71 protein-coding genes and 8 pseudogenes are annotated in these 82,308 nt (G+C 63.1%); 32 read left to right on the forward strand and 47 right to left on the reverse strand.

Features of this window, described 5'->3' with window-relative positions; translation table 11 throughout:
* From AC1DKQ_RS17145 to AC1DKQ_RS17155, 3 genes and pseudogenes are all read right to left on the reverse strand, one after another.
* Window positions 1-385, reverse strand: a pseudogene (locus AC1DKQ_RS17145) (sarcosine oxidase subunit gamma); the annotation flags it as partial.
* A gap of 243 nt (window positions 386-628) precedes the next feature.
* On the reverse strand, window positions 629-1,993 hold the full coding sequence (locus AC1DKQ_RS17150) for an MFS transporter (RefSeq protein WP_476919640.1): 1,365 nt from the start codon (window positions 1,991-1,993) through the stop codon (window positions 629-631).
* A gap of 128 nt (window positions 1,994-2,121) precedes the next feature.
* On the reverse strand, window positions 2,122-5,988 hold the full coding sequence (locus tag AC1DKQ_RS17155; RefSeq protein WP_476919641.1) for a hydantoinase B/oxoprolinase family protein: 3,867 nt from the start codon (window positions 5,986-5,988) through the stop codon (window positions 2,122-2,124).
* 464 nt (window positions 5,989-6,452) lie between these two features.
* On the opposite strand from AC1DKQ_RS17155, the gene AC1DKQ_RS17160 reads away from it, so the two are divergent.
* Window positions 6,453-7,226 carry an N-carbamoylsarcosine amidohydrolase gene (locus AC1DKQ_RS17160; RefSeq protein ID WP_476919642.1) on the forward strand — a complete coding sequence of 258 codons (774 nt, stop codon included), beginning with the start codon at window positions 6,453-6,455 and terminating at the stop codon, window positions 7,224-7,226.
* 468 nt (window positions 7,227-7,694) lie between these two features.
* On the forward strand, window positions 7,695-8,510 hold the full coding sequence (locus tag AC1DKQ_RS17165; RefSeq protein WP_476919643.1) for an IclR family transcriptional regulator: 816 nt from the start codon (window positions 7,695-7,697) through the stop codon (window positions 8,508-8,510).
* A gap of 55 nt (window positions 8,511-8,565) precedes the next feature.
* On the opposite strand, the gene AC1DKQ_RS17170 is transcribed toward AC1DKQ_RS17165, so the two are convergent.
* Window positions 8,566-9,306 carry an IclR family transcriptional regulator gene (locus AC1DKQ_RS17170; protein ID WP_476919644.1) on the reverse strand — a complete coding sequence of 247 codons (741 nt, stop codon included), beginning with the start codon at window positions 9,304-9,306 and terminating at the stop codon, window positions 8,566-8,568.
* A 628-nt stretch (window positions 9,307-9,934) separates the two neighbouring features.
* Here AC1DKQ_RS17170 and AC1DKQ_RS17175 point away from each other — a divergent pair.
* Window positions 9,935-10,180, forward strand: a complete 246-nt coding sequence (locus tag AC1DKQ_RS17175; RefSeq protein ID WP_476919645.1) for a hypothetical protein — start codon at window positions 9,935-9,937, stop codon at window positions 10,178-10,180.
* 93 nt (window positions 10,181-10,273) lie between these two features.
* Here the strand turns inward: AC1DKQ_RS17175 and AC1DKQ_RS17180 are convergent, their stop codons facing one another.
* From AC1DKQ_RS17180 to AC1DKQ_RS17210, 7 genes are all read right to left on the reverse strand, one after another.
* Window positions 10,274-11,158: an ABC transporter permease gene (locus tag AC1DKQ_RS17180; protein WP_476919646.1), complete on the reverse strand. Its 885-nt coding sequence runs from the start codon at window positions 11,156-11,158 to the stop codon at window positions 10,274-10,276.
* Window positions 11,155-12,084: an ABC transporter ATP-binding protein gene (locus tag AC1DKQ_RS17185; RefSeq protein WP_476919647.1), complete on the reverse strand. Its 930-nt coding sequence runs from the start codon at window positions 12,082-12,084 to the stop codon at window positions 11,155-11,157. The genes AC1DKQ_RS17180 and AC1DKQ_RS17185 overlap by 4 nt, the downstream gene beginning before the upstream one ends.
* A 911-nt stretch (window positions 12,085-12,995) precedes the next feature.
* The gene (locus AC1DKQ_RS17190; protein WP_476919648.1) at window positions 12,996-13,535 is read right to left on the reverse strand and encodes a hypothetical protein; all 540 of its coding nucleotides are present in this window, start codon (window positions 13,533-13,535) and stop codon (window positions 12,996-12,998) included.
* Window positions 13,536-14,193: 658 nt separating this feature from the next.
* The gene (locus AC1DKQ_RS17195; protein WP_476919649.1) at window positions 14,194-14,814 is read right to left on the reverse strand and encodes a hypothetical protein; all 621 of its coding nucleotides are present in this window, start codon (window positions 14,812-14,814) and stop codon (window positions 14,194-14,196) included.
* A gap of 628 nt (window positions 14,815-15,442) precedes the next feature.
* Window positions 15,443-15,820, reverse strand: a complete 378-nt coding sequence (locus AC1DKQ_RS17200) for a hypothetical protein (protein WP_476919650.1) — start codon at window positions 15,818-15,820, stop codon at window positions 15,443-15,445.
* A gap of 664 nt (window positions 15,821-16,484) precedes the next feature.
* A complete protein-coding gene (locus AC1DKQ_RS17205; RefSeq protein ID WP_476919651.1) occupies window positions 16,485-17,180 on the reverse strand; it encodes a hypothetical protein in 696 nt (231 codons plus the stop codon).
* A 1-nt stretch (window position 17,181) separates the two neighbouring features.
* Window positions 17,182-17,442 (reverse strand): recombinase family protein, encoded by a 261-nt coding sequence (locus tag AC1DKQ_RS17210; protein WP_476919652.1) that lies wholly within the window; start codon window positions 17,440-17,442, stop codon window positions 17,182-17,184.
* 290 nt (window positions 17,443-17,732) lie between these two features.
* Between AC1DKQ_RS17210 and AC1DKQ_RS17215 the strand changes: the two genes are divergently transcribed.
* Window positions 17,733-18,302, forward strand: a complete 570-nt coding sequence (locus tag AC1DKQ_RS17215) for a GNAT family N-acetyltransferase (protein WP_476919653.1) — start codon at window positions 17,733-17,735, stop codon at window positions 18,300-18,302.
* A gap of 7 nt (window positions 18,303-18,309) precedes the next feature.
* On the opposite strand, the gene AC1DKQ_RS17220 is transcribed toward AC1DKQ_RS17215, so the two are convergent.
* Window positions 18,310-19,707 (reverse strand): ApeA N-terminal domain 1-containing protein, encoded by a 1,398-nt coding sequence (locus AC1DKQ_RS17220; RefSeq protein ID WP_476919654.1) that lies wholly within the window; start codon window positions 19,705-19,707, stop codon window positions 18,310-18,312.
* A gap of 502 nt (window positions 19,708-20,209) precedes the next feature.
* Here AC1DKQ_RS17220 and AC1DKQ_RS17225 point away from each other — a divergent pair.
* From AC1DKQ_RS17225 to AC1DKQ_RS17235, 3 genes are read left to right on the forward strand one after another with little or no spacing between them, the layout of a single operon-like run.
* Window positions 20,210-20,806, forward strand: a complete 597-nt coding sequence (locus tag AC1DKQ_RS17225) for a recombinase family protein (protein WP_476919655.1) — start codon at window positions 20,210-20,212, stop codon at window positions 20,804-20,806.
* 7 nt (window positions 20,807-20,813) lie between these two features.
* Window positions 20,814-22,199, forward strand: a complete 1,386-nt coding sequence (locus tag AC1DKQ_RS17230) for a transposase (protein ID WP_476919656.1) — start codon at window positions 20,814-20,816, stop codon at window positions 22,197-22,199.
* Entirely contained in the window at window positions 22,199-23,011 is an 813-nt protein-coding gene (locus AC1DKQ_RS17235; RefSeq protein ID WP_476919693.1) for an AAA family ATPase, read from the forward strand. Before AC1DKQ_RS17230 ends, AC1DKQ_RS17235 begins: the two co-directional genes overlap by 1 nt.
* Window positions 23,012-23,142: 131 nt before the next feature.
* On the opposite strand, the gene AC1DKQ_RS17240 is transcribed toward AC1DKQ_RS17235, so the two are convergent.
* Window positions 23,143-23,997 carry an aminoglycoside phosphotransferase family protein gene (locus AC1DKQ_RS17240; RefSeq protein WP_476919657.1) on the reverse strand — a complete coding sequence of 285 codons (855 nt, stop codon included), beginning with the start codon at window positions 23,995-23,997 and terminating at the stop codon, window positions 23,143-23,145.
* 460 nt (window positions 23,998-24,457) lie between these two features.
* On the opposite strand from AC1DKQ_RS17240, the gene AC1DKQ_RS17245 reads away from it, so the two are divergent.
* Together AC1DKQ_RS17245 and AC1DKQ_RS17250 are read left to right on the forward strand one after the other, a co-directional pair.
* Window positions 24,458-24,994, forward strand: a complete 537-nt coding sequence (locus AC1DKQ_RS17245; protein WP_476919694.1) for a TetR/AcrR family transcriptional regulator — start codon at window positions 24,458-24,460, stop codon at window positions 24,992-24,994.
* Entirely contained in the window at window positions 24,991-25,938 is a 948-nt protein-coding gene (locus tag AC1DKQ_RS17250; RefSeq protein WP_476919658.1) for a DMT family transporter, read from the forward strand. Before AC1DKQ_RS17245 ends, AC1DKQ_RS17250 begins: the two co-directional genes overlap by 4 nt.
* A 563-nt stretch (window positions 25,939-26,501) precedes the next feature.
* Here AC1DKQ_RS17250 and AC1DKQ_RS17255 read toward each other — a convergent pair.
* The gene (locus AC1DKQ_RS17255) at window positions 26,502-26,636 is read right to left on the reverse strand and encodes a hypothetical protein (protein ID WP_476919659.1); all 135 of its coding nucleotides are present in this window, start codon (window positions 26,634-26,636) and stop codon (window positions 26,502-26,504) included.
* A 104-nt stretch (window positions 26,637-26,740) separates the two neighbouring features.
* Between AC1DKQ_RS17255 and AC1DKQ_RS17260 the strand changes: the two genes are divergently transcribed.
* The 3 genes from AC1DKQ_RS17260 (at window position 26,741) to AC1DKQ_RS17270 (ending at window position 35,271) form a co-directional block, all read left to right on the forward strand.
* Entirely contained in the window at window positions 26,741-26,899 is a 159-nt protein-coding gene (locus tag AC1DKQ_RS17260) for a hypothetical protein (RefSeq protein WP_476919660.1), read from the forward strand.
* A 111-nt stretch (window positions 26,900-27,010) separates the two neighbouring features.
* Window positions 27,011-32,245, forward strand: coding sequence for a hypothetical protein (locus tag AC1DKQ_RS17265; protein WP_476919661.1), 5,235 nt, complete (start codon window positions 27,011-27,013; stop codon window positions 32,243-32,245).
* Entirely contained in the window at window positions 32,242-35,271 is a 3,030-nt protein-coding gene (locus AC1DKQ_RS17270) for a hypothetical protein (protein ID WP_476919662.1), read from the forward strand. Before AC1DKQ_RS17265 ends, AC1DKQ_RS17270 begins: the two co-directional genes overlap by 4 nt.
* A 39-nt stretch (window positions 35,272-35,310) precedes the next feature.
* Here the strand turns inward: AC1DKQ_RS17270 and AC1DKQ_RS17275 are convergent, their stop codons facing one another.
* Window positions 35,311-35,442, reverse strand: coding sequence for a hypothetical protein (locus tag AC1DKQ_RS17275; protein WP_476919697.1), 132 nt, complete (start codon window positions 35,440-35,442; stop codon window positions 35,311-35,313).
* Window positions 35,443-35,504: 62 nt separating this feature from the next.
* Window positions 35,505-35,696 (reverse strand): annotated as a pseudogene (locus AC1DKQ_RS17280) (VTT domain-containing protein); the annotation flags it as partial.
* 137 nt (window positions 35,697-35,833) lie between these two features.
* On the opposite strand from AC1DKQ_RS17280, the gene AC1DKQ_RS17285 reads away from it, so the two are divergent.
* On the forward strand, window positions 35,834-35,956 hold the full coding sequence (locus AC1DKQ_RS17285; RefSeq protein ID WP_476919695.1) for a three-helix bundle dimerization domain-containing protein: 123 nt from the start codon (window positions 35,834-35,836) through the stop codon (window positions 35,954-35,956).
* Window positions 35,957-36,244: 288 nt separating this feature from the next.
* A complete protein-coding gene (locus AC1DKQ_RS17290) occupies window positions 36,245-36,373 on the forward strand; it encodes a hypothetical protein (RefSeq protein WP_476919663.1) in 129 nt (42 codons plus the stop codon).
* Window positions 36,374-36,712: 339 nt separating this feature from the next.
* Here the strand turns inward: AC1DKQ_RS17290 and AC1DKQ_RS17295 are convergent, their stop codons facing one another.
* Window positions 36,713-37,291, reverse strand: coding sequence for a hypothetical protein (locus AC1DKQ_RS17295; protein ID WP_476919664.1), 579 nt, complete (start codon window positions 37,289-37,291; stop codon window positions 36,713-36,715).
* Between the two features lie 281 nt (window positions 37,292-37,572).
* Complete coding sequence (locus AC1DKQ_RS17300) at window positions 37,573-39,312, reverse strand: Ig-like domain-containing protein (RefSeq protein WP_476919665.1); 1,740 nt, start codon at window positions 39,310-39,312, stop codon at window positions 37,573-37,575.
* A 901-nt stretch (window positions 39,313-40,213) separates the two neighbouring features.
* Between AC1DKQ_RS17300 and AC1DKQ_RS17305 the strand changes: the two are divergent.
* A pseudogene (locus AC1DKQ_RS17305) lies at window positions 40,214-40,354 on the forward strand (DUF4193 family protein); the annotation flags it as partial.
* 47 nt (window positions 40,355-40,401) lie between these two features.
* Here AC1DKQ_RS17305 and AC1DKQ_RS17310 read toward each other — a convergent pair.
* The 4 genes and pseudogenes from AC1DKQ_RS17310 to AC1DKQ_RS17325 all read right to left on the reverse strand — a co-directional run.
* Window positions 40,402-40,629, reverse strand: a complete 228-nt coding sequence (locus tag AC1DKQ_RS17310) for a hypothetical protein (protein WP_476919698.1) — start codon at window positions 40,627-40,629, stop codon at window positions 40,402-40,404.
* A gap of 62 nt (window positions 40,630-40,691) precedes the next feature.
* Window positions 40,692-41,210, reverse strand: a complete 519-nt coding sequence (locus AC1DKQ_RS17315) for a hypothetical protein (RefSeq protein WP_476919699.1) — start codon at window positions 41,208-41,210, stop codon at window positions 40,692-40,694.
* A gap of 297 nt (window positions 41,211-41,507) precedes the next feature.
* Window positions 41,508-41,657 (reverse strand): hypothetical protein, encoded by a 150-nt coding sequence (locus AC1DKQ_RS17320; RefSeq protein WP_476919666.1) that lies wholly within the window; start codon window positions 41,655-41,657, stop codon window positions 41,508-41,510.
* Between the two features lie 6 nt (window positions 41,658-41,663).
* Window positions 41,664-42,050: pseudogene (locus AC1DKQ_RS17325) on the reverse strand (TIGR02391 family protein); the annotation flags it as partial.
* Window positions 42,051-42,155: 105 nt separating this feature from the next.
* Between AC1DKQ_RS17325 and AC1DKQ_RS17330 the strand changes: the two are divergent.
* Entirely contained in the window at window positions 42,156-42,329 is a 174-nt protein-coding gene (locus AC1DKQ_RS17330) for a hypothetical protein (RefSeq protein ID WP_476919667.1), read from the forward strand.
* A 267-nt stretch (window positions 42,330-42,596) separates the two neighbouring features.
* On the opposite strand, the gene AC1DKQ_RS17335 is transcribed toward AC1DKQ_RS17330, so the two are convergent.
* From AC1DKQ_RS17335 to AC1DKQ_RS17345, 3 genes are all read right to left on the reverse strand, one after another.
* Complete coding sequence (locus AC1DKQ_RS17335) at window positions 42,597-44,417, reverse strand: glycoside hydrolase family 15 protein (RefSeq protein WP_476919668.1); 1,821 nt, start codon at window positions 44,415-44,417, stop codon at window positions 42,597-42,599.
* A gap of 2,757 nt (window positions 44,418-47,174) precedes the next feature.
* Window positions 47,175-47,771, reverse strand: a complete 597-nt coding sequence (locus tag AC1DKQ_RS17340) for a PASTA domain-containing protein (protein WP_476919669.1) — start codon at window positions 47,769-47,771, stop codon at window positions 47,175-47,177.
* Between the two features lie 303 nt (window positions 47,772-48,074).
* Entirely contained in the window at window positions 48,075-48,866 is a 792-nt protein-coding gene (locus AC1DKQ_RS17345; protein ID WP_476919670.1) for a hypothetical protein, read from the reverse strand.
* A gap of 570 nt (window positions 48,867-49,436) precedes the next feature.
* Here AC1DKQ_RS17345 and AC1DKQ_RS17350 point away from each other — a divergent pair.
* From AC1DKQ_RS17350 to AC1DKQ_RS17370, 5 genes and pseudogenes are all read left to right on the forward strand, one after another.
* A complete protein-coding gene (locus AC1DKQ_RS17350) occupies window positions 49,437-50,102 on the forward strand; it encodes a hypothetical protein (RefSeq protein WP_476919671.1) in 666 nt (221 codons plus the stop codon).
* 218 nt (window positions 50,103-50,320) lie between these two features.
* Complete coding sequence (locus AC1DKQ_RS17355; RefSeq protein WP_476919672.1) at window positions 50,321-50,857, forward strand: peptidoglycan DD-metalloendopeptidase family protein; 537 nt, start codon at window positions 50,321-50,323, stop codon at window positions 50,855-50,857.
* Between the two features lie 53 nt (window positions 50,858-50,910).
* Window positions 50,911-51,054 carry a hypothetical protein gene (locus tag AC1DKQ_RS17360; protein ID WP_476919673.1) on the forward strand — a complete coding sequence of 48 codons (144 nt, stop codon included), beginning with the start codon at window positions 50,911-50,913 and terminating at the stop codon, window positions 51,052-51,054.
* 540 nt (window positions 51,055-51,594) lie between these two features.
* Window positions 51,595-52,053, forward strand: a pseudogene (locus AC1DKQ_RS17365) (ATP-binding protein); the annotation flags it as partial.
* A gap of 45 nt (window positions 52,054-52,098) precedes the next feature.
* Window positions 52,099-54,453 carry a helix-turn-helix transcriptional regulator gene (locus AC1DKQ_RS17370; RefSeq protein ID WP_476919696.1) on the forward strand — a complete coding sequence of 785 codons (2,355 nt, stop codon included), beginning with the start codon at window positions 52,099-52,101 and terminating at the stop codon, window positions 54,451-54,453.
* Window positions 54,454-54,472: 19 nt separating this feature from the next.
* On the opposite strand, the gene AC1DKQ_RS17375 is transcribed toward AC1DKQ_RS17370, so the two are convergent.
* From AC1DKQ_RS17375 to AC1DKQ_RS17385, 3 genes are all read right to left on the reverse strand, one after another.
* Complete coding sequence (locus AC1DKQ_RS17375; protein ID WP_476919674.1) at window positions 54,473-54,877, reverse strand: hypothetical protein; 405 nt, start codon at window positions 54,875-54,877, stop codon at window positions 54,473-54,475.
* Window positions 54,878-55,603: 726 nt separating this feature from the next.
* A complete protein-coding gene (locus AC1DKQ_RS17380) occupies window positions 55,604-56,209 on the reverse strand; it encodes a hypothetical protein (protein WP_476919675.1) in 606 nt (201 codons plus the stop codon).
* 1,069 nt (window positions 56,210-57,278) lie between these two features.
* On the reverse strand, window positions 57,279-57,401 hold the full coding sequence (locus AC1DKQ_RS17385; protein ID WP_476919676.1) for a hypothetical protein: 123 nt from the start codon (window positions 57,399-57,401) through the stop codon (window positions 57,279-57,281).
* A 311-nt stretch (window positions 57,402-57,712) separates the two neighbouring features.
* Between AC1DKQ_RS17385 and AC1DKQ_RS17390 the strand changes: the two genes are divergently transcribed.
* A complete protein-coding gene (locus AC1DKQ_RS17390; RefSeq protein ID WP_476919677.1) occupies window positions 57,713-58,579 on the forward strand; it encodes a helix-turn-helix transcriptional regulator in 867 nt (288 codons plus the stop codon).
* Between the two features lie 48 nt (window positions 58,580-58,627).
* Complete coding sequence (locus tag AC1DKQ_RS17395; RefSeq protein WP_476919678.1) at window positions 58,628-58,954, forward strand: hypothetical protein; 327 nt, start codon at window positions 58,628-58,630, stop codon at window positions 58,952-58,954.
* A 28-nt stretch (window positions 58,955-58,982) separates the two neighbouring features.
* On the opposite strand, the gene AC1DKQ_RS17400 is transcribed toward AC1DKQ_RS17395, so the two are convergent.
* A complete protein-coding gene (locus tag AC1DKQ_RS17400) occupies window positions 58,983-59,165 on the reverse strand; it encodes a hypothetical protein (protein WP_476919679.1) in 183 nt (60 codons plus the stop codon).
* A 572-nt stretch (window positions 59,166-59,737) separates the two neighbouring features.
* On the reverse strand, window positions 59,738-60,397 hold the full coding sequence (locus tag AC1DKQ_RS17405) for a peroxiredoxin (protein ID WP_476919680.1): 660 nt from the start codon (window positions 60,395-60,397) through the stop codon (window positions 59,738-59,740).
* Window positions 60,398-61,115: 718 nt separating this feature from the next.
* Between AC1DKQ_RS17405 and AC1DKQ_RS17410 the strand changes: the two genes are divergently transcribed.
* The 7 genes from AC1DKQ_RS17410 to AC1DKQ_RS17440 all read left to right on the forward strand — a co-directional run bounded on the left by AC1DKQ_RS17410 (window position 61,116) and on the right by AC1DKQ_RS17440 (window position 66,544).
* Entirely contained in the window at window positions 61,116-62,228 is a 1,113-nt protein-coding gene (locus AC1DKQ_RS17410; RefSeq protein ID WP_476919681.1) for a hypothetical protein, read from the forward strand.
* A 710-nt stretch (window positions 62,229-62,938) separates the two neighbouring features.
* A complete protein-coding gene (locus tag AC1DKQ_RS17415) occupies window positions 62,939-63,157 on the forward strand; it encodes a hypothetical protein (protein ID WP_476919682.1) in 219 nt (72 codons plus the stop codon).
* A gap of 241 nt (window positions 63,158-63,398) precedes the next feature.
* A complete protein-coding gene (locus AC1DKQ_RS17420; RefSeq protein ID WP_476919683.1) occupies window positions 63,399-63,563 on the forward strand; it encodes a hypothetical protein in 165 nt (54 codons plus the stop codon).
* Between the two features lie 813 nt (window positions 63,564-64,376).
* On the forward strand, window positions 64,377-64,715 hold the full coding sequence (locus AC1DKQ_RS17425) for an ArsR/SmtB family transcription factor (protein ID WP_476919684.1): 339 nt from the start codon (window positions 64,377-64,379) through the stop codon (window positions 64,713-64,715).
* Between the two features lies 1 nt (window position 64,716).
* On the forward strand, window positions 64,717-65,361 hold the full coding sequence (locus AC1DKQ_RS17430; RefSeq protein ID WP_476919685.1) for a dihydrofolate reductase family protein: 645 nt from the start codon (window positions 64,717-64,719) through the stop codon (window positions 65,359-65,361).
* Window positions 65,362-65,371: 10 nt separating this feature from the next.
* Complete coding sequence (locus tag AC1DKQ_RS17435) at window positions 65,372-65,842, forward strand: SRPBCC domain-containing protein (RefSeq protein WP_476919686.1); 471 nt, start codon at window positions 65,372-65,374, stop codon at window positions 65,840-65,842.
* 138 nt (window positions 65,843-65,980) lie between these two features.
* Window positions 65,981-66,544 carry a GNAT family N-acetyltransferase gene (locus AC1DKQ_RS17440; protein ID WP_476919687.1) on the forward strand — a complete coding sequence of 188 codons (564 nt, stop codon included), beginning with the start codon at window positions 65,981-65,983 and terminating at the stop codon, window positions 66,542-66,544.
* Between the two features lie 368 nt (window positions 66,545-66,912).
* Here AC1DKQ_RS17440 and AC1DKQ_RS17445 read toward each other — a convergent pair whose 3' ends face one another.
* From AC1DKQ_RS17445 to istA, 3 genes and pseudogenes are all read right to left on the reverse strand, one after another.
* Window positions 66,913-67,743, reverse strand: a complete 831-nt coding sequence (locus AC1DKQ_RS17445; RefSeq protein ID WP_476919688.1) for a phosphotransferase — start codon at window positions 67,741-67,743, stop codon at window positions 66,913-66,915.
* Between the two features lie 368 nt (window positions 67,744-68,111).
* Window positions 68,112-68,900 carry an IS21-like element helper ATPase IstB gene (istB, locus tag AC1DKQ_RS17450; RefSeq protein ID WP_476919689.1) on the reverse strand — a complete coding sequence of 263 codons (789 nt, stop codon included), beginning with the start codon at window positions 68,898-68,900 and terminating at the stop codon, window positions 68,112-68,114.
* Window positions 68,900-70,116 (reverse strand): annotated as a pseudogene (gene istA / locus AC1DKQ_RS17455) (IS21 family transposase). Before istA ends, istB begins: the two are co-directional and overlap by 1 nt.
* A 21-nt stretch (window positions 70,117-70,137) precedes the next feature.
* On the opposite strand from istA, the gene AC1DKQ_RS17460 reads away from it, so the two are divergent.
* Entirely contained in the window at window positions 70,138-70,599 is a 462-nt protein-coding gene (locus AC1DKQ_RS17460) for a VOC family protein (protein ID WP_476919690.1), read from the forward strand.
* A 194-nt stretch (window positions 70,600-70,793) separates the two neighbouring features.
* On the opposite strand, the gene AC1DKQ_RS17465 is transcribed toward AC1DKQ_RS17460, so the two are convergent.
* The 14 genes and pseudogenes from AC1DKQ_RS17465 to AC1DKQ_RS17530 form a co-directional block, all read right to left on the reverse strand.
* Entirely contained in the window at window positions 70,794-71,507 is a 714-nt protein-coding gene (locus AC1DKQ_RS17465) for a DUF998 domain-containing protein (RefSeq protein WP_476885565.1), read from the reverse strand.
* A gap of 51 nt (window positions 71,508-71,558) precedes the next feature.
* Window positions 71,559-72,374, reverse strand: a complete 816-nt coding sequence (locus AC1DKQ_RS17470; RefSeq protein ID WP_476919691.1) for an alpha/beta fold hydrolase — start codon at window positions 72,372-72,374, stop codon at window positions 71,559-71,561.
* Complete coding sequence (locus tag AC1DKQ_RS17475) at window positions 72,371-72,841, reverse strand: SRPBCC family protein (protein WP_476885567.1); 471 nt, start codon at window positions 72,839-72,841, stop codon at window positions 72,371-72,373. The genes AC1DKQ_RS17470 and AC1DKQ_RS17475 overlap by 4 nt, the downstream gene beginning before the upstream one ends.
* The gene (locus tag AC1DKQ_RS17480; protein WP_476885583.1) at window positions 72,834-73,184 is read right to left on the reverse strand and encodes an ArsR/SmtB family transcription factor; all 351 of its coding nucleotides are present in this window, start codon (window positions 73,182-73,184) and stop codon (window positions 72,834-72,836) included. Before AC1DKQ_RS17480 ends, AC1DKQ_RS17475 begins: the two co-directional genes overlap by 8 nt.
* A gap of 346 nt (window positions 73,185-73,530) precedes the next feature.
* Window positions 73,531-74,403, reverse strand: coding sequence for a pentapeptide repeat-containing protein (locus AC1DKQ_RS17485; protein ID WP_476885568.1), 873 nt, complete (start codon window positions 74,401-74,403; stop codon window positions 73,531-73,533).
* Window positions 74,404-75,094: 691 nt separating this feature from the next.
* Window positions 75,095-75,532: pseudogene (locus tag AC1DKQ_RS17490) on the reverse strand (IS30 family transposase); the annotation flags it as partial.
* Between the two features lie 212 nt (window positions 75,533-75,744).
* Window positions 75,745-76,104 (reverse strand): hypothetical protein, encoded by a 360-nt coding sequence (locus tag AC1DKQ_RS17495; protein WP_476885569.1) that lies wholly within the window; start codon window positions 76,102-76,104, stop codon window positions 75,745-75,747.
* A 124-nt stretch (window positions 76,105-76,228) separates the two neighbouring features.
* Window positions 76,229-76,711, reverse strand: a complete 483-nt coding sequence (locus AC1DKQ_RS17500; protein WP_476885570.1) for an ArsR/SmtB family transcription factor — start codon at window positions 76,709-76,711, stop codon at window positions 76,229-76,231.
* Window positions 76,708-77,172, reverse strand: coding sequence for an SRPBCC domain-containing protein (locus tag AC1DKQ_RS17505; protein ID WP_476919692.1), 465 nt, complete (start codon window positions 77,170-77,172; stop codon window positions 76,708-76,710). The genes AC1DKQ_RS17500 and AC1DKQ_RS17505 overlap by 4 nt, the downstream gene beginning before the upstream one ends.
* A gap of 469 nt (window positions 77,173-77,641) precedes the next feature.
* Window positions 77,642-78,022: a VOC family protein gene (locus tag AC1DKQ_RS17510; protein ID WP_476885572.1), complete on the reverse strand. Its 381-nt coding sequence runs from the start codon at window positions 78,020-78,022 to the stop codon at window positions 77,642-77,644.
* Window positions 78,023-78,149: 127 nt separating this feature from the next.
* Window positions 78,150-78,488, reverse strand: a complete 339-nt coding sequence (locus AC1DKQ_RS17515; protein ID WP_476885573.1) for a YciI family protein — start codon at window positions 78,486-78,488, stop codon at window positions 78,150-78,152.
* The gene (locus tag AC1DKQ_RS17520) at window positions 78,485-79,807 is read right to left on the reverse strand and encodes an RNA polymerase sigma factor (RefSeq protein ID WP_476885574.1); all 1,323 of its coding nucleotides are present in this window, start codon (window positions 79,805-79,807) and stop codon (window positions 78,485-78,487) included. The genes AC1DKQ_RS17515 and AC1DKQ_RS17520 overlap by 4 nt, the downstream gene beginning before the upstream one ends.
* Window positions 79,808-79,851: 44 nt before the next feature.
* A complete protein-coding gene (locus AC1DKQ_RS17525; RefSeq protein WP_476885584.1) occupies window positions 79,852-80,178 on the reverse strand; it encodes a YciI family protein in 327 nt (108 codons plus the stop codon).
* A 340-nt stretch (window positions 80,179-80,518) separates the two neighbouring features.
* Window positions 80,519-81,358, reverse strand: coding sequence for an alpha/beta fold hydrolase (locus tag AC1DKQ_RS17530; protein ID WP_476885575.1), 840 nt, complete (start codon window positions 81,356-81,358; stop codon window positions 80,519-80,521).
* Window positions 81,359-81,897: 539 nt separating this feature from the next.
* Here AC1DKQ_RS17530 and AC1DKQ_RS17535 point away from each other — a divergent pair.
* A pseudogene (locus AC1DKQ_RS17535) lies at window positions 81,898-82,308 on the forward strand (hypothetical protein); the annotation flags it as partial.

The raw sequence follows: 82,308 nt of genomic DNA on the forward strand, positions 1-82,308 counted from the left end.
TGGCGGACAGGTCCACCACCTGGCCCTGGCCGTCCGCCAGTGCCGTGATGAGCCCCCGGGGGAGCTCGCCGCCCAGGCTTTCGTGGGATTCCGCGGGGGCCACGAGCAGGAATTCTGCCGGGCCCAGCCACAGCACCGCGGTGTCGCCGGTACCCCGGATGTCTCCTGACTTGGGTGGCAGGCCTCCGGTCACGGAGGAGATTCGCATTCCTGCTTCGGTCTGCGGGTCAACCCTGACACCGACCATCGTCAGGAACGGCACCTCCCGAAGCTCAACGGCGCCGGCCGCCGAGCCGGAGACGAACGCTTCCGACAGGTGCGATGCGGGGCTTTGCCTGGCATTACGGATCTGGTTTGAGTTTTCGAATGCTGGTGTATCAGCCATCTTTGCGTGTCCCTTCTGCGTCGAAAAGTACGGTTCGGCAACAACCACGTCCACACCTCGGCATGGACGCAGGCTAACTGAATAGGGTGAAGTCCAAAAGGACCGGAGACCTCGTGCGGGCAGGGTATCCGCGAATCAGAGTCCGGTGACTGTAGGGATTTAATGTCATCCGCCCGGCGAGAACTCTCTGGGGGCCAGGAGTTGTCGCCGGGCGGATGGTATTTGTGGTGCTGTTCGGACCTGTCAGTCCATCCGGACCTTGCTGGGGTCGACGTTCCGGGCGGCGAAGATCAGCAGTCCGGAGGCCAGGATGGGGATCACTCCCCACCAGAGGGTGGCGTTGATCCAGCCGGCGCCGGCGGCGAGGGTGGCGGTGATCAACAGTCCGCCGATGATCGCCCCGACCTGGCCTGAGGCATTGATAAGGGAGCTGCCCGTTGCCCGGGTATGGACGGGGAAGCTCTCGCCGGTGAAGAACAGTAGGGCGGAGAAGGGGCCGATGAGGAAGAACAGCCCGGCGCTGTAGAGACCGATGATGAGCGGGAAGCTCCCGTTCGGTGCCTGGAGCATGGTGAAGAAGGAGACGGCACACAGGATCCAGCCGATCCCGATCGCGTTGCGGCGCCCGATCCGGTCGCCGAGCCAGCCGTGGCAAAGGTAGCCGGCGAAGGCCGTGGCATTGGAGATGATAAGGACCAGCAACGCGTTGTCGAACTCGATGTTCTTACCGTCCGGTGCGGTAAGCAGCGACGTGCCAAGAATCGCGAATGCAAGGACTCCGAGCCAGTTCAGGAGGAAGGCTCCGCCGATCGTCAGGGTGGACCGCAGCGACTCCCCACGGAAGACCGAGACGAGCGGACTGGCCTTCTCCGTGACGTCGATTCCGTATTTGCTTCCGAGCTGCTGGGCCTCATCGACCCTGCCGTCCTTGATCATCTTGTCGATCTGGTGACGGTGGGCGAATTGGGGGCTCTCCTTGAGCCAGCGTCCGGCGATGACGATGAAGACGGCGGGAAGGGCGGCAACGGCGAAGCAGAGCGCCCACCCGCCGATGGGGAACAGCAGGTAGACGGACCCGGCAGCCAGGACGGAGCCGACCGGCCAGCCTGACTGGACGAGTGAGTAGATGAGACCGCGGCGGCGGGCCTTGGCGGGATCGCTGTTGTGGGCAAACATCTCGTTGAGGTAAGCCGCGTTGATGGCTTGCTCGGCGTAGCCGAGGCCGGCCAGTGAACGCACGAGGACCAGGAAGACGAGTCCCAAGCCGGCAGCGAGGCCCGCAACCCAGCCGACAGTGGCGGTCAGCAGGGAGGCGACGGCGGCACCGACGACGGCGATCAGGATGCCCTTGCGGCGGCCGATCCGGTCGACGATCGGGCCGATCCCGAAGGCCACGAGTGCAGTGCCGGCGGTCACCCAGGTATTGATCCCCGTGGACTGGGCAGCGCTCAAGCCTAGGTCTGAGGCCAGCTTCGGCAGGAGGTTGCCGAACAGGACGAAGTCATAGACGGCGAAGGTCCAGGCGAAGAAGCAAATCCAGGTGGCCAGCCGGACGTCCTTGGGCCTGACATCAGACTCGACAAATTGAAAGGTTGGGGCAGTGGTCATAACGGTTCCTAATTCACGGGGATGGGGGGATGTGATGAGGATGTGATGGGTGCGGAACGAAGGGGGCGGCCTGGAGGCCAGCGTCAATAACTGGCTCCAGGCCGCCCCCTTTTACTGCTGCGCTTGGCTCAGGTTGCCGAACTGAGCTCGGAGACCAGGACCTCGCGGCGTTCGGCGGTGGCCTCCAGGTCGACCGTGAGCTGGGCGTTGACCTCCTTGAGGACCACGCCGTAGTCGCGGGCGGCCGCCTCGGCGGTCGTGAAGCCGTCCAGCACGTCCTCGAGGACCTTCAGCGGGTCCCGCTTGTGCGGATCGCCGAAGCCGCCACCGCTGGGCACGGTGATCTGCAGGGAGTCACCGGCCAGCAGTTGACGTCCGGTGACCTTGGACGGCCAGGACTCCTCGCCCGCCCGGCCGACGTTTTTCACGAGCGAGCCGTTGAGGCCCTCATGGCCGCCGAAGGCGCCCCATGGCACGTCCGACTCGTGGCGTTCACCCTCGCAGGTGATCGCGGTGTCGGTCAGGAAGGTGTTCTCCCGGACGATGCCAATGCCGCCGCGGAACTCTCCGGCCGCTGCGGGCTCCTCGCGCAGTTCGTAGCGGTCGGTGCGCATCGGGAACCGCCACTCGAGCTCCTCGATTGGGTTGTTGCGGGTGTTGGCAATGAGGTTGTCCACGGAGTCCGGACCGTCGCTGGTGGCGCGGCCGCCGTAGGAGCCCTCGTTGACCTCGAGGTAGACCCAGTACTCGCCCTGCTTCTCGTCCCATCCTGAGTAGGAGATGAAGTGGATGTGGGCGGAGTTGCCGGCGGTGACGCGTTCGGGGATAACGGGGGCGAGGGCCCGCAGGGCCAGGTCGACGGCGCGCTGGACCTGGGAGAACCGCGAGAAGGTCGCCGCCGGGTACGTCGGGTTGAAGATGGTGCCTTCCGGGGCGATCACCTTCAGCGGCTTGAGCATGCCCTCGTTCTGGGGCACGAACACGGGGAAGGCGACCTCGTCCAGGAACATCATCCGGGTGATGAACGTGAACGCCGAGACCGTCGTGCCCTCGAAGGCGCAGTTGTAGGCAGTCGGTACCTGTTCGGAGGACCCGGTGAGGTCATAGGTGATCTCGTCACCCTCGACGATCACCTTCACGACGATCGGCAGCTTCTTGCCGTAGTTGCGGCCGTCGTCGTCCAGGTAGCCGACCTCGGTCTCGTAGACGCCGTCGGGGATCTTGGCGATCTCCTGGCGCAGCATCCGCTCCGAGTAGTCGATCCAGCTCTGGCCGGCTTCGCGGACCGCGCCGAAGCCGTACCGCTCGATGAGGGCGATGTAGCGGGTCTTGGCCAGCTCGCAGGCGGCGATCATGGCCTGGAAGTCGCCCTCGTTTGAGGTGGGTGTCCGGGTGTTGTTGAGGATGTGCCGGATCAGCGATTCCTGGCGGACGCCCTTCTCGGAGATCTTCACCGCACGGAAGATGGTGCCCTCGGACTGGATGTCCTGGATGTCCACCATCAGCCCGGAGTACGCGCCGCCGTTGTCGATCAGCTGGCCCGAGGCGCCGGCGAAGCCGACGAGTTCCCCGTCGTGGAAGATCGGTTCGATGATCGCGACGTCGGGAGAGTGCGTGGCGCCCAGATACGGATCGTTGTGCAGGATGACGTCACCGTCGTGGATGTCGTCACCGAGGACCGAGATCACGCCCTTGACGATCTTGGGCATGGAGCCCATGAACATCGGCGTGGAGTCGGACTCGGCCAGCACGTTGCCGTCCTTGTCGAACAGGCCTGCGCCGAGGTCTTCGGACTCGCGGATGATCGAGGAGTAAGCCATGCGGAACAGCACCGAGGCCATTTCCTTCGCCGCGGAGTTCAGGGCGCCGCCGATCACGCGCATCAGGATCGGGGTGGCCAGTTTCTCGGCGCTCTGGGTGGCGGCCGGGCAGTCGATGACGAGGTTGCCAGCTGCGTCCACCGTTCCGGAGAATCCCGGAGGAATAACTGTCGTGGAGTCGTACTGCTCGATGATGGCGGGGCCGGCGAAGGTGATTCCCACGCCCATCCTGTCGCGGTCATAGAAGCCGGTGTCCAGGGTGACCGGCTTGCCATCCTGTTCGAAGGTCACCGGGCGGGTTTCGACCAGGGCGTCCTTGAGGGAACCGGATTTCGTCGCTTCCGGCGTGGGCAGATCATCCATCACCGCGCTGGCCTCAACACGGATGTTGATGACCTCCACGGTGCCGTTCTTGAAGCGGTGGCCGTACTCCTCAAAGTGGGCGTCGTGGAAGGCTGCCTCGGCCTTTTCCAACCAGACCTGAGTGACCGGTCCGGCGGGGGCATTGAAGCGGATCTCGTATCCCTGGCCCTCGTAGCGCGCGTCGGCGAGCCATTCAAGCTTGCGCCGTTCGGCCGGGACGTCCTCGGCATCGAGCTGTGCGTTGGCGTCACGCTCCAACTGCTCGTAGGAGGCCTGGATGGCGGCAGAATCGGCGCTGGCGAAGGTGAACCGCCTGGTGGCGACGAACTCGTATTTCTCGTCAGTGGCCAGCAGACCGGTGGCGGCGATGATGCCGGGGTGGGCCGGGATCAGCACCTTCGGGACCTCCAGTTCAGCGGCGATCTCGCAGGCGAACAGTGCGCCGGCACCGCCGGCGGCGACGAGGGTGAAGTCGCGAGGATCGTAGCCGCGGCGTACGGAGTTCTGTTCAATCGCCTGGGTCATGCCGAACTTCTGGATCTGCAGCGCGCCGAGGGCTGCCTGGTCCACGGACATGTTGAGTTTTTCCGCGAGACCTTCCATGGCCTTTCGGGCGCCATCGAGATCCAGATCCATGCCTGAGCCTGCTAGGACGCGGTCAGGACGCATGCGGCCCAGCAGCATCTGGGCATCGGTCGATGTCGGCTCCGTCCCGCCGCGGCCATAGCAGACCGGGCCCGGGACGGCGCCGGCAGACTGCGGACCGACGCGGAAGACCCCGCCGGCGTCGACGTAAGCGATGGAGCCGCCGCCTGCGCCGATGGTGTCGATGTCCACCATCGGAACCATGGCCTGGTGATCGCCGATCTTGGTGTCCAGCAGGTGGCGCATGCGCAGTTCACCCTGGTAGGCCACACCGATGTCCGCTGAGGTCCCCCCAATGTCCAGAGTGACCACGTTCTCGAAGCCGGACTGACGACCGGCCCACATGCCGCCAATCAGGCCGCCGACCGGCCCGGACATCATCAGTGTGACGGGCCGCTTGGCGGCCTCCTTGATCGGGACCATACCGCCGGAGGACTGCATCAGCAGGATCTCCCGCTTGTAACCCAATCCTTCTGCCTGCTCCTGCAGGCGGTAGAGGTAACGGGAGACCCGGGGCCCGACATAGGCATTCAGCGCCGTGGTGGAAAACCGCTCATACTCCCGGTACAGGGGCACGATCTCGCTGGACAGGGACAGGTAAGCCTCGGGGAACTCCTCCGAGACGATCTGCCCGATCCGCTGCTCGTGGGCGGGGTTCAGGTAGGAGTGCAGCAGGCAGACGGCAATTGCCTCGACACCGGCCGCCTTCAGCTCGCGTACGCGCTCACGGACCTCATCTTCGTCCAGGGGAACCAGGACCTCGCCGTTGGGTGCCGTGATGCGCTCCTTGACCGTGAGCCGATGGCGGCGTTTGATCAGGGGCTTGGTCTGCCACGGCAGCTCCTGCTGCAGTGAGAAGTTGTACGGCTTCTTGTGACGGGCGATGTGCAGGATGTCCCGGAAACCCTCGGTAGTGATCATCCCGACCTCCGCACCGGTGTGCGTCAGTGCGGTGTTCGTAGCCACCGTGGTCCCGTGCACCAGCTGGTCGATCTCCGCAAGCGAGACACCGGCCTTCTCACAGAGCTTCTTGATGCCGGAGATAACGGCTTCGGACGGATCGTGCGGGGTGGACGGGACTTTCTCCACAACGGCGATGTGCTGGGCGTCGTCTGAAAAATACAAGTCGGTGAAGGTGCCGCCGACGTCTACTCCGATGCGCTTCATACTGGGGTCCTTTCGGAAGTGAGGCTCAGGACTGCGTTGAAGGGGAAAGCCTGCGTGGGCCTCTCGGCCATTAGCCAGCCCCGGGTTGGAGTCCACTGGGGTTAGACCGCAAATCTATGTGTTATGGGTCACAAAGTTGCTTACTAAGCAATGTAGTTCCCGTGGGAGCAACATGCAATGGCTGGCGGCTATTAATTTTTTCGGGCGCCCCCTTCGCCTGCAGGCCGGATGCTGCGAGTGGTCAACGGTTGACCCCCACTCGCTTTTGGATAAATCGCCTTGCTCCGAGTTCATGCTTTTCGGAAGACGTCAGCCCTGGATCCCTTGGCCGGCGCGCGTCTGGAAGCGAATTCCGGCGAATCTCAGAAGGGGGGTTGTGCGTTGCGCAAACAGCAACTACTGTGATGGCACAGCAACAAACTGCGGACAGGCAAAGCCCGGTCCCCGAGAGAGTGGAGACACCCATGACAACAGAGACGTTCAACGACATCGAAGCCCGTCTTGCAGCAGTGCTGGCGGAGGCGTTCGAAGCAGGCACGGACATCTACAACGAGCGAGGCTTCAAGCGTCGGATCGGCTACGGCAACCGCCCCGCCGTCATCCACATCGACCTCGCGAACGCTTGGACCCGTCCGGGCCACCCATTCAGCTGCCCGGGCATGGAGACGATCATCCCGAACGTCCAGCGGATCAACGAGGCCGCTCGCGCCAAGGGTGTCCCGGTCTTCTACACCACGAACGTGTATCGCAACCGCGACGCCACCTCCGGGACGAACGACATGGGTCTGTGGTACTCGAAGATCCCCACGGAGACCCTTCCGGCGGATTCCTACTGGGCGCAGATCGACGACCGCATTGCGCCCGCGGAGGGCGAGGTCGTGATCGAGAAGAAACGCGCCTCGGCGTTCCCTGGGACGAACCTCGAGCTCTTCCTGACCTCCAACCGCATCGACACCCTGATCGTGACCGGTGCGACCGCGGCCGGGTGCGTGCGCCACACCGTCGAGGACGCGATCGCGAAAGGCTTCCGCCCAATCATCCCCCGGGAGACCATCGGCGACCGCGTCCCGGGCGTCGTGCAGTGGAACCTCTATGACATCGACAACAAGTTCGGCGACGTGGAGTCCACGGATTCGGTGGTGGCGTACCTGAACGCCCTCCCGAATTTCGCGGACACGGTCCCGAAGACCCTCTCGGATCCCCAGCCCGAGGTGGCGACCCCCGCAGATCCGGCCTGAGCCGCACCGAACTCTCGGAGCCCCGCGGCCCGGCATCCCCAGGCCGACCCGACGACAGCCGGCACCCGTCAGCGGGTGCCGGCTGTCGTCGGGTCGGGCTGCGCTGCGGTGATGAGTGCGTTTCTGGAACACCGCAGTCGCCAAGGATCCCGCTATGCCGATCCACCACCCAAAGCCGTGAGGAGCAGATACGAGACCAGATCGTCCATCAGAGGGGCTCCTCCGCCGTGGACGTCGAGCAGCTGGAGAACCTGCCCGACTTCGCCGACACCGTTCCGACCTCGGCGATCCCGGTCAAGACCCCCGTGGGCTAAGCGGATCCTTTCACCACGGCGCGGTCCCGGATCTCCTGGGCCGCGCCGCGGCGTGCCCGCAGCCGGTGGTGGCCCGGCCTCCGGCCAGAGGTGGAATGGGCATCGTACGATAACTGCTACGGGTGACTGCACTAGCGCCCGAAGAGGGAGAATCATGCTGGACCCACAAACCACCACCACCGACAAACCGCAAGGGGCGGCAGCATCGCTGCTCAACGGTCTTACGGTCCTCGAAGCCTTCTCCGTCGCCAAGCGATCCCTCCTGGGCGTCACGGAGATCTCCGAACTCGTCGGCCTGCACAAAAGCACAGTCTCCCGGATGCTCGCCGGCCTGGACGAAGCCGGATACGTGCAGCGCGACGAAGACACCGGGCGATACCGCCTCGGACTCGGGATGATCAGCCTGGCCGGACCGCTGCTCGCCGAACTCGGCGTCCGCCGTGTAGCCCTGCCCCACCTCGAAGAACTCACCGAAGCCACCGGCGAGACGGCCGCGATCGCCGTCTGGAATGGCACCAACGCGATCGTCGTGGAACAGACGGCCAGCCCCCACCAGGTCAAGCACACCGCGGCGATCGGCACGCGCTATAACAAGTTCGCCAGCTCCTCAGTCCGCGTGTTCCTCGCCGAACTCCCGCCCGAGGAGACGGATCGCCTCCTGGCCGGCCGGATAGTGCTGCAAGATGGCTACCGGGGACTCTCGGACCCTGCCCACGAACAACTGGCCGAGGTCCGGCACCTCGGCTTTGCCGTCAACGACGGCGAAACCACTTACGAGGAATACGGTGTCTCCGCACCCGTGCGGGACTACCGGGGCGCAGTCGTCGGCTGCATCACAGCCAGCGCGCCCCGGGCCCGGGTTCAGCACCAGCAGAGTCAGTCCATCCTGCGCGAAGCCGTGCAACAGGCCGCCGAACGCGTATCGACACGGCTGGGCAGCCGAGCGGGGGAAACAGCTCCAGTGCGCTGACCGCCACCATCGCGCCCCCCGCGGGAAAGCAAACCCCGCCATTGACTCCAGCAGCTCAGGTCGCAGCCGCCCAGCCCAAGCGGGTGGATACTTCCGCGGCAGCCTGTTGTACGGCTTGAACCAGAGCATCCTTGGTGGCGTGCTTGTGCACACGGGAACGGGGCGCGGATGCAGTGATGCACCCGACCACCTTGCCCCGGTAATCCCGGACCGGAGCGGAGACCCCAAACTCCTCCTCCGTAGTCGAACCGTCGTTAACGGCGTATGCCTGACGGGCGACTTCCTGCAGGTGGGCGGTGTGGTCCAACGGCAACCCATCTCCTGCCGTGCGTAGTATCTGCCCGGATCCGATCAGTTCGGTCGCGAGAGCCGGCGCCAGCTCCGCCAGGAAAACCCGCACCGAAGAGCTCTCGAATTTGTTGTACCGGGTTCCGATGGTGGCGGTGTGTTTGACCTGATACGGGCTGGCAACCTGCTCCACGACGATGGCCTCATGACCATTCCAGACCGAGATTGCGCTGGTCTCTTGGGTGCTTTCGGTCAACTGCTCCAAATACGGAAGCGCAGCACGGCGGACATCCAGGTCCGCCAGCAAGGGGCCGGACAACGCAAGGAGACCCAGTCCAAGCCGATACCGTCCCGTCTCCTCATCCCGCTGGACATATCCAGCTTCCGCCAGACCGCCAAGAATGCGTGAAACCGTACTCTTGTGGAGGCCAACGCGCTGAGCAACCTCAGTCACACCAAGAACCGGATTTTGAACGGTAAAGGCTTCCAGTACAGCAAGACCGTTCAACAGCGAGGCCGCAGCTCCTTGGACCTGCCCGTTGTCCTGCCTCGGTCTGCCTGCCATCTGCATCCTTCCCCGTAGCGTGACCACCCCCCGCTCTTTGGGCCATCATATGCCGCGGTCCGGGATGTTGCGGCCAGTACTGCGCCGCCGGCGTCGTGGCCCAGGAGCCCGACCCGCTGGACACCGGCCGGGAAACACATGTGCCGAAAAATTCGCCGCTGGCCCTACCTCACCCTGCTAATCCTAAGGTTTGATCACCACGGGCAGCCAGAGCGAACTGCCGAGCGGTACAGGGCAGTTGTTCTCCGCGACCATAGTCCGGCCAGAACTCCAGTCGCATCATGATTGGAGTATCCCCCGATGACGAGTCGAGACGGCCAGTTGAACAGGCGGAAGGCGAAGGGCTTTTCCCGGGCCGGGCCGGGCTGGGCACCGCGGCGCCGGTGACTTTCCGTGGAGTATCCGGTGTGCTGCTGTTTCATACCGGCGGTGCTGGTTCGTCGGGCTGGCCGGGCCAGACGCGTTCCGCAAGCGAGAGGACCGGTAATAGGGCCGGATTGTCCGAGGCCCCACGCCAAGCCATCCGCAGATAGATCGGCAGGGTCTCGTCGAGCACGCGCAGGAAGTGCACATGCGGGTCAGCGAGTTGGAAATCGGCGAAAGGTCGATTGCCCGCGAAACCAACGCTACCCGCCATGTGCCCGGGGCCGGCGGCATCCTCGGCCAGATAGAGACTATCGGATGGACCCTTGAGCACGTCGGGTACGTGTTTGTTCGGACAGGCTCAAACGGTAAGGACATGGGTGGCGCGTCCATGTTTACGGTCCCGAAGGGCGAGGTGGCCTGGATCTACTTGTTTCGCAGGGCCGTGGCATAACAGCGGCGTGCCTTGGTCATGCTCCCTACAATCAAACCCCTTTTAATAAGCCTGCTCGGCGCGTTAATAAGCCTGCTCGGCGCGCCCGGGAGATCAGGTGTCCCGGCGCTTCACGGTCACGAGCGCGCCGGCCAGGAACACAGCCGCCCAGGCGAGGACGACGAGGCCGCCCTGGGCCTGGGTCAGATGGTCCTGCGCGGTGCGGCTTGCGACCATGTCGGTACCGGCGGACGTCGGCAGGTAGAGCCCGAGATCCCTGAAGGATTCGTTCACGCCGGAAAGAATCGCCACGATGATCGGAAGGACGATGAGCACTCCCAGCGTGGTTACGATGCCGCCGGCGCTATTGCGCAGCAGTGTCCCGATAGCCAGACCGAGGACGGCGACCAAGGCAAGGTAGGCGCCGGTGCAGACAATGCCCCGGATCACCCCGTCAGCAATGAGCGGGTAGCTCAGCCCATGGGGCTCCAGGAGCGGCTGGGCGATGGCGTACGAGACGAGTGCCGCGGCGACGCCAACGACAAAGGAGGTTCCGGCGACTACGAGCGTCTTGGCCAGAACCGCGGTGATCCGGCGAGGCACCGCGGTGAAGGTCGTGGTGATCATGCGGGTGCCGTATTCGGATCCGATCTGCATGACGGCAAGGGAGGCAATCAGGAACTGGCCGATGACAATGCCGTTGAACGCCACGCCGCGGGCCATCACGCCGAACTCCTCCACAGTGCCCAGTTGGGCTTCGCTGCCCGCAGGGTCGGTGCCGTAGGCGATGTAACCAGCGGCCATGTCGACCACGGACAGGGTGCTGAGCAGGCTGATTCCGACCATGCCCAGGAACGCGATGGTGAGGATGATGTAGCTGGAGCGCAGGGAGGTCAGTTTGAGCCATTCGGCGTGCACGGACCGAAGGAAGGTCAGCCCTATCCCGTTGTCCTGGCGGACGGCGGCCGCAGCGCGGCGACTGGTGAATGCGGTGGTCATCGGGTTACCTCTCCTGCCCCGGCCAGTGCACCGGAGCGGTATTCAACATCATCTCGGGTCAATTCCATGTACGCCTCTTCGAGCGAGGCCCGGACCGGCGTCAGCTCGTGAATCAAGGCGGCGTGCTCCCGGGCAATCCAGGCGATCTGGCGTGGCTCGGCGCCGGCGACTTCCAGCAGCCCCGGCTCCAGTTCGCGGAAGGTGATCCCGGCGGCGGCCAGACCGGTTTGGAGCTGGCCCGCCTGGTCGCTGCGGACCAGTGTCCGGTCCTGCCCGTTGGCGAGGATCTGTGCGACAGGAGCATCGGCGATGATCCGGCCGCGGCCGATGACGATCAGGTGGTCGGCGGTCTGAGACATCTCGCTCATCAGGTGCGAGGACAGGAACACGGCCCGGCCTTCGGAGGCGAGGTGACGGGACAGTGTGCGTACCCACTGGACACCCTCGGGGTCGAGTCCGTTCACCGGCTCGTCGAAGATCACGGTTCTTGGGTCGCCCAGCAGAGCAGCGGCGATACCGAGCCGTTGGCCCATGCCGAGGGAGAAGCCCTTGACGCGCTTCCGGGCGGTATCGGTGATTCCGGTCATCGCCATGACCTCATCGACCCGGCTGCGGCGGATGCCGTGCGTGGCGGCCAGGACCGACAGGTGCTTGACAGCGCTGCGGGCCGGGTGGAGCGCCTTGGCGTCCAGGAGTGCGCCGACCTCTTTCAACGGTGCCGCGTGCTCTGCGTACGGGCGGCCGTTGACGAGGACCCGGCCCGAGGTTGGTCGGTCCAATCCCAGGATCAGGCGCATGGTCGTGGACTTGCCTGCGCCGTTAGGGCCCAGGAAGCCGGTGACCTGCCCGGGCTGGACGGTGAACGTCACGCCATCAACAGCGGTGCGCTTTCCGTAGGTCTTGGTCAGGCCGTATGCCTCGATCATGGTCCAGCTTTCTTCTCGGAGAGTGTGGTGCCGTCAATGCATGAGGACCAGCCCACAACTCACCGCCCCCACCCCAGTATTCATGCGTAGGTGCAGGTCAGGAAGGAATCCGCCCCTCGCAGCGTGTCGGCGTGGACTGCCGTCGGAGACAGAACGATCCACGGCTGGCCGGAGAGAGATTTCCTGCTCTGCACATATGAAGCTCAGAGCGTTCGTTTAAGTCACCGTCCTGCCTTCACACTGGGCCGGAAGTCACGGATCGAAGATTGCACCGGGCTTCAAACTCCGGCCTGTTATGGGGCATTCTGCGCACGCTGTGGAGCAGAGACCTCGCCCAGAAAGAGAACACCGGGTTGCCACACGGCGGCCCGGTATTCGGCAGCCCACAGAACCTGCTGGTGAACCGGCTATGGGATCAGCCGTCACCTCGCCGCGGCTGATCCCCTCGCTACCCCTTTGGTWCGGCCAGYGTYGCTGCCCAGCGCTGTCCCACAGCCGAGTCGATSGCYACCGAATAGGAYTTCAGRTGRCTGACCTCGAATTGRTTTTCSGAAGGAACAATRTCGCTTTGATTGCAGGGCAGCGGGAACTTGCCTACGCCATCGACGTTTATGAGTACTTCCCCCGGGCCGAAGCACGTCAAATAAACCTTGATGAACTTCGATTCCACGCTGAATTGACCAAGGCTCATCGTTGCAATCTGGTTGTCCAGCGAAGCGATCACTTTTTCGCCACTGGGAACGTGATGGCTCACGATCGCAGGAGACGTTACGGACTCCGCCGGGGTGCTCACCGGATCTGCCGTAGCAGTGGCAGTACCGGGAGGCAGCGGCGGCACCGCGTCGCAGCCCACAAGGGCAACGCACACTGCAGCAAGCGCGGTACCGGCCAGCCTCATCCCGGACGACATGTCAGCCATTCCACGTCTTCCATCCGATGCTCGTGGGAGCATCCAGCGTCCCCGTCCCAATGGTCGAACTAACGCAGTTGGTGTTGTACTTCCAGGTGCGGATGTTCACCTTCCACTTGCTCGTTCCGATTTGCGCGTAGCCGGTCACCCTGGCCGGCACAGTGTATTGGACCGACATTTGGGTCGTATAGGAAACGCTGGCCGTGATGCTGCCAGACACTTGCGCCTTAGCGGTAGCGATTCCACCGCTCACGCCGCCTTCAACGTAGCCGCCCACTGTCGCTCCTATTGAGCCAGACACGGTGTTCATAAACGTGACCGTGTTCGCATAGCTCGTTCCGTTAATGGAGTGGTAAACCGGGCCGATGGGCTGATAGTAGTTTTGCTTGGACGTGACCGACTTGTAGACCGTCGAGCTGTCACACAGCCCCTGGGGACTAACCACGCCGCCGGTGTCCGGCGCAGCCTGAGCTGGCGAGGCAAGTGTCAACAGCCCGGTTACGAGAATGCCTGCTAGTGATGCACCAAGAATCTTCTTCATTTGAATCCCCCAATTCAGTACTTCGCTAGCTGACATCAGGGCGCACAGCGAAGTGAAGTGAATTAGTCCCCCAATGACCGCTGGGCTGAAGCGTTGCTGCCCCGACCAGCCAGTGGCCCGACTCTATGGGATCGCGGGTTCCAGGGGCAATATGTATAACAAATTGAATTACAACATTCTGGTAAAGACATTCAGGCTTGCACCCACGTCAGAAAAGGATTCTGTCCTGCACGGTTCCCCTTCGGCATCCTCGGCGCGTGGCAGGACAGACCGGCCGTGGCATGCGTGGTGTACCGCCGAACCATCGACCCCACGATGCCCCTTGGGTACCGCATTCACGGGCGACAACGCGCCAGTCCGGCTGCGCCTCAGAACGGGCGCGCGTGTCACTCCAGGAGAACGGGCGCGCGTGTCACTCCAGATCGGAACCACCCGGGAACCGCAGTCCGAACACGGCGGCTCAACGTGAGCGGGAATCTGCGCTTTATTCATATTTCCCCCAACGAATCTCAATGCTTAGAGGCTAAGTCAAAACCGTGGTGGATTCCGGATTCCTGCCCTTTGCTTTGTTGTGGCACTTCACCGGCGCAGTACAGTCCCGGCTGATCGGCGCGTGGCAATGATGGAAGTCGCCGTCGACGCGTCTGGATAGGGCAGGCTACATGGGCGGAACGAGCCTGAAAGCGTAGCGGGTCTCCGCCCCATCGCCGGGCTTCATCGTGAAATCTACTCTGTCAGTGCCCGCTTCCAGGTGTACTGTCCTTCTGAAGATGTCCCCATTGCAACGGACCTGCACCGGGGCGACGACTTCGGCACCGGACCAGCTGGCCACCGACAGTTCGGTCCCGGACGGTCCTTCACACAAGAACTGCAATTCGTAAGTGCCGGATTTGGCGGACATCCCGTAGCTGGTAGGCGAATTCGCAGCAGCGAAGCCGGCATTCTCACCCGGCACTGCGGGTTTCAGCTGCTTTGATGACCACTCGCCCATGTCCTCTTGCGCTGAAGCCAAGGGGTCAGTGTTGAGCCCTACGGCAACCCCGGCGGCTGAGGACCTGCCGGTCGACGGGATCGCGCTGATCGTGATGGGACCGCCCGCGTGCCTCAGGAACCGCTGGAATGTGGCGTCGCAGGCAACGTCTGTTGACTCCGGAAGGCCATCGCCCTCAATGATCGTCAGCTTGGCGAAGTAGCCGCCGGCACACGCGGCCCTGACGACATAGTCCCCGGGAGCAAGTACAGTGGCCAGTTTCCCGGCAGGCTCTGCTTCCGTTGGCATACCAGCGTCCGTTACGGATGCACCAAGCAAACGGGCCACGTCACCAACGTTTTCCTCAACTGACCTAGGCGGCACCGTTGCCCCTTCGGACGATGAACTAACTGGCTGCTCAGGCGGATCACTGTACGCACAACCCGCCAGCGCAAGCACGAGTCCGGCCAAAACAAGCAGTACTCGTCCGCGCTGAGTCTTCATCCCCCAATGAGCTGACATGCTTTGAGCCTACAACCCCGCAACTGGGTGACTGCAGGACGGGCCCATCGGAAGCTGCCGCGAGCATACTCGTCGTCGGCAACTAGCGACAGAGACGGATCCCAGAACGCCGCCACAAAGCGCGGAAGTCCACAACGTGACCGACAAACGGCATTCCGAGCCCCAACTACAAGCGCCAACGGCCTGTTTGCGAAGCCGCCCCGGAATGGCCCCGGAGCACGTCAGTATGCGTCGTTTTTGACACAAGTTTTGGACAGACATAGCGGCGTTTTTGGTCGCTCCGTGTCGCAACAGTGCCCGTAAGGCGAGCACCTATTCCCAATACATCGCAGCCGCACGTGAGCAGAGGCGCATCTCATGACCGCCGACACGAAACGCCGAGGCTAGTCGACGCACCGGATCGCGTCGCAGACGTTCACGGCTGGGCGTGACGCTCCAACGCCTCCAGAGTCGTCTCGGGTGATGTGTTGAAGCAGAAGGTGATTCCGGGCGATTCCGCATTGCACACGTTGATGATCCGTTCGAAGAGCTCGGTGTACTCCGGGATCATCCTGATGCCGCCCCCAATCATCACGAGGCCGAAACGATCACGACCGAACGCCGAGCGAATCTCTGCTTCGGCCTCGTCCGGGGAGGTGCCGATCAGGCAGTTGACGGCGTCGAAGCCGGCGGCCGTAGTGGCCCCGAACCCCGCTTCGATCCGTTCGGTCATCGTGGCCTCGTCGAGGCCAGGAGGCAGCTTGCTATAGTCGAGGGCTCGCGCGTGGATGCCGATCATGAGGATTCGAGTCATGGGCCTCATTGTGGCATGCACGCCTCACCAACGAATTAGCCAAACCGCACCACCAATCAGGCGGGCCCGCTGGATCCTTGCTCGACCCGCCCCGCCCCGCCCCAGATGAGCTGTTCCTGTAGTGCAGAGGACTCCTGACGTTCCGTGCAGACGACTTCGGAAAATGACATCGGTGGGCCGGCCCCAGGTTGCGACCGCCCGTTAGACGGTCCCCCACCGCGACGCCATCCGCACTCACTGGCGCTGCGAGAAATCCGAAACAGATACAGGAAACCTGGATTCGCGTGCACCCCGCCCGCAAAACTGTCCCGCTCAGGGTGGACAATCGCAACAGTTGAACCCCTGTCCGCGAAGATCATTGGGCTACAACCGGGTCTCCAGGAACGAAAGGACCCTACAGCGCAGCGCAATGCGCTTATCGGCTGGGTGTCCCCCGAGGGCCCGATCTATTTCGACAATGGCCGACCGACAGGAAAAGAAACGGCCAGGACCAAGCGAAAGCCGTGGCGGCTGTCCGAGCCGGAGACGCGCCTTGTCGACACCAAACCCGATCGGTTCGCCAAGTCCCTGCCCGATGCTCGCGAACATCGCCGAGGTCACGACGAAAATTTCCCAGGAGTTCCGGCTCCCGACCGGGATGACCATCAGGAATTGATCCCCAGTCTCAGCAGGTCATGCAGTTCCAAGCGCACCCGGCCATGAAGGAATACACAGCAACACCGCTGTCCAAGCCAAGAGAAGGAGCCGCCAGACCAGCCGCCACCAACAAAAATGGGCCCCCGCAGGGGCCCATAAAAGGAGACTTGTACACACTCAGCGGCCCACAAGCCCCTGAACAGGGAAAACACGTGCCCGAGGTGGGACTCGAACTGCATTCCAAACCCTGCAAACACTGGGAACTCCCGGAAACATGCGGAATCCGGCCCAGTCCGGCCCCAGCACGACCCGATCCGAAGCCCCAAGTGTGCACTTTGTACACACCCCCAAAGTGGCCATTCTGAGCTCGCCAAAAGACCGCGTTCCCCGCTGAGGGAACGCGGTTCTTCTTCGTCCTGGGACTACGGACGGGTCCGCCCCTTCCTATGTTTTGGGTTGCGCCGTCTGCAAGAGACGAAGCGCACATTCGCCGGGAATCCCAAACAACAAAAAACACCTTCATGATGGCGAAACCTCCTTCGCCCATCTCATGAACTGTTCGGCAAACACACGCATGAACGGATAACAGAGCCGTTTCAAGCTTCCCCGCCGTCATTGTGAGCGGCCGGCCACCCCGCCGGCCGCGGGCCCACGCCGCGGCCAGTCCGGCCTTTGTCCTTTCGGACAACCTGGAACGTTCGTACTCTGCCAAGGAAGCGAACATGTCAAAGATGATGAGCTTGCCGTGCGCTGGAGGTATCCACGGCTCGGCCAGGGACCGGAACCCTGTCCCCCGGCTGCCCCAGCACCGTCACAATATTCGCCAGATCCGCCGTACTCCGGCCCAGCCTGGTGAGGTCGGCGACCAGGAGGACATTGCCTGGCTGCAGATAGTCCAGGCACTCCATCCACCTTGCCCGGGCCTGCGTCGCCCTCGGAAGCGTATTCCCGGAACACGCGGACCGCGCCGGCCGACGCCAGCGCATCAAAATTGGGAATCCAAAGACTGCCTCCAAGTGCTGACCCTCGCATAGCCGATCACGTTGCCCGACACGTCAAAAACCCTCCAGGTAACGTTTTGACCTGTTTTCTTTTCGGAAACCTGTGACTTTCGGCGGTAAGTGGCGGCGGTCTCACAGCGTTATTTGGCGCATGGTGCGGTCCGCAAGGGGATCCCTTACGGCCGCCGCCACGATGCTCGCTGGGGTTCGGCTTGCGGGAATGATGAAGAACGGGACAGGCAACTTACTCTGCGCTCAAATGCAAAACTAGGGATATGAGCATCAGCAGTGATATTCCGCCCTGGCCGTCGGCGGACCCGGAACATGGCCGTATCCGGCTGCGCACGTTCGCGGACCTGGACGCGGGGATGGCGATGGACCTTTCCCAAGATCCGTATGTACCCACGGTGGGAAGCCTTCAGGCGCATGCCACTCACGACCAGGCCGTGGCGTGGATTGAGCGACAGCGACGGCGCCACATCGAAGGGACCGGATTTTCCTTCTCGATAGCCGACCTCGAAACTGACCGCTCCATGGGAAACATCGGACTCTGGATCAGGGAATTGGACACGGGCCGCGCTCAGGTTGGGTATGCCGTTGCCCCGAACGAGAGGGGCCACGGCATTGCATCCGATGCCCTTTGTGCCCTCACCACCTTTGCCTGGACGATCGCGCATCTGCACCGTCTGGAGTTGTATATCGAGCCGTGGAACACAGCTTCTATCCGCACCGCCGAACGTGCCGGCTACGAACGTGAGGGACTGCTTCGCAGTCACCAAGAGATCGCCGGAAAGCGCTGTGACATGTTCCTCTACGCCGCAATCCGCGAGAGCCCTCTCCGGTAGGGATCCGCTAGGGAACACTGGCCGGACGGACCACGATCCGGCCTTCCGCATCGATGAACCGGTCATTGAGCTTGAACAACTCAGTCGGCTCTCTGAAAACCGTGGAGACATCGGCCTTCGAATATTCCTCTTCACTCGCCACCAGTTTGAGGGCGTTCAGGCGAACAACACCCATCGATATCTGCGCCAAGGTGCGGGTGTGGAAGGCATCCGGGAAGTCCTGATTTCCGGGATGTTTGATGGAGTTATAGTTCTTCGCGATAGCTCTGGCTAGGCCAATCTCAGACGCCGCAATGCTGTCCCAGTTGAGGCCAAGGGCTTTGATGCCACGATAGATGTAAGTCGCAGTGACTGGCCGGTTCCTCTGGTACGTAGCTGCTTCGCCTTCAGCTGACGTGACAATGCCTTTCGCGAAGGCTTCAAGACTCATGGCGGCATTGATTGCTACGTTCTCCACAACCAGGTTGCGTACTCGGAGTACCCCTACCACCGGCAAGAGAAACCTTGCCCAACTGTCGTAGCTTTCCCCCCATTTGGTGAGCGTTGCCGGGCTCAAGGTCGGCATTGAAATCAAGGGGAATCGAAGGTCTTCCTTCGAAGGCCTTTCCACGGCGTACTCACGAACTGTCTGGCGGCTGATCAACTCAACGTATTGATTGCCGAGCACCGTTCCCTCAATCGTTTGGAGGCTGAAGCGGGAGTCCTGGATCTGATGGTTGCGGAAGGAGATGGGTGCCCCGAATATCACTGACAGGAACGCGACGAATTTCCGCTGTTCAGATAGATGATCTCTGAAAGGACGAGGTTTGCTGAACTTGCTCGTGAGCACTCCTCGATCATCCACACGGATGCCCCGCTCGCTGTCACCATCCCATGATGTGGAAATGGTCAAAGTGGCGTCGCCCTGGGTCCAACTGAGCCCGTCGACGCTCTTCACGGTGTACGTGAGCGTGTTCCGAAGATCCATCCCTTGCCCGGTGGAGCTATAGGTGTAAGCGACGGAGCTTAACCGAGACCATTCGATCAGCCCATCGATCTCCGACTTAACCCGGTCAATAAGGAGTGGGTCCTGTAGTTTGCCGCCCCGCGGCTTCATTACCGCCTCTTCAACGTCGATGAGGCCCAGAGCTGTTCCGCTCCCAAGACTTTGTGTATGACCGCTGTAGCGGAGTCCAAACAGGGACATCCGTAGGTCTTTCGATTCGACCAACAGGTTCGTTGGCGGGGTTTCCCCATCGATCCACTCACTGACGGTCTCAAACTGATCGAGTTGAGTTACATAGGGCAGAGCTACACGGACACCGGTGTCCGTGAGAGTTAGCGTTCCGACCACCCAAGGTGTTGCTTCAACGCCATCTACAAAAAGAGCAGGGACGACTGCCCCAAGTTCAAGGTGCTCACTCACTTCTGCCAGCTCTCTCCTCAACGTCGGCCCAGCTCCGATAACATGAAATTGAATGAGCCTCGTGCATCCTGATGGATGCAACGTGTTTATTGGTGGAATAGTATGCGACCGAGGACCCAGGCCAGATCCATTCCAACCTCGGCAAGGTAACAGGTAAAACTCTCTCCCTGCGGACGAAACGCGCCTTTGTTCCTGCCCACAAGCCGTTCCTCCACCGGCCGGTCCTGCGCGGCCCTCAGGTTCAGCGGATCGTCGTCAACTTCCTGCACTGGCAGATTCCCGTATGACCCGCCCGAGAAACTGCCCTAAACGGACGCCACGCAGGCTGCACCGGTTCCAGGGATGTCTTGGAAAACAACAGTTTTTCGAGACACGGCCGTCGTGTCGATGAAGATCGAAGGAAGCGGCGTCCTGCCGGGCCGGCCCGTGTCTTGGAAAGATGTCTCACCGTGGATCGTCTTAGGTGGGTGCTTGATGGGGGTTTCTGAGGCACAATGACCGGGTGAGACAACTTGGGTATACGCGTGTGAGTACGTCGGGCCAGGACGCGAAGCTGCAGCTCGACGCGCTTGTCGATGCCGGGGTGCAGAAGCGTGATGTCTTCGCTGACGTCACGTCCGGGAGCAAGGCAGCCGTTGAGCGTCCGGGGATGAAGAAACTCCTCGCGTATGTGGAGCCGGGTGACACGGTCGTCGTGTGGCGGGTGGACCGGCTTGGCCGGTCCTTGATCGATGTGTTGAACACGGTAAACCTGCTGCGGGAACGTGGTGTGTACCTGAGATCCATTTCGGACGGTATTGACCCCGCAACAACGTCGGGCCGCCTGATGCTGAACATGCTTGCGACTTTGGCCGAGTACGAGCGGGAGCTGATCGTCGAACGCGTGAACGCGGGCATTGCCGCGGCGCGGCAGGGCGGAACCCGGTTCGGCCGGCCGCTCTCCGATCCGGTCGTGATCGCGGACAAGCTTCGGATCGTGAGCGATGCCCGGGCCAAGGGCCGCACCGCCGAAGAAGCCGCCCGGCTCGTCGGGTGGAGCCGGGCAACGCTTTACCGTCACCAGCAGGCCCTCGCCACCCGCGAGAGCACCAAGATGTAGCTGCGGCATGGACGGCGCGGAGCGGTGGCGGATTCTTCGACTGCACGTCGAAGATGAGATCCCACTCGCGGAGCTGGCCCGGGAAACGAAGGTCAGCCTGCGCACTCTTGAGCGCTGGCACCGGTTGTTCCAGGAAGGTGGCATCGCAGCGCTGGACCCGCGGCCCCGCGTCGATTCCGGCACGCGCCGCACGGCAGCAGAGACCGTGGCGTTCATCGAACGGCTCGCTCTGTCCAGGCCGCGCCCGAGCCTTGCGACACTGCACCGGCTCGCCGTGGCCGACGCCCGACTAAGGAACGCCCCGGCGCCCGGCTATTCAACCGTCCGGGACATCGTTACGGCCCTGGACCCCGGACTCGTCACCCTCGCCCTGGAAGGGCCGGCCTCATACCGTGATCGGCACGAACTCGTGTACCGTCGGCGGGCGGAACGGCCGAACCAGATATGGCAGGCAGACCACACTGAGCTCGACATCCTCATCATCGGCGCCAACGGCAAACCGGACCGCCCCTGGCTGACCGCCGTGATGGACGACTACTCCCGGGCGATCTGCGGATACACCGTCTTTACCGGCGCACCCTCAGCCCTAAACACAGCACTCGCACTGCGGCAGGCGATCTGGCGCAAACAGAATCCGTCCTGGGTGATGTGCGGACTGCCCGACATCCTGCACGTCGACCACGGATCCGACTTCACCAGCCACCACCTTGAACGCACCGCCGTCGCCCTGCACATCCGAACCATCCACTCCACCGTCGGCCGGCCTCAAGGCCGTGGCAAGATCGAGCGTTTCTTCGGAACGATCAACACTGAAGTTCTCACCGCGCTGCCAGGACGCCTGGGACCCGGAACCCGCACGCCGCAGCCCGCGCTCGACCTGCCCGCACTCGACCGCGAGATCGGGACGTTCATCACCACGTACAACGACCGCACGCACAGCGAACTCGGCGCATCACCCCGGGACGCCTGGGTCGCTGACGGCTGGCTTCCACGCATGCCCGACACCCTCGAAGAACTCGACGGGCTCCTCCTCACCGTCCCGAAAAACCGCGTCGTGCAACGCGACGGCATCCACTTCCAAGGTCAGCGCTACCTCTCGCCCACCCTGGCACCATTCGTCGGGCGCACCATCACCATCCGCTACGACCCCCGCGACATCTCCGAGATCCGCGTCTACGACCACGACACCTTCATCTGCACCGCCATCGACGAGGACCACCCGAATCTCCGGCTGAGCTTGCGGGACGTCGAAGCCGCACGCCGCGCACGCCGGCGCGAACTGCGCCGCACCATCAACGACCACATCCCGACCATCGCTGCCCGCGAACAACCCCGAACCGCTGAACCACCGCGCCGCCGGCCGCGGCTTCGCACCTACGAAGAGGACGAATGATGGACCAGCCATTCATCGTGACCAAAGAACACCGGCGTTTCACCGAGTTCGCCAACGCCGTGCGAAAAGAGCGCACCATCGGCATCTGCCATGGCGACGCCGGCGTCGGTAAAACCTACTCAGCCCGCCGCTACGCAAACTGGGATGCCCTGGAACCTTACATAACGGAGTGGCGGTCCCGCGACGCCGACGAGGACGCCAAGCACTACTCACTCGCCAATAGATCCCGCGCTGTCTTCTACACACCCGAAGTACTCTGCCGCCCCAGAGAACTCATGGCAGAAATCCAGCGCTCACAGGTCCGGATCGCCTCCTGCATCGATGGCCACATCCACCGGAACGACCCAACAACCCCTCGCATCATGAACGGCATCACCAAACTAGTCGAGCTGCTCATCATCGACGAAGCCGAACGCCTCACCCCAACCGCACTGGAACTGCTCCGCGACGACCACGTCCGCACCCATCTCGGGATGATCCTCATCGGCATGCCCGGCATTGACCAACGGTTCCGCCACTACCCTCAGCTCTACAGCCGTCTTGGCTTTTCTCACCGCTACCGGCCACTCGGTCGCGACGAGCTCTTGTTCGTCCTGGATCGGCACTGGAAGCGGCTCGGCCGGTCCCTCGACCCGGACGACTTCACCGACGCCCAGGCAATCGCCGCGATCGAACGGATCACCCGCGGCAACTTCCGGCTCCTCGAGCGGCTCTTCCCCCAGATCACCCGTGTACTGAAGATCAACCAACTCGAAACCATCACCGACGACGTCATCGAAGCAGCCGCCAGCACCCTCGTCATCGGCAACTAGCGGCACAGAGCGCCACCAGAAGACCGCCAAGAGCTCCGAAGCTCACAGGCAGTCCGCAAAGACATTCTTGGCTCGGATTCTGCAGCTAACCCGGCCGGATCGCCCGCTGCTCGCTCCCTGACCGTGCGGTTCTAGTTCGCTGCCGGATCGTGGAGTGATCCGGCCTCAAGCCGGCTCGAGAAGTTAGAAAGTGCGTGGCGTTGTAGCTGGCGGTCGGACCCCAACGCTGCGGCCGCCGCTACCTGGAGCGGCAGAGACGCTCGGTAGACCTTCGCCCGTGCAAGCACGTCCGCATCCACAATTTCGCCGACTTTGGCAGCGCCGTAAAACCCGATGAGGGGGGCGACATCGATAGCAGGATCTGCCACGCTTGCGTTGTCGAAGTCGATAAGGCCAGGTGTGCCGGCCTCATCCCACAAAATGTTGTGTGGACCGAAGTCACCATGGACGAGGTACGGGTTAGCCGCCCCGTCGAGAGCCAGAACCTCCCGCACGACAATACGGGCAGCGTTCCGCACAGGAGCACTGGCACCTGCCGTGATGCGTTCAACGACGTCAAGCCAGAACTCCCCGCCACACCACGAGCGTGCTGCAGCCAACTCCGTCGGGAGCTGCGCACCGTGGAGATCATCCAATATGCCCGCGAAGTCGTCCCGGACCTCATACCACGGCCGGTCCGTCTGATGGGCTCCCTTGACCGCGGTGCAGGCCATCGCTGACCAATCGTCCCCGGTATAGGTTCGTAAGAGCTTTGGGATGCGGGTCCTCAACCCGGCACCCCCGACGGCAAGAAGCGCAGCGCTCTGACGGGCGATCTGCGCCTCGTGGTCAGGGGCATAGGACACGCGAACGACGCCGGTTGAGCCCAGAACCGCGACATGGTGGAAAGCCCCACGACTGTAGACAGGGCTCTTCCACCCCATATCTGACCAAACACTCCGGAGAGCAGACCAAGCCGGGGAGGCGTCCCGCTCAAGAGTGCTCATACCCAGCAGTCTGCCATTACACCGGCCGTCCCGGTGGAGGATCCCCGCCGGTGGGCTGACCCCATACGCCAAAGAGCGCCGTGAAAACGCCGCCATTTATCGCCGAAAGTCACATCGGAAACCAGTTCTGACCGACACTATTGGGGGCATTCGGGTCGCTTTCAGAGGCTTGCCACGGGCGCTTCAAAAACGGTCGTTTTTGACCATGCTGTGAACTTGATTAGTTGCTGCTGGCTGGGGCCGCTCTTGAATACTCGCTGCTGTTGACGTATGGGACCGTGAAGGCTGCGATGTCCGCCCGCGCGGCACAGCTGTTTCGATCTGTCGAGAACGGGCATTCCCCCGGTGGCGGATCAGGATGGTGCACTTCGTCTAATGTAGGTAGACTGGGCTACCTACTTAAGGGTGTGATGGTGTGGGCGATGGTGTGGGCCGGGAGCGGCCGGCGCGTGATCGGTTGATGACGGCCGCCGCTGAGTTGTTCTATGCGCATGGGATGGCCGCTACCGGGATTGATGCGATCACCGAGAGGGCGGGTGTGGCGCGGAAGAGCCTGTACAACAACTTCGCGTCCAAGGACGATCTGGTGCTCGCTTATATCCGGGAACGCCACCAGGAGTGGCTGGGGCTGTACGAGCTGCGCGTCATTAATGCACAGACTTCGCGCGATCGGGTGTTGGCGGTGTTCGATGCCTACATCGATCATGCCGGCGCCGCCTACGTCCACGGGTTTCGCGGGTGCGGGCTGCTCAACGCAGCCGCCGAGCTGCCCGCGGGCGCGCCCGGGCGGGTGGCGGTCCGCGAGCACAAGGAACAGGTCGAGGCGATTCTGGCCGCTGGTCTGGCCGGGATCGTCGACGCCGACCGGGCAGCAGAGCTCGCCGAGCAGTTGGCGTTCGTGCTCGAAGGTGCGGTAGCCCGCGCCGGCCTGGAGGGCTCTGTGGAGCGATTGGTCCATGCCCGCGCGATCGCCGCCGCGCTGGTGGATGCGCCGTGAGGCGCGAGAGGTTGATCGCCATCGCGGCGATCACCATCACCTCAATTCTGTGGGGCACCACGGGCACCGCCGCAACATTTGCACCCGACGCTGGCCCGCTGGCGATCGGAGCCGCCGCCCTGGGGATCGGCGGCCTCTTGCAGGCTCTTATCGCGATCCCTGCGCTACGCGCCGGCCGCGGGCAACTACGCGCCAACCTCCCATTGACGGGACTGGGCGCGGTGGCGGTAGCGATCTACCCATTGGCGTTCTACAGCTCGATGCACCTAGCCGGGGTGGCGCTCGGCACCGTCGTGTCCCTGGCCTCGGCACCGCTGGCTTCCGGTGTGCTGGAATGGTTCGTCCAACGCACCCCGCTCAGCCGGTGGTGGATGTTGGCCGCCGGGCTAGGCGTAACTGGCAGCACCTTGCTGTGTCTTTCCAAGATGGCCCACGACCCCGGGGATGTCGGTTCGACGCTTGCCGGCATCGGGCTCGGTCTGGTCGCTGGCGCCACGTACGCCACATATTCGTGGTGCGCCCAACGCCTCATGAGCCGCGGCATTAGTCGCGCCGCCTCGATGGGGGCAGTGTTCGGGGCCGGCGGCCTTCTGCTTGTGCCGGTCCTGCTTCTGACAGGCGCGCCGCTGATCGCGAGCTCTCAGGCGTTCGCCGTCGCAGCCTACATGGCTCTGATCCCGATGTTTCTGGGCTACTTGCTCTTCGGATATGGTCTGGAGCGCGTCACTGCCAGCACCGCAACCACGATCACCCTGAGTGAGCCGGCCATTGCCGCGGTCCTGGCCGTGGCCATCGTCGGTGAACGCCTCAGCCCTGTCGGCTGGGTAGGGCTTGGTATCATTGCCGTTGCTCTCGCGGTCCTGGCGATCGCGCCAACCAACACTGTTAGTGCACTTCCGAAATCCGACCCCAGGCGCGCGAGCCCTCAGATGGCCGCCCGGTAATGGTCGGGCCCGAGGAGCCCCGCACCATGCAATGTTCGATTGGGGAAACATGCTCCCGGCCACAAGGGCCGGCCCTAAGACACGCCGACCTGGGGCTGGACGATCCGCTGATCAGCTATTAGTGTTTTGCAATATCGAATTCTGACAGGGGGCACAACGCCCCGGGAGGTGGCGCGCATCACCGCTGACCAAGACCGTCAACCTACTGTCAAATTCCTGCAAAGCCCCTCACCTGAGGGGCTTTCGCATTTCCGGTACCGGGGACCCTTCACCGCCGCGGAAGCGGGATGTCGACGGACCGGTAACCGACACCGATGGCGACCCGCACGGGACGTTCGGTCGCCCGTGGCCGGCGACCATCATCCAAATCATCGGCGAAATCTTCCGTCTCGGCGACAGCTTGGCACCCTCGTCCGCCGCATCCAATCGCTCTACCACCTCGATACCTCCCGCCCCGGATCATCGACGCCGCAGGGAAAACCCTCCTCATCGGCCACAAAGCGCTGCGAATCCACTGCCAAATAGGTCTGCGACTCACACACATGGTCATGCTTCGATGCGGCCTAAAACTCGTCAAGACTCATCTGCGAGCCGATTTGCAACACCCGATATTCGAATACGGTTGTTTTTGATTGCGGCACTGTGATCGCCCTCTCTCGAACGGGATAGAACCCGGCCACATCGACCTGCTGCTGCATCAGCCCGACACCTTATTCGAAGTTGAGCGCACCAGCCACCCCGGACGCCGGGCAGTGGAACGTGGAATGAGTCCACGAATGCCTGTTCCACTGGTGCCACAGTTGTGGCAACTTCGGACGTCACGGCCACGCGCTTCAACACAGTGCTGCCCGCCACCGGTTCCAAGGTACGCCTCCGCGCGAAGGCGATTGCCGTCGGCCAGGACGTAACGATCAGCGTCTCCGTGACCAGGGCCCAGATCAGGCCGGCCACAGTTTCCTGAGGCCCGGTTATCGGCATAAAAACACGTTGACGCCGGCCTTTTCCCGGGTTCATCATATGGCTACGAATTTCGGAAACTCTTGGCCGTTGCCGGCAAATCCAGGGAACGCAGATGAACCTTCTCGAAAAACTTGACCAGGAGGGCATCAGCACAGGTATGCTCCTCGATTCCGCCGCCGCCGCGTTCTTGAGGGCACTCCCGGCGCCTGCAGACCTGGCTGTGCCAAGCACGGTAACGGTGGCGAATCCGCAGGCCATGCCCGCCGTCCTCGGCACGACCTTCGCGGGCCCGGTGACCATTTCAGCGGCCGCATCACCTGACACGTCACAGGCCGCGGTCACACTGAAACTGGAGGGGCTGGCATTGAGCCTGCCGTCCACTGTGCACGCCGCCACCCGAACGGAGACGTCCACAGGCCAGCGCCGGCGGGTCCGCTATTCGGACGCCGGCGGACCTGCCAGCATGACGGCAACCGGAACCATAAGCATCGTTCTGACCCGGGCCCATACCCCTGCCATAGATGTTTCGCAGCTTTCACTGTCCCCAAACCCCCGGACCGTGCTGCTGCCCGGCGGCATCGGCCTGGGCATGCCGGCAACATTCACGGCCGACGGCGGGAAGTTCAGATTGCTGGGAACGGAGTTCGTCCTCCCGGAGTCAGTACCTGTGGCGGGCGGCGTCGCCTGTGAGGCGGACCTGGAATGCGGCAGCGGCCCCCTGAAGCTGGATGTGACCATCAAGCCGGCCGCCGTGGCCGACGGAGCGAATGCCCCTGCCGTCGGTGGCACGCTGTCCTGGGACCTGCCCAACGCGGAATCTTTCGACCAGATTGTCCCCACCGGCGCCTCGGTAACGCTTGATCTTCCCACCGGGGGCGGCCTCCTGGGCGCGGCAGGACCGGCGGTGGACACTCCGTTGCGGGTCCGCGCGGGCATGAGCAGGCCTCCTGAGGATCCCGGCGCGCTGCACGTGACCGTCAGCATGGAATCGGATGCCCCTGCCGGCCTCATGAGCGTCTTCGGTGACAGTCCGGGCGACATCGCGGCCGGCATCACCACGGTCCTCGCCCCCGCCATTGCCGCCGACTCGCCCAACTCTGAAACCGCGGCGCTCTTTGCCACCGCCGCCCTGCTGGACAGCGAACTGGCGGTCAAGGGAGGCTTCACCCTCCATGGAGTGACCCTCGATGCCTCCGTTAAGCAGTCCGGCAAGGTCACGGCACTGCTCGACGTCGAAGGCCAGGTGACGGCCGACCTTTGGCGCTGCGGTCCGCTGGCGATAGGCATGCGCCCGGATGCCCGCCCCCTGCGGGTGCGGTGGCGGGACGTTATGGCCGCAGTCGATCCCGCCCAGGAACCGGGTGAGATGCTGACGCTGGACTTCTCACGGTCCCGGGCGGAGGTGGTTGACCCGGGTGAATGGACTGTCGATACGCCGGGATCGCTCCTGGACATCGTGGGCACGCGTTCCGGGCACGGCTCCACGTGGTTTGAGGTGGACCTGCGCTTCGTCGTGGACCTTGGGCCCGTCAGGGTCAGCGGTGCCACGGTCCGCGCCACCTTCGAGAACGGCGACGTCTCCCTGGGATTGCGGGGCCTGATCGCCGGCGTCGATGTTCCCGGCCTCCTCAGCGGCGAGGGCCAGGTCTCCTTCACGCAGGGTGGATTCTCGGTGGTCCTGGGCGTCGAGGTCCCGCCCATAGGCCTTGCCGCCCTCGGCTTCCTGCGCTACACGGACCTCCCCCAGGGCCGCGAGATGGAGATCGGATTCGCCATCGACCTGCCCGGACCCATCCCCCTCGGCCCCACCGGACTCGGCCTTTACGGGGTCCTCGGAACCTTCGGACACAACGCACGCATGCCCGCCCTGGATCCGGCCAACCCGTTCTGCTCGCTCCGGCAATGGCAGCCCTGGACGCCGCTGGACTTCGGACCGGGCAACATGACCGTCGGCATCGGCGTCAGCATCGGCACCGCGCCGGACAATGGCTTCTTCTTCAGTTCCCTGGGCGTCCTCGGCATCACCGCCCCTGCCTTCGACCTTCGCGTTGGGGTGGACGGGAACCTGCTGGCCGAGCGCAAAATGCTGACCCGCACGATTCTGGACACGTTGAAAGACCGGGCGGCGGCAGCGGACTGCACGCCACCTGGAGGCCCCGAGATCACCGTCTTCGGCGGGGTCGCCGCCACCACTGACGCACTGGACATCGGGGTCGCCGGAAAGTTCACGATTCCCTACCTGGTCACGGTGGACGTGCCGCTGGCGGCGCATTTCCCCTTCCGCGGCGCCAACTGGTGGATCCGGACCGGCAGCGACGACGGAATCCTGGCGCCCACAAACCGTCCGCCCGGCCCCATCAGCGCCCGGGTCCTGCCGGGTACACCGTTCGAGTGCAGCGGCTGGGCGTTCCTCATGGTGCACGGCGCCGGCATCAACACGCCGAGCCTGATGGGGGATCCCGCGTTTCCGGCGACGACAGGGTTCACTGTGGGCGCCGGCGCCGGGATAGAGGTGGTCATCGGAACCAAGGGCATCCTCTGGGCAGAGATCACGTCCCGATTCACCGCCCTCATCAGCACCAGGCCGCAACTGGTCCGCGTCACCGGCCAGGTAACCGGAACGCTGGGCATCGGCCCCTTCCACATCGGCCTCTCCGCGGAAGTGACCCTGCAGATTTGGACCAGCCCGGAGGGCAACGTCCTGTACGCGTACAAGCTGCAGGTGTGCGGCGAAGTGGACCTGTTCTTTGACACCATCCGCAAATGCATCACGGTCAACACCCTGGATGCCGCACCTGCACCGCTGGCACCTGCCCCCGGCCCCGATGACTGGCCTTGGCCAGATGTGTTCCTCGCCGACGGACTGGGCCGTTCCCTCCCCGCCACCGACGTTGCCGCCAGCGGCCCCGCAGCCAACGGCGCAACAGCCGGTTCCCCGCAGCGGCCGGCCACCGGCAACGGACCCATCCCCGACGGCGGCTGGATCAAGGCACCCACCGTTTGGCCCGACGTCGTACCCATCCTGGCGTTCCCGATCGCACCGGTCGTCGGGACCACCGGCATCACTTCGCCGGCACCATCGGTCAACCTTGGCCTGGTCAGTTCCGGGGGAGCCACCATCACGTGGACCCTGCAGGACGTCGTGCTCGCGGACATCACGAACCCCCTGGTAATGCCCACCATTCCGCTCTACGACACCTCGCGCTGGCAGCCGCCGGCGGACACCGGGACGTGGCCGGCCGGAACGTCGAACGCCCGCGAACTGGTTCTGCTGCGGCGCACGCTCATGGCGTGGGCGGCCCATATCGCCGGTGGCGGGAGCCATCTGAAACCGATGATGGACCCGGGCCAGCTCATCGGCGGCGCTTGCCTCTGGACCGCGGAGGAAGGGCCGGGATGGGCCGTCGGCGGCGATGCCACTCCCCTGTATTCGGCGGACTGGCACGTCCCGGCCGAACGCTCCGAGTGGGATGCCCGCTCCCTGTCGACGTTCGCCAACGGCACCGGCTTCACCGTCAATACCGTGCCTGTGACCGCCATGGGTGCCCCGCCCGCACTTCCCGCCGCCACCATTCCAGCCGGCCCGGCCGCCCTGACTTCTGAGGCGGCAGCGGACGGCCGGCGGTTCGGACGCGCCCTGCACCTCACCGGCTCCGTCTTCGTCCAGACCGAGCAGCCGCCGTGGATGCGGACCACCATCACGCTTGATGAGCCGGTGGTGGACGGCAGGCTGCACCTCCTGCTTGCCATGAACGACGGCGAAAGTCCCGACGGCGTCTACGCCGGCACCGCGTCGGCCCGGACGCAGGGTGGCGCCACGGTGGCAGCGTCGGTTGTTCCTGGCGACCAGACGGACGACGGTTCGGGCGTCGTCGTCACCATCATCCTGCCGCCGTCGTCCGACGATCCAATCGCCGTGATCAGCTTTGAACTCCACTGGGGGCGGCCGGCCTACATCCTGGGGCTGCTGGCCACCACCGGCAAGGATCGCGACGCCGCCAAACACGGCCGCGACGCGCAGAAGGCCTCCAATGATGCAGATGCGGCTGCCACGGCCGGCACCGGAAAGCTGAGCAGGCTGCTGACCCCGGGCCACCGGTACCGCATCAGCGTGACCCTGGGCTGGGAGAGCACCCTCAACGTCGCCGGGGTCACCGCTGCCCCGGCCAGTTCAGGACCGGGCCCGTTCACCCGGTCCTGGTACTTCGCCACGGCAGGCAAGGACCCGAACCCGCCACCCAAACCCGCCACAGCGCAGCAGGCCTCGGATCTGGTGAAGTCCGGCAGCGCCTCGGGATACTCCTCGAAATGGAAACTCGTGGAGTCCGCGGCCCCGGCCTTCACCGCCACCGGCGCCCAGATCGAGGCCCACCTTGCCGCCGCCGTCCTGCTCGATACCTTCAAGCCCGCCTACCTGGGCCGCTACGTCAAAGGCTTCACCCCGGCGGACCACACCGAATTCATGTTCCCCGCCGACCGCCCCGGAATCGAGTTCCTAGCCACGCACATCGTGGAACTCGCCGGGCTCTATGACCACGACGTCGGCCTGCTCCTGCGCCGCGTCGACAAACCTGCACCCGACATCTACTCTGTCCCGTTCCCCCAGCCGGCAAAGACGAAGCCGAAGCTGCCCCTGGCGGCGGCCGTCGCACTGGCAGGCAGCAACGCCGGGTGCCCGGTCCCGCCAACAGAGTCAACCCTGACGGTCCAGCAGGACCTGGAAAAGGGCGCCAGCTACGAGCTCTCCTGCGTCCTGCCGGAAGCGGGGAACACGCACCCGGACAAGTGGACTCCCTCGCTGGGCGGGATCACCTTTACGACGTCGAACTACACCGGCCCGGCGAACCTGCTGCACTCCTTCGGCTTCGCCTCGGGTTCGTATGGGACGGCGGTGGCGCACGGCGATCTGCAGGTGGTTCCCGTGACGACGGCGGCCGGTCAGTTCCAGGACAACGCCGAACTCGAGCGGATGGTTGATGCGCTCGGGCTGCCCCCGCTCCGGCCCGTCCGGTCCAACCGCTCCAGCCTGCTCTGGGCGCCGGCCGTCGGCGGGTCATGGGCCCTGGCCGGACTGCTGCTCGAATCGACAGAGCCGCTGATCCGGGATGAGTCGCGGCGGATGGGGCTGAAGAGCGCCACCCTCGCCGGAACGGAGCTGCCGGTGCGCGTCCTGAACCGGGCCGGCACCACGGCACTCTGGCTTGCCACCACACCGTTGACTGTCAGCACGCCGGTGAGCCTTGAAGTCCGGGCCACCGACCGCCTCGCCGACTTCGCCTGCGGGGTGACCGTGACGGCTCCGCCGCGCTTCACCAGTGCGATCCTGACAGCAGGAGACCAACCATGAGCATCATTTTCTGCGAGCGCGCCACCGCCTTCGGTGACATCGCCTGGCTTGCCGGGCCCGGATCTGATCCCCGGATTCCGGACGGCATCCACTGGCACGTCACCATGGGCCGGGACGGAGGCCTGCCCGCAGGGCCCACGGTGATCGTGGACCTGGAGACCAACTCGGACAGTTTCCGCAACGGCAGTCCGAACTTTGCCGTCGGAACCGGAGGACCCGGCGGCTGGCAAATCGACGCCGGCCAGGGCCACGCGCTCACGCTGATCTATGACAAACCCGGGCCGGGACCGGAGGTGCTGGGCTGGGCCCAGATACAGGGCGACGGCGAGCTCACCGTGGCGGCGGCCGACCCCCGGCTCACCCGGCAAGGCCTGTGGTCGGCGAATGCGGTCCGGCGGAAGCCGGTTCCCTCCGGCATCTGGCAGTTGGCCTCCGCCGAGTGCCAGGTGGTGCGCGTCACCGGACTTGGGACGGTCTCGGAACCAACCGCGTGGGTTTGCACCAACCGTTTCGCCCTGGACCATGGCCGCGTTCTGGGCCGGGCATCATTGGCAAAGGAGGCGGCACAAGACCTTCCGTATTACCTCCCCGCCCGCGACGGCAGCGATGACTGGGAAACCCGCGCCGTCATCTCCGCGCCCGTCTACCGGCTCCCCGCCGACGCGGAGCGCCCGGGGGAATATGAACCCGACCCCGGCCGCGAACTCGCCAGGATCCGTTCGATCGTCGACCCTCCAACGGGTACGGGGATCCAGGGTGTCGCAACATGGTGCCGGACGGCCTACGGAGCCCTCGACGGCGGCACACGGGGAAGTATCGACGGCGGATCCGGCGGCACCACCGTGTCCCAGGCCGCTGACGAGGCGTACCTGCAGGCGTCCGTGGACCCCGGCGTCGCACGCTGGCAGGGCCTGTCAGGCACGCTCGAAAGGGAACCGGTACCGACCGACGCCGGCCTGCTGGGGCTCGCCGCCGCCTTCATCCCGGTGTTCCGGCTGCTTCGCCCCAGGCAGTCCATTCTCCCGCAGGACGCCGAGGCGGAAAGGTTCTATGAGGACGAGATCGGCGGATTTTTCGACCTGAAACAGACCGCCGGCGACTTCCCGCCGCTCTGGGACGGCAGCCGCTGGGTGCTCGCCCTGCTGGTGGTTCCCCTCCCTTACCTGCGCGAATGCCCGCAGGACGGGCCCGGGACGCCTGAACTTCTGGACCTCGGTTCCTCCTGGAACGCCGTCACCACCGATCAGTGGTCTGCCACGGTTGGCATCGACACGGTGGTGCCCCGCGGCGAGGTTTCGCTAGTTCAAACGGCTCCAACAGCCAGAACCCTGCATCCAGGGGAGGCCGGCGCACCCGAGCCAATGATCGCAGGGTACTCCAAGCCGCACGGCCGGCACATTCTCACCGCAGCTGGGATGCCCGGCGAGTACCCGTCCGTCACGGTGGGTGTGAGCCTCCAAGACTGGCTCGGTCGGTGGGGCGAGAGGGGCGAACTAACCGTCGACCGGCCTGCGCGGCCGCCCGTTCCTCCGCCGCAGGGCACCACGATCGTCATTCCCGGCGCCGTCCCCGGCGGCGACGCCCCCGCCTCGTCCGCCACGGTCCGTGCCGACATCAGGGTGTCGTGGCCGGCCGGCCCCGGAGCTGTTCCGCTGACCCTGTTAAGCGTCACCGTTCCCCGGGAACCTTCCCCGCGGTTCTTCAACCTCAGCTTCGGCGATGTCCACGGCGGCATGATCACGCAAACCGTCGAGTTCGCGGCGCCGGAAACGGTGCCGGGCGAGGTAGCCACCGATTCCCTCACGCTGCAGAGCATCAACGACGACGGCGGGACCTCCTCCGCTGTCATCCTCACCGCCCGGATCGTTGACCCGCGCCCTGTCCGGGCACCGATCGCCAACCCCCGGCTCACCGCAACCACCCGGCGCGGCAACAGCCCCTTCGTGACGTTGACACTGGCAATCACCGCAGCCACCAACGCCCGCGCCTACCGCGTTCTCATCGCCGGTGAATCAACACTCCGAAGGGCCTTCGGGCTGCCTGCCCCGGACCCTGCCGAACCGCGCGCGGAACGGGCGGCAACCGTCCGGCGTGCGATGGCCGGCCAGGACCGGCGAAACCTGTACTCCTGGGCCTCAACGCAAAGCTGCCCTGTGGTGGACGGCACTGCCCAGGCCACCATCGAGCTGCCCGCCGGAACCGACGGCGTGGTGTTTGCCCGCGCCGTCGCCGTCACCACCATCCCCGGGAACCCGCCGACGGAGTCGGTGTCCACACCGTTCGAGCGCACGGAACCGGTCGCCGTCGTCGTTCCCCTGAGCGAATTCCCGCCCGTTCCGGACATCCGGACATCCGTGGGCGAGGACGGCCGTGCTTCAGTCACCGTCCGCGTTACGCGGCCACCTGCAGCCATGCTTTCCAGCCTCCGTATCGACGGCGAACCCGAGGCGCGCATCCAGGCGCGCCTTGTGGAGTACCTGGCCGACGCCGACCCCGTCTTCTGGCCGCAGATCACCACCCTCACACTGGACCCACAGCCAGGCAGCCCGGGCGTGTTTGAGGGCACAGCTGAGATCCGGGGACGGCCCTGGCAACGCACCGCGGTGGCCGCCTGCGTCCGGTACCCGCCGGAGCCCACCCTCGCGGCAGGAGACACCGCCATTGCCGGCGAGATCCGTCCCACCGGGCTGCAGTACGAAAGGATCCCGTCACCATGGGGGCCTTATTCCACTCCTACTTGGATCGACGTCCGCGGAGCGGTGCCCACCCTCGACTTTTCACACGCCATGGACTCTGTATCCATCAAGGCCAGCGGCCTGCCTGTCCTGCCACCCGGGGCTCCGGTATGGAGAATGCAGCTCTTGCGCGGAACCTCGAGCCTAGCGCCGGACCCCGGCCCTGCGGGAGAGCCTGTTCCGGCGTCCACGGGCCTCAGCGTGCTGCCCTGGCTCCCCTTCAGGTACGCGGTGCTGCTCATCGATCCGTTTGGAGGGCGGCACGGACCGCTTGGTGTTCCCATCCTGTGAAACGGAAGGCCGGACGGTAAGGGGCGTCCGACCGGCAGGTCAGCGAACCCCGGCCTTGTTGCTGCGGGGCCGCTTGAGGTACTCGACGCCCCACGGCAGCACGGAGACCAGCACCATGATGACGGCGATGACGTCAATGTTCTTGGCCACGATCTCAAAATGCCCAGCCACGTGCCAAGCAGGGTCACGGAAGCGGCCCACGCCACGGCGCCCACGATGTTCCAGAGCGTGAAGGACTTGTACTCGTATCGGGCGATGCCGGCGGTCAGCGGCGCGTAGGTCCTGATGATGGGGACGAAGCGGGCCAGCACGATCGCCGCACCGCCGTGGCGCCGGTAAAAGTCATCGGTCTTGGTCAGGTGGGAGGTTTTCAGGATCTTGGCGTCGTCCTTGAACCACCGGCGGCCGAATTTCCGTCCCAGCATGTAGCCCACCTGGTCCCCGGCCACGGCGGCCGCGGCGATGACGCCGATGAGCACCGGGAGCGCCAGGTTCAGCTGCTGGTGCAGGAGCTCGGCGGTGAAGAGCAGGGAGTCGCCGGGCCCGGCCCCCTATCGCCGGAATCGTCGCGGAGGAGTACAAAACACTGGATGCCGGCCGCATCCGGACCTTCATCCCGACCCTGGTAGAAAACAAAGCCCGGACCCGGCTCCGCGGCTTCGTCACACAAAACGAAAACGCCTAGAATCCTCGGTCGCCACGGTCAGCCGGAACCTGTGGGCCGGGGCCCCCCTTTGTTGATAGCTCGGGAGGGCCCCACTGACGGCTCGACACTCGGATCACCGGCCCGGCCAGATGCCCGGAGTCTCCACCCCGGCAGGAGCGCGTGGAGCCCCTGCCGGGGAGAACACCACATAAGTGCGAACGCAGATAGCCGTCGAGACAACAATTTTCGGCCGCAGGGCTGCGGGAGCGTGCACATAGCGACCTATTCGCAGGGCCCAGCCGGGCGATACCTGCAGCCTCGGCAGGCATGGCTGCAAACAACGCGCCCGAACGCGTGGGCTCGCTGGCGACGGCCACGGCGGATGCCCAAGAAAGCTCCGCCCAACACGGACGCACTCGCGCCCGTCCGGCCGGCGACATGATGACCAAGAAGTAGATTTGATCCCCCGAGCCGCAGCAAGTCATGCCGTTCCAAGCGCTCCCGGCCATGAAGGAGTACGCAGCAACACCGCTGTCCACGCCAAGAGAAGGAGCCGCCAAACCGTAACGGCCACCAACAAATATGGGCCCCGTTGGGGGCCCATAAGGGAGATTTGTACACATTCAGAGGCCAACAAGCCCCTGAACAGGGAAAACACATGCCCGAGGTGGGACTCGAACCGGCCTCCAGCCCCTGCGAACACTGGGAACCCCCGACAACATGCGGGATTCCAGCGAGTCTGAGGGCTGTACGACGGAGTCCGAGACGGAAAGTGTGGACAATGTCCACACTCCCCTAATTCATTTCAGGACACTTCGAACGGTAGTTGCCAGGCGTTCGGCAGTGTCCGCACCTACGGACCTTGGCGTCCTTTGCTGCTGGCACTTCCGTACTTTGATCGGCGGCCGGGTACGACTGTGTTGTACTTGGCTGCAGGTCGTCGAAGTAGCCCGGCACAGCCAAAGAATCTGCTGCACGTTTCAGCTCCGCCAGCTCTCCGGCGGTCAAGACCTGGTCTGCGAACGCCGCTTCGCGCATCATCTCCAGAAACCGCTCGTTGAGCCCGCGAACTTGTTCTGCGCCCATGCCACCCCTACCGGCGGCCCTTGCCGGAGCCTTGGCTTCGTCGCCGATAATCTTGCCGTCTTCCAGTACGACAGCCAGCAGCTCCAGGTACTCGGCAGCCGCCGCGTCGCTTACATCTCCTGTGCTGATGGGTAGTCGGGACGTAAGTGACGACATCGATCCCTCTGTGCCTTTCCTCAGGGCAACTACACGGGTTACCGGGCTGACGGCTCCCGATCGGTCCGGGTCGAATAGGCCATGGGCCGGGTCGTGTCCGAATTCAATGGCCGACTGATAGCGATCAAGCATCAAGGGAAGCAAGACAGCCGACGTCCCGAGAGCAGCGTAGGCGCCCACAAGCGGTATCCAGGCGTGCTGGGCGACCTCTTCGGCTAGGAAAAACCACCACGCCTACTGCACCGACTGTGAGGGCTTAGCAGTCCCCACATCCAGGGTCCGGAACTCTGGCACGCCCGTCCAAGACAGTGTGACCCGCCCGCCAGCGGGCGGCGACCGCCCTGGGTCGGGACTACGCGGCGCCACGTTCCCTGCCGACCGACGTTCTCCCTACCTTTGGCCTCTCGGCTTCATCACGGTCCGGTGGTGAAGGTCCAACGAGTGGTCTGGAGGGGGTTGCCGGCGGCGTCGCGGATGCCGCCGTACGTGCTGCTGGTCAGCGTGACGGTGTACTTGGTGTTTGCCGTCAGTGTTCCCCTCGGGTTCAGTGTGGCTACCCGGGTGGCGACGTCGTAAGAGTACAGCTCCACAGGAACCATTGCGCCGGTCGTGGCGTTCGTCAACATGAAGTAGTTTCCGCTGGTGCCCGTGACGGGTTCGCTGAAGGTTGCCGTGATATCCGCTGTCCGGCTTACCGCGGTGGCATTCACGGCGGGGCTGCGGGAAATCACGGTGGGAACAGGACCGGTGGTGAAGTACCAGCTTATCGTGGCACTGGGTACCTTCTCCGAGGGGTTGTCCGCCAGCGGGTTGCCCGCGACGTCCCGTATGGCGGTGGCACTGCCGGTTAGGGTCGCGGTGTAACGGGTGTCCGCGGCAAGGGTTGTCGTTGGGTTCAGCGTGGCCACCCTGCTGGTGGGGTCGTAGGTTATCGTCGCGGGAACCGCCGCTCCGGCCGGGTTCTTTAGGGTGAACGTCGTGGCGCTGACGCCAATGACGGGCTCGCTGAACGTCGCTGTCACATCTGCTGTCTGGCTCACGCCGGTGGCGAACCAAGCAGTCCGGTTCGTCACCGTCGGCCCGGGGCCTGTAGTGAAGCTCCATTGGGTCGTGGCCAGCGGGTTGTTGGAAGCATCCCGAATGGCGGTCGCCGAGCCGGTAAGGGTGACGGTGTACTTCGTGTCCGGGGCGAGGGTGGCTGTGGGGTTCAGTGTGGCGACGCGGATGGTCTCGTTGTAGGTGACCGTTGCCGGAATCACGGTTCCGGCGGGGTTCTTGAGGGTGAACGTGGACCCGCTGACGCCGGAAACGACTTCATTGAACGCCGCCGTGATGTCTGCGTTTTGGCTCACATTCGTAGCGGATGCTTCGGGTGTCCGGCCCGTCACGGTCGGTGCTACGGTGTCGGCCGCTCCGGGAACGTAGGTCTGGACACCGCATCCCGTAGGGACAAAGACGCGGTGCTGGGCGATGGCGAGGTTGCCGCCGAACGGGGGCGGACACGCAACCTCGGTGCCGCTCCGGACCCTGCCTGTGATCTCATCCAAGGCGAGAAGTTGTCCCGGGGTGAGGGTGTTGACGCCGGCAAGGATCCAGACCAGGCCGTTGGCGATGATTGGGGCGGAGGATACGACCTCGTAGCCGTAGTTTTGGTCCTTCATGCCCAGCCGGTGGGTCCACTGAACCGCCCCGGTCTCCAGGTCTACTGCGGTTATAAGGGAGGGCTCATTGTAGCCGGACGTAGTGAAGATTCCGGTGCGGCCGTCGAAGGCGACGGCCTTCGTGCTGTTGGGCAGGGTACGGATGTACCTGCCTGTTGCGGCGTCCAGCACCAGCGTCTGCGCCGGGTAAAAGTTGCTGCGGATGTAGAGCCTGCCGTTATGCACTGATGCTGCGACGGTCCCCGCGCCAGGCCCGTACGGGCCGGAGTTGCCTCCAGGTTTCACATACTTCCAGATCGACTTTCCCGTGGTGGCGGAGAAAGCCTCTACCAAACCTTCTCCGTTATAAATGACCCGACCCGCTTCGATAAGCGAGGGTTCAGTGGTTGCGCTAGGGCCTGCTACGAACCGATTAAGGCCCGTGGTTGCATCCACAGCGTAGTAACCGCCCATCACCACTCCGGAGCCGAACACGGTTCGATATTCGCTCACGTAAGGACTCGTCCACAACAATACGCCGGTGTTCAAGTTGAATGCGTCCAGGACCATCTGACTGGTTTCAGGGTTATCGTGGGCGAGATAGACCCTCGATCCGTCGATCTTCGCCATGTGGGCGAAATGGTATTGATGGCGCCACAACAGCTTTCCGGTGGCCGTTTCATAGGCTGATAACCACGAGCACTGATACTGCCTGTCCACCACAACTGTCCGGTTTCCCGACACACTGATCGACATGGCATCACTGCCGCCGGAGGACGGGCAGAGCGGCGGCTCGGCACGCCAGGACTTGTTGATCTGCGCCGGAACGGTCTCCGCCAGCTGCGCATTCCGGTTCCCCGCGTCAACACCGTCTCCCAGTACAGATGTTCCGCCGGCCGGATAAGGCAAATGGCCCGGAACGATCGGCCCCGCCGCCGAGGATGCAGGACCCGCAACAAGAGACCCGCACAGCACAAGCGCAACTGTGATGCCCCAACCCCAATGGCGTATTTTCATTTGCTGCGCGCTCCGATCGGTGCCGGGGATATTTAGATAGAGCACACTCTCATATAGGGGGAAATAATTGTCAAGAATAGCGGCTCCCGGCAATTGTTCACGGCCTATCTTTTCGGAAGCATCTTTCGAAGCTCTTTACATGAAGGATGCCATTTCGGCCTTAGCGTGGCTCGGGTTGACTTGCCGATGTCGGCAAGGAAGTACTCGGATTGGCGGTAATACTACTTGGTCCTGAGTCATTTACTACGTGGGAATTCAACGGCAAATACTGTTGCCGGCTATTTGGGAAGTATCACCCTTGACCAATCGGCCAAAGCCCAAAAAGAAACGAAACTACGGACGGAAGTTCAGCCCTTTTTGGGTGTCCCGGACGAGGAGCACCGGTTTGAGGAGTCTGGTGCCCAAAACGCAGGGGAAACGTAGGGTGGATGACGCCCGCGGACGGGCGGGCCGATCGGTCGCCAAACTGCCTGGCGCGGACTTCCTCTCCGGCGAGGAACTGTTCATCCAGGTGATCCCGCGGGCGGCGGACGAGTTCAACTGCGGGTCATCTTCCCGTAGGCGCCAGACGTTGCGGCCGCCAAACTACGCGGCGCGAAGTTCCCCGCTTTTCCAGCCTCGGTTCCGCGGGTGGCTTGACAGCGCCTGGCGGATGTTGATCAGCACTTCGTCGACGTCATGCAGAAGGTCCCGTTGCTTGCCGATGAAAGTTGCGGTCCTGACGTTGGTCCGGAGCGCGTGGGCGGGCTTCTGCCGCGCCGCACGGACTTCGCGAAGCGGTTTCAGCGCCCACTTCGCGCTGTTCGCCTTCACATGGTTCATTGTGAATAACAGTTCCAGCCGGCTGAGGGTGCCCAGACGGTCCCCTCTCTCGTTTACCTTCGGAACTTTGGCATTGTCGAGCGCCGCTCCTTCGATGTTGTCCGAAAGGAGCTTGTCGAACGAGTGAATGAAGTGGTTCCACTCCCGTTGGTCCGCCCGGAGGATCCACCCGAAGTCTTCGGGTAGCTCGTGCGACCGGAAGAGACGCGCGCCCATACGTTCTCGAACAGGTCGCCGATGGCTTCTAGCTCCTGGGCGAGCCGAGCGAACGGTCCCAGGCCGTCGGGCCAGTGGCCAATCGGCGAGCCATACCAGACTGGGTGAGGGGTTATGTCCTCGTCATCGACCTGAAAGCTCGCCCAGCGCTGCTGGTGCTCTGGGGTCAGGTCGTCCAAGTCGCCGTAGAAGGCCGCGACGCGTCGGACAATCGGGGACTCTGGAACTTCCGGATCGTATTGGCGCAAGTCGTAGGCAAAGCCGAGGTGCAAGAGCCCGACTCTGTCCTTCCTTGGCTGGTCTTTATCGTCGTACGCCTCGTCCGACAGTCCAAAATTGATGCCGAAGTCGCTCATGCGAACCTGTAGCGGGCGTCGTTACGGTAGCCTTCAAGGACGTCTGAGCTGAAGAACCCGAGCTCCAGCTGGATCGACCGCGGGCCATTGCTCTGGCGAAGGGGGCGTCTTCAAACTTCTTGGGCAGCTTCATCCGCTTCAGTGCCTTTGCCTTGGGATAAAGGCAGACCCCGTAGTCGTCGTCGGAGAGTTCGCGAAGCTCGTCGATCTGCTCGGCGGCGGTCCTCCGTGAAGGCCAGGGGCGGATGTGGATGTTCAAGTTGTCGCTCGGGCTCACGACTTCGATCAGGCCAGCATTTAGCAGTTCGACGCCGCCTCGATCTCGTTGTGTGAGTTCCGGGTCGTGCTGATATGCAGTCCGTTGAAGTCCCGTGACTCCATGTAGCGTCGCTTCACCTTCTTCAGCATCTCCCGCGCGGACAGGGAGAGATCGTCTTTTGCAGCCATTCCGGTCTAGCCGTTATCCCTAGTCATAGCCTGACTGGGTTCGTCTGCAGGCTCTGGAAATACCTGCTCGGCCCCAGGGGCAGTCCTGTTGTCGACGGACTCAACCACACAGCCGTCCACGAACTTGGCTAGGACGCTCAGGGTCGCGAGCTGTTCGAGTCCGTCTTGCTCGGTGAAGTCCTCTGCGACGTGCGTCGCTGGGTTCCGGATCTCCATGCTGACTCCGGGGGCGAAGCTCAACAGCCCTGCCTGCATCGTTTTGACGTCCTGGTCGTCCGAGTCGCCAGGCCAGCGCAGTCGGGGCTTGCCCTCCTGAGGGGCAGTCATCGCGAATGCCTGCTGCCACAGGGAGGTGTCGCTCGCGTTGTTCCGGCCGGTGAGCTGCTTCATTTGGCCGCTGACGACGGCCGCCCTGTCGGCGCTCTCATAGTCCCTTTACCCGTACGGCAGCACCGCATTCGGAAGCATCCAGCAGCTGGGCGGCGCGGTTGGACTGCGGTGCTCATCTCCGCATACTCCCTGGGCGCAGGATCCAACGACACCAGCTCGCTGACTCTGGAGCAGTCGGTTTCAGCAGCACAAGCTGCGTTCACTGCCGGGCTCGTCATCGCATGCCTCAACGTCCTCGTGGTCCTGTTCGTCCGCCGCGGCAACGAGGGAACTCAGCGGTGACCGGAACGTAGCGTAGGCATCTCCACGGATCACTCGACCTTCTTCGAAAGGACTTTTTCATGACCATCCACGTCAGGGGCGCAAGTGGCCGCCTTGGGCGCCTCGTCCTCGAGCGCCTTACCGCTCGCGGCGTCCCTGCCTCGGAGCTCGTCGCCGGTGCACGCTCACCGGGGAAGGTGGACGCCCTGCGCGCGCGGGGCATTCGGACCGTCGCGGCCCCTTCGGGAGACAGGGGCGATGGATGAGGTCGAATGCGCTTTCAGGACGTTATGCACTGGCTTCGGCAGCCAAGCTGAGGAGGTCCACTCCGTGGATGGCATCGGCGGCCCGGACGAGCGCCAGATGCGAGAAGGCCTGGGGAAAATTGCCGGCCATACGCATCTCCTTGGCGGCGTATTCTTCGCTGAGTAGACCGAGCTCATTACCGAACCCCACGAGTTTGTCCATGAGGTTCTTCGCCTCGTACATTCGGCCTGTTCGCGCGTACTGTTCAACAAGCCAAAAAGAACATGCAAGGAAGGGCTGCTCTCCCGGGTCCAGCCCATCCACACCGGTCTCGGTGCGGTATCGCAGCAACAGACCGTCGTCGGTGAGGAGTTCCTTCTCCACCCGCGCAACGGTTCCCAGCATGCGGTCGTCGTCGTAGGGCAGAAACCCAACCTGCGGCATTACGAGCAGCGCCGCGTCCGTCTGCCCTCCCCCGTAAGTCTGCGTGAAGGAATTGAGCGCCGGATCAAACCCTTCGCGCAGAATCTCGGCCCTTAGCCACTCGCGAAGCTGTTTCCAGTGATCGGCAGGTCCGTCCAGGCCATGGTTCCGGACCGCCCGCATTCCGCAGTCGAAGGCAGCCCACATCATCACCCGTGAGTGTGTAAAGAATTGTGGGTCACCCCGCATTTCCCACAGGCCAAAGTCTTTATCCTCCATGTGCTTCTCAACAAAACCGAGGAGGATTTGCTGCAGCGCCCAGGAGAAGTGATCTTCCTTTCCTCCGGCCATGCGGAGTCTTTCAAGGGCGATCATCACCTCACCTACGACGTCGGCTTGAAACTGGGCGACCGCAGCGTTTCCAATGCGCACCGGCCGTGAGTCCTGGTATCCGGGCAGGTGGTCCAGGACGCTCTCCGGTAAGTCCCGTTCTCCGCCGATGCCGTACATGATCTGCAAATCTTCGGGCTCGCCGGCGAGGGCCCGAAGCAGCCAGTTGCGCCATTCAAGGGCTTCGGTCTCATAGCCGTGGGTAAGCATGGACTCCAGCGTCAAGGCAGCGTCGCGCAGCCAGCAGAACCGGTAGTCCCAGTTCCGGGGCCCGCCGAACTCCTCCGGGAGGGACGTCGTTGGCGCGGCAACGATGCCGCCGGTGTCATAATTTGTCAGCGCCCGCAGCACCAACAGGGACCGCTTCACCGCACTCCCGTAAGGACCGTCGGAACGGCAGTGGCCTCCCCACCGGGTCCAGTAATCGATGGCCTCGTCGAGTGCGGCGTCGACGTCGACCGCCGGAGGGACCGGCCGGTGTGAAGGGAACCACGTCAATTCAAAGTCGGCAACCTCCCCCTCCACGACTTCGAATGCACCCGAGTGCCCGTGCGCGTGTGCATCAGGCAGGTGCGGCGCCCGAAACGCAACGGCATCAGGGCCCGCCATGGCCAAAAGCACCATTCCGCCGGGTTCCGCGTCGTCCTGGATTCTTCTGGACCAAGGCACCACCGTGCCGTACCGCGGACGGATGATGAGTTCCTGACACATCTCGACCCGCCCCTCCAGCCCCGTGACCCGGCGCAGAATTGACGACCCCGTGTGCCCCACCGGCATGAAGTCCGTGACCTGGGCCAGGCCGGTGGGCGTTTTCCAGACGGTTTCCAACACAAATGTTGAATCGACATAAAGGCGCTTCAGTACTACTGCTTCGGACTGGTGAGGAGAGAGGAGCCAGCGGCCATGGCTCTCGGTTCCGAGCAAGGAACTGAACAAGGACGGGGAATCGAACCGCGGGAAGCAAAGCCAGTCAATGCTCCCGTTCCGGGAGATCAGGGGCCCGGTCTGGAGATCCGAGAGCAGAGCGTAGTCCTCAATGGGAGCAGCCATGGCCTTACTAAAGCACAACTGTCATGTCTACGTCAGCGGCTCGAGGAAAAATGGCCCCACCGAAAACGCCTCTATGCCGGCAAGGAACCGGCCAGATCGACGAGATCTACCTCGTCCAGTTCAAACCCCGGCAGAATGCCGCTCGCGTTCCCGTTTTACCGTTGCCCTGCAGATATCGGATCAGCTCGCGAATACCGTCACTTCGTCTCGCGGTTGTTCTCAAGGAGGTAGCCTGACGTGGATAGTCACCGCCCCCCGGCCGTACTTCCAGTGCATCTCAATGACGAACGCCGAGAGACCGGACCTTATGTCAGTTGCCTATGTGGATTTTTGAACTGCGCTGTGTCGAATTGGAATACACCCCAACCTGACGCGAGTGTCTGCATGTATGGATGTCCAACTAGGATTCCCAGCCGCTTTTCGGATACACCCCGGGGAAGGTCTTGGATTTGAATCTGACAGGTGCGCGAATGCGCTAACCGCGCCGGTGCGGTTCTTGGCCTTGGCTGGATTCTTGGTCAAGCGGGCCGCGCCGGGTGCATGCTCTCGCTACGTTGCGCTGGAGCACATTTCTCGTCCGGCAAGGCCCTTGCGTTGGCCGCACTGTTTACGATTCATGCGCCCGGGCGTAACTTCGTTCCATGGCCAGTTGAGCAGTGGAGGTGCTGCTGGGATCCAAGCTTAGGTTTTCGTTCGTGCGGCAGACCAAGCCCCCGGGACAGCCAATGGCAGACCGCCGTCGACGGCGACTCCTTTTAACTGCCTTTCGGTTCGCCGGTTCGGTAGCCCTTTACTTTTGGGATTGTCGTGGTCGGAGGCCCCAGGGGAAGCAAGGAGAAGCAGCCCTAGCGATGCCGCCCCGAAACATCATGGATGTTTTTTACTTGGAGGACAGAGCTCGTGAAGGACCTTATTGTCTTTAGGATTGAGAAGGCCGATTTCTACCTGCTCCAGACTTGGCTGACTCATAAACTGCCGAAGGTGCCAGATGTCTGGACACAGCTCGAAACGATCGGCCTCGAGGAATTACCGCAGTATTTGGCCGTCATCCAAGTGGATCATGAACGTCGCACCGTGTGGTGCGTGGCTTCCTACTCCAGCGGCGGTAATTATCCTCCCAACGCACAACAAAAGTTGCACGACTTCTGGGCATCAGCTGACGCGGGCGTTCCGTATCTAGTTAGTTCAGATGAGGTACGCGGGCTGAGGCCGGGCTCAGGCACGTATACATCTGTTGTAGCGTCACTTCGGGACGATCGGGGTAGCGGGGGCATTCGAGTCATCACATAAGTCATGGCGCGAATGTCCTAACGCTATCCCAAGCGATTGATGCTCTATGCCGAATCGTTGATCCTGCGCAGAGTGTGCCATAGACGGATGCCGCAAGCGTATTACGCGCCTAGGTATCAGTGGCCCACCGTCACGCCGGACGGCCAAGTACTCGCCCGCGCGGCCCTTCGCTCCCAACGGCCACCCTCGCTTCCCGTGAGAGCGAATCATGACCACAGAATCTGGCTAGTAGCCCAACGAAGTTTGGACTATTAGCCAGGCAATCGAACCAGGGTCCCCAAACTGAGACTTCCAAGCAGGGTGGGATGTGGCCCGCCGTGGAAGGTTCGCCAGCAGGGTTGGCCCCGTGGCGAGTCCTGCCAGGCGTCCGTCCTGCCGAAGGCCGATGCCCTTCCCGATGGAGAAATCCGCGAGATGCATGCCAATGAGATTATGGGCGGCGCCCTCCCTGTGACCGGGGTCCGGCTTACAGCTGCAAGTAGGTTCCCGAAGCCTTCGCGGGAACAACAGAAAGGCGAGTCTGTCACTAACGGAGTCTGTGAGGCACCCTCTGAGCAGGCGCGGCTGTACTGTACGCTGCGATTGTTCTTGCAGATGAGGATCCCGAGGGTTTTCGTTGCGGTGGTGCTGCCGGAGCATGTCGGCGACGAGGGCGGCACAGAAGCTGAGTTTTCCGGCCATGTTCTGGCTGGGACTGCCGGTTTTGAGCTTGATGACGACGTAGTGGGTTGACCGCGCTCACGGTTCGCGGTATGGCGGGTGGTTGGCATCACTCCCCTGTCAGAGCTAAGCGGGAGAACTGTAGAAAATGATGACAGTTTTCCAAGCTATCAGGGCTCCTGGACCGTGGAGGTTGTGGACGCATTGCGCCGCGCGTTCGATTCTAGAGAACGCATGTACCCGTATATCCCAGCCGGAATCACTCCACCCCAAAAACCTAGGTCCCCGATCTTAACTGCGAGAACTATGGCAATGGCTATAGGCACGAGGGAGTCCAGGACGTTGCGGAAGTATATTCCTAGCCCTATTCCTCCAAAAGCGAGTCCGATTAGGGCGGCGGTGTTTGGATTAGTCGTGCGTTCCACCGGTGGGACCTTGCTCCATATTACTAAACCGAGTCTTAACATGATGATTCCTCTTTGATTATGGCTTTGACTGCCAACCCGAAGTAATTGATACAACTGCCTCGTAAACTGTCGGCACAGGGGCAGGAGTGAGACGGTCAGAAAGAAACCCAGCAAAGGCCGGATCACATCCCGTTGGAATTAATCTCACCGATCCGCGCGTCTAGCGCTCAACCAGGAACGGAACATATTTGGGCAAAAGCTCATATGGCACATTGCTAGAACCTTTCAGAATTCCATTGCGCCTCTGTCTCGTGCCGCGTCCGGCAAGCGCATCGCTTCCCGCTGTGAAAAGTAGGTTCTAGCGTCCAACCTTGGCTGCCTCATGTCGCCGCCAGCTCGGTCACGAGATCTGGATCTCTTGCCACGGCGCGACTCTTTCTCCAGGGCTTGGCGTCTGCGACTGGACGATGCTTGTCGGATGCGCTGCCGGCATGTCCACTTTGAGCGTGAAGTCGGTGCGGGCGATGAGAGATTGAGCCTGTTCCAAGGTCTTCCCGACCAGGCTAGGTGCCGCGGTCCATGCGTGAGCTGTGGCGACGTTCATCATGTCCCGTCGGGCGTCAGTCGCGTTCGCGGACGCGAAATAAAATCCCGCCGCTGCTGAGGCCAAAGAGACAATCGGACCGATTAGCGTCTTTTGCAGGTCGGCATTGCTTGACATGAGTGAAGCGACAGCGATGGTGACGAGTGTGCCGACCAGTAACACTGCAAGAATAGGTCGCGTCAGGGATGTCGTATTTTCGCGAGTACTATGTTGCCTAAACTTAAAGACCACAATTGAACTCAGGCTGATAACTACAAGAATTATGACAAACCACAGTAAGGCGTTGGGAACAGCATCAGGGAAGCCTGATGAAGCATCCGTTGCCTCTCCGTCGCGGGTCACCATCTGTGTAAACGGAATTTCCGCCATGGAAGCGGAACGATACTTTTCCATGAAGATTCTCTTTCAATATTTTTGTGCAGGGTTGCGCTTCGGTTATCAGGTTTCCTGCGGTTTGGTCTTACTAGATCCTCGTAATGGAGGAAGTGACGTGACCTAATCGGCACAGCTGCGCGGAGCAGCCCGCGTTGGCGCTCCGCCAGAGCGCAGGAGGCAGGCCGGAGTGTTCTGCTCGCTATTGCCAGGCAAGGCCATCCTCGGCCCCCGGCCCAAGAATCGGGTCCGGGGCGGAGGATTTCCACTATGGCGACGCCAAATGTGTTTTACGCCGGCCTTCGACCAGCGACGCGGTTCGCATTAAGACTTCGTTAGCTGGCCGAGGACGTCCTTGATCTCTTGGGCGATATCGCTCGCTGCCTTGATGCCGTCGATCAGTGCGTTCCTTAGTTCCCGGTATGTCGGTGTGTCTGCCTGATACACATCGACTCGGGCTGCATAGCGTCCCACTACCTCCGGGAAGTCGTCGCGGAATGTTTCCTGCCCGTACGAGGCACAACTTGGGTCGGGGACCGAGCATCGTGTCGCCGCCGCGAACTCATTTGAGACCCAGATGGCATGACCGCCCTCGTCTACGACGAGGAGGAGCACTTTCCCACGCAGGCCTCCGGTCCAGTTGTCATTTTTGGTATAGACCGAACTCACAGACTGGCCAGAGCGGTATAGGGTGCCGACGGTACTCATGGTCTTGCCGTAACCGACGTTCTCGTTGAGCTTGCTGATGGGAACTACGGCTCCGGGAACGTATGTCGTGTTTGACGCCCAGACTTCCTTCCCGTCTTGGCGGTAGATAACAAGGTTCCGATCGTCCCCCAGGACGAGCCGGGAACCATCGTTTCCCTCCGTGTGCGTGGCCCACACCGGAACGCCGCCAGGGGTGAGCAAAACCAAGTTGCCGTCGGCCTGCATGACGGCACGGTCCGGCCGATGATCCAAAGGCAACTGCCAGGTCCCGGTGTCCCAAACAGGCTGGTTCCCGAATGCGTATAGGACCAGGTTGCCGTCCCCTTGCATGACAAGGGTGTACTTGCCGTTGTTGGATGCAATGGAAGAATTCACCGACAGGGTAACGCCTGAGTTTAGAGATTCCACTCTCTTCACCTTTCTCGAATATGTGGAGCACCATCTTGGTTGCCCCACACATCGAGTTTGTTTCGCCCCTGCAGTTTCGACATCTGCAATTCGACATATCCGATGCGTTCGAAACCTTTAGACGTCCCCGCGGCACAGGCACACGCCGGGTTCTCGCATCCGTAGGTTCGGGCAGTAAGACGGAACCGCTACGCGGTTCGGCCCCCGCACTGGCCTCGAGGCAGCCCCCCGAATGATACGGCAGCTCCGCGCCAGGCTGAGGGCGGGCGTCGGTCCAGCAAAATTCTGGAAAATCGCACCCAGTCTCTTTATCTCCGTTCTCAACGAATGACCTTCACGGTCACAACGAAAAGAAGCCGTCGGCGCCAGCTGGGGCGGAGTTCCAGCACGACAGTACCTGGCCGGCCGCCGGAGCCACCACCGCGTCGTCAAGGGCGGCCGACTGGCTAAATCTTTTGACCTGGCCGAATACGTCAAATGACAGACGTCAAATCGTGGACCTGCGAACAAACTCGACATATCGGGCATCCAGCAGGGAGCCTTACAAATACACCGAAAGAGGATGAAACAATGTCCAGTGTTACTTACAACGGGCTTTATCTTCGTATAGAACTCGACCACGAAGAGACCGTTAAATTCACAGGCGCCCTCACAAGTGGCGACGTAGGAGTGATCACCACCTTCTTGGCCGCCCTCGGCGTCTCCGCCACGGTCGCCCCCATCGTCGCAGCCGCGGTGGCAGTACATCTCGCGTGGGAAATCCCGGCCACCAAAGCCGCCGATAAAGGCGATGGCGTGTTCTTGACCGCGTACGGCTTTCCTCTCAACCCTGCCGCGTTCATCCCAACGACGAGGTATCCGACTCCGCATAACGACACTTGGTTCTCATCGGATGATGCGGTTATCGGCTCCTCCGATGGCGACATCATCGAGACCCACATCGATCACGGCGTCGTTGCCCCCGACGCCGTGACCTTCCGACTGAACAACCAAAGCCCGGAAGGTTGGGACAAGCGAATGATTCTCCGCGACGGGAACGGTGCCGAATACCGGATCGAGGCCAACGCGTACACATCCGCCGAAAACAGCATCTACGTCAACGAAGCCGCCAACGACGCACCCCTCACATTCTGGAAACCAAAAGAATTCGGAATCTGGAGGGAAATCTTCTCCGTCCAAGGCATCCGTAACGTTTCTGGCGGTTCCCGGGTGACATTCAGATGGGTAAAGGACTGAGCGGTACCCCGTCCCAGATGCAACACGACGAGAGCCCGGGTCATCCAACGGCCCGGGACCTCAAAGAATCTTCAATCAGGCATGGGAATGCCAAGACCCTCCCGCCCTTCCCTACACGCAAAGCGGGAGCAACTGACCGAGCATCACCATCCCGCAAAAGGCGCCGACGTCTGAGTCCGCGCACCACTAGCACACTCAGCATCGAAAGGAATCGATCCATGCAACCCGTACCAGCCACCTTTCCCGTCACTCAGGAATTTGGAGGAGGGGCGACGGCAGGCATCGCACCCAACCCGAACCCGAACAGCGGAATCGCCTACCTCGTCCACCTCTACGGCAATTACCAGCCCCTTGGACACGCCGGACGCGACATAGGCTGCCCAATCGGAACCCCCGTACGCGCAATGGCCGCGGGCACGGTGCTTTGGGCAGACTGGGCAACAAAACTCCCGGGTGACAACTCCTGGAGAGGGTGGGCCTCCCGCTGGTTCCTCTACAAAAGGTTCCCCGGCATCTGCACAGTCATCCAGCACCCGTGGGGTATCGGCGTCTACGCGCACCTGTCCAATAACAACATGGCCCCCGCAGGGACCAGGGTTACGGCGGGGCAGACGATCGGGCTGTCCGGCAATACCAAAGCCATCGGTCCCGCCGAATATGTCGGCGCTCACCTTCACGTTGAGGCACTCGTGGACCTTAGTTATTCCAACAGCAACGGCCTCATCTACGGGCGAACCGACCCGGCCAAATTCTAGGACAGTTTCGCCCTCGCACGATGCCACCGCAACAAGCAAGAAAGGATAGGCAAATGACACGGGAAGAAGCCTTCGCGCGCTGCACCGTGGACTCGTACGTAGAGTTCTATGGCGGCCGATGGCTCATCGTGCCGCTCGCCCAAGTGGAGCAGCCACAGTTCTTCGTCTGCTCACCCCAGACATCCAGCGCTGACTAAACCTGGGCCGGACGACAACTCAGCCGGAAGGCGCTTCCCATCGGCAGGCGCCACATGCAAAGGCTTTACGAGGCTCCGCATAGCGGCCTTGCCCGACGCGGCTAGAACTGTCTGAATAACGGTGAATCCATGGTTCGCCTAACACACCGGGCGCTGCCTGGCCGGGAGGACTGATCATTAGCTGAACCATGGATCCCAGTGACGTCTGAAGTGGATCAGCAAGAGTTAGCGCAGCAGCTCCTGGCCCAGCGGGCGGCACGGTGCGCCTGATAGTCCGGGACGGATTCGGCTGGCCCTGTTCGGCTCGTTGGCCGGCCTGTTCGCCGTTGGGCTTCGATGGCCACAGCGACGAGGTGTCCCAGGATCTGGTGATCGCCGAACAGCGATACGTGGTCACAGCGGCGCGAACCGCAGCGGGCGCCTACTGGTGCCCGCTGCGGTTACTAAATTACTATTGTCGGAACGGGGTTGTTCTGACTCTCGGAGTTGGAGACCTTGCGTTGCAGCACAATGGACCGTGCCACTAGAGGTCGTCCAATTATGATCTTTGGTAGGAGCTCTGAGCTCGCTCAGTTATCCACCCAACTTGACCTCGCTCGCAGCGGCTCAGGCCAGATGGTGATTGTGTCCGGCCCGGCCGGAATTGGTAAGACCAATCTTCTGGAGTGGTTAGGTCTGTCTTGGGAGTCCATGGGTGGCGTCACGCTCGTGGGTCGAAGCCCCGCTCTCGTCGGCCACGAGCTGCCCTATCTGCCGTGGGCGCAGTCGCTTGAGTCCCCAAGAGGCGCCTTGAGCTCCGACGCTCTTGAATACTTGCGTCAGGCCGCCGGCTGTCTGAAAAGCGATGTACCAGGAGGTCCTCGCTCTCAGGCTGCTGCGTTCTGGCAGTCCTTGGTTCGGAGCGCGGACGAAGTCCCCTTGCTAATTATCCTGGACGACCTCCAGTGGACTGATGATTCCTCCCTGGGCCTTCTTGCATCGGGCATTGCGGAACTACCCCGAGCGTCCCTATTTTTGGCCTGCGCGTTTCGCGTCGCCCCGGAAATGAACCAATCCCTCCGTCATCTTTGGCCCGAATGGGAGCGTCTGGAACTCTGCCATCATGCCCGTCTTTCAGCCCTTGAAGACGGGGCTGTAGTCCAGTTGCTGACCACAGCAGGTTATGAGGGCAAGATTGAAGAAGCACTTAGGAGGGCGGCTGGCAACCCCTACTACGCCCTCACACTGGCCCGTACCGCGGATGATGCTCGCGTCGCACTTCCTGTCGGCCTGCTTGACTTCCTTTCGTCCCAGTTACTTCTCGCCGGGGACGACGTTCGGGACCTTGCACGCATAGTGGCCCTGGCCGGAGGCAACATAGAGGCGCGGGTATTGGCCCGAGCCTATGGAAGTGACGTGGTATCGTCCGAAAAACAGATAATCAAAGCTGTCGATCAAAGCATTCTGGGCTTTGACGTTTCGACCGACGCTGTAACGCTCGCCCACGATCTGATTGGTGAAGCCGCCACCCATCTATTGGGGCCAGAGGCACGGACAGGCATCCACCGCGCGCTGGCGGTGGCGTACGAGGCAGCGCCCGTGGGGGTGTCTTTCCGCGTACCCAAGATGGCTAGACACTGGAGAGAAGCGGGCGAGGTAGCGCGCGCCTTCGAAGCCTATCTCACAGCAGCCGAGGAAGCGTTCTCCAGCGGCGCGTACAAGGAACAGTGGCACAATCTCGAGCAAGCAATGTTTCTCAGTGAAAAATCGGCTCCGGAATCAGACGAGCGACACAAGTGGAAGCGTCATTTGCCAGTAGCCGCAGAGGCCGCGTACCGCGCCGGGGATGCTGTGATGGCGGCGCGGTTGGCTCAACTGGCGTTGACCTCGACGAAGCTCGAGATCGCTGACGAGTTGGATCTGGCTGAAAGACTGGTCCAGTACCTCCGCTGGGCAGGCGACGGGAAGGCAGCCGTGGAGTGTGCGCGGCTGACGGCCCGGCGGGCTGGCTCCACCGAGGAAATCGGCCCACTCCGAAAAGCCGAAATAATCGCCACTTATGCGGGGGCACTAGTCGGTTCAGGACAAGCAGAAAAAGCCGCGGAAGCTGCCAGCCAAGCCTTATCCCTGTGCATCGACGAGACCGGGGACCGCTCCGCACTGATCCGGGCAAACGCACTCACAACGACTGGGATAGCCCGTGCCCTGACGGGTCGGATAGATGAGGGCGTTGACATACTTGACGAGGCATTGCAGCTGGCACGGGAACATGATGCAGGCGAAAACTTGCTCCGCACCCTGAATAATCACTCTTTCGTGCTTCAAGAAGCAGGGCGCTACGACGCGGCCGCGGGAAATGCATTGGAGGGCTACCTGCTTGCAGAGGAACTTCATTTGGACCTCGGTGTAAACGGCCTATGCCTTAGCAACCTCGTGAGCTGTCTAGAGTGGCTCGGACGCTGGGACGAAGCGATGATGTGGGTAGACAAGGGACTCAAGGACGCTGTTGGGCCTGAGATCAAAGCCGGCCTTCACGGCACCGCCGCGCTCATACTGGCGTACCGCGCCAAGCCAGGCCAGGCTCAGGCCTCGATGGAAACTGCCTTGAAAGAAATTAGGAACTCCATACTCCCCGGGGTCCAATTTCAGCTCACAGCCATGGCCGCCGATGTCGCCTTGGCATCAGGCCAGTACGTGGCCGCGCTCAACACCACCGTTCAGGCCTTTGAATCCCCCTCTGATCACGAGGAACCGCGCGATGTCCTACATATGGCAACACTGGGCCTTCTTGCATCCTCCAGCGCCAGGGCATTTCTTTCCTCCTCGGCCGTTGACAAAAAGGTCAAGTTGTTAGCGGCCGCCGGATTGGAAGCAACTGCGGACGAATCGGGCGTCGTTCAGCAGGCCTGGGCGACAACCTTCAGCGCCGCATTCGCGCTGGTGTCGGGATCACTTCCCACGCTGCACTGGCTGGACGCAGCGCAACGCTGGGAAGACCTTAGCAACCCGTTGTGGGCTATTAGATGCCTTATGGCCGCAGGGAGTAGCGACCTGCACAGGAACCGTCGACGCGCGACCAAGTCGCTGTCACGGGCAAGATCTCAAGCCATCGCTCTGGGGGCCAGCCCTCTCGTCCGGGACATTGAGGCACAGGCTCTATGCAACAACCTGATTTTGGCGGAACAGGAGGCGCCCAGCAAAAAAACTTCGCTTCCGTGGGGGCTTACGGTACGGGAACAGGAGGTGCTGGAGTTACTCATCCACGGCGCCTCTAACCGCATTATTGGCCGCGAACTCCTAATCACTGAGCGTACAGCCGGCGTGCACGTATCGCACATTCTGACGAAGCTCCAGGTTAGGACACGTTCTGAAGCAGCCGCCATGGCATTCAGGACGCGGATGAATGGATTGGCGGAGTAGCCCACCTGCGTACACTTCTCTAACGATGCGTGATGACCCGGATGCCCCGCCTAGTGTCATCATCTTCCAGCTCCGCTAAAGCGACGGTGTGATTTCCCGAATCAACTGCGGGCCAGCGCTCGTCGGCTATGAGGCTCGAACCACCTGCGCCGACGGGCGCCCAAAATTTGGACAACAACGCCTGAATTTCGTCGGATGAAAGCCCCATTTTTTCATGGGACAGCAGATACCATTTGGTTTCACGTTTAGGATCATGACCAACTTGGATAACGGCTAGATACTGCGGCAATTTGTCTTCCTTGAGGCCGATCTTCTCGAGCTCGTCCCAGATGTGTGGAGCTCTCTGTGCTAGCCAAGTCTGCAGTGAGGAGAAATCATCGTTCTCAATCCTGTAGATGATCAAGTCGTTCGACGACCAAGCCATGAGTTCAGCCTCCTAAACCGAAAATCCGCTAGGCTCTGCCCGTTTTCCGCTATTGGCTCGACAGAGCCGTAAGTACCAAAGACCTAGGTAGGAACGAACTGTCTAGGTCAAAGTTTGGGCAAGTCAATGGGCGCTGTTCACTTTGCGCTTTCTAGACCGAAGTTATGTGATCCTGAGTCTTTTGGTGCCGTGGGCATCACCCGTCGCGAACGAATGGGGCACCTCGATGGCCAATATGTTAGCCACCTCGGTGTTTGATTTCAAGAAAGAAGGTGGATGGCCTGGTTGCGCGCGGTATGGGGCGGAAGACCGCTCCATCCATGATGCCGTGCAGATGGAAGCAGCCGGGTGCATGGTCAACGAGCGGTACAACGGTCTCTCCACTGAGAACGGAAGGGCTGCCGTCGGTCAACTGAGGCCTGGGCAGTGCGAACGGCCGGAACCCAATAGTGGTGCCAGTACAGCTTGTGAATGATCCGCCCGTCCGTGGGTGTCGTAAACACAAGCTCCTTGCCGGGCCTGGTGGCCACCAGGGGAATCAGGAGCTCCACCAGGGCAGGGTTCAGACCGATCGTCCGCTTGCCGGCACCCGTCTTGGTCGCCCAATGTAGAACTGGTTCTGCCCGTCCCGCTTCCACACCTTGTTAATCCTGGCTGTGGGCGGCTTAGAGAGCAGGTCGACGTCGGCCACGGTAAGGGCCGTGGCCTCCCCAAACCGAGTACCCGTCATGACCAGAAAGTTGGTAAATGCGTTGTAGCGCTCCCCATCCCCTCCATGATGAGGCTGAACTCGGCGTGGGTCAGGAACATCGCCTCATCCTCAGCCTTTTCAATACCGGGAAGCTGCACGCCGCGGCACGGGTTGCGGGGAATGTAGCCGAGCATCTCCGCCGTATTCATAGCGGCCGAGATCAGGCCGTGGACGTTATGAATGGTCTTCGGCGCCCTGCCCTTGGCCATCATCGACTTCACCCAATGGGCGATCACGCGATAATCAAGCTTGTCCACGGGGACGTGACCGATGACGTTCCGGATATGCAGTTCGAGCATCGTCTGGTAGGTCTTGGTGGTTCCGCTTGAGGGACGTGTCAGCAGGTCTATGTGTTCCTGGATGACTTCGGCCACCGTGGGCGTCCGCTTCTCATTCGACAGGATGGCGTGCTGGGCAATCTCAAAGGATTGTCCGTTGGCGTCCAGGAGCCTCTTCAGGGTCTCAGCTTCGACGAGAGTGGCAACTGTGAGGCCCTGCTGCTCACGGCTCTTCGGGTCGCGCCACAGCACCATGTAGGACGATGTGCCGTCCTTTTTGGCGCGTTTTCTAACGCTTGCCACAGAAAAAACGGTACGCCGCTGTCAACACTTTGGGCGGTTTTGTCAACACCCAAAGAGGAAACAGGCCTCTGACCTGCGAAAACACTGTGCCCGAGGTGGGACTCGAACTGCATTCCCTCCCCCGCAAACACTGGACTCCCCCGGAAACATGCGGAATACGGGCCGATCCGGCCCACATACGACGGAGTCCGACGCCCAAAGTGTGTACTTTGTACACACCCCCAAATTTGCCAGGTCAAGGCATGCAGCCATCAGCCGCATCTACGTCGCAGAGGTGAGGCTCTTCTGATTCATATATCAGATGCCTTACGGAATGGAGTTTCGGTCAGCCGCAGCGCCAGGCGCCCTCCGCCACGGGAGACAGAACATCCGTTATCGGCTCCTGATTTTGCGCGGAGGAGAGTCTTGACATGATCGGGTACTGGGACACCGCTGGAGGCATATTCGCATGAGGACGTCCGCCGGCCGCCTAGGAAGCGGGGGCCGGAAGATTCAGTCGTCTGGCCCCAATTCGTCCACCGAACATGTCACCTTGCAGCGAGCGGTTCGGAGTGATTGATGGACATACCTGCCAGTGCGGGTGCGGCTGTTGCTGCGGCCAGGCCCAGGGCGCAGGCTGCGGCCCAGAACTGGCGCTTCGTGGTCTTCTTTATGATGATTCCTCCTCAGGCACGGGCGGATTACCGCCCGCTGAGCGGTTCGGAGTGGTTGGACTACAGGCCCGCCAGGGCGGCGCGGCGGTCGTGGCGGCCCTGGCCCACGGCAGCAGCTGCCCAGAACAGGTGTTTCGTAGTCTTCATGACGGTTCCTTCTTTGGTTCGGGCGGCTTACCATCGGCTTAAGGGTACGGAATGGTTTGCGCCCAAGCCTGCCAAGGGACGAAAACCATGTCTAGTGCTGCCAGGGCAGCCCAAAGGATGTCATTGGTGGTCTTCATGGTGAATTCCTTTTTTGGATTTGTCTGTGACCGGTTAGCGAGGTGGCTCTTACCGGCTGATCTTGATGCCTGCCAGGGGCGAACACTGCCAGTTGTGGCCGCCGCGCCCGACTCCGGTGAGGACGAACAGGGCTACCGGCCAACGAGCGGCTCTGAATGGTTTAGCCTCTCGCCGGCGAGGACCGGAGCTGCAGTGACGACAGCAGTGCCCAGTGCTGCCAGGGCAGCCCAAAGGATGTACTTGATGGGCTTCACGGTGGTGCCTCGATTGGTGCGTTTAGCGGTTGGTGAGCGGATCAGAAGGGTTTAGCCTCGAGCCGGCAAGGTCCAGCGAGGCTTCGGCCGCGGCCATGCCAAGTGCCGCGGCCGTGAGTCGGTTCCTAAGAACATGTCTGCAGGTCCTGTCCGGTCAACTCTGCGGTCCATCCTGCTAAAACTCAGAATACGGACGGGTGCCATTTGTCCCAATAAGCAGTTATACGTAGGTCTGGACTGGCAACTGAAGCCGCGCCGCTGGAAAGCATTTTCTTATGTCGCTCGGGCGCGTCCAGATCTAGAATGCAGGCGTGGCCCGTAATGAGGAGCAGTACAGGACGTGGCTGGAGTTCCTGGGAGAAACCTTCCAGCAACCGCTAGGGGTGTCCTCGCGGCACGAGGAGCAACTCCTGGATCTCCTTCGTCAATCGTTCAACGGTGCATGCTCAACGCGAAACCGTGTGAGCCCGCCATGGGAGAACCACATCCTCGGCTGCTGGCCCCGGAATTACATCCCCAATGAACCACCTGGGGGCAACTATGACTTTAGACAACAACCGCTGCTGCGTTGGTATGCGTTTTCCGGAGACACGGGACCTCAGTCCTTCGGGCGAGTTCCTGATGCTGTCGCCAGCAGCAGCCAAAAACGCGCTTGGGAGGAATTGGCCCGGCCCTTTGGCGTGGTCCACCACTTGTCCATACCGCTGGACATAGGCGGCGGCGACCACAACGCCTACCTTATCCACCGACCTGACCGTGACTTCACCGACCAAGAACTTGCTTTGGCCAGTCTGTTGCAACCAATTCTGACCGGGGTTGCCCTCCACTTTGGGATTGCCCAGTCGAACAGTGGGGCGATCCTCGACGGCTCCGCGCACGATTTGACGGCTCGAGAAATGACGATCCTGACCCTCCTGAGCCAGGGGCTAACCGCAGAGGGTCTGGCCAGACGGCTCAGTATCTCGCCGCGCACCGTTGGAAAGCACCTCGAGCACATATACCGAAAGCTGGATGTGTCCGACCGCCTGATGGCAGTGCAAACGGCACGCGAACTGGGCCTATTGACATCGACTTCTGGCAGTTTCAAGCTCGATCACCCGCACACGACAGGTCCGGGCTGGGGCAGAATCCCGGCTGGATCAGTTGGGCGATTCCCGTCCGAGGTTCTTGACCTATAGTTCGTGAGATTCACAAGCGGCGGCGCTGGCCCTCCGTAGAAACGAGTCATGACCAAAGGCACCGGCACCTCTCTGGGCGGCCGCATCATCCACACCCGGAAACCCAAACCCAAGGAGAGGAATCCCTCTCCGTGCCCGACCTGCGGCGCCGGCAAGGGCCAGCCCTGCTTCCGGGTCGTCTCCGGCAACGTCAAGGAACTGCGCCGGCTGCACCACACCCCTGCTCCGGCGAAGAAGCCGAGCACCAGGTCCGAGCACGCCCGCCAGGCATACAAGGACGCACAGGACCTGGGCCCCATCATTCCCTTCCACCCGACCCGGCTGCGGGGGGCGAGAGGAATCCCGGTCGCCGCGAATCTCTATACAGGCGAATAGTGGCGTATCCAGATTCTTGGATACGCCACTATGGCGATTGGCGGCGCTTCAGTCGTGAGGGGTTTTCGCAGTCGGTGCATTCCTTGCGCCGGCCGACTGTGCTTTCGGCGATGAGCACGAGACCGTCGGGGTCGATGTCCCATTTGGTGGCGACGACGATGCACCAGGCCGGGTGGTAGAGCTTGCCGGTGTGCCGGCGTAGACCGGTCACCGCGACTCGCCGCCGCCAGGTCATGCGACGCAGGGTGTTGCCGTGCGCATGAGTGCCTCCTCGATGTGGTGGATCCCCATAGCCTACGGCGCCCAGCGTCGTCGAAACAGGCTCCTCCCGGCCGCAGCAACAAAGAACGCCGGGCTTCCTCGGCGGGGCACCGCTGAAGGTTCAGCTGACACCTGCCTGCAGGAATCCTGTACGCAGGTCAACACTTGAGAGACGCATTTCAACGGCACCCGGAACGGCGGCCGTGACGGACGCTCATGGGAAATCCCTCATGGCCAAGCAGAGCAAGCCTTCGAGCCCAAAAGCCATCGCCAAGCCGAAAGCCACGCCAGTGAGGGTGAAGTGGCTGGATGAACCGCAGCACCATGACTATCCGGCCACTGCCTCCTACCTTTCCCTGCTCGCCGGCCCCACGCCCGTCGTTAGGGCCGTCAAGGCACTCCAGGAAGCGGCAACCGTGACGTTCATGGCCAAGGATCTCCTGCGTGCAGCCGGTCTGCCGCTGCTGGCCGCCGATGACGCGGAGGTCGCCAAGGAACTCGACCGGGTCAGGCCCTGCGCGATCACACCGGCTGCGGGACGATCCGAATGTACGGCTTGGGCTCCTTCCAATTGCCAAAGATCTCCTTCGCCTCGGTGTTGGGGACGGAGCCGGCGATGATGACGTCCTCGCCTTGCTTCCAGTTGACCGGCGTCGCCACCCGGTGCTTCGCAGTGAGCTGAAGCGAGTCAACGACGCGAAGAACTTCGTCAAAGTTGCGTCCGGTCGTCATGGGGTAGATGAGGATCAGCTTTATCTTCTTGTCCGGCCCAATGACGAACACGTTGCGGACGGTCTGGTTGTCCACGGGTGTGCGGCTCTTGGCGTCTCCGGACGTGGAAGCCGGGAGCATGCCGTAAAGCTTCGCCACGGTGTAATCCTCGTCGCCGATCACAGGGTAATTGGGACGAGCCCCCTGCGTTTCTTCGATATCGGCGCCCCACCGCTGGTGATCAGCTGTCGAGTCCACGGACAAGCCGACGATCTTGACTCCCCGCCGGTCGAACTCGGGCTTGATTTTCGCCATGTAACCAAGCTCGGTCGTGCAGACCGGGGTGAAGTCCTTCGGGTGCGAGAACAGCACTCCCCATGAGTCTCCGAGCCAGTCATGGAACTGAATGTCGCCAGCGGTGGTCTTGGCGGAGAAATCGGGTGCGGTCTCACCGAGTTGCAGTCCCATCATGTCCTCCTGGTCGTTGCGATGTGGTGACGGAGCCAATTGACTCGCCGTCACTTCTGACGGTAGGGCGACCCTGTTCCCCGACCGTTCCCCCGAGCTACGATGAGGGCATGCAGACGTGCGCCATCGTCATGCTGGGCGCATTCGGCGTCGTGGTTGACAGCCAAACTGTTCCAGCGGACGCGTGGAAACGGACCAAGGCGGCCGGGCTCGTAAAGATCCTCGCCCTCGCGGAAGGACACCGGCTGCATAGGGACGTCGTCGCCGATCTGCTCTGGCCCGATCTCAGCCCGCAAGCTGCTGCTTCGAACCTACGCAAGGCAATACATTTCGCGCGCGCCGCCCTCGGATCGTCTGGCGCCGTGCAGGCGCGCGGCGACCTGCTGGTGCTGCTGCCTGACGCCGAGGTCTCCATTGACGCAGAGCGGTTCGAAAAGGACGGGCGCACCGCGCTCGCCTCATCGGCAGGCGCGGCCGAGGCGCTCTCCCTGTATCGGGGCGACCTGCTTCCCGATGATCGGTTCGCCGCATGGGCCGAGGACCCCCGAGATCGGCTGCGAACGCTGTACCTGCGTCTGCTCAAGGCCGCAGCTCGGTGGGACGACGTGGTCAAGGCCGAGCCGACGGACGAGGACGCCCATCGCGCGATCATGGTTCCCGCGCTCGAAGGGGACGATCGCCAGGGGGGGCGATCCACCAGTTCGAGCGACTCTGTCGGCTATTGCGGGCCGACTTGGGCGTCGGCCCAGGGGCGGCCACGGTCGCGGTCTACGAGAAGGCCATCGCTGGGGACAGCCGGCGTGCGGAGAATCGAACGCGGGCCACGTTGGCGCGGGCACTCATCGCCCTCAACAGCGGTGACCTCACCGAAGCCACGTCATACGCCCAGCGTGCACGCGAGTTGGCCGTGGAAGCCAACCTGGGCCGCGAGATCGGCGAGGCCAGCGCAGTGCTGGCGATCGCGGCGAACATGCAAGGGCGCTGGCCCGAGGTGTTCGAGGCCGAGTTCGTGGAGTTGACACGACGTGACTCTGCGCGGTCCGGCTACATTCTCGACGCACAGTTGTGCCTCGCTGAGTTCTGCCTTTGCGGGCCCGACGGGCATCGGAACTTTGCGCGGCGAGTAGCGCATCTGCGCACGATCGCCGAGCAAGCGGGCTCGGTGCGTGGCCAGGCCATCGCCGACCTGCTGCTGGGCGAGGCGGCGCTGTTCTCCGGTGAGCTCGGCGACGCACGCAGTCTGCTCCAGTCCGCGCTTGAGCTGCACCGGCGGGCAGGGGCTCGGGCCGGCCAGATCGTGGCACTGCAACGACTTGCTGAGGTTGATCTCGCGCAGGACCGGCCCGAGGAGGCCGCTCGGGCAGCCAGTCGCGCCTTGGCCGCCGCCGCAACCACGTGGCTTGAGCCGCACCTCGTCGTCCGCCTATACGGGGTGCTCGCTGAGGCAGCCAGATCTCCGGCGCAGGCAGTCCGCATCATCGAGCGGGCCGACGCCGCTCTTGCCGGCAGGAGCGTTTGTCCGCCGTGCTCGATGGGTTACCAAGTCGCCGCAGCGACGAGTTATGCACTCGCCGGGAAGCTGAATGCCGCCCGCCGCCGACTCGCCAACGCCGAACAGCTCGCTGGCATGTGGCCTGGCGGGCCATGGCGCGCCGCCCTTTGGGAAGCACGAGCTGTCCTGCGCCGTGCAGAGGGTCACGAGGATCAAGCCATTGCCCTGTTCCGCGAGGCGGCCACTAGTTTTGCCGAGCTCGGCAGGCGCCATGACGAGCAACGCTGCTTAGCCCGAGCAGTTCAAAGATCGCTAACGAGCGGAAAGGCTCGTGCGGGCTAGTCCTCATTCCGTGGAGCGTTTGCAGCTATCAGGCAAGGCCTTCGTCTTCAGCAGGTAGTTCGGGAGGCGGTGCCGGGCGTCCGGCGGCGAATCTCGAGGATCTTCGCCATCCACTACACATGTCGGTTCGGCGGGCCGCTGTTCGCCGGTACGACTGGGATCACCGAGGGGCACCCTGAAACGCGCCGGTCGCCAGGTGCGCGATGGTGTCGCGTTTGAGGCCGGGCTGGTGGTCGGAGCTGAAGTCCTCGAGCGATTTGCGGGCAGGGAAGCCGGCCGCCCGGGCGCAGGCTTCGGCTCCGGAGGCTTTCCGCACGCGAGTGCCGGCATCTGCCGCGATGGGCTCAACGACGTCAGGCCAGGAGTTTCCGCCGCACCACGAGCGTGCAGCAGGCAACCCTGTCAGTAGCTGCGCACAGTGAAGGCCATCGAGGATACCGGCGAAGTCGTGGTGTCACCGGAGCCCAGCACGGCGAGATGCAACGCCCCGGAAATGTCTTCCAAGGCCTCTTCAAAAAGCGCACCTAAAGGGAGAGCCGCCGTCCGGGATCCTGACAGCGCGACCCACCACCCAGCCGATGCCCGGCGCCGGAACCTACAGTTGGGCCAGGAACCTGGCCGGATGGCCCCGTTCGGGTCGTCCTTCCGGATTCCGCAACGTTGCCATATTGTGCCTTTGGCCCAGGAAGATCGTGTGCGACGATGCGTTCATGAGCGAACACACCGAACCCGGCCCGGGCGCCGTCAGGGCCGGGTGGGCACAACGGGCCGGACATCAGGGGCCCCGCGAGGACCTGACCACACACCAGATGCGGACCATCGGGCAACGGCGTGCGGACGCTGAAGAGAAGCTCGCACGCCGTCTCAAGGAGGCCCGCCGCCCGGCCGGAGTACATTCCCCGGCAGTTGAAAGATCCACTGACGACTAGCCGGCCGCATCAGCCCAATACTTTCCTCACCGGACCTGGGCCGGCGCGGCGGGCAGGCGACATCAAGCCCGGCCTGAACCAGCGGCAGCGCTTTCAGGGGAACCTGGTGGGCGGAAACCGTCGTCCACCTGCCGCCGCTCGGAACCTCCCGGGGCCGCTGGTGCGGCAAACGCCGCAGTTGTAGCATCAGGAATTGGGAGACATCCCGGCCCTAAAAACATTAGGAAAGGCGGGCAGAATCATGAGCACGCTTCTCTGGATTGTCATTGCCGTCGCCGTCATCTTTCTCATCATCGGAGGAACAGTCAAAGCAGTCAGCTTTTTGCTCTGGGTTGCCCCGATCCTGCTGATCGTCGCCGTCATCATGCTCCTGATGAACCGTTCCCGCGGACGGCGCGGGGTCTGACCCACACGATTCGGACTGCCGCTGCTGATCTGACCGGGCTCCGGCCGCGACATCGGACCGGGAAGAGACTCTGTTGGCCCCCAGTAAATACCTCTGGCTGGCCGCACCGCGCCGACACCGCGGATCAGACCGCAAATCAGCTAGGAGATCGCCATGGACAACATATTCCGCCGTACTGGCATCGACGTGCCCGAGCCCGTCCGGACGCGGCACACCGGGGTCTGGGCGTTGAGTTCCTCCCCGACGCCACCGGCACTCTTGAAATGGCAAACCACGCCGGCTCGCTGACGGCAGAAGAGCTGCACAAAGCCTATTGGTCCTTCAATCACGTTTTGCCTCCGTGGCGACTACTAAGCACTGGATCGATGCGGTGGCCCACGGCAGCCCGCTGCCGAAACCGGATATCTTCGCCAGCACCAAGCCGCACGCAACGCGCACACTAGTTCCGCCTCCGCGAGCAGCATGACAAAGTGATCCCTTTCAATGACGTGGTGCCCCGCTGAAGCACCAGGAGGCAGCTCTGCCCGTAAGCCGAGCCCTGAACGGACGATTTAGCGGGCGGGTCAGAGGGGCCAGAAAGGCGAGGAAGGCCAGCGTCAGGCGGTTTGCTCACTTCCAGACGCATCGGGCCTGCCCGGAGCCGGCATTCGGACACTCGTGGCCCCCACCGGGCGCCGGGGGTTTCTTCTTGGCCAAACGTCCGCTCTGCGACCGAGCCGAGGCCTTCGCATGAGCCATGTTCGGTGTCACGGCTCGCAACGCTTGTGCAGGAATCGATTGACAAACCCCTCCTCCACACAAATACTTAGGTTTGTGCCTAAGTATTACGAAGAGCTCGACTCCGTGCTCCGCGCTCTCGCGGATCCCACGCGCCGAGCCGTCGTGGAGCGATTGGCGAAGTCCCCAGCGGTCGTGTCCGAACTCGCGGCACCGTTCGGGATGGCGTTGCCGTCGCTCATGCAGCACTTGCGCGTCCTCGAGAACGCGGGAGTGGTCACGTCGGAGAAGCTCGGACGCGTCCGCACCGTGAGCCTGCGCCCAGGCGCCCTGGACGTTTTGCACCTGTGGCTCGGCGAGCAGCGAACACCCGCAGAACACCAAGCCGACCGGCTCGGCATCCACCTCACCCTCACAAACCCGAAGGAAATCTGATATGACCCGCGTTCGCATGGACCTGTTCACCTCACTGGACGGATATACGCCAGCCGACCCGACGCCCAACAATCCGATGGGCAGCGATTGGGGGCGCCTCACGGAGACGTACGCCGCGACCCGAACGTTCCGCGAGAAAGTGTTCGGCGAGACCAGCGGCGCTGGAACGACCGGCGTCGATGATCGACACGCCGTCGCGTCCTTCGAGGGCGTCGGCTCCGAGATCATGGGAGCGGGCATGTTCGGACTCCACGCATTTCCAGACGACCCGGACTGGAAAGGCTGGTGGGGTAACAGGCCGCCGTTCGGGACCCCGGTCTACGTCCTCACCCACACCGCACCGCGTCCGTCGATCCCGATGGAGGGCGGAACTACGTTCCACTTCCGCAGCACCACAATTGAGGACGTGCTCGCCGAGGCGGCCGAGGCCGCCGGTGACCTGGACATCCGAGTGGGCGGCGGCTACGGCACCGCGCGTGACTTCCTGCGCGCCGGCCTGGTTGACGACTTGCACCTCACAGTGGCCCCGATCTTCCTCGGCGCGGGCAACCGGCTGTGGGATGACCTGGCCGCCTTCGAGCTGACCCACCAAGTAACGACGGAAGTGGCCGAAAGCGGCACGATCCACCTCACCCTGACGCGATAGGAACGTACTCATGACGATCGAACGACGACTCGCCCGCTCCGGTTTTACCCTGACCCGCGACTACCCGGCATCTGTCGAGCGCGTTTGGGGCGCGTTCGCTGACGAGAAGCAGAAGCTGGGCTGGTGGGGCGGCGGCAACAGCATGGAGGCCCGCGACTGGGCCTTCGACTTCCGCGTCGGCGGACGGGACGTCGCTGAGGGCAAATTTCACAACGGTCCAGTCTCTCGGTACGAGGCCACATACACCGACATCGTCGAGCACGACCGCATCGTCACGACGTACGACATGTGGCTCGACGGGATCCACACGTCGACGTCGGTGGCGTCGCTGGAGTTCGACCCGATCGAGGAGGGCACCCGGTTCACCCACGTCGAGCACGGTGTCTTCTTCGACCAGTTCTGGGCTGACAGCGACGTCCGTGAGAAGGGCACCCGTGGCCTGCTCGAGGCTCTGGGCAACTACCTCGCGTTGGGCACCTAGCGCACCTGTCAGCGACTGCTCGCGCGCTCAAACACCGGAAGCCGGTTCAGTCTCCGCCATGAAGCCGCCGCACACGTCAGAGAAAAATCACCCGCCCCCAGCGGCAACCAAACCCTGGGCAGACCCTCTGGAGAAACTATGTTTGAAACAGTCGTGCGAGACGGGGTCGTCCTGAAGCCTCTCGAAACATGGCACGCCGGCGAGTTTGCCGAACATATGAGCAGGGCAAGAGACCATATCGGGCCGTGGGTCGAACCGACCTTTGTCACCGACACCGTCGACGGTGCACGCGCTACCCTTCAGCGTTACGCCACAGCCACCGCGAATGATGGAGCGCGCATCTATGGCCTCTGGGACGAAGGCCAGATCGTTGGAGGCGTAATGTTTGTCACGTTTGACCCCGTCTGGGGCATCTGCGAGGTCGGCTGCTGGCTCGAACCCGACGCTGTCGGAGGCGGCCTCATCACCCGGTCAGCCGAACTGCTCATGGAGTGGGCCTTCGTAGAGCGGGCGATGTCTCGCGTTGAATGGCGGTGCCGCACCGACAACGACCGCAGTGTTGCTGTCGCGCAGCGCCTGGGTATCCGTTCGGACGGCGTTCTTCGCAGTAGCTGGGTTTACGACGGGAATCGTTACGACAAGGAGGTATTTTCAATACTTTGTGCCGAATGGCTGAGCACACGACCCCCTATCCCTCAATGACAGACGCCGCCCTACGACGGCCTCTCCGCCCTGAACGCCCGTTGGATCCGAGGCTGGGCGCTCTCCCGGGGCTTGGCCTACAACGCGATCGAGCCTGCGGGAAGGGCGTGGCTCGCGCGTGCCGACTCCGAGGTGCGCACTCGCGAGTACGTGATTGTCCGGCCCGACGCCGACGAGCTGAGCCGGCTGGTGGGCGAGGCAGTACGCCATGCCGGGCTTGCGATAGATGCCTCATGCCCTATACCTGTCTGCCACCCGATTAAGTCTGGCGCACGCAGGCGGTTAGTTCTGGAATCAAACGTCCAGGGCGGTGAATTCAAGGAACCGTGACCGGTCCTTTGATGAGCCAACATGTTCCTCCCCCGCCCTCAGGCCCGGGCGAGATTGAGGCGTTCCTCGGCCTGCTCGATGACTGCCAAGGATGCGACCGGGTCCGAGCGAAAGAGATATTCCCCGCGTGCGTTGTGGAGGGCCGGCCACATGCTGGCGGCCCACGCAATCTCCAGTTCGTCCTGAGTGAAGGCGCGGCCCCGGGCCGACTCATAGGAGGCGATGAAAATGCGTGAACTCTCGACCGGAGCCAACGAGGGCACCTCCGCGCTGGCGAAGGCACCCGACGCGGCCCCGACGATGGCTGCCTCGGGGAGCCAAACAAGGCTATCCCAGTCATAAACCGACCACGGGCGGCCATCCTTCCACCTCATGTTCTGGGCTTCCCAGTCCCCGTGGCCGAGGACATGCGGCAGCGCCGATCGGCGCAGTCGCGCCGCGGTACGTACGGCCCACTCCCGGATGAATTCCGGCACAAGTGTTTGATCCATCCTGTCCACTGGACCGTTCGTGGGCCACAGGCCGCCTCCGGGAGGATTCCAGTGCACCCACGGCGGCGGTGGATCCAGGGCCTGCCCGGGGCGCCGTCCGAGGAGCGCCATGAGCTCGGCCAGAAGAACAGAGGAGCCTCGGGCCGAGCCACCATCGTGCCCCCGGAGCATTTCTCCGCCGGGACGCCATTCTTCAGCCGAAACGATGGCTGTCACATCGAGTGCCTCGGCGTCCGCCAGCGGCGCAGCGCAGGGAAATCCACCGTTTGCTGCCATGCGCTGCATGTCGAGGCAACATTTGATCCGTTCAAGAGAGCCGGACCGGACCTTGATTACCGCCGACGTGCCTTCCATGAAGTAACGATAGATATTCGACATCTGGCCCCCTGCAGCCGGAATCAAGGGGACCAATTCGCCCGGACCAAGCCGACGGGCACACCAGTCCACGAGCTGTTGCGCCCGTAAGTCGTTAGCCATCACCTCACAATAGGCTTGCAAGCCGCAGGGTGGGTTCTTTGTCTGACCCCTTCCCCAGACTGAAGCCCGCTGGGCCAAGTGGATAACTGGCAACGAGACGTGTTCAAGCGAGACGAGTAGTCACAGCTGGGGCGCATTGCCGAGCACGTCAGCCACGTAGCGTCATAGTGGGGTGGGCCATTCCACCCGGAGGGAGTATCTGCATGTGTCAGCGATGGTCGAAAAGTGAGCCGTTTCGTGGGTTGAAAAGTGAGCCACGTTGACGTTGGTTATTCTGCCTGATTTTCCGGTCTTGTCGAGGGCAGCGAGTCTGTCTGTGCGTGTTTGAGCCGGTAGCTGGAGCCTTTGAGGGTGATGACTTCGGCGTGGTGGACGATGCGGTCGATCATGGCCGAGGCGACGACCTGGTCTCCGAACACGTCACCCCAGCGGGCGAAGGGAAGGTTCGAGGTCAGGATCAGCGAGGCGTGCTCGTAGCGTGATGAGACGAGCTGGAAGAACAGGTTCGCGGCGTCCTGCTCGAACGGGATGTAGCCGACCTCGTCGACGATGATCAGCCCGTAGCGGCGCAGGCGGACCAGTTCCTGCGGCAGCCGTCCGCCCTGGTGAGCGGCTTGGAGCCGGGCGACCCAGTCGATGGCGGTCGCGAACAGGACCCGGTGGCCCAGCTGGGTGGCCCGCAGTCCCAGACCGGTCGCGAGGTGTGTTTTGCCGGTTCCGGGCGGGCCGAGCAGGACGATGTTGGACGCTTCGGCGAGGAACGAGCCGGTGGCCAGGTGCGCGATCGTGTCGCGTTTGAGGCCGGGCTGGTGGTCGAAGCTGAAGTCATCCAGCGATTTACGGGCAGGGAACCCGGCGGCCCGGGCACGGGATTCGGCTCCGGAGGCTTCCCGGGCGGCGACTTCCCGGGACAGGACCGCTGCCAGGTATTCCTCATGGGTCCAGCCGGCCTCGCGGGCCTGGTCCGCGAGCCTCGCTGCCGCTTCCCGGATCCTTGGTGCCTTCATTGCCCGTGAGTAGTACTCGATCTGGCCGGCGGTTTCCTTCGCTTCGGTCATCAGGCGACCTGCCCGTCATCGAGAACGACCCCGAACGCCCGGTCGTAGTCCGCCAGGTCCCGCAGCCCGGCCGGGTCTGCGGCCGGTGCAGGGTTCTGGAAGGCTTTCCGCAGATTCCGGGCAGCCTCGACATGGTCCGGGTCGGTGATCGTCTGGCCTGCGCCCCAGGATCGTGGGTGGCTTCCGACGCATCTGCCGTCCAGGCTGATGGTGACTGTTGCCAGGTCAGCGGTGACGTCGACGATCTGCCGATCGCCTGCGGATGGACGGAGTAGTCGTTGGATCCCATCCGGACGTAGTAGTCCCGCGGGAGCCGGACCCTCGCGGCGAATCCGGTCACGGGCGGAACAGGCGGGAGCGCCAGCATGGCCAACTTGTCCTGGGTAAGCAGCTCGGTGGGCCGGGCGCCGGTCCGCCGGACGATCCGGGCATTGGCCAGCGGAAGCCACTGCGCGAGCTGGGCGTTGAAGTCCTCCGGTGAGGTGAAGGTCCGTCCCGGCAGGAAGGAAGTTTCCAGGAACTGGTTGGCCCGCTCCACGACGCCCTTGCTCTCCGGGTCGTAGGGTTTGACCTGCACGATCCTGGTCGCGAGGACACCGGCGAACGCCGCGACGGCGGCGGCGTAGCTGTTCCGCCGCCCGATGCCGGTTTCGTTGTCCCAGATCAGCCTCCGCGGAACCGCGCCCAAAGTCCCGATCAGCTCCCACATCCCGGCCAGCAGATCCCCGGTCATCCGGGACGGGATCATCCGGGCCATGATGAACCGCGAATGCGAGGACACCATCACCAACACCGGCAGAACCCTCGGCTTCCCGGCACCGACGGGTATCCGCACCTCCGGGAACCACAGGTCGCACTGCGCCTGATCCCCGGGTTCGTAACTGATCCGGTCCGCGGGATCGGCCGGGGCATACTCCGGCCGGATCCTGGCCACGTTCTCACGAAACCACGCCGGAGACCCGGCCCAGCCCACACGCTCCGCCAACACCGTCGCCGGCATCCGCGGGTTCTCCCTCAACAGAGCCCTGATCGACGGTTCCACCGCCTTGATCCCGGAGTCCTGCGGCGCCCGCACGTACGTCGGCGGACCGTCAGCGCCGACGGCTTTCGCGACCGTGTTCCGGGAAATACCCAGCCGCTCCGCTATCGACCTCATCGACTCACCCTCGGCCAGATGCAACCGCCGAATAAGCGCCCAATCCTCCACTGTGATCACCCACCCAATCGTTTGGAACAGGTGGCTCAGTTTTCAACCATCACAATGGCTCAGTTTTCGACCGTCACCGACAGCATGACCGACACAGCAACCGCACAGCACATCCCCGGTGGGGGCACCTTGTACCTGACGGTGAGCGATCAGGCCCGTTCGCTCGCGTTCTACCGCGACAAGCTCGGCTTCGAGGTGCGCACGGACAACGAGGTCGGTGCGGGCTTTCGCTGGATCGAGGTGGCTCCAGTCGGCGCGTATACAGTGATCGCCCTCGTGCCGCCGATGAGCGACGAGGACCCGCAACCTGGTGGCAGAGCACCGTTTGGCTTCGACACGCCCAACCTTGAGGCAGCCATGGCCGAGTTCAGCTCGCGCGGCGTCGAGTTCGAGGATGTGAGGGGCGGCGAGAGCGATCCGATGCCGCCGATGGCGTACTTCCGCGACCCCGACGGCAATCGCATCGCCCTGGTCGAGGAGACCACGCGCTGACTGCCGCCGGCACCTGGTTTAGCTGTAAAACGCAAGGGACCGGCCAGGCCGGTCCCTTGCGCTGCTTTGGGCGCGCCGCGTCGGAAAAGGTCGCCGTGGAGAATGCCTCAACTTGGCTGGCTCACCGTCGACCGGCGGGCCCTGGTCTTCAGCATGAATGAAATGGAGAGCAAGGCTTCCGGGTGCGGGGTGAGTCAACTGAGTCCGTCGCCGCCAGGCAGCACTGGTGGGCGGCTGGCTCGTCGTAGGTGGGCGGCGGTGATTGCCAGCCACGTCCAGGCGAGAATGACTGCTGCGGTGAAGCTGAGAACGATGACGGCGGAAGTCGATCCGCTGGCGATGCCGGCGAACGCGGCGAGGAAGAGGGCGCCGACAGCGATGGAGAATGCACCGAGCCGGCGGTCTCCGGAGGTGTAGAACCGGCGTGATAGAACGAAGCATCCCGCGATGAGACACACGAAGCCTGCGCCGGATGTAATGAAATGAATGAAACCGTGGAGAGAACCGGAGCTGGGGTGTCCGGGGGGTGTGCCTGGAGGGAATCCATTCATGGGATCGGCGGTGAAGATGCCCGCCCCGATCAGGCCGACGCCGTAGAGCCCGATAAGGGCCGGCCCCCAAGTCGCCCCTCGCCCGGGATGGAGTGCGCGGCGGATGCCGAGGGCGCAGAGCGAGGTAAGGGTCCCCGTGATGATCAGGCTCGCGGCTTGGACCCACCCTAGTTCGCCGTTGGCGAGGACGCTGAGGTCGTTATGGGCCGCGTCGAAACCGGGCCGAAGAAGCGCCTGGGCGTATCCGATTAGGAGGTAGACCGGGCCGGCGGCGATGCCGCAGGCCAGTAGCGCCCCGGTGGTGAATCCGTTGCTCTGGGACGTGCGGGACCCCTCTAGGGAGCTAATTTTGGGCATGGTGTACTCCGGGATGTGCGCGGGCGGATTGGGGTGGAGTGTACGGCTGGGTCAGGCGGAGAAGAAGCTGCGGAGCTCTGTTCCCATGACCGTGGCCGATACCTGGTGGCTCTGGCCCTCGAGGGTTTTGCGCTCTGCGTGAGGGAGGGCATTTGCTGTTGTTGTTTGGGCGGCCGCCATGGCGGGGGCTGCCTTCCCTCCGACCATGACCAGGGTGGGGACGGCGACCTTGGCCAGCCGGTCCGTGGGTGCGGTGAAATTGTTCAGCACGGCGATTTCGTAGGGGAGGGTGTTGGCGGCGGCTTTTTGACTCTTCCACACCCTGGGCATGAGGCGAAGCAAGACCGGCACGAACGCCGGGACGCCGATCATCTTGACCAGGAAGTACGACACCATTGCGCCGCGCTTGTCCTGGGCGAGCAGTCCGTTCAGGTGGCTGGCGTGGTCGACGGGCACCCCCTCGCGGTCCCCGACTCCGGTGTAGGGGACTTCGTAGATGGCGAGCCTGCGCATCGGGACGCCGGCGGCCGCGGTTTCAAGGGCCACGGCGGCGCCGGAGGAGATACCGTAGACAAAGGCGTTTCCGCCCGCGTGGTCGATCACGGCGGCCAGGTCTTCGACTTCCCGTTCCACTGAATACGGCTGCGTGTCACCGCTGTCGCCGCGGCCCCGGCGGTCGTAGAAGTACACGGTAAAGGAATCGGCAAGTCTCGTCGCGAGTTCCCGGGCGGGGCCGAAGGACCGGCCGCAGAATGCTCCATCGACCAGGATGAGTGCCGCTCCGGTGCCGGTGTGCTCGACGGAGATTGGAGTTCCGTCGGCAGAGGTGATCTGGCTTACCTGGGTTTCGGGGAGTGTGGTCTTCACGGGCGGTGCCTTTCAAGGAGGGTGTCGAGTTTGGCGAAGGAGAGAACCCAGCCGTTGAGAGTCATGTCGCGGATCTCGTCGGTGAAGGGCCCCTGATGAAGGGTCATGCGGGTCCGGTCGCCGTGATCGTGGAACTGAAGCCGCAGAACGACGTCGTCCACCGGCCCGGCAGCGGTCTGCGCTGTCAATTGAATCTCGAGGAATTCCGGTACCCGGAAAGCCAAAATGCGGCCCCGGACAGGGTGGGAGGTCCCGGTCGGGCCATCGACCATGGTCAGCTCCCACCGGCCCTGCTCCACCAGGTCCACCCTCACGCTTTCGGCAGGTACTCTGAATCCTTCGGGCCCGAACCAGGTCGCGAGGAGTTCAGGTTCGGTCCAGAACCGCCACACCACGTCCCTGGGCGCGGCGAAGGACCGCGAAACGAAGACATCATGCTCCGTCACCTCGTGCTGGCGCTCAGACATCGCGTCCCCTTTCCTCATGGTTGCCCCGCTGAAATGCCGCGAGGGCACCGTCAAGCTTGTCAAAAGACTCACCCCAGAATTTCTTGTACCGCTCCATGTACTCACTCGCTTCCCTCAACCGCTCGGGCTCCAGGTGACTGAGCCGGGCAGTCGCCACCCGGCTCCTTGAGATCAGGCCGGCACCCTCGAGCACCTTCAGATGCTTGGAAACTGCCGGCTGGCTAATTTGAAAAGGAGCCGCGAGATCCGAGACCTGCGCGTCACCTTCTGCAAGTCGCTGCAGAATCGCCCGCCGTGTTGGATCGGCCAAAGCGCCGAACACTGCACTGAGCTGATCGACCATCACGCACCATAACCTAACTGTTTTATAACCGAATGGTTTTAGAATAGGTTGCGCTGGGTACCGGGTCAAGCACAAGGGCGTGAGTAATCTGCCAGGCCGTCGAGACCGACCCACTGGGCAGCAAATCCAGAATGGTCTCGCGGACGTCTCCTCCAACGGCCATCCCATCGACCGTGCCACCAAGTGCATCGCATGAGGGTGCTGTCCGCGTTGGATCCCTGATTTACGCGTTCATGGACCACCGTTGCTGGGTCGGCCGCCGGACAATTTCCGCCGAAGGTTTTCGGTACTGACCTGCAGGCAACTGCTGTCTAGTTGCCTGCAGGCGCGCACTATTGCGTCGCCTTCACTTGTTGGTGGGCCAATGACCAGGACTGTTGAGGTCGGAGGGCAGGCGCGTGTGCGCGTCGCCTCGGGCGGCGTTGAGTTGGGCCTGTGTCAAATAGAGGGTTTTGGAAAGATCGGCTCCTTCGAGACGGGCATCTCTGAGGTCAGCGCCGAGGAGGTCGGCGCCTGAGAGGTCGCAGTCTCGCAGGTCTGTAGCTATGAGATAGGCGCCTCGAAGGTCCGCACCAAACAGCGATCTGGACTTCATTTTCTTACCCATGAGGTCCGCTCCCGGGACAAGCGCAGCATCTAGGTGATCATCACCGGTTGCAAGGTATGAGGACCTCACTTCTTCGCTGACATCCATCAGTACGGACCGAACCCTGGTATGCATATCGCCGAGGTCCAGGAACAGGATCTGCTGCGTTTCGGCCATCGCATATTCGATTGTCATCCTGAGCTCGCTGATCTGGTGCGAGGTGTCCGGATCGAATGTCCTGCTGGTAGCTTCGATCAGATACCAGAGCATTTCGTGGAGTTGCCGGACGACTTTGAACGCGGCGAACATGTCGCTCGCTGTTACTGAATCTGCTTTCCAGCTGATTCCTCCGAAGAGGTTCTGGGAGACGTTTTGGCCGGCTCCGTAGCAGTCGAAGACGGTACATCCTCGGAAGCCTCGCGGGCGCAGGCGGTCGTGGATAGTGCAGGAGAAGTCGGAGGCAAGGTTCTTGCAGGGAGTTCCTGCTGGTTTGTCGATGGCGAAGTCCGCGGTGCGGGAGAAGCCTAGGGCAGTGCAGCAGAGGGCGAAGCAGCTGGCACAATCAGGGCGCAGTGATTCCCGCTCAAGGGCAGGTGAGGACGGTGCGGTGGAGTCGCTTGATATGAAGGGCATGTGATCATCTCTAGACGAATTCGGTGAGGGGCCGGCTGCCAGGGAACTCATGAGGGTGTCCCCTTCGAGGGCACACGGAATCACCGCTTCCGAGGGAAGCGACCGGGAACCGCTGCATCGACTCTGGGTCACAGAGAAAGTAAGAATGTCACTGCCGTCAAACGTAGCATCACATCTCACCTGCCCATAAGCCGGTCCCCCACCGCGACACCCTCGACCCGCTCCCCCCGCCGCGAAAAATCCCGTACAGATGCTTTGTGACTTGCTGAAGTAATTGGCATGGTTTTGGGAGCGCTTTTTGGCGTGCGCCGGATACACGCCCGCGGGGGCTGCGGGCCGTCGAGTGAGGATGTTGCTGAAGTCGGGCGGGCTAGGGCTTGGACCGTCGTGGACGGGATTGCTCGATGATGCTGGACGTTGCGGCTGCTGCTGTGAGGGCTGTCGCCAGCAAATGCGGCCCAGAGCTGTGGTGCGATGGTTGCACCGCGACGGCCGTCCCGGCTCATCCTGCAGCGATCTTGAGCGCGCCCACCCAGATGAAGACTTGGCCGCTGGCTTCGATGGGTGCGTACTCACTGCGTGCGGCGAGTGTTGCAGCGAAGAAAAGCGCGTTGGCGATCCTTGTCAGACATAAGGCAATCAGGGAGGTGGGGAGTGTCGGAGCCAGCATCACCAATATCGGCTTTGCCGCGACGAGTGCGGCGATGGCGCTCTTGCCGTCCTTGCCTACAATCAGGTCCCCCTCCCAATTCCCGGGAACGGCCCGGTCCTGGACCGCTGCGGGGCGGTCGGCGATCCTGACCATATCCTCGATCCTGCCGCGGCGCTCATCGGGGCGGCGCTGGGGTTTGCGCAAGGTCAGTCCCATGCGCAGGTTCCTTGCCAGTTCCCGCTTCAGGCCGCCCCGGGACTCGATATAGACGGACTGGTAGATCGTTTCGTGTGCCACCCACATCTCCGGGTCACTCGGGAAATCTCGCCGCAGCCGGCCGGCTATCTGGACCGGTGAATCCTTCTTGCCGAGCCGTTCTTCGACTTCCGTGCGCAGCCGTTCGTTGCTCTTGAGCTTAGCGATCTTCGGCCGGGCGGCCCGGGCCTGGGCTCTGGCCTGTGCGGGCGTGGCCCGGTAGTACGGACCGATTCCTTTCCGCGCAGAAGCGAAATCTGTTCGCATTCATCAAACAAATGCGCGCCCGGAACGATTCCGGCGGCAACGGCGCATTGCAGTTCTCACTGCTAGGCCGCAGTTCGAGCAGCTGCAGCCCCTTTCTGATGCCGTGAGGCCGGGACACTCTACGGACATCTGCGTTCAGGACGCTGCTGCCTGGATTGGCGGTCATATCAGCCATTCCCATCCCCGATGCCAGCCTGGCCGATGGCTTGACCTAGGGCCCCGCCGCGCAACACGGCGGCAACGTGCTGGTGTGTCGGGGCGCTACCGGCCCCCCTCAGGTTGGGCTGCCCTTCGCCGTTGTTGATCAGGTTCCGCAGGCTGCCGCCCAGATAGCCGCCCCAGACGATGTAGCACACGTTGTAACACGCGTTCCCCGGGACCAGGCCGAGGTGCTTGAAGTGGACTTCGGCCCCTTTCTCCGTTGGGAAAATCTCGAAGACGATCCGGGTGTTCTTCCATTCGGCCTGGTCGTGGATGAAGTTGAAGTAATTATCCAGGACGAGCCATTCAACTTTCCGGCCGGCCACGAGTGCGGTGACGCGGATGGTGCAACGATGAACGCCTTGGTACCGGTACTTGAACTCGCCCCCGACCTGGTCGGTGACCCCCTCGAACGCCTAGGACCACCAACCGCGGACGTTCATGATGGCCTCAAATGCTTCCCGGGGGTCCGCTATACGGCAACGGTGGCGGTGAAGTCCGACATCTAGATCCTTCATTTCTCCTATGCGCCGGTGTGTTCGTGTCTGTTTGGCCGGCACCGTCACGGCTTTTGCGGTGTTCACCCGCCGGGCCTGAGTCTTCGCGACTTTGCTGGATTGCTTCGGCCATTCCCTTGATGCGCTGCAGCCGGGCGTCCCAGCTGGCCCCGACCGAGGACAGCTCCGCGACCGCGCGGGCCAGCTGAGCGTGGCTCACCACGTACACGCGTTCCCGCCCCGACGTCCTGGCCTGGACCAGTCCGACGCGATGGAGCACGCCAAGGTGTTTGGCGACCGCCTGCCGCGTGACCGGCAGCTGTTTGCTCAGCGTGGTTGCTGTGCCGCCGCTGTTGGTCAGCAGCAGGTCCAGCATCCGGCGTCGGGTTGAGTCGCCCACCGCCGACCAGAGCTCGTCGTCGACGGCGACGCTCATGGCGCCGACACCAGCCGTGCGGAGTAGGTGACGAGCCGGGGCAGGAAGTGGTCCCAGCCATTGGCGTGGTCGCGGTAATGCTCCTCGAGCACGGCCGACTCCCACCCCTTCTCTCGGAACCCCGTCTCGGTGAAGCGCAGCAGCGTTCCCTCGCCCGATGGGATCAGGTCGAAGGTCACCAGGAGCGAGTTGGCCGACGTCGCAGTCGCACCGTCCTCGTACACCCATCGGAAGGAAAACCGCCGGGACGGGTCGGCCTCCACCACCGTCAGTGAAACGAACTTTGCCTCCGGCGCGGACCTGTCGCCAAACGAGATAATCCCAATGGCACCGGGAACGGGTTCGAGCTCTGCCTCGTCCGGCCACCACTGCCGCAGGTGTTCTGGCGTGCTGATTACCTTATACACCAACTCAGGTGCCGCTTCGATGTGGATCTCCCGTTCGATGCTGCCGTACTCCATCCCGCTCCCCTATCATTTCGCAACCTTTGGTTGCATATCACCGATACGCGCAACCATTGGTTGCAGGCTTGGAAGTAGAAAACTCTGCGGCGCCACCCGCCGCCGCGACGGAACCGAGCCCGTATGATGACGGGGCCCGACACCGCCAGAGGATTCGTTCTCCTGGCTCGTGATCGTCCGCGGCCGCCTTCCTGACGAATCAGGTCCGCTCCCGAGGCGCGTTGGGCCTGCTTCGGCCCTGCCCAGCGCCGGTGTCGCCTCAACCTGGCGGCGCCTCAGAGCACCGCAGGACCTTGATCTCGACTTCGATCTACCGGATGGAGGCCACGGTCAATGGAGTGAGCGTAGGTAACGTGTGCGCACGATTCGCAGGAGTGGGTAGGTGTCCGGCAGGGTTGCTGCGAGGGCGCCGGCGTCGGTGTGAGCCGCCCTGGCCGGGGCTCATCGCCGGTTGCGTCGCGGCGGGGGCTCACATCTGTCCGATTTCTTGTAGCGCCCACGAGTTGCCGTCGGGATCGCTGAAGTACGCGAACTTGACGCCTCCCATGTCCTCTATTTCGGTCACGGCAGCCCCGTGGTTCAGGAGTTCCTCGCGCGCCGCAACGATGTCTTCGACGACCAGATGCAAGCCCTTGACCGTGCTGGCTTCTGGGCTGCTGTTGGCCATTCCGGAGCCGATGACAATGGAGCATGCGGAACCAGGCGGCGTGAGCTGCACGATCCGCATGCCGTTCCCGGGCTGCACGTCATGATCCAAATTGAAGCCGATGGTGTCCGTGTAGAAGGTCTTACTCCGCTCTACGTCTGCCACCGGCAGCGGTACCAGTTCCAATTTCATTTGTACGCGCATTTATCTCTCCTAATTCTCGTCAATGATGCTTGGATCTCGGGATGGGCCCGTTCCGGCTTCCGGCCCGGTTGTGACGACGCGGCGCGGCGGAGCTCTGATCACAACCATTTCATGGCCGTTACGCAGGTCAGGGGTCGATCCGGCGTATTTCGATCGGCCAAAGCTTGGCCTCTCCCAACTTGCCGGCGATTTCCACGGCGCGGGCCATGTCCACACAGTCGACGATGTAGTAGCCGGCCACAATTTCCTTCGTCTCAAGGTACGGACCGTCGGTCACGGTACAGGTGTCGCCGCTATTTCTTACGAACTTCGCCTCTTCACCGAGCTCATGAGCCTCCACGAACTCACCCGATGCCCTGAGTTCCTGCTGCAACGAGGTATGCGCCTGCATGATCGCCTCGATCTCGGACGGGGAGAGTGCGTTCCAGGTCTCAGCGTTGTTTGGGATCAGCATGAGGTGTTTCATTTCTTCTCCTTCAGGGCGGTGCCGGGGTCAGGTGGAGACGGGGACCCGGCGCTTGTCTCGGCCAGGCGTTTGGAGAGGTAGCGGCGCTCGGCCTCGGAGGGAGCGAGGTCGCGGGCCCGCTGATACTCGCAGCGGGCCTCTGTCTTTCTGCCAAGGCGGCGCAGGAGATCAGCCTTCGCCGCGGGCAGGAGGTAGTACCCATCGAGTGACCGTGTCCGGTCCAGTTGGTCGATGAGAGCAAGCCCTGCTTCCGGTCCCTGGGACATCGCGACGGCAACGGCCCGGTTCAGCTCGATGACCGGTGACGGCGCAATTTGCGCAAGGCGGTCATACAGCTGTGCCACCCGGGCGAAGTCCGTGCTGCCAGAGTCCGGGGCGTTCATGTGGCAGGCAGCAATGGCGGCCTGCACACGGTAGCTACCGGGCCGGGAACGGCGTGCAACGCCCATTTGATCCGCGGCCGCGAGCAGCGCCGCAGCCTCCGCGACCGCAACCTTGTCCCACAATCCGCGGTTCTGCTCCTCAAGGGTCACCAGGTCCCCAGCGGCGTCCGTCCGCGTCCCCCGCCGGGCATGGTGGAACAGCATGAGCGCAAGGAGGCCCCGGGCCTCGGGTTCCTGCGGTGACCTGTTGAGCAACGCAACCAGCAGCCGGGTCAGGCGAATCGCTTCCCGGGCGAGTGGTTCGCGGATCAGCGAGGTGCCGCCGGTGGCCGAGTACCCTTCGTTGAACATCAGATACAGCACGGCCAGGATTCCGGCGGTGCGTTCGGATATCAGCTGCGGCGGCGGCACCCGGTAGGGGATCCCGGCATCGCGTATCTTCGCCCGGGCCCGAACGAGCCGTTTGGCCATGGTTGCTTCCGAGACCAGGAATGCCCGGGCGATCTCAGCGGTCGCCAGCCCCGCGACGGTGCGCAGAGTCAGGGCCACCCGGGCATCGAGCGGGAGGGCCGGGTGGCAGCAGGTGTGAATCAGCCGCAGCGTGTCATCCTCTGCAGCCGCCCCTGTGGCCTCGTCTTCGAGCCCTTCGAGCGCGGTGAGAATGGCGAGCTCACGGACCGCCCTCCTTTCGCTGGCGGCGCTCCGCATGCGGTCAATTGCCTTGTTCTTGGCCACGGTTGTCAGCCAGGCCCCGGGGTTCCTGGGAACGCCGTGCTCCGGCCAGTCGACGAGGGCCCTGGCGAACGCATCCTGGACACAATCCTCGGCCAGGCCCCAGTCGCCCGTGATGCGGATGAGGGCTGCGGTGATCCGTGCCGTCTCGCCGGCGGAGGCGGCCTCCACGACGGCACGCACGTCCGTCAGCTCCGGCGCCACGGCATCTCTGCCTCGATCATCGACGCCGGCGTCCGGGCGAACGGCTACTCCCCGAGCGGCCACACGGGCCTGATCTCGATCTTGCCGAACCGGGCCATGGGGTGCTTGGACGCAACCTCGACAGCCTCATCAAGATCCGCACAAGCGATGATGTCATAGCCCGCGATCCATTCCTTCGTCTCCGCAAACGGCCCATCAGAGACCACCACCTCGCCCCCACGCACCACTACCGTTGTTGCGTCCTCGACAGGACGCAGCCGGTCACCGTGACGGGCGACGCCCCGCGCTTCCATCTCGGCCCCCCATTCGACAATGTTGTCCTCGGCGGCCACATATTCCGGCGCGGTCGGATCGCTACAAATGAAAAGCATGTACTCCACGATGTCTCCTTCTTCTCCGTTGTTACACCACTACGACGCCCGGGAGGCCGCCAAAAGGACACCTGATAAGAAATTCTTTTCCGGGGCCATCCTCAAAGCATCAGCCGGGTCGACTCAGCACATAATCAACGCGGCTCATATGTCCTCGACAGCGAACAGCTTCCCGCCCGGGATACCACCGGCAAGGAGATCACCTCGCCACGAAAGACGATGTCCAGGATCTCGCGCACCGGCGCGAACATACGCACTGCGCCCGAAGAGCGGTCCCGTGAAAGGCTCGTTGCTCCGCGCCCGCTGCGATGCGCGCCGGCGGATTGGGTCGGATGCCAGCCTAGGCTGGAATGCTGTTGAAGAACTTGATCAGCACCGGTGCGACAGCATCGCTGGCGACTGCGTGGTCTTGGCCGTCCAGCTTTTCTTTTTTCAAGCCAGGAACGGCTGCGGCGACGGCATTGATGGCATTCCCAGCCCAGGACGGACTCGCGCCACCGTAGATTCCGAGGGTGGGGACCTGGATGTTCGACAGCCTCTCCGGGACGATTCCGTCGCTTGTCAGGGTGAGGTCATACGGCAGGGTCGGGGCAACGCTGAGGAGCGCGGGCCACCACGGCATCGTTTTGATTCCTTCGTCGAAATCGGAGCCCGTATGGCGGATGAACAGTTCCACGGCACCTTCCCGGTCTCCCTCGTTCAGTGCCGCCTGGACCCGGTCCCTGAAATTTTCCCAAGGTCCTTCGGGGGCATGCCCGGTCAGATATGGCGGTTCGTAGGCCGCCAGTTTGGAGATGCCCGCTCCGGCAGCCGCTGCTTCTAGAGCCAGGATGGCACCCGAAGAGTGTCCGTAGGCGTAGGCCGAACCGCCTGCCGCGGCTATCAGCGCTTCCAAATCCTCTATTTCACGGCCGGGGCTGTAGGGAAGCGTGTTCGAGCTCTCGCCTCTCCCGCGACGGTCATACGCGTAGACGGTGAAGTGCGGGGCCAGCCAAGGCACCAGCACGTCAGCCGAACGTCGGCTGTTCAATGCACCGCCGATAATGATCAGGGCTGGCCCTTCACCCGTCCGCTCGAAGGCGATTTTCGTGCCGTCCACCGAGCTCTGGAAGTCAATCATTTGCAGGTCCTGTTCTTCAGTGCCGGATGTCAGGCCGGTTCGGGGAATGCTGAAGTTCATGCCGTCCTCATAAAGGAAAGCTCACCCTAACACCCACTCCCTGTAAGCAGCTGAAACAGATCCAACGGGATTGCGAAACGCCACGACCCCAAGTCCGCCCGCGGCGCCAACTGACGGGGAGCCTGGAAGTGGGAGCCAAACTTCGAGGGGGCGTGTACGGAAATGACCCTTGGTATCCGACGTCAAAGATCACGGGGCCGAAGACTGACCAGAAGCCGGCGGCAGAGTTATCTGGCTCGATTCGCCACGCTGTTTAGCCTGTTCTCCTCCTCGGGCCGTTAGCGATGCCTCAGCCTGCGGTGAGCCGGTACATCGGCACGTGACTGCAGATTCCGCGGTGAATTCGCCAGCGGACGCCCGTCACAGTTTGGAGCGCAACGGAAACCAGCATCTCAATCCGGTGGGAGTTTCTTGCGTGGGCTTTTCGCACCCGAGTTGGGCCACCTGACCCGACGTTCCCTCAAGCCAGACGGCCATCTGCTCTGGGCTCAGTGCGCGCCCGGACCGGGATGCACGGCAGCTTTGCCTAGACTCGGTGGATGTCTGAGACCGCAAACCTGAAGGACAGCGCCGAACACCGCTGGCCGGCCGTAATCGGGCTGCTCATCGCGCTGGGCCTCTATGCCGCCCTTCCCAGCGCCTTCCTGCCGGCCATCCGCTACACGGTGGTGGGAATCGGACTCGTGATGCTGATTCCCCTGCTGATCCTCAACCCCCGCCGCCTGCACAAAGAGACGCGCTGGTCCAAACGATTAGCCACGGGCCAGGCACTCCTCCTCGTCGCCGCCAACGGCATCGCCCTGGTGCAGCTCATCATTCTGCTGACCGACTCCGGCAGCGGCGACGGGCGCACGCTCCTTCTGGCAGCACTGCAGATCTGGGTAACAAACGTCATCGCGTTCGCCCTGGTCTTCTGGGAACTGGACCGCGGCGGACCGGTCGCACGGCGG

The sequence above is a fragment of the Arthrobacter sp. 05L421 genome (genome assembly GCF_056397785.1).

Excerpts from the sequence above, each read along its gene's own strand:
- AC1DKQ_RS17150 (WP_476919640.1), bottom strand. The coding sequence starts at position 1,993 with ATGACCACTGCCCCAACCTTTCAATTTGTCGAGTCTGATGTCAGGCCC.
- AC1DKQ_RS17155 (WP_476919641.1), bottom strand. The coding sequence starts at position 5,988 with ATGAAGCGCATCGGAGTAGACGTCGGCGGCACCTTCACCGACTTGTAT.
- AC1DKQ_RS17160 (WP_476919642.1), top strand. The coding sequence starts at position 6,453 with ATGACAACAGAGACGTTCAACGACATCGAAGCCCGTCTTGCAGCAGTG.
- AC1DKQ_RS17165 (WP_476919643.1), top strand. The coding sequence starts at position 7,695 with ATGCTGGACCCACAAACCACCACCACCGACAAACCGCAAGGGGCGGCA.
- AC1DKQ_RS17175 (WP_476919645.1), top strand. The coding sequence starts at position 9,935 with ATGCGGGTCAGCGAGTTGGAAATCGGCGAAAGGTCGATTGCCCGCGAA.
- AC1DKQ_RS17180 (WP_476919646.1), bottom strand. The coding sequence starts at position 11,158 with ATGACCACCGCATTCACCAGTCGCCGCGCTGCGGCCGCCGTCCGCCAG.
- AC1DKQ_RS17185 (WP_476919647.1), bottom strand. The coding sequence starts at position 12,084 with ATGATCGAGGCATACGGCCTGACCAAGACCTACGGAAAGCGCACCGCT.
- AC1DKQ_RS17190 (WP_476919648.1), bottom strand. The coding sequence starts at position 13,535 with ATGAAGAAGATTCTTGGTGCATCACTAGCAGGCATTCTCGTAACCGGG.
- AC1DKQ_RS17195 (WP_476919649.1), bottom strand. The coding sequence starts at position 14,814 with ATGCCAACGGAAGCAGAGCCTGCCGGGAAACTGGCCACTGTACTTGCT.
- AC1DKQ_RS17200 (WP_476919650.1), bottom strand. The coding sequence starts at position 15,820 with ATGACTCGAATCCTCATGATCGGCATCCACGCGCGAGCCCTCGACTAT.
- AC1DKQ_RS17205 (WP_476919651.1), bottom strand. The coding sequence starts at position 17,180 with ATGTTCGCTTCCTTGGCAGAGTACGAACGTTCCAGGTTGTCCGAAAGG.
- AC1DKQ_RS17210 (WP_476919652.1), bottom strand. The coding sequence starts at position 17,442 with ATGCGCTGGCGTCGGCCGGCGCGGTCCGCGTGTTCCGGGAATACGCTT.
- AC1DKQ_RS17215 (WP_476919653.1), top strand. The coding sequence starts at position 17,733 with ATGAGCATCAGCAGTGATATTCCGCCCTGGCCGTCGGCGGACCCGGAA.
- AC1DKQ_RS17230 (WP_476919656.1), top strand. The coding sequence starts at position 20,814 with ATGGACGGCGCGGAGCGGTGGCGGATTCTTCGACTGCACGTCGAAGAT.
- AC1DKQ_RS17235 (WP_476919693.1), top strand. The coding sequence starts at position 22,199 with ATGGACCAGCCATTCATCGTGACCAAAGAACACCGGCGTTTCACCGAG.
- AC1DKQ_RS17240 (WP_476919657.1), bottom strand. The coding sequence starts at position 23,997 with ATGAGCACTCTTGAGCGGGACGCCTCCCCGGCTTGGTCTGCTCTCCGG.
- AC1DKQ_RS17245 (WP_476919694.1), top strand. The coding sequence starts at position 24,458 with ATGACGGCCGCCGCTGAGTTGTTCTATGCGCATGGGATGGCCGCTACC.
- AC1DKQ_RS17255 (WP_476919659.1), bottom strand. The coding sequence starts at position 26,636 with ATGCAGCAGCAGGTCGATGTGGCCGGGTTCTATCCCGTTCGAGAGAGG.
- AC1DKQ_RS17265 (WP_476919661.1), top strand. The coding sequence starts at position 27,011 with ATGAACCTTCTCGAAAAACTTGACCAGGAGGGCATCAGCACAGGTATG.
- AC1DKQ_RS17270 (WP_476919662.1), top strand. The coding sequence starts at position 32,242 with ATGAGCATCATTTTCTGCGAGCGCGCCACCGCCTTCGGTGACATCGCC.
- AC1DKQ_RS17290 (WP_476919663.1), top strand. The coding sequence starts at position 36,245 with ATGGCTGCAAACAACGCGCCCGAACGCGTGGGCTCGCTGGCGACGGCC.
- AC1DKQ_RS17295 (WP_476919664.1), bottom strand. The coding sequence starts at position 37,291 with ATGCTTGATCGCTATCAGTCGGCCATTGAATTCGGACACGACCCGGCC.
- AC1DKQ_RS17315 (WP_476919699.1), bottom strand. The coding sequence starts at position 41,210 with ATGAGCGACTTCGGCATCAATTTTGGACTGTCGGACGAGGCGTACGAC.
- AC1DKQ_RS17320 (WP_476919666.1), bottom strand. The coding sequence starts at position 41,657 with ATGGCTGCAAAAGACGATCTCTCCCTGTCCGCGCGGGAGATGCTGAAG.
- AC1DKQ_RS17335 (WP_476919668.1), bottom strand. The coding sequence starts at position 44,417 with ATGGCTGCTCCCATTGAGGACTACGCTCTGCTCTCGGATCTCCAGACC.
- AC1DKQ_RS17340 (WP_476919669.1), bottom strand. The coding sequence starts at position 47,771 with ATGGAAAAGTATCGTTCCGCTTCCATGGCGGAAATTCCGTTTACACAG.
- AC1DKQ_RS17350 (WP_476919671.1), top strand. The coding sequence starts at position 49,437 with ATGTCCAGTGTTACTTACAACGGGCTTTATCTTCGTATAGAACTCGAC.
- AC1DKQ_RS17355 (WP_476919672.1), top strand. The coding sequence starts at position 50,321 with ATGCAACCCGTACCAGCCACCTTTCCCGTCACTCAGGAATTTGGAGGA.
- AC1DKQ_RS17360 (WP_476919673.1), top strand. The coding sequence starts at position 50,911 with ATGACACGGGAAGAAGCCTTCGCGCGCTGCACCGTGGACTCGTACGTA.
- AC1DKQ_RS17370 (WP_476919696.1), top strand. The coding sequence starts at position 52,099 with ATGAACCAATCCCTCCGTCATCTTTGGCCCGAATGGGAGCGTCTGGAA.
- AC1DKQ_RS17375 (WP_476919674.1), bottom strand. The coding sequence starts at position 54,877 with ATGGCTTGGTCGTCGAACGACTTGATCATCTACAGGATTGAGAACGAT.
- AC1DKQ_RS17395 (WP_476919678.1), top strand. The coding sequence starts at position 58,628 with ATGACCAAAGGCACCGGCACCTCTCTGGGCGGCCGCATCATCCACACC.
- AC1DKQ_RS17405 (WP_476919680.1), bottom strand. The coding sequence starts at position 60,397 with ATGATGGGACTGCAACTCGGTGAGACCGCACCCGATTTCTCCGCCAAG.
- AC1DKQ_RS17415 (WP_476919682.1), top strand. The coding sequence starts at position 62,939 with ATGAGCGAACACACCGAACCCGGCCCGGGCGCCGTCAGGGCCGGGTGG.
- AC1DKQ_RS17420 (WP_476919683.1), top strand. The coding sequence starts at position 63,399 with ATGAGCACGCTTCTCTGGATTGTCATTGCCGTCGCCGTCATCTTTCTC.
- AC1DKQ_RS17430 (WP_476919685.1), top strand. The coding sequence starts at position 64,717 with ATGACCCGCGTTCGCATGGACCTGTTCACCTCACTGGACGGATATACG.
- AC1DKQ_RS17435 (WP_476919686.1), top strand. The coding sequence starts at position 65,372 with ATGACGATCGAACGACGACTCGCCCGCTCCGGTTTTACCCTGACCCGC.
- AC1DKQ_RS17440 (WP_476919687.1), top strand. The coding sequence starts at position 65,981 with ATGTTTGAAACAGTCGTGCGAGACGGGGTCGTCCTGAAGCCTCTCGAA.
- AC1DKQ_RS17445 (WP_476919688.1), bottom strand. The coding sequence starts at position 67,743 with ATGTCGAATATCTATCGTTACTTCATGGAAGGCACGTCGGCGGTAATC.
- istB (WP_476919689.1), bottom strand. The coding sequence starts at position 68,900 with ATGACCGAAGCGAAGGAAACCGCCGGCCAGATCGAGTACTACTCACGG.
- AC1DKQ_RS17465 (WP_476885565.1), bottom strand. The coding sequence starts at position 71,507 with ATGCCCAAAATTAGCTCCCTAGAGGGGTCCCGCACGTCCCAGAGCAAC.
- AC1DKQ_RS17475 (WP_476885567.1), bottom strand. The coding sequence starts at position 72,841 with ATGTCTGAGCGCCAGCACGAGGTGACGGAGCATGATGTCTTCGTTTCG.
- AC1DKQ_RS17480 (WP_476885583.1), bottom strand. The coding sequence starts at position 73,184 with ATGGTCGATCAGCTCAGTGCAGTGTTCGGCGCTTTGGCCGATCCAACA.
- AC1DKQ_RS17485 (WP_476885568.1), bottom strand. The coding sequence starts at position 74,403 with ATGCCCTTCATATCAAGCGACTCCACCGCACCGTCCTCACCTGCCCTT.
- AC1DKQ_RS17500 (WP_476885570.1), bottom strand. The coding sequence starts at position 76,711 with ATGAGCGTCGCCGTCGACGACGAGCTCTGGTCGGCGGTGGGCGACTCA.
- AC1DKQ_RS17505 (WP_476919692.1), bottom strand. The coding sequence starts at position 77,172 with ATGGAGTACGGCAGCATCGAACGGGAGATCCACATCGAAGCGGCACCT.
- AC1DKQ_RS17510 (WP_476885572.1), bottom strand. The coding sequence starts at position 78,022 with ATGCGCGTACAAATGAAATTGGAACTGGTACCGCTGCCGGTGGCAGAC.
- AC1DKQ_RS17515 (WP_476885573.1), bottom strand. The coding sequence starts at position 78,488 with ATGAAACACCTCATGCTGATCCCAAACAACGCTGAGACCTGGAACGCA.
- AC1DKQ_RS17525 (WP_476885584.1), bottom strand. The coding sequence starts at position 80,178 with ATGCTTTTCATTTGTAGCGATCCGACCGCGCCGGAATATGTGGCCGCC.
- AC1DKQ_RS17530 (WP_476885575.1), bottom strand. The coding sequence starts at position 81,358 with ATGAACTTCAGCATTCCCCGAACCGGCCTGACATCCGGCACTGAAGAA.